The organism is Moraxella lacunata (assembly GCF_002027545.1).
GTDB lineage: Bacteria > Pseudomonadota > Gammaproteobacteria > Pseudomonadales > Moraxellaceae > Moraxella > Moraxella lacunata.
Genome location: NZ_MXAN01000019.1, coordinates 1 through 80756, shown reverse-complemented (window position 1 = coordinate 80756; position 80756 = coordinate 1). Strand labels below are relative to the sequence as shown.

87 protein-coding genes, 3 pseudogenes and 1 CRISPR repeat array are annotated in these 80756 nt (G+C 43.4%); of the genes and pseudogenes, 59 read left to right on the top strand and 31 right to left on the bottom strand.

Going from position 1 to position 80756, the window contains the following annotated elements; all coding sequences use genetic code 11:
- The first annotated feature begins 264 nt into the window (after positions 1–264).
- Genes B5J94_RS04065 through B5J94_RS04055 form a run of 3 tightly spaced genes read left to right on the top strand, consistent with a single transcriptional unit; the run spans position 265 to position 2716 of the window.
- Positions 265–870: a YqiA/YcfP family alpha/beta fold hydrolase gene (locus B5J94_RS04065; RefSeq protein ID WP_062499393.1), complete on the top strand. Its 606-nt coding sequence runs from the start codon at positions 265–267 to the stop codon at positions 868–870.
- Positions 867–1712, top strand: coding sequence for an NgoPII family restriction endonuclease (locus B5J94_RS04060; protein ID WP_062499379.1), 846 nt, complete (start codon positions 867–869; stop codon positions 1710–1712). Before B5J94_RS04065 ends, B5J94_RS04060 begins: the two co-directional genes overlap by 4 nt.
- Positions 1713–1726: 14 nt before the next feature.
- Positions 1727–2716, top strand: a complete 990-nt coding sequence (locus B5J94_RS04055; protein ID WP_062499381.1) for a DNA cytosine methyltransferase — start codon at positions 1727–1729, stop codon at positions 2714–2716.
- Here B5J94_RS04055 and B5J94_RS04050 read toward each other — a convergent pair.
- The 3 genes from B5J94_RS04050 to B5J94_RS04040 all read right to left on the bottom strand — a co-directional run bounded on the left by B5J94_RS04050 (position 2709) and on the right by B5J94_RS04040 (position 9800).
- Positions 2709–4580 carry a cation:proton antiporter domain-containing protein gene (locus tag B5J94_RS04050; RefSeq protein ID WP_062499383.1) on the bottom strand — a complete coding sequence of 624 codons (1872 nt, stop codon included), beginning with the start codon at positions 4578–4580 and terminating at the stop codon, positions 2709–2711. The genes B5J94_RS04055 and B5J94_RS04050 overlap by 8 nt on opposite strands.
- Before the next feature lie 67 nt (positions 4581–4647).
- Positions 4648–9429 carry a RecQ family ATP-dependent DNA helicase gene (locus B5J94_RS04045; RefSeq protein ID WP_062499385.1) on the bottom strand — a complete coding sequence of 1594 codons (4782 nt, stop codon included), beginning with the start codon at positions 9427–9429 and terminating at the stop codon, positions 4648–4650.
- A gap of 128 nt (positions 9430–9557) precedes the next feature.
- A complete protein-coding gene (locus tag B5J94_RS04040; protein ID WP_062499387.1) occupies positions 9558–9800 on the bottom strand; it encodes a putative hemolysin in 243 nt (80 codons plus the stop codon).
- A gap of 140 nt (positions 9801–9940) precedes the next feature.
- Between B5J94_RS04040 and B5J94_RS04035 the strand changes: the two genes are divergently transcribed.
- Positions 9941–10381, top strand: coding sequence for a PACE efflux transporter (locus B5J94_RS04035; RefSeq protein WP_211271049.1), 441 nt, complete (start codon positions 9941–9943; stop codon positions 10379–10381).
- Positions 10378–10803 carry a MarR family winged helix-turn-helix transcriptional regulator gene (locus B5J94_RS04030; RefSeq protein WP_062499389.1) on the top strand — a complete coding sequence of 142 codons (426 nt, stop codon included), beginning with the start codon at positions 10378–10380 and terminating at the stop codon, positions 10801–10803. Before B5J94_RS04035 ends, B5J94_RS04030 begins: the two co-directional genes overlap by 4 nt.
- Here B5J94_RS04030 and B5J94_RS04025 read toward each other — a convergent pair.
- On the bottom strand, positions 10800–11333 hold the full coding sequence (locus B5J94_RS04025) for a TetR/AcrR family transcriptional regulator (protein ID WP_062499391.1): 534 nt from the start codon (positions 11331–11333) through the stop codon (positions 10800–10802). The genes B5J94_RS04030 and B5J94_RS04025 overlap by 4 nt on opposite strands.
- A gap of 290 nt (positions 11334–11623) precedes the next feature.
- Between B5J94_RS04025 and B5J94_RS04020 the strand changes: the two genes are divergently transcribed.
- Positions 11624–12547 carry a poly(ethylene terephthalate) hydrolase family protein gene (locus B5J94_RS04020; RefSeq protein ID WP_062501648.1) on the top strand — a complete coding sequence of 308 codons (924 nt, stop codon included), beginning with the start codon at positions 11624–11626 and terminating at the stop codon, positions 12545–12547.
- Between the two features lie 67 nt (positions 12548–12614).
- Here the strand turns inward: B5J94_RS04020 and B5J94_RS04015 are convergent, their stop codons facing one another.
- Positions 12615–13058, bottom strand: coding sequence for a MarR family winged helix-turn-helix transcriptional regulator (locus B5J94_RS04015; RefSeq protein WP_211271048.1), 444 nt, complete (start codon positions 13056–13058; stop codon positions 12615–12617).
- Between the two features lie 335 nt (positions 13059–13393).
- On the opposite strand from B5J94_RS04015, the gene B5J94_RS04010 reads away from it, so the two are divergent.
- Together B5J94_RS04010 and B5J94_RS04005 are read left to right on the top strand one after the other, a co-directional pair.
- Positions 13394–13837 carry a hypothetical protein gene (locus B5J94_RS04010; RefSeq protein ID WP_062501773.1) on the top strand — a complete coding sequence of 148 codons (444 nt, stop codon included), beginning with the start codon at positions 13394–13396 and terminating at the stop codon, positions 13835–13837.
- 260 nt (positions 13838–14097) lie between these two features.
- On the top strand, positions 14098–14529 hold the full coding sequence (locus B5J94_RS04005; RefSeq protein ID WP_174519816.1) for an antibiotic biosynthesis monooxygenase family protein: 432 nt from the start codon (positions 14098–14100) through the stop codon (positions 14527–14529).
- Between the two features lie 183 nt (positions 14530–14712).
- Here B5J94_RS04005 and B5J94_RS04000 read toward each other — a convergent pair whose 3' ends face one another.
- On the bottom strand, positions 14713–15633 hold the full coding sequence (locus B5J94_RS04000) for a LysR family transcriptional regulator (RefSeq protein WP_062501492.1): 921 nt from the start codon (positions 15631–15633) through the stop codon (positions 14713–14715).
- Positions 15634–15765: 132 nt separating this feature from the next.
- Between B5J94_RS04000 and B5J94_RS03995 the strand changes: the two genes are divergently transcribed.
- The 4 genes from B5J94_RS03995 (at position 15766) to B5J94_RS14705 (ending at position 18578) form a co-directional block, all read left to right on the top strand.
- Positions 15766–16788, top strand: coding sequence for an MBL fold metallo-hydrolase (locus tag B5J94_RS03995; protein ID WP_062501494.1), 1023 nt, complete (start codon positions 15766–15768; stop codon positions 16786–16788).
- 324 nt (positions 16789–17112) lie between these two features.
- On the top strand, positions 17113–17781 hold the full coding sequence (locus B5J94_RS03990) for a nitroreductase (RefSeq protein ID WP_065255968.1): 669 nt from the start codon (positions 17113–17115) through the stop codon (positions 17779–17781).
- A gap of 120 nt (positions 17782–17901) precedes the next feature.
- Positions 17902–18129, top strand: a complete 228-nt coding sequence (locus tag B5J94_RS14460) for a hypothetical protein (RefSeq protein WP_079363945.1) — start codon at positions 17902–17904, stop codon at positions 18127–18129.
- Positions 18123–18578: an MDR/zinc-dependent alcohol dehydrogenase-like family protein gene (locus B5J94_RS14705; protein ID WP_228144517.1), complete on the top strand. Its 456-nt coding sequence runs from the start codon at positions 18123–18125 to the stop codon at positions 18576–18578. The genes B5J94_RS14460 and B5J94_RS14705 overlap by 7 nt, the downstream gene beginning before the upstream one ends.
- Positions 18579–18638: 60 nt before the next feature.
- Here the strand turns inward: B5J94_RS14705 and cueR are convergent, their stop codons facing one another.
- Entirely contained in the window at positions 18639–19028 is a 390-nt protein-coding gene (gene cueR / locus B5J94_RS03975; RefSeq protein ID WP_062499830.1) for a Cu(I)-responsive transcriptional regulator, read from the bottom strand.
- Between the two features lie 173 nt (positions 19029–19201).
- Between cueR and B5J94_RS14325 the strand changes: the two genes are divergently transcribed.
- Complete coding sequence (locus B5J94_RS14325; protein ID WP_167346553.1) at positions 19202–19348, top strand: hypothetical protein; 147 nt, start codon at positions 19202–19204, stop codon at positions 19346–19348.
- An 80-nt stretch (positions 19349–19428) separates the two neighbouring features.
- A complete protein-coding gene (gene copM, locus B5J94_RS03970; RefSeq protein WP_062499834.1) occupies positions 19429–20172 on the top strand; it encodes a CopM family metallochaperone in 744 nt (247 codons plus the stop codon).
- A gap of 106 nt (positions 20173–20278) precedes the next feature.
- Here copM and arsB read toward each other — a convergent pair whose 3' ends face one another.
- The 3 genes from arsB to B5J94_RS03955 are packed head-to-tail and all read right to left on the bottom strand — an operon-like array spanning position 20279 to position 22079.
- Positions 20279–21292 (bottom strand): ACR3 family arsenite efflux transporter, encoded by a 1014-nt coding sequence (arsB, locus tag B5J94_RS03965; RefSeq protein WP_062499836.1) that lies wholly within the window; start codon positions 21290–21292, stop codon positions 20279–20281.
- Between the two features lies 1 nt (position 21293).
- On the bottom strand, positions 21294–21704 hold the full coding sequence (arsC, locus tag B5J94_RS03960; RefSeq protein ID WP_062499838.1) for an arsenate reductase (glutaredoxin): 411 nt from the start codon (positions 21702–21704) through the stop codon (positions 21294–21296).
- Positions 21705–21755: 51 nt separating this feature from the next.
- On the bottom strand, positions 21756–22079 hold the full coding sequence (locus B5J94_RS03955; protein ID WP_034293588.1) for an ArsR/SmtB family transcription factor: 324 nt from the start codon (positions 22077–22079) through the stop codon (positions 21756–21758).
- A gap of 191 nt (positions 22080–22270) precedes the next feature.
- Here B5J94_RS03955 and B5J94_RS03950 point away from each other — a divergent pair, with 191 nt between their 5' ends.
- From B5J94_RS03950 to B5J94_RS14685, 8 genes and pseudogenes are all read left to right on the top strand, one after another.
- On the top strand, positions 22271–23626 hold the full coding sequence (locus B5J94_RS03950) for an NtaA/DmoA family FMN-dependent monooxygenase (RefSeq protein ID WP_062499840.1): 1356 nt from the start codon (positions 22271–22273) through the stop codon (positions 23624–23626).
- Positions 23627–23660: 34 nt separating this feature from the next.
- Positions 23661–24430, top strand: a pseudogene (locus tag B5J94_RS15130) (SDR family NAD(P)-dependent oxidoreductase).
- A 134-nt stretch (positions 24431–24564) separates the two neighbouring features.
- Complete coding sequence (locus B5J94_RS03940) at positions 24565–24873, top strand: ArsR/SmtB family transcription factor (RefSeq protein ID WP_062499845.1); 309 nt, start codon at positions 24565–24567, stop codon at positions 24871–24873.
- 12 nt (positions 24874–24885) lie between these two features.
- Complete coding sequence (locus tag B5J94_RS03935) at positions 24886–25458, top strand: rhodanese family protein (RefSeq protein WP_062499847.1); 573 nt, start codon at positions 24886–24888, stop codon at positions 25456–25458.
- A gap of 40 nt (positions 25459–25498) precedes the next feature.
- Positions 25499–25687, top strand: a complete 189-nt coding sequence (locus tag B5J94_RS03930; RefSeq protein WP_062499849.1) for a YgaP family membrane protein — start codon at positions 25499–25501, stop codon at positions 25685–25687.
- A gap of 132 nt (positions 25688–25819) precedes the next feature.
- Positions 25820–26026 carry an EamA family transporter gene (locus B5J94_RS14695; protein ID WP_079363944.1) on the top strand — a complete coding sequence of 69 codons (207 nt, stop codon included), beginning with the start codon at positions 25820–25822 and terminating at the stop codon, positions 26024–26026.
- A gap of 97 nt (positions 26027–26123) precedes the next feature.
- Positions 26124–26540, top strand: a complete 417-nt coding sequence (locus B5J94_RS14690) for an EamA family transporter (protein ID WP_079363943.1) — start codon at positions 26124–26126, stop codon at positions 26538–26540.
- Positions 26541–26549: 9 nt separating this feature from the next.
- Positions 26550–26792 carry an EamA family transporter gene (locus B5J94_RS14685; RefSeq protein ID WP_062501219.1) on the top strand — a complete coding sequence of 81 codons (243 nt, stop codon included), beginning with the start codon at positions 26550–26552 and terminating at the stop codon, positions 26790–26792.
- Positions 26793–26843: 51 nt separating this feature from the next.
- On the opposite strand, the gene B5J94_RS03910 is transcribed toward B5J94_RS14685, so the two are convergent.
- The gene (locus tag B5J94_RS03910; protein ID WP_062501220.1) at positions 26844–27080 is read right to left on the bottom strand and encodes a putative hemolysin; all 237 of its coding nucleotides are present in this window, start codon (positions 27078–27080) and stop codon (positions 26844–26846) included.
- Positions 27081–27376: 296 nt separating this feature from the next.
- Here B5J94_RS03910 and B5J94_RS03905 point away from each other — a divergent pair.
- From B5J94_RS03905 to B5J94_RS03900, 3 genes and pseudogenes are all read left to right on the top strand, one after another.
- Positions 27377–27709 (top strand): annotated as a pseudogene (locus B5J94_RS03905) (PACE efflux transporter); the annotation flags it as partial.
- Positions 27597–27851, top strand: coding sequence for a chlorhexidine efflux transporter (locus B5J94_RS15125; protein WP_407662468.1), 255 nt, complete (start codon positions 27597–27599; stop codon positions 27849–27851). The pseudogene B5J94_RS03905 and the gene B5J94_RS15125, both read left to right, overlap by 113 nt.
- On the top strand, positions 27838–28266 hold the full coding sequence (locus B5J94_RS03900; protein ID WP_062501222.1) for a MarR family winged helix-turn-helix transcriptional regulator: 429 nt from the start codon (positions 27838–27840) through the stop codon (positions 28264–28266). Before B5J94_RS15125 ends, B5J94_RS03900 begins: the two co-directional genes overlap by 14 nt.
- Positions 28267–28323: 57 nt before the next feature.
- Here the strand turns inward: B5J94_RS03900 and B5J94_RS03895 are convergent, their stop codons facing one another.
- Positions 28324–29166 (bottom strand): helix-turn-helix domain-containing protein, encoded by an 843-nt coding sequence (locus B5J94_RS03895; RefSeq protein WP_062501224.1) that lies wholly within the window; start codon positions 29164–29166, stop codon positions 28324–28326.
- 105 nt (positions 29167–29271) lie between these two features.
- Here B5J94_RS03895 and B5J94_RS03890 point away from each other — a divergent pair, with 105 nt between their 5' ends.
- A complete protein-coding gene (locus B5J94_RS03890) occupies positions 29272–30084 on the top strand; it encodes an alpha/beta hydrolase (RefSeq protein ID WP_079363942.1) in 813 nt (270 codons plus the stop codon).
- Positions 30085–30158: 74 nt separating this feature from the next.
- Here the strand turns inward: B5J94_RS03890 and B5J94_RS14935 are convergent, their stop codons facing one another.
- Positions 30159–30281 carry a hypothetical protein gene (locus B5J94_RS14935; RefSeq protein ID WP_265734260.1) on the bottom strand — a complete coding sequence of 41 codons (123 nt, stop codon included), beginning with the start codon at positions 30279–30281 and terminating at the stop codon, positions 30159–30161.
- Positions 30282–30284: 3 nt separating this feature from the next.
- Between B5J94_RS14935 and B5J94_RS03885 the strand changes: the two genes are divergently transcribed.
- The 8 genes from B5J94_RS03885 (at position 30285) to B5J94_RS03850 (ending at position 39690) form a co-directional block, all read left to right on the top strand.
- On the top strand, positions 30285–31031 hold the full coding sequence (locus B5J94_RS03885) for an MBL fold metallo-hydrolase (protein ID WP_211271045.1): 747 nt from the start codon (positions 30285–30287) through the stop codon (positions 31029–31031).
- On the top strand, positions 30997–31233 hold the full coding sequence (locus B5J94_RS14440; protein ID WP_211271044.1) for an MBL fold metallo-hydrolase: 237 nt from the start codon (positions 30997–30999) through the stop codon (positions 31231–31233). The genes B5J94_RS03885 and B5J94_RS14440 overlap by 35 nt, the downstream gene beginning before the upstream one ends.
- A gap of 54 nt (positions 31234–31287) precedes the next feature.
- Positions 31288–31821, top strand: a complete 534-nt coding sequence (locus B5J94_RS03880) for an alpha-ketoglutarate-dependent dioxygenase AlkB (protein ID WP_062501356.1) — start codon at positions 31288–31290, stop codon at positions 31819–31821.
- Positions 31822–32145: 324 nt separating this feature from the next.
- Positions 32146–33159, top strand: coding sequence for an aspartate carbamoyltransferase catalytic subunit (locus tag B5J94_RS03875; RefSeq protein WP_062501358.1), 1014 nt, complete (start codon positions 32146–32148; stop codon positions 33157–33159).
- 312 nt (positions 33160–33471) lie between these two features.
- Complete coding sequence (locus B5J94_RS03865; RefSeq protein WP_143821893.1) at positions 33472–34080, top strand: tetratricopeptide repeat protein; 609 nt, start codon at positions 33472–33474, stop codon at positions 34078–34080.
- A 185-nt stretch (positions 34081–34265) separates the two neighbouring features.
- Positions 34266–35417 carry a dihydroorotase gene (locus B5J94_RS03860; RefSeq protein WP_062498298.1) on the top strand — a complete coding sequence of 384 codons (1152 nt, stop codon included), beginning with the start codon at positions 34266–34268 and terminating at the stop codon, positions 35415–35417.
- 270 nt (positions 35418–35687) lie between these two features.
- A complete protein-coding gene (locus tag B5J94_RS03855) occupies positions 35688–37805 on the top strand; it encodes a TonB-dependent receptor domain-containing protein (protein ID WP_228144516.1) in 2118 nt (705 codons plus the stop codon).
- 349 nt (positions 37806–38154) lie between these two features.
- Positions 38155–39690 (top strand): mechanosensitive ion channel, encoded by a 1536-nt coding sequence (locus tag B5J94_RS03850; protein ID WP_062498297.1) that lies wholly within the window; start codon positions 38155–38157, stop codon positions 39688–39690.
- 128 nt (positions 39691–39818) lie between these two features.
- Here B5J94_RS03850 and efp read toward each other — a convergent pair whose 3' ends face one another.
- Complete coding sequence (gene efp, locus B5J94_RS03845; RefSeq protein ID WP_062498296.1) at positions 39819–40388, bottom strand: elongation factor P; 570 nt, start codon at positions 40386–40388, stop codon at positions 39819–39821.
- A 100-nt stretch (positions 40389–40488) separates the two neighbouring features.
- On the opposite strand from efp, the gene epmB reads away from it, so the two are divergent.
- The gene (gene epmB, locus B5J94_RS03840) at positions 40489–41499 is read left to right on the top strand and encodes an EF-P beta-lysylation protein EpmB (protein WP_062498295.1); all 1011 of its coding nucleotides are present in this window, start codon (positions 40489–40491) and stop codon (positions 41497–41499) included.
- Positions 41500–41549: 50 nt separating this feature from the next.
- On the opposite strand, the gene B5J94_RS03835 is transcribed toward epmB, so the two are convergent.
- From B5J94_RS03835 to B5J94_RS03785, 11 genes are all read right to left on the bottom strand, one after another.
- Positions 41550–42122, bottom strand: a complete 573-nt coding sequence (locus B5J94_RS03835) for an FxsA family protein (protein ID WP_062498294.1) — start codon at positions 42120–42122, stop codon at positions 41550–41552.
- A 139-nt stretch (positions 42123–42261) separates the two neighbouring features.
- Positions 42262–42711, bottom strand: a complete 450-nt coding sequence (locus tag B5J94_RS14930) for a type IV pilin protein (protein WP_062498293.1) — start codon at positions 42709–42711, stop codon at positions 42262–42264.
- 57 nt (positions 42712–42768) lie between these two features.
- On the bottom strand, positions 42769–43278 hold the full coding sequence (locus B5J94_RS15090) for a prepilin-type N-terminal cleavage/methylation domain-containing protein (RefSeq protein WP_062498292.1): 510 nt from the start codon (positions 43276–43278) through the stop codon (positions 42769–42771).
- Positions 43279–43280: 2 nt separating this feature from the next.
- Positions 43281–45941, bottom strand: a complete 2661-nt coding sequence (locus B5J94_RS03820; RefSeq protein ID WP_143821892.1) for a pilus assembly protein — start codon at positions 45939–45941, stop codon at positions 43281–43283.
- Between the two features lie 88 nt (positions 45942–46029).
- A complete protein-coding gene (locus B5J94_RS03815) occupies positions 46030–47118 on the bottom strand; it encodes a hypothetical protein (protein WP_062498290.1) in 1089 nt (362 codons plus the stop codon).
- Positions 47119–47141: 23 nt separating this feature from the next.
- Positions 47142–47876, bottom strand: a complete 735-nt coding sequence (locus B5J94_RS03810; RefSeq protein WP_062498289.1) for a pilus assembly PilX family protein — start codon at positions 47874–47876, stop codon at positions 47142–47144.
- On the bottom strand, positions 47873–48295 hold the full coding sequence (locus tag B5J94_RS03805; protein ID WP_062498288.1) for a PilW family protein: 423 nt from the start codon (positions 48293–48295) through the stop codon (positions 47873–47875). Before B5J94_RS03805 ends, B5J94_RS03810 begins: the two co-directional genes overlap by 4 nt.
- The gene (locus B5J94_RS03800) at positions 48246–48962 is read right to left on the bottom strand and encodes a PilW family protein (protein WP_158081035.1); all 717 of its coding nucleotides are present in this window, start codon (positions 48960–48962) and stop codon (positions 48246–48248) included. Before B5J94_RS03800 ends, B5J94_RS03805 begins: the two co-directional genes overlap by 50 nt.
- 10 nt (positions 48963–48972) lie before the next feature.
- The gene (gene pilV / locus B5J94_RS03795) at positions 48973–49503 is read right to left on the bottom strand and encodes a type IV pilus modification protein PilV (RefSeq protein WP_158081034.1); all 531 of its coding nucleotides are present in this window, start codon (positions 49501–49503) and stop codon (positions 48973–48975) included.
- Between the two features lie 38 nt (positions 49504–49541).
- Positions 49542–50108 (bottom strand): pilus assembly FimT family protein, encoded by a 567-nt coding sequence (locus tag B5J94_RS03790; protein WP_062498285.1) that lies wholly within the window; start codon positions 50106–50108, stop codon positions 49542–49544.
- Between the two features lie 150 nt (positions 50109–50258).
- A complete protein-coding gene (locus B5J94_RS03785; RefSeq protein WP_143821891.1) occupies positions 50259–50555 on the bottom strand; it encodes a zinc ribbon domain-containing protein in 297 nt (98 codons plus the stop codon).
- A gap of 641 nt (positions 50556–51196) precedes the next feature.
- Between B5J94_RS03785 and ruvC the strand changes: the two genes are divergently transcribed.
- Both ruvC and B5J94_RS03775 read left to right on the top strand, forming a co-directional pair.
- Positions 51197–51784, top strand: a complete 588-nt coding sequence (ruvC, locus tag B5J94_RS03780) for a crossover junction endodeoxyribonuclease RuvC (protein ID WP_062498284.1) — start codon at positions 51197–51199, stop codon at positions 51782–51784.
- Between the two features lie 223 nt (positions 51785–52007).
- Positions 52008–53318 carry a solute carrier family 23 protein gene (locus B5J94_RS03775; RefSeq protein WP_062498283.1) on the top strand — a complete coding sequence of 437 codons (1311 nt, stop codon included), beginning with the start codon at positions 52008–52010 and terminating at the stop codon, positions 53316–53318.
- 116 nt (positions 53319–53434) lie between these two features.
- On the opposite strand, the gene B5J94_RS03770 is transcribed toward B5J94_RS03775, so the two are convergent.
- The 6 genes and pseudogenes from B5J94_RS03770 to gdhA form a co-directional block, all read right to left on the bottom strand.
- Positions 53435–53932: a redoxin family protein gene (locus tag B5J94_RS03770; RefSeq protein ID WP_062498282.1), complete on the bottom strand. Its 498-nt coding sequence runs from the start codon at positions 53930–53932 to the stop codon at positions 53435–53437.
- Between the two features lie 59 nt (positions 53933–53991).
- Positions 53992–55380: an FAD-binding oxidoreductase gene (locus tag B5J94_RS03765; protein WP_062498299.1), complete on the bottom strand. Its 1389-nt coding sequence runs from the start codon at positions 55378–55380 to the stop codon at positions 53992–53994.
- A 262-nt stretch (positions 55381–55642) separates the two neighbouring features.
- Positions 55643–55912 carry a TSUP family transporter gene (locus B5J94_RS14435; RefSeq protein WP_211271043.1) on the bottom strand — a complete coding sequence of 90 codons (270 nt, stop codon included), beginning with the start codon at positions 55910–55912 and terminating at the stop codon, positions 55643–55645.
- Positions 55909–56487, bottom strand: coding sequence for a hypothetical protein (locus B5J94_RS03760; RefSeq protein WP_211271042.1), 579 nt, complete (start codon positions 56485–56487; stop codon positions 55909–55911). The genes B5J94_RS14435 and B5J94_RS03760 overlap by 4 nt, the downstream gene beginning before the upstream one ends.
- A gap of 331 nt (positions 56488–56818) precedes the next feature.
- Positions 56819–57757, bottom strand: coding sequence for a bifunctional Delta(1)-pyrroline-2-carboxylate/Delta(1)-piperideine-2-carboxylate reductase (gene lhpI / locus B5J94_RS03755; protein WP_062498281.1), 939 nt, complete (start codon positions 57755–57757; stop codon positions 56819–56821).
- 165 nt (positions 57758–57922) lie between these two features.
- A pseudogene (gene gdhA, locus B5J94_RS03750) lies at positions 57923–59264 on the bottom strand (NADP-specific glutamate dehydrogenase).
- A gap of 361 nt (positions 59265–59625) precedes the next feature.
- Between gdhA and B5J94_RS03745 the strand changes: the two are divergent.
- From B5J94_RS03745 to B5J94_RS03640, 22 genes are all read left to right on the top strand, one after another.
- Entirely contained in the window at positions 59626–60306 is a 681-nt protein-coding gene (locus tag B5J94_RS03745) for a phosphoribosylanthranilate isomerase (protein ID WP_062498280.1), read from the top strand.
- A gap of 536 nt (positions 60307–60842) precedes the next feature.
- Positions 60843–61595 carry an SDR family NAD(P)-dependent oxidoreductase gene (locus B5J94_RS03740; protein ID WP_062498279.1) on the top strand — a complete coding sequence of 251 codons (753 nt, stop codon included), beginning with the start codon at positions 60843–60845 and terminating at the stop codon, positions 61593–61595.
- An 8-nt stretch (positions 61596–61603) separates the two neighbouring features.
- Entirely contained in the window at positions 61604–61834 is a 231-nt protein-coding gene (locus tag B5J94_RS03735; protein WP_062498278.1) for a hypothetical protein, read from the top strand.
- 8 nt (positions 61835–61842) lie between these two features.
- Positions 61843–62220: a type II toxin-antitoxin system VapC family toxin gene (locus B5J94_RS03730; protein WP_197940292.1), complete on the top strand. Its 378-nt coding sequence runs from the start codon at positions 61843–61845 to the stop codon at positions 62218–62220.
- A gap of 27 nt (positions 62221–62247) precedes the next feature.
- Positions 62248–63453 (top strand): tryptophan synthase subunit beta, encoded by a 1206-nt coding sequence (gene trpB / locus B5J94_RS03725; protein ID WP_062498276.1) that lies wholly within the window; start codon positions 62248–62250, stop codon positions 63451–63453.
- Positions 63454–63747, top strand: coding sequence for a hypothetical protein (locus tag B5J94_RS03720; protein ID WP_062498275.1), 294 nt, complete (start codon positions 63454–63456; stop codon positions 63745–63747).
- Positions 63744–64829: a DNA-methyltransferase gene (locus B5J94_RS03715; protein ID WP_062498274.1), complete on the top strand. Its 1086-nt coding sequence runs from the start codon at positions 63744–63746 to the stop codon at positions 64827–64829. Before B5J94_RS03720 ends, B5J94_RS03715 begins: the two co-directional genes overlap by 4 nt.
- Position 64830: 1 nt before the next feature.
- Positions 64831–65619, top strand: a complete 789-nt coding sequence (locus B5J94_RS03710) for a HinfI family type II restriction enzyme (protein ID WP_062498273.1) — start codon at positions 64831–64833, stop codon at positions 65617–65619.
- A gap of 23 nt (positions 65620–65642) precedes the next feature.
- Positions 65643–66473 (top strand): tryptophan synthase subunit alpha, encoded by an 831-nt coding sequence (gene trpA, locus B5J94_RS03705; RefSeq protein ID WP_062498272.1) that lies wholly within the window; start codon positions 65643–65645, stop codon positions 66471–66473.
- 70 nt (positions 66474–66543) lie between these two features.
- Positions 66544–67431, top strand: coding sequence for an acetyl-CoA carboxylase, carboxyltransferase subunit beta (accD, locus tag B5J94_RS03700; RefSeq protein ID WP_062498271.1), 888 nt, complete (start codon positions 66544–66546; stop codon positions 67429–67431).
- Between the two features lie 208 nt (positions 67432–67639).
- A CRISPR array of direct repeats spans positions 67640–68269; the repeat unit is 28 nt; unit sequence GTTCCTTATCGCATAGATAACTTAGAAA.
- A gap of 142 nt (positions 68270–68411) precedes the next feature.
- Entirely contained in the window at positions 68412–69731 is a 1320-nt protein-coding gene (gene folC / locus B5J94_RS03695; protein ID WP_062498270.1) for a bifunctional tetrahydrofolate synthase/dihydrofolate synthase, read from the top strand.
- A gap of 86 nt (positions 69732–69817) precedes the next feature.
- On the top strand, positions 69818–70942 hold the full coding sequence (locus B5J94_RS03690; protein WP_062498269.1) for an SPOR and LysM peptidoglycan-binding domain-containing protein: 1125 nt from the start codon (positions 69818–69820) through the stop codon (positions 70940–70942).
- 342 nt (positions 70943–71284) lie between these two features.
- Positions 71285–73462, top strand: coding sequence for an ATP-binding protein (locus B5J94_RS03685; RefSeq protein WP_062498268.1), 2178 nt, complete (start codon positions 71285–71287; stop codon positions 73460–73462).
- A 72-nt stretch (positions 73463–73534) separates the two neighbouring features.
- Complete coding sequence (locus B5J94_RS03680; protein WP_062498267.1) at positions 73535–73897, top strand: response regulator; 363 nt, start codon at positions 73535–73537, stop codon at positions 73895–73897.
- 231 nt (positions 73898–74128) lie between these two features.
- On the top strand, positions 74129–74584 hold the full coding sequence (locus B5J94_RS03675; RefSeq protein WP_062498266.1) for a chemotaxis protein CheX: 456 nt from the start codon (positions 74129–74131) through the stop codon (positions 74582–74584).
- A 295-nt stretch (positions 74585–74879) separates the two neighbouring features.
- Positions 74880–75689, top strand: a complete 810-nt coding sequence (rpsB, locus tag B5J94_RS03670) for a 30S ribosomal protein S2 (RefSeq protein ID WP_062498265.1) — start codon at positions 74880–74882, stop codon at positions 75687–75689.
- Positions 75690–75838: 149 nt separating this feature from the next.
- A complete protein-coding gene (tsf, locus tag B5J94_RS03665; protein ID WP_062498264.1) occupies positions 75839–76717 on the top strand; it encodes a translation elongation factor Ts in 879 nt (292 codons plus the stop codon).
- A 174-nt stretch (positions 76718–76891) separates the two neighbouring features.
- A complete protein-coding gene (locus B5J94_RS03660) occupies positions 76892–78430 on the top strand; it encodes a TonB-dependent receptor plug domain-containing protein (RefSeq protein ID WP_062498263.1) in 1539 nt (512 codons plus the stop codon).
- 31 nt (positions 78431–78461) lie between these two features.
- Positions 78462–79238 carry a TonB-dependent receptor gene (locus tag B5J94_RS03655; protein WP_062498262.1) on the top strand — a complete coding sequence of 259 codons (777 nt, stop codon included), beginning with the start codon at positions 78462–78464 and terminating at the stop codon, positions 79236–79238.
- Between the two features lie 98 nt (positions 79239–79336).
- The gene (gene pyrE, locus B5J94_RS03650; protein WP_062498261.1) at positions 79337–79975 is read left to right on the top strand and encodes an orotate phosphoribosyltransferase; all 639 of its coding nucleotides are present in this window, start codon (positions 79337–79339) and stop codon (positions 79973–79975) included.
- Positions 79976–79983: 8 nt separating this feature from the next.
- The gene (locus B5J94_RS03645; protein WP_062498260.1) at positions 79984–80223 is read left to right on the top strand and encodes a hypothetical protein; all 240 of its coding nucleotides are present in this window, start codon (positions 79984–79986) and stop codon (positions 80221–80223) included.
- Positions 80220–80684, top strand: coding sequence for a type II toxin-antitoxin system VapC family toxin (locus tag B5J94_RS03640; protein WP_062498259.1), 465 nt, complete (start codon positions 80220–80222; stop codon positions 80682–80684). Before B5J94_RS03645 ends, B5J94_RS03640 begins: the two co-directional genes overlap by 4 nt.
- Positions 80685–80756: the final 72 nt, after the last annotated feature.

Sequence of the window (80756 nt, the reverse complement as noted above, 5' to 3'; positions counted from 1 at the left end):
CTTTTGGGGTGCGGTTCACAGTAGCCCTTTTTATTCATGGCACACACGCCAATGCAGGGGTTGTCTATCATAAAAAGTTCGTTTTGCATGGCAGGCGAGTGTGGCTAATAAAAAAGGGCAAATGTCAGGCGTAAAAGGCGTTAATTATAGCGAAAATTGATAAAAATTGATACAATGGCGTTTGATTTATTTATCATATATTCGCCTGTCGTACCATTTTGCGATACTCATTATAACCCCCATTTGACAATCCATAAAACGACCATGACCATCATTTACCTGCACGGACTCGACTCCGACCCCAACGCCAATAAAGCCGTCATTACTGCCGACCACGCCAAAAAGTTTGGCATAGATACGCTACGCCCTGATTTGAACTGTCCGCCTGATGAGGTGGTTACCAAAATTTTGGCATTGATACAAGACAATCCCGATGCCGTGCTTGTTGGCTCATCGTTGGGTGGATATTTTGCCACACTCTTGTCCGACATGACAGGCACGCCTGCGGTGCTGTTAAATCCAAGCATACGCCCTGATTTGAGTTTTACCCGATTTTTAACAGATAATTTTGACGGGCAAACGCTCACGGACGATACTGTCATCTACACCACGACAGGGGGCTGGCAGATTTGCTATGGCGATTTGGCGTGGTTTGAAAAGCACCGTTTGACCGCCAAAAATCCCCACAAAATCAAAGTGTTATTAAAAATGGGCGATGAGCTATTAGACGCTCACGCCACCAAAGCATTTTTTGAAAGTTGTGAGGTGGACGTTGTCGCCCAAGACGGGGGCGACCATAGAATGAGTGATTATGATGAGCAGGTGGAGCGTGTTGTGGGGTGGGTACAAGCATTAGGGGAGAGCCTGTGAATATCATTAACGCCATTTATCGCATTGTTACGTCATTTGGGGGTGAGTTACACCGCCAAAGCCACGGACTAAATCGTGCCAACCAAATGGGCGGGGCGTTAGAAGAGTGGATAAAAGACGTTTTTGCCGATACGCTAGACAGTACCGATGAAAACGACCGCTTAATCAAACTTAGCCAAACATTTAGCTATCTTGGTAATCAAAATAATCCGCCCGACATGATTTTAAAGCACGGCGATGCCATAGAAGTCAAGAAAGTCATCGGCAAAAACGCTACGTTGGCACTAAACAGTTCATACCCCAAAAATAAACTGCACGCCAGCTCTCCCCTAATCACCCAAGCGTGCAAAACGTGCGAGCCAGATTGGCAGGAAAAGGACATTATTTATGTGATTGGTGTTGCCCCAAACAACCGCTTGCAAAGTCTGTGTATGGTCTATGGCGATGATTATTGTGCTGACCAATCCGTTTATGAACGGGTGCGAGATGCCATATCGCTTGGCGTTAAGAGTATTCCTAATATAGAATTTACACCCACAAATGAGCTTGCCAAAGTCAAAAGGATAGACCCGCTTGGCATTACTGATTTGCGAGTGCGTGGCATGTGGTCTATCGCCAGCCCCTTTAAAGTGTTTGACTATGTCTATCAAAGGGACGATAATAGCGAGTTTAATTTTATGTGTCTCATCAACCAACAAAAATATCAAAGTTTTGACAATGTGGCGTTAATTGAGTCGCTTATCGGCCAGATTGACGGATTTGAGATTGTGGATGTGCTTATCAAAAATCCCAATAATCCCGCTCAGTTAAGACAAGCAAAACTCATCCGTTTTAAAAAATAATTTATCTATATCTTATGAAAATCATCAGTTTATTTAGTGGCTGTGGCGGGCTTGATTTGGGCTTTAAAAAAGCAGGGTTTAAGATACCTGTTGCCAATGAGTATGATAAAGCCATTTGGGCGACTTTTAAGACCAACCACCCTGACACACACCTAATAGAGGGCGATATTAGAAACATTAAAGAGAGCGATTTTCCCGATGATATTGACGGTATCATCGGCGGACCACCCTGCCAATCATGGTCAGAAGCGGGCAGTTTGCGGGGAATTGATGATGCTCGTGGGCAGTTGTTTTTTGATTATATTCGCATTTTAAAAGATAAAAAGCCTAAGTTTTTTTTGGCGGAAAATGTGAGTGGTATGCTTGCCAATCGCCATAATGAAGCGGTGCAAAACATTCTAAAACTCTTTGATGAATGTGGCTATGACGTGGATTTGACCATGGTCAATGCCAAGGATTATGGTGTTGCCCAAGAGCGAAAGCGGATTTTTTATATCGGGTTTCGTAAGGATTTGGCGATAGATTTTAAATTTCCGATAGGTTCAACGGTAGATGATGATAAAAAACTTACCCTAAAAGACGTGATTTTTGATTTACAAGACACCGCCGTACCTGCACTGGATAAAAACCAAACCAATCCCAAGGCTGTTAATAATAACGAGTATTTTGTGGGCAGTTTTTCCCCCATTTTTATGAGCCGAAACCGTGTCAAGGCATGGAATGAGCAGGGATTTACCGTCCAAGCATCTGGGCGACAATGCCAGCTACACCCCCAAGCCCCAAAAATGGTCAAAGTGGCAAGCGATGAATTTCGTTTTGTGGGCGGTCAAGAGTATTTGTACAGACGCATGAGTGTGCGAGAAGTGGCACGAGTACAAGGGTTTGGCGATGATTTTAAATTTATTTATCAAAATGTCAATGACGGCTACAAAATGATAGGTAATGCCGTGCCTGTCAATTTGGCTTATGAGATTGCAAGGGCGATAAAATCCGCCCTTAACTAATCCCCTTCTTCGTCCTTGTCCAACATTCAGGGTCTTCTTGCCAGTCCACGCTCTCGCCACGGCGTATCGCACTCATCATCTCGTGCGTTTCTTCTCGTAAGTCCTTGATAAGATTCATCATTTCATCATTATCATAGACCGACACGGCAGGGTCATACAGATAGGACGCACGCCCCAGATGATGACGTTCACGGGCTTCATAAAACTTAGATAGCTCACGGGCTTTATCACGGGGCAGACCAAGCTGTTCTAGCACAATGCGACCGCTACGAATGGCAGAATCGGCTGTCTCTCTGATGATATAATTCGCCCCAGCGTGGTGCAAATCAAAGGTATGGCGAGCGTCATACGCCCGGGCCAAAATCGTCAAATGCGGATAATGACGGCGGACAAAATGAATAATATCAGTAGACGCTTGTTCATTGGCAAGGCAGATAACAAGCATTTTGGCGTTTTTTAGTCCGATACTTTTTAGCATCTCAGGGCGTGTGGCATCGCCATAATAGGTCTGTATGCCAAACTTGGCAAGCCCTTCAATCATCTCCACATGATTGTCAATCACCGTGGTATTAAACCCACACGCCATAAGCAGGCTATTGACCTGTTGCCCAAAGCGACCATGCCCCAAAATCACCACTTCCCCCGTGTGGGCGATGTCGTCATTGGCTCGGACGGGCTTCTCGTCTTTTAGGGCTTTTTTGGCAAAGATTTTTTCATAAATGACAAAGCAAAGTGGCGTTAAAATCATGGATAAGGCGACCACCAGTAGGATTTTATCGCTTAATTCTTTTGGCAAAACTCGGCTATGATTGGCAATGGAGATGAGTACAAAGCCAAATTCCCCTGCCCCTGCCAATGACAGGGCAAAAAGTTTGTTGGATAAGGGGTTTAATTTAAACAGTCGCCCAAGCCCGTACAGCACCGCCCCTTTTAGAGCCATGACCCCAAGCGTTATGGCGATAATCTCGCCAAGATTGGACTTTAATAGGGCAAAATTCATACTCGCCCCCACTGTGATAAAAAACAGTCCCAAAAACAGGCTTTTAAAGGGGTCAAGCTGGCTTTCCATTTCATGACGATAAGGACTATTGGCAAGGGCGACCCCTGCAATAAACGCCCCCAACGCAGGCGACAAGCCCACAAGCGACATCAGCGTGGCAATGCCCACCACCACCGTGAGTGTAAATACCAAAAACATCTCATGAATGCGATAACGGCTAATCATCTGCAAAGAAAACGGCACGGCATACCGCATGAGCATGACGATAAGAGCCACCGCCCCCACACCCACAAGGGCAATCACCCAGCCGTCCATGCCAGACAGCAGGTCGGTCTGCTCACTTTGCACGCTCGCCACGCCAAGCAGGGGCAACAGGGTAAGCATGGGAATGGCGGCGACATCTTGAAACAGTAGCACAGCAAAGCCTGATTGACCACCTTGGGTGTTCATGAGCTTTTTTTCGGCAAAGGTTTGCAGGACAATGGCGGTGGATGATAAGGACAAGATACAGCCTAACGCCACGCCAATTTGCCACGGCAAACCAAAGAGCATGGCAACGACCGTAATCCCAAACAGACTAAGAGATACTTGCAATCCGCCAAGCCCGATGAGCTTATGACGCATCTGCCACAGCATTTTTGGGGCAAGCTCTAAGCCGACAATGAACAACATCATCACCACGCCAAATTCGGCAACGTGCTGAATACTCTCGGTCTCTTTGCCGACAAAGCCAAGCACAGGCCCTATGGCAATCCCCGCCAAAAGATAGCCCAAAACCGACCCCAAGCCTGCTCTTTGGCTTATCATAACGGCAAGCACGGCAAAGGAGAGATAAATAAAGGTGTATAAAAGTAGGTCGGTCATGGGCGTAGGCGTTGTTGATTTGATGATAAAATTGTAAAGCAAATTTGGGGGATTGTATAGGATTATTTTAGCGTCTTAGATGCACAATCGGCAACACAATCCTAGTCTCATTATCGCTATCTGCCTTTTGCCAAACCACCACAAAATTTACGCTCGCCCCAGTCATCTGATAACCTTTTCGCAGATACCCTTGCAATCGCTCTTTAAATAATCTAGAAAAAACCAGTACGGCATTACCATACTCATCACGACAGCCCCACTCAAACACTCGTAACGCCATTCCTGCTCGCAAAGGGCGAATATGCGTTGCGTATTCATAAAACTTATCCAAATACACATCTTTATGATTAAGATATAAGGCAAGCTCTCGCTTATTGGAACTATTGCCTTGATAGCTTTGCCAATGGACATTGTGCTTGGGCAGTAGTTCAAGCAGTTTTTGTTGATTGGAGAGTACCACAAGATCGGACTTGGCACGAGAAAACGCCACATAGAATTCTCGTTTTTTGGTGTCATCCAGCTCATTATTTCTGGCATTTTTATCAATCAATACAAACACATGGTCAAATTCACGCCCTTTGGCTTTATGAATGGTTGAAAGCATCACCACGCCATTTTCAGTACGATAAAAATCTTCCAAATGCGACTCATGGATAAACATACGCCAGTCAGAGACGTATTTGCGTTCGGGTTGGGCGGTCTCAAACGAACGGATAATGTTGTGCAGTAATGGCAAATGGCGACTGGTTGCAAGGTATTCGTCCGCTTGCTGTTTGGCGGTTTGCCACACGTCATCATCTATCAAAACCTGCTCAGGCGTGAGTGCCAAATAATGCTCAAACACACGCACTTCTAACAAATCACGCACCGCAAAACCTTGGTTGCTTTGTATAAGTTTGTTGGGAATGTCCGCCTGCCCAAGCTGTCCTGCCAGCCAAATCGCTTCTTCGTTGGTTTGGGTAAGTACCGCCACCGACCGCTTGCTGCCATAGGCTTCACGCACTTGTGCGATTAGGTATGCTGACACATCGCCTGTAAAATCCACCACCGACACACGCCCCACATCGGTGCTGACTGCTTTGACTTCTTGGGTTTTTAGGCGTTCTGTGATGTGCTTGGCAAAACCATTACAAAACTCCACAACACGAACCGCACTGCGATAATTATCCACCAAATCATACGATGTCGCCCCAAAATCACGCAAAAAGCGGTGCATGTATTTAGGGCTTGCCCCCGAAAACTCATAAATCGTTTGGTCGTCATCGCCCACCGCAATCACTCTCATGTCTTCGTTTTGGGTCATGAGCGTCCGCACCAGTTCAAATTGCTCTTCATTCATGTCCTGAGCTTCGTCAATGACCAGTACCGTTTTGGCAATGCGATTGGGTTCAACTTCGCCATTTTTAATCTTAACGGTCGCATCACGCACGACATTTTGAGCGTTTTGTAAGTCGCCCACACGCCCAAGCAAGTCAAAACAGTACGCATGAAAGGTTTTGATTTCTATATAACTTGCCGAATTGCCCATGATTTCAAACAGCCGTGCTTTAAACTCATGCACCGCCGAACGAGAAAAAGTCAGCATTAGAAGTCCTTCATGCTTGACATCTTCTAGTTGATACAAAGATGCAAGTTTATGCACCAGCACCCGTGTTTTACCACTACCAGGGGAGGCGAACACCACAATGGCACGGCTTTTGTCATCTTGGATAATTTGCAACTGCTGTGGCGACAGATTGCCAAACCATTTCTCAAAACGACTGGCGGTGATGTTGCGTTTTAGGGCAGACCTTTCATCTTTATCAAAATATTTTTGTAAAAATTCTTGATAATCCAGTCCAAAATAATCATTCACAAAGCCCATTGCCCCCTTTTCATCGGCAAGCATGAGATTGGCGTATTTGCCCACGATGTGAATCTGCTCTTTGCGAGTGTCATAATAATTGGCAAGTTTTTTATAATCGTCCAGCGTGTACTGTTTACGTCCGTCTTTTTCTAGGCGAGAGATGAAAAGGCGTTGATGTAACACCAAAAACCCGCCTTCAATTTTTAACACGTCCATTTTTACCAAATAAAACAGCACGTCTTCGATGTCATCAAGACTGACCGAGCCGAACAATCCACCATCAAAGGCGTTTTTTAATTCGCCCACCGAAAAATGCACTTCTAGCCAGTCGCCATGAGATGCTTTGCCTGAATTTTTTGCCAAATCCGATACATACCGCACCACAAAATCCGCCAATTCTGCCTTGCGTGTCAGTAGCTCTTTGAGCGTGTCTATGTCGTGCTTTAATGCAAGCCCCATGTCGCCATGACTGTCATCATCACGCCCAAGCCAGTTTTTGATTTTCCAAAAATTGATGAGCGTTTTGATGTTTTTGGGCGTGGCATCCGTCAGATGTTGCTGAACGTTTTGGGTAAATTCTTTAAACGACCAGTTCGGCTCATGCTCGCCAAATGCGTCAAGCATGGCTTTTTCAGTATTGATAAAGCGGTTTAGTTTGGCGATGTTGTCGCCTGTACGGGTATTTTTGCCAATAAAGGCTTGCAAATCCTGCTGGTCGGCTAGGATACCCTCTTGCCTTAGCCATGTGATAATCCGCACCACTCTCTCTGTTTCTAATCCCAATACATCCGCCAAATAATCCACCCGAGATTCGCCGTCTTCATCGGTCATTTGTTGGCGTTTGTGCGAAAACAGCTTTTTGACAATCCGCACGGCGTGCATTTTTTCATCAGGGTGAATGAGCGTGGACGCATTGATTTTGTCTATCGCTTCCATGGCGTTTTTGCTAAGAATGCTCGTGGCAAACACACGGGGCATATTTTGCCCACGTTTGATGTAACCTGCATCTTCTAATGCCGAAATGGCGGTTTTGACACGGGTTTCTATGTCGTCAGGGTGCAAATCATTCCAACCTGCTTGTCTGGCAATTTGTAAGGCAGATTCACAAATTTGTGGGCGTGTACCGCACATATCTTTTATTGCACGCCAAATTTGCTTGATTTCATTGACCGAGATTTTGGTTTGGTTTAGTAAGGTAAAGTGCTTATCCAAATCGTCCGATGCGTTAAACAATACATAACAATCCGCCAAAATCTTCTCATCACGCCCCGCCCGTCCTGCTTCTTGAACATAATTTTCCAAAGAATCCGAGATGTCATAATGCACCACAAGCCCCACATTGGGCTTATCCACGCCCATGCCAAAGGCGGACGTGGCGACCATGATTTGAGCTTTGTCCGCTTTAAAGGCGTTTTGATTGTGGATTTTGTCATCGGCATTCATTTTGCCATGATAAGCCAAAGCAGAAAAACCGTCTTTTTGCAGATGTTCGCTCAAAGAAACGGTGCGTTTGGTGCGAGAGACATAGACAATCGTGGGGCAGTTGTGCGTTTCAATCAAACTGCGTAAGGCTTGGTATTTTTCATCTTCGTTTGGTTTGGCGATGACTTGATAATGCAGATTTTTGCGAGCGACGGGGGCGATAAAGCGTGTGAGTGTGAGCCCGAGCTCTTTTTTAAAATAAGCACAAATATCTTCGATGACTTGGATTTTGGCGGTGGCGGTAAAGCATGAGACAGGGATTGGTGTATCTAGCTGTTTTTTGTGCCACAGCGTTCGGATAAATTCGCCAATATACAAATAATCCACCCGAAAATCCTGCCCCCATGCCGAAAAACAGTGGGCTTCATCAATGACAAACCGGGCGATGTTTCTGCCGAGCAACAACTTTTCTATGGTACGTGAACGCAAGCTCTCAGGCGAGATGTAGAGCAGGTTTGCCGAGCCGTCTTGGACACGTTCCACCGCTTTTTGGCGTTCAATGGGATTTAGCAAGCCGTTAATCGTTACCGCTTCGCTAATGCCTTTTTGTTCCAAATTATCCACTTGGTCTTTCATAAGCGATTGCAAGGGCGAGATGACCACCGTCAGGGCTTTGGCTCGTTCGCCTGCGATGAGTGCAGGCACTTGAAACGTTACCGACTTGCCACCGCCTGTGGGGAATACCGCCAACAGCGACCCGCCTGCAATGGCACATTCAGCAGTCTGTTGCTGTAAGGGCTTGCCGTCATAACTGCGAAAGGTTGGATAATCAAAGTAGCGATTTAAGCCCTTGACTGCGTCCAGCTCATGTTGGCAATAGGCACAGCCTTGGCAAGGCGTGGCACACAACTCAATCAAAATCATCTCAATCTTGGGGTATTGGTGTTGTAGCCACACAGGTGTGATAGAGTAGCGACTTTGGGCATAAATGAGTGATAGAGCATATGCCAGCTCCACAGGGTGCTGACTGATGAGCGTGTCTAGTGGGGTATTTTGACAAATTTTTGCCCCAAAAGTCGTGCTGATAAGCGTGGATAACTCTTCGTGAATGTCTTCAAATTTCATCCATTCAAAAAACGCCCCAAACCCTGCTTGTCGGTGTAAAAGCCGATAAAAAATACGCCCCACGTCAATGGGCAATTTACCAAAAGCATGGGCTAACTCATCCAAAAGCTCTTGGGTGATTTTGCAGTCATTTAGGGGATTGTTGGAGTCTTCAAACTGGGCTTTGTAGTCTTTATCCAATGCGTGATAAGGGCGAGCAGGGAACAACAGGGGTGATAATAACAACGTATCAATGATGTGTTTGTCCGTTTTGCCAATGGCGGTCAAATCGCTTTTTAGATACTCAAAATCATGTGCCAAAAAGTTGTGTCCGCACAAGTATTTGGCAGGCTTGATAAGCTGTATCAGCTCACTTGGGCGGTTTTGATGAAAATCATCCTTATCATAAATCGCCCCAATATCCACAATGCGATTTTTGCCATCAATTTCCAAATCAATAAAAGCAACGTCTGTCATGGTCTATTCCCGTTTTTTGGGGTATGATAGCAGGTTTATGACCATTAAAAAAGTGGCAGGTAATGATTGTTGGGTAATTTATTTCATAAAAAACACCGCCCAGTTGGACGGCATTTTTATCACAAAAATCACTCTTGATGTTGACGGAAAAATTCCCACTCTTCTACCACTTGACCATTTGGCAAATGGCACACGCCATATTCTGAGCCGTCTGCACTTTTGCGAATCTCAGATTTTCCACCTTGTTTGACACAAAATTCGGATGCAGGATTTGCCACGCCAACTTTGTGGCTCGGAGCAGGGTTGGTTGTGGTGCAAGCGGTTAGAGTTAGGGCGGTTATGGTGATACCTAATAGGGCGACTGTTTCCATAAAAAGCCTTTTTAAAAAAAATAAAACGCCATTATACCATTTTTACCCAAAATAAATAGTCATTTTTCCCCTTGCAAATAGTCCATAATAAGACTATAATAGTCCCAATTTAGACTATTTATTCATTGACAGGGTAAGCCATGAGCCAAACCAACCCCACCGCCATGACCCTAAAAGAACGCTTTATCCATGCCATTTTGTTTGAGATTGGGGCGATTGTGCTGGGTATGTCGCTCATTTTGCTGTTTTCGGACACCGAAGTGGGGCTCGCTTTTGGCGTGGGATTTGCCATTTCGTTTTTGGCGACGGTGTGGAATTTTGTGTTTAATTATGGTTTTGACAAGGTCTTTACCGCACCCCGTGAGACTCGGGGCGTGCGTGTGCGTGTGTTTCATACCGTTGCCTTTGAGACGGGTTTGCTTATTTTTACCATTCCTGTCATGGCGTATTTGTTAAAGCTGACCCTGTGGCAGGCATTTTTGGCGGATTTGGGCATTACGCTGTCGGTCATGGTGTATGCCTTGATTTTTAATTGGATTTATGACAATATCCGCCTAAAATTTGTCGGGAAAATCGCATGAATTCATTTGACCATTTTGGGCAAACCGCCAGTCATCTGTATGGGTTGTACGAGACGTGGGCGAAGAGCAAGGGGATAAATTATGCCACGCTCGCCGTGCTACATACCCTTGTCAAACAAGGCGTTTGCACGCAAAAAGAGATTTGGCAAACGTGGACACTGCCCAAACAAACTGTCTCTGCCACCTGCCAAAAGCTCCATAAGGACGGACTGTTGGCGTTTGATAGCACCGCAGACGGACGAGAAAAGCTCATGGAGCTGACCGAGCATGGGTGTGCGTTTGCCATGCCAATCATCAATGAACTTGACGACATGGAAAGCCGTGCGGTTATGGCGTTTGGGGCGAGACGAGCGGACAAGCTGGCAGGCAAGATGCAAGCCTTTGTGGGGGAGTTGGAGCGGGTGATGAGTGGGCAAATCTAGCTTTCATCGGGCAATGCGTCCCAATTTTCTCCAATCCTTGCCAAATGTTTGCCGATTTTATCTGCCATATCATCAGGCGTTTGCACACGCCCACGCCGTATCCATTCATCAAGCGAGCCAAATACCAGTCCCATAATCAGACTGGTGCGATAGGCTTCATCGTCATCAAAAACAGGTTTTGCCCCGCAACAATCTTTAATGTATTTCAAAAAAATATGCGATAAATCATTGACATACAACAAATCCACGACATCGCCCATATCATTGACGCTGTGAAATATCGCCACAAAAATATCTTTTGTACGAGTAAAAGGCTGACGAGCCAAAAACGCAGGCAACATATTAAGCTGTAAATAAAACACAATCGCCTGTTCTTTATTGGCAAAGTTGCGGTAAAAAGACGAGCGGTTTACCCCTGCTTTTTGGCAAATTTCATTGATTTTAATTTCATCAAATGGTTTTTGTTTGAGCAATAAAATCAGGGCTTGGGCGATATAGTGTTTGATATGGGTATTTAAGGTATGTTTCATTATTAACTCTTAAATTTTTGGGCTCTGGTTCAAAAAGTATGCTACAAGGAAAACCGTTCGTGGTGAGCTTGGGCAACCTAACGGTTTTCCTACCCGCAGGCAGGCTCAGGGCGAACGGAAAACCTAGTTTGGCATACTTTTTAGACTACTACCAATTTTTGATTATTTTAACAAAATTAAAATCATTTTAAAAACTGCAACAAATTCGCTTTTTTGTCGCAGTTTTGGATTTGGGTTGGATTTTATAAAAAGGTTTTTATAAAATAAGGTTTTATTTAAGAGATAATTTTATGAAAATCAATGTATTATTAACCAGTGTTTTATTGGGTACGTTGGCTATAAGTGCCTGCTATACTCTGGATAAATTAGACCAAAAACCTGCCGTCCCTGCCAATTACACCGAGCAAATTCAAGGCTTAATGCCGATTGAAGCCCAGTACACAAAAATGGGACAATTTGCCGTGTCATCGCAAATTGTGCCGAGTGGTCAAAATCGCTATCAAGAATACAAAATTTGGTATCCTGCCAACATCGCCAGCATGAGCAAATTGCCTGTGGTGGTGTTTGCCAATGGCACAGGCACTGCGTATTACAAATACGAACTCGTGTTTGAACATTTGGCAAGTTGGGGTTTTGTCGTGATTGGCAATGACGATAAAGAAAGCTTTCGTGGCGATTCGTCATCACAGTCTCTGGCTTTGCTTGACAAACTTAATTCGGATAAAAATTCCATATTTTACAACAAATTAAATACCCGCAATGCAGGCATTAGCGGACATTCGCAAGGCGGTGTGGGGGCAATCAATGGGGCAACCCGTTTTGCCAATTCGCACCAGTTTAAAGCGGTTTATACTGCCAGTACCCCAAAATTGGCATTGGCAAATGGCTTGAAATGGGATTATGACATTCGCCAAATTCGCACGCCGTATTTTGCCGTATCGGGTACGGGCAAGATTGACGGTGGCAATGGCAAACCTGATAGCGGTATTGCCCCTTTGTCGTCGCTACAAGAAAATCACCACAAAATCCAAAATGGTCAATGGGCGGTTTTCGCTCGCAGAAAAAACACCGACCACGGCGATATGCTGTTTCGTGCAGACGGCTATATGACCGCTTGGTTTATGTATCATTTAAAGCGTGATGAACAGGCGGGCAAAATACTCGCTGAATTAGAACGCAATCCAAATTGGCAAGACGTGATGATAAAGCGTTGATGATGAAAACACCGTGAAAGCGGTGTTTTTTGTTTTCAGGCTGCCTGAAATTAAGTTCAAAATATTTTCAACCCACCTTATTCTCTATCATCATTTTCTGCTGTGCCACAACTTTATTCATCATTTGGATAAACGCCACTTGCTCATCGTCCGTCAGCACCGACAGGGCGGTTTGGTTGATTTTTTGGGCAATGGCGGTCGCTTGCTCTTGCAGGGCTTTGGCGTGGTCGGTCAGCATAATCAGGCGAATGCGTGCGTCTGTTGGGTGCGGTTCTCGCACAATCAAGCCGTCTCTTTCCATGCGGGCAAGCGTGTTGGCAATGGTCGCTTGCTTTAAATCGGCAATTTCTACCAGCTCGTTTTGGCTCAATCCGTCTTTTTCCCACAGGGTCAGCAAAATGGGGAATTGGGCGGGCGACACCCCCAAGGGACTTAACCCTTCGTTTAACAAAATGGCGAATTGGCGGGCAATGTGGTTCATCAGGTAGCCTGCGGATGCGGTTCTTTGCATAAAAATTTCCTTTAAAAACAATTAGGGCGTGCCTGCCCTTTATAACACTATTTGTGATTTAAAGATTTTTATAAGTAAATCAACCGTTTTTGCATGAAAAATGGCTAAATCTTGTTTTTCATCGTCAAAATCCTTGTTGATATTTCAATATCAACTGCGGACTTTTCCTTGAAAAACGGGCGATTTTTCTCATTTTTCATTGCAAATACAAAAGGCAGGCACGCCCTAGTCATAAATTTTTTGTCATTATAGCATAAAAATAGCTTGCTATATAAATACATAGCGTGCTATACTATTTTTAATTTGATAGCTTGCTATATTTTTTGGAGACCAAGATGACACGAGACACCCTTCGCACCCTACACAAATTCACGGCGATAATCGCCACGTTATTGATTGGCACTTTTTGGACAAGCACTTTAATCAGCGAGATTTTTTTGTCAGAAGAAGCGGTGATTTGGGTCAAAAATGCGATTGCTTATGGCGTGTTTTTACTGATGTTGGCAATGGCAATGACTGGGGTGAGCGGTATGAAAATGGGGGCAAAGTCCAAACACCCCAAAATCCTTGCCAAGAAAAAACGCATGCCGATGATTGCCGTCAATGGGCTGTTGATTTTGTTGCCCTGTGCGTTTTATCTGTGCCACAAGGCGAGCGCTGGCGAATTTGACACCGTTTTTTATGCGGTGCAAGGCGTGGAATTGTTGGCAGGGACGGTTAATTTACGGCTGATGTTTTTGTCAATGAAAGACGGCTTTGGCATCAGAAAAAGCAAATGATTTTAGATGAGAAATACCATAAATTAACCAATCCTTAAATTTGGTAATAGACTTCCTGCAAAACTCCAATTGAAGAAAACCGTTCGTGGCGAGCCATGCCTGCCCATAACGGTTTTCCGCTACCCTTCGACAAGCTCAGGGCGAACGGAAAACCTAGTTTTGCAGGAAGTTTAATGTTTGGTGGTAATACCTAGTATGGTAGCGGTTTGCCGTGCTAAGGGTAAAAAATTGAAACCGCATAAGTTAATAGGAGTATATCCATGAAATCAATCAAATTATTGGCAACCGCCTTGGTGATGACAAGCGTTTTGAGTGCTTGCGGTATGGCAAATAAAGCGGAGCATTGGCAAGGCAAACGAGCCGAATGGCAAAACAGCGTGGTGCTGATTAACGCCTTTGAAGTGCCAAAAGGCAAAGAAGCCGAAGCCTTGCAATCGTGGCAAAAAGCCCGTGATTTCTTGCAAACCCAAGACGGCTACATCAGCACGCAGTTGCACCAAAACCTTGACCCCAATGGCAAATTTCATCTGGTAAATGTCGCTCGCTGGCGTAGTGCCGATGATTTTAAAAACGCCACCGCCAAAATGCGTGAAGCCCTGCCTGACAACCAAGTGGAAGGCGTGGTGTTTTATCCGAGTTTATTTAAAGTGATTGAATCGGATATGCCTTTTGGGCGAAAAATGGGGAAATAAATGATAAACACCGTCCAAATGGGTGGTGTTTTTTCTTTTTTAATTTCCTAAAATTATCCTTCCAAATCCAAAAACCACTTTCCCAAAAATAAATTGCATGATATTGACAATGTCAGATTTTGAAAGTTTAGTTTAAAAAAACACCGTTTATCGTGGGATAGGCGGTGTTTTTTGCTATAAAAATTAAACCCGCCAATCTTCCCCCTGATTCCATTTTTCTACTAAAAAATCCATAACTGCCTGTACATTGTGTGGGCGGTAGGTACTTTGTGGCGTGAGTAGGGCGATGTAGATGTCTTGCAAATCGCTGGAAATGGGTGTATCCGCCAAAATGGGAATAAGTTTGCCCGAGCGGATTTCGTCCGCCACTGCCCAATCGGGCATCATCACAATCCCCAAGCCATTGACCGCCATTTCTATCAAACTCGTGGCGTTGTTGCTAACAAAATAAGGCTGTCCATCAATGATTTGCCCTGCCTTGCCAAACCGCCAATGCAAAACCCCAAGCTGTCCACGATAAAACAAGCCTTGATAATGGGGCAAATCGTCCGTGCTTTTAGGTGTGCCAAATTTATCCAAAAAGTTGGGCGATGCCAAAAGAAAATGTCGCTGGCGAGCGATGATTTTCATCTTTAAATTGCTGTCGGCAAGGCTTGCCACACGCACAATCAAATCCGCCGTTTGGCTGTATGGGTCAATAAAATCATCGGTTTGGGTTAGATGAATATTGAGTTTGGGGTAGCGAGTTTGTAGCTCTGGCAAATGGAGCGTTAGGTGTTTTTGCCCAAAAAACACAGGGGCGTTAATGCGGACAATGCCTGTTGGCTCACTGTCGGTTTGGTACATATCATGGTGCAGACGGTCAAATTGGTGCAGTATGGTTTGGGCGTAGCCACAAAACCGCTCGCCAGCTTGGGTAAGCGTCATGGAGCGGGTATTGCGATAAAACAGCGTTTGCCCAAAATCGTTTTCTAACTGTTTGATTTGCCGAGAGATGACTGAGCTTGCCACATCATAACGGCGAGCAACTTCGGAAAAGTTTTTTTCTTTGGCAACGGCTAAAAAAATTTCTAGGGCGTAAAAGGTGGTGTTTTTGGGGTTCATTTATGCTTATTTTGCAAAAGTGTTTTTTGATTGGTGCTATTTTAACAAATTTAAAAAGCCATTACAATATGCTCACTTCACAGGATAGAGCATTTTGCTTTATCTATTATTCATTATTTTATAAGGTTTTTTATGAAAACATTATCCAAAATCAGCACGGCGTTATTGCTTGCAGGCTCGCTTTTTAGCTCGGTGGCAATGGCTCACGGTACGCATTCGCATTCACACGCAGTTTATCAACCCACAGAAAATGCCGTAGCACAAAAACGCACCCAAGTGGACGGCTACTATCGTATGATGCTTGGCGATTATGAAGTTACCGCTTTGTATGACGGTTATTTGTCCATTGGTACACCTGTTTATCAACAGTTTACCAAATTAACCAAAAAACAATTAGATGAGTTGATTTCAGGGCAATTTCGTCCAATGCTTCCAGATGGTGGCGCACAAACGGCTGTTACGGGGTATTTGATTAACACAGGCAAAAATTTGGTGCTACTTGACGCAGGTTCTGGTGATGTGTTTGATGATAAAGTGGGTAAATTAGCCGAAAGTTTGATTAAATCAGGCTATCGCCCTGAACAGGTGGATACCATTATTCCAATGCATTTGCATTTTGACCATTTTAGTGGCGTAACTCGCAATGGCAAAATGGAATTTCCAAATGCAACCGTTTATATTGCCAATCAAGAAAAAGCCTTTTGGTTAGACACGCCTATCAGCCAAATGCCAGAGCATACCCAAAAATATGCCCAATGGACACGAGATGCGGTTGCTCCTTATGTGGCGGCAGGGCGTGTGAAATATTATAATTTGGGCGATGAAATTATCCCAAATTTCAAATCCGTGCCAACCACAGGGCATACCCCAGGTCATAGCAGTGTGGAAGTCTCATCAAAAGGCGAAAAATTGTTTGTGTGGGGCGATTTGTTGCACAACCACGCCTTGCAACTGCCTGAACCAAGTGTGGCAGCCGAGTTTGATGTGAATGCAAAATCAGCTCGTGCCAGCCGATTGGCGATGTTTCCAAAACTTGCCAAAAACAAAACTTGGATTGCAGGGGCTCACTTGCCATTCCCAGGACTTGGGCATATTCGCCAAGAGAAAAAGGGCTATTCTTGGGTACCTGTTGAATACACACCACTTGAATACTAATTTTACATAATAGACTTCTTTCCAAACCCTGATTTTTGTAGATTTTTAAAAACTTCAACCCCAATACTTACAAGGGTTTATTTTTAGTTTGGAAAGAGATTTAATAAAAAACACCGTTTTTTAAATAAAAGCGGTGTTTTTTGTCTTATCAAAACTATTTATGCTAATTTAGCAAAAGAGTTTTGTTGTTTATGTTATTTTAACAAATTTAATATTGTTTTAAAATAGGCATTATCTTTGGACGTATTGAACATTGATAACATTTTATAAAATAAGATGTAAATTTAACACGTCCTAAACAAAATCATTTATTTGGAGTAATTTATGCTTGATTTTTCAACCGCCGTTCAAACTCGCCAATCCATTCGTGAGTTTTTGCCCGAAACTTTATCCAAAGCCGACATTGGTGCGGTACTTGATGATACCTTGCGTTCCCCGTCTGCGGTCAATGCCCAGCCTTGGCAAATTCATATTGTGTCGGGTGATGCATTGGCTCGTTTGTCCGATAAATTGGTTGAGCGGTTTAGAAATGGCACGCCAAACCCTGATTTTGGTTATGACCAAGCCAATTTTGTCGGCGTGTATGAAGAGCGTATGCGTGATGCCTACAAACGCCTGTACGATGCTTTTAATATCTCTCGTGCCGATAAAGAAGGTCGTAAAAATTTTGCCGAAGAGAATGTGCGTTTTTATGGTGCACCGCATTGTGCTTTTTTCTTTATGCCCAAAATTGGCGACAATGTGTTTTCGGCAATGGATGTGGGTATGATTGTACAAACCTTTATGTTGTCTTTGACTGCTCGTGGTTTTGGTAGCGTGCCACAGCTATTGTTGGCGATGTATCCTGATGTGGTACGAGAAGAGTTTGGCGTATCTGATGATTATCAGTTGATGGTGGGCGTGTCTTTTGGTAAACCTGATAGCCAATCGCCAGCCAATGACATTCGTCAGCCCAGAGCCCCACAAGGCGAAACCGTGTTTTTCCACGATTAAATCAATAGACTTCTTTCCAAACCCTGATTTTTATGGATTTTTAAAAACTTCAACCCCAATACTTATAAGGGTTTATTTTTAGTTTGGAAAGAGATTTAATATTTACTTAAAGAGAAAAAAATGAGCAAACAAATTCAATTTACCAAAACAGGTTCGCCTGATGTCCTGCAAATCGTTGACGTACAAATCCCCGCCCCCAAAGCCGATGAAGTACAAATCCAAATCCACGCCATTGGTTTAAACCGTGCCGAGATGATGTACCGTGCCGAGATGATGTACCGTGAAGGGGCGTATGTGATTGACCCTGTGTTCCCTGCGATTTGGGCTACGAAGGGGCAGGCGTGGTAACAGCGATTGGCAATGGCGTGAGCGAATTTGCCATTGGCGATAAGGTCAGCGTCATTCCGTCCTTTATGTTTACCGAATACGGCACTTATGGCGAGCTGGTCAATATGCCCAAACACGCCGTGGTCAAGCACCCCGACACGCTGACAATGGAGCAAGCGTCCGCCAGTTGGATGGCGTTTGTTACCGCTTATGGCGGACTGTTGGAATTTGGCAAACTGCAAAAAGGCGATGTCGTGGTGCTGGGCGGTGCAACCAGTTCGGTCGGCTTGGCGGCAATCCAAATCGCCAAAATGCAAGGGGCAACCGTCATCGCCCTGACACGCACCCACGCCAAAGGCGATGTGCTGTTGGATAAAGGGGCTGGGCATATGGATTTATACGACCAAGATAATTGTGTCAGCCAAGTGGTTGATAAATTAACCGAGTTTTATCAGGCGAATTTGAAATAAGTTTTTTATGGTTATGCACGGCTGTTATCAAGCTATGGCATTCATCTGCTTTGATAGTGGTTAAAAATCGCTCAAGCCTTTTAAGATGGGGCAGTCGGGATTGTCATCGCCCCCGCAGGCATCGCTCCACGCTTGCAGGGTGTGTTGCATTGATTTTAATTCTTTGATTTTATTGGATAAAAAATCAATATGACTGGCGGTGAGCGTTTTGACCTGAGCACTTGTGCGGTGTGGATTGTCTTGCAGTGCCAAAAGCTCGCCAATCTGTGCAAGCGAAAAACCGACGCTGCGGGCTTTGGCGATGAATTTTAGCCGAGCGATGTCATTGGAGTTATAAATCCGATAACCTGCTTCACTGCGTGATGGGTTAATTAATAAGTCTGCTTTTTCATAATCACGGATTTGTTTGACGGAAAGTTGGGTAGATTTAGACGCTTGTCCGATGTTCATTGTTGCTCCTTATTGAGTGGTGTGTAAAAAAAATGTTATCAAGTAAAAATAACCCTTGACCCTAACATAAGGTTAGACTTTATAATACGCTCATTAAAACAAAAAAGCAATGTTTTTAGTGGTTTAAAAACGGTTTTTGTTTTGATAATCAACCTTTAATTTGGAGAATTGTTATGAACGACATCATCAAAAACCCAAACGCCCACTGCGGTTGCCAATCTTGCACAGGGCAAAATTGCAATCCAAAATGCAACTGCCAAAATGGCGAGCCCTGCATTTGTGATGACTGCACTTGCAACGGCTGTGCGTGTGAATCGTAAAACCAAATAGTGAAATGGACATTGGGCGAATCTGTCATTTGCCCAATGTTATCAATGCCCATTTTGACAAGGAGAATCCAATGACATTCATCAAAAACCGTGCCGTACATCTTGTCGCTGCCACTGTTGTTTTGGCGACTTTAACCGCTTGTACCGACGGCAAAAACGAAGTGCCGACGCACTCGATGGTAGGTGACAATAACCACACCCAAACCACCCACGACAGCCCAAATAACCAAAACGGGCACGCAGAGATGAACCACGCCAATATGAACCACTCTGCTATGGCGATGGACACTCAAAATGCTCCGCCCCATACCCAAGCCTATCTTGCAATGATGAACAAGATGGGCGATGAGATGAGCAAAGCGGGCAATCTTGCCGATGCTGATACCGCTTTTGCCAAAGGTATGATTCCGCACCATATCGGAGCAGTTGAGATGGCAAAAGTACAGCTTGAATTTGGCAAAGACGAAACAATGCGAAAGCTTGCCCAAGCGATTATTGATGGACAACAAGCCGAAATTGACTTGATGAATGGCTGGCTGAATGGCAAAGACACGACCACCCAAAACGCCAACGCCCCACACGCCAAAGCCTATGCCTTGGACAATTCACACGGCGAAATGATGACGGCAATTTATGAGACCGACCCTGATGTCGCCTTTGCCAAAGCGATGATTCCCCACCACAAGGGAGCGGTCAATATGGCAAAAGTGCAATTAGAATACGGCAAAGATAAAGCAATGCAAGATTTGGCAAAGCAAATCATCAATGCCCAAGAGCCTGAAATTAAGCTGATGGAAGATTGGCTAAAACAGTAGGGGCAATAAGGCAAAAGCACCGCTTTTGATAAAGCGGTGTTTTTTATGCCGTCTTAAAGGTTTGTGATTTTAAGACGGCATTGGATTTTTCAGGCAACCTGAAACCCTACACCCCTTTATTTTCCAGCGATTTTCGGTTTATCCACCACACCAGCGACAACATCACAGGCACTTCAACCAACACGCCCACCACCGTTGCCAATGCCGCCCCTGAATTTAAACCAAATAAAGCAATCGCCACCGCCACCGCCAATTCAAAAAAATTGCTTGTGCCGATTAAGCAAGCAGGGGCGGAAATGGCGTGGGGTAATTTAAGCCATTTTGCCCAAATCGCACTCAAGGCAAAAATGCCGTAAGTCTGCACCAATAAAGGAATGGCAATCAGCAGGATAATCATCGGCTTATCCACAATGGTTTGTGCCTGAAACGCAAACAACAGCACCACCGTCAATAACAATCCCAAGATAGACAAAGGCTTAAAACGCTGGCTGAATTGGCGAATTTTGTGTTCATCTTGCAAAGATTTGCGAGTGGCAAGCCCAACCAGCAAAGGCAACACCAAATACAGCAACACGCTAAAAAACAGCGTGTCCCACGGGATTGTGATGTCGTTCATACCCAAAAGTAGCCCTGCAATCGGGGCAAAGGCAAAAATCATAATCACATCATTTAAAGACACTTGCACCAGCGTGTAATTGGGGTCGCCTTTGACCAGTTGAGACCAAACAAAAACCATTGCCGTACAAGGTGCAACCCCAAGCAAAATCATACCTGCAATGTACTCGCTTGCCGATTGTTCATCTACCCAGCCAGCAAAAAACACCTTAAAAAACAACCAGCCCACAAGTGCCATCGTAAAAGGCTTAATCAACCAATTCACCGTTAAAGTCAGCCACAGCCCTTTGGGATTGTGGCGGATATTTTTAATGGCAAGCCAGTCAATTTGTATCATCATCGGATAAATCATCAGCCAAATCAGCACCGCAATCGGCAAATTGATTTGAGCCACCTGCATTGTGGCAATCCATTGAAAATAAGGCGTAAACCAAATACCCAGCCCCACGCCAAGCAAAATCGCCAAACCCACCCACACACTCAAAAACCGTTCAAAAATGCCCATTTTATGCCCCTTGTACGCGGATGATTTCGCCATCTTCTTTGACAAAATCACTGTGCAATGCCACAGGTGAAATGCTCAAAAACACTTCGCTTGGACGGCACAAACGCACGCCTTTTTCGGTGATGACAATCGGGCGGTTGATTAAAATGGGGGCGGTCAGCATTGCCTTAATGATGTCGTTATCGCTCACCTCGTTGTCCAAATGAAATTGTTGATATTCAGGCACATTGCTTCGTAAAAGCTCTCTGGGCGTGATGTTCATTTGTTCAATCAGTTGGCGTAATGTGCGTTCATCGGGCGGGGTGTCCAGATAATGAATAATGGTCGGCTCAATGCCCAAATGGCGAATCAAAGCCAGCGTGTTGCGAGAAGTACCGCATTTGGGATTGTGATAAATGCTGATTGGATGCATAGTATGTTCCTTATTTCAAGAGTTATTGAAATGAATGGGCAAAAAAATTTGCTAACACGATTGGCAAAATTTTTCGCAATCGCCACCGCTTGCGTTTTCACAACAGCGATGCAATAAAAATTCAATCAAGCCGTTCATCATCGCTAAATTGGCGAAATAACGGACAAATTTTCCCTGCTGTTCACTGTAAACAAGGTTGGCGTTTGCCAAAGTTTTTAAGTGAAACGACAGATTATTGGGGGCAAGATTGAGCTGTTTTGCCAAATCGCCCGCCACCATACCACGCCCCCCTTCGGCGGTCAGGGCTTGGAAAATGGCAAGGCGTGTGGGCGAAGCAAGACTTTCAAACAGTTTGCTGGCGTGTTCGGTGTTCATATTCATAGGCGGTTAGTATAGCAGGGCGTGCTTTTCATTTCAATATGTATTGAAATGATGTTTGTGTGTTCAGGCAGCCTGAAAAATTTATCTTTCCAAAAACGAAAACCAACTTCCCATTTTTCGCCATTCAAATTTTAAAAATAAAAACCTATAATATCCCCATACCCTAACCATAAGAGAGAAATAACATGGCTGATTATCTTGACAATGCCAATAAACAAATGAAACTTGCCCTACAACTGGTTTCAGGTTATGGCGGTGAGTTCCAGTCGTGGCGACTTGCCGACAGCAACGAGCGTGCCTATACCGACATTGATTTTTATGCCCAAATGGCAAAAACGGCCGAAAAAGGCAAAATCCACACGCTCTTTATCGCTGATACCCCGTCTTTTGGTGGGGGGGGCGGTGGCACGGACATTTCCACCCGTTCGCCTGCCTTTCCGCTTGAACCCATGGTTATGCTCTCTGCCGTTGCCTACGCCACACAAAAAATCGGCATGGTGGCGACTTTTTCCACCACTTACAACCTGCCCTACAATTTGGCTCGTCAATTAAAAACGCTGGACACATTAAGCCAAGGGCGTGTCGGCTGGAATGCGGTTACCACAGGCACACGAGAGACCGCCTACAATTTTGGCGACAAGCCCCTGCCTGATACGACCACACGCTACGAAATGGCACACGAAATGGTGGAAGCGGTGCAAACCTTGTGGGGCGGGTTTGGCGAAAATGCCTACATCACTGACAAAGCCACAGGCGTGTTTGCCGACATGAGCCAAATCAAGCCTGCCCATTACCAAGGCAAGCATTACCAAGTCAAAGGGGCATTGCCCATTCCTGCCACACCACAGGGGCAACCGCCGATTTTTCAGGCAGGCCCAAGTCCAGAGGGGGTGGAGCTGGCTGGGCGTTTTGCCAGTGGCGTGTATGCCAATCCGTTTACGATTGACGAAGCACGAGCCTACCGCAATGTACTCAAACAAAGTGCCATACAGCACGGCAGAAACGCTGACGACATCAATATGTTTAGCGGATTTATGTTCACGATTGGCGACACGTATGAAGAAGCGTTGGCTCGCAGAATGAAGCTCATTGATTTTATGAGTGATGAGGAATTTTATGGGCAAATTCGCTATTTGTCGGCGATGATTGGCGTGAATTTGCATGGGCTTAATTTGAATGAGCCTTTGCCAAAACATTTGCAAAATCAGGCGACACCGCACCCACACGACCCACGCTCGCCACGAGCGGTAGAACTCATCAAACAAGGTATGTCGCCCAAAGAAGCCCTTGCCAATGGCGTGATTAACTACCACCCTGTGGTGGTCGGCACGGCAACCGATGTGGCGGACTTTATGGAAAACTGGTTCAAAGCAGGGGCAACAGACGGCTTTTCGCTCGCCCCCGACAGCCAAAAAGGCGTGCAAGATTTTGTGGAAAAAGTCGTACCGATTTTGCAGGAGCGTGGGATTTATCATGCTGATTATGAAGGTTCAACTTTGCGTGAGTTGGGCGTGCCGTATCAGTATGGGTTAAGAAAATAATTTATAAATAATCAATTAGTTAAGGAGATTGAATATGAAACGATTAACCAATAAAGTCGCCATTATCACAGGTGCCGCCAGTGGCATGGGCGAGACGACCGCTCGGGTGTTTGCCCGTGAAGGTGCGACCGTGATTATTACCGATGTGCAAGAGCAGGCGATTAAAGATTTGGTTGCCGACATTCAAGGCGAGTATGGCGATGTGGCGTTGGGCATTGTCCACGACATCGCAGACGAGCAGTCTTGGACAAAAGTTACCCAAGAAGTTGTGGCGAAATTCGGCAAAATTGATATTTTGGTCAATAACGCTGCCATTGGCGGTAAAGACTGGAAATACGAAGATGCGTCTTTGGAAGAATGGCAAAAAGTGATGAAAGTCAATGCCGAAGGGGCATTTTGGGGATTTGTGCCGTTGTGCCTTATATGAAGAAAAACGACATCAGCTCGATTGTCAATATCAATACCCTAGGCGTACACGTGGCAGGCGAAGGCATTGCGGGCATTTCGTATTCGGCGTCCAAAGGGGCGGTCGACGCCTTAACCCGTGCCATGGCTTCACGTCTTGGCAAATACAATATCCGTGTCAATTCCGTATCGCCCGGTCCGATTTTGACCCCTATGGCAAAGCAGTATTCCAGCGATGAAAAATTGGCAGAAATCGCCAGCTTTAATCAGCTTGGACGCATGGGCAACCCGCTTGATGTGGCACATACCACGCTGTTTTTGGCAAGCGATGAAGTCAAATTCATCACAGGGGCTGAGATTTTGGTGGACGGTGGCTTTAAGATTCATAAGCCTTTGTAAAAATTAGCGTAAAGAAAACATCGCTCAAATGGGCGGTGTTTTTTATTGGCAAAAATAACGGCTTATTTTAAAATACACGCTTGACCTTGGCAAAATTTTATATTAGAATTAACTAAATTAGAGAAATCTAAACTATGAATGATACTGTATCCAATGCAACATTCCCCGAGCAAGCCAAACAAGCGAGCGACTTTTTACGCATTTTGGCAAACGAAAACCGCCTGCAAATCCTGTGCCTGCTGATAGAGCATGGCGAGATGAGTGTCGGACAAATCAATGCGATGACCACGCTTAGTCAGTCGGCACTCTCCCAGCATTTGGCAAAAATGCGAGATGAAGGACTGGTAAGTTATCGCAGGCAGTCTCAGACCTTGTATTATCGGATTTGTGATGACAGGGTTGCTCGTATCATCATGGTTTTAAAGGAAATTTTTTGTCCCTAAGGAGCAAAAACCATGCCCAAACCCCAAACAATCAGCCCAAACGAAGTCGCCCAAAAACTCGCCAAGGGGGCGACACTCATTGACATTCGCTCGCCTGATGAATTTGCCCGAATGCACATTGGTGGGGCGGTGTGCGTGCCGATTGACAGCCTTGATAAAGACAGTATCGCCAACCAAGTCGCCAACAATGCCAATCCACAAGGCGGTCAAAATGGCGAAAATGGCGAAAATATCGTGATTTTTCACTGTCTATCAGGCATGAGAACCGCCCAAAATGCCGACAAAATCACCGCTTATACGTCAAATTGCACCGCTTATATCATGGACGGCGGTTTGCAGGCGTGGCAAAAGGCAGGGCTACCAACTGTCATTGACCGCACACAGCCCATTAGTCTTATAAGGCAAGTGCAAATCGTGGCAGGGGTGCTGATACTGTTTGGTGTGGTGCTAGGCTCGCTTGTGTCGCCTGTGTTTTATGGCGTGAGTGGATTTGTCGGGGCAGGGCTACTATTTGCAGGGGTTACGGGCTTTTGTGGTATGGCAAGAGTGCTTGCCTTGTTGCCTTATAATCGTGTGTCGTCTTAATTTATCAATTGTTTTGTCCAAAATCATTTAGGAGAAAATCATGAAAAGTAATCTACACAGCATTGACCGTATCTTACGCTTGGTGGTTGGGGCGTTGCTTGTGGCTTTGGCGGTCATGGGCGTGATTGGGGTGTGGGGCTATATTGGGGCGGTGTTTGTCTTGACGGCATTTATCAACTTTTGCCCCATTTATCGGATATTTAATTTTTCTACCAAAAAGAAAGATTAAACGAGAAAACACCGTCCAAATGGGCGGTGTTTTTGGTTTTGAATATTACCTTTTTTGGTAAATGAAAATCTAGTTCATAACCATTAAAACTGCTAAAATACCAACTTTTAATCAATGCGTCAAGGCATAACAATGAATGAAATGAACAAAAAAGACACGCTTTTGGCAGGTGCGGTCATTTTTTTATGGGGGATTAATTTTTATTTTATCAAACTTGTCTTAAATGAAGTCTCCCCAATGGTTTTGGGCTTTTTGCGTTTTGTCTTTTTGTTATTGCCTGCGATTTTTATTAAATCTCTTTCCAAACTAAAAATAAACCCTTATAAGTATTGGGGTTGAAGTTTTTAAAAATCCATAAAAATCAGGGTTTGGAAAGAAGTCTATTATCAAAAAACCTGCCGTCAAATGGCATTGGCTGGCTTTATATGGTCTAACGATGAGCTTTGGGCAGTTTGCCTTATTGTTTTCGGCAATTTCTGTGGGAATGCCAACAGGGCTTGCTGCTCTCATTCATCAGGCACAGGTATTTTTTACGGTCATCATTGCTTGTGTGTTTTGGCGTGAACCCCTAAAAGCCAATCATCTTATAGCAATGAGCTTGGCAGGTTTGGGCTTGGGCTTGGTGGGTGTGGGGCAGTATCAGGGGCAACTGCCGATGCTTGGCGCTGCCTTGATGCTTGCTGCCGCTTTGGTATGGGCGATTGGCAATACATTGGTCAAAAAAATCGGTTCGGTGAACGCCTTATCGCTTGTGGTATGGGGCAATGTGGTTACGGTTTTGTTGTTTGGTTTGACCGCTTGGGGGCTTTATGGCATAAATGGCGTGGCAGAACAAATCATCGGCATGACTTAGCGTGGTTGGGTGGACGTGCTGTTTTTGGCGTATATGGCAGGATTGGCAGGGTATGCAGGTTGGGGCAGTCTGCTGTCTCGTTACCCTGCTGGTAAAATCACACCGCTTGCCCTGTTTGTGCCTGTGATTGCCTTAATGGTGGCGTATTTGGTGTTAAATGAGCCTTTAAATGCTTGGCATTGGACAGGGTCTTTGGTGGTCATGGTGGCACTTGTGGTGCAGGTATTTGGGGTAAAATGGTTGAAAAAATAAGCGATGAAAAACACCGCCCATTTGGACGGTGTTTTTTTTAAAATCAAAAAATCACTTTTGATGTTGGCGGAAAAATTCCCACTCTTCTACCACTTGACCATTTGGCAAATGGCATACGCCATATTCTGAACCGTCTGCATTTTTGCGGATTTCGGTTTTTCCACCTTGTTTGGCACAAAATTCGGACGCAGGATTTGCCATGCCGACAGCAGGGCTTTGGGTGGTTGTGGTGCAAGCGGTTAAGGTTAGGGCGGTCATGGCGATACCTAGTAGGGTGATTGTTTTCATAAAAAAACCTGATGATAAAAAAGAATGAAAAGGGATTGTAAATGTTGAGATATTATTATTCTTTTATTACTCCAAAAATATAAATTAAAAATGGTAAATTTTTGTATAAGAAAACTTGCTAAAAGGTCTATGTATGGACTATATTTTTATAATTTTTAATAAAATAATGTTAAATATCAATATATTGAATGAAGTTGTCAAGTTTTATAAATGGTTTTTGAAAATTTAAAAAGATTTGCAAATAGTCCATATATAGACTATAATTAGTCCTGTTATAGACTAATTATAGGTAAATTATGAGCCAAATTCAATCTACTCCAATGACCCTAAAAGAGCGTGTTTTGCATTCTATCTTATTTGAACTGGGGGCAATCACGTTGGCAACGGTGTTGGTGCTTGCCTTTTCGGACGTGCAGGCAGGTTCGGCGATTGGCGTGAGTGTGGTCATGGCGGTTATGGCGACTGTGTGGAATTTTGTGTTTAATTATGGTTTTGACAAGGTGTTTACCGCACCCCGTGAGACTCGGGGTTTTGGACTGCGTGTGTTTCATACGGTTGCCTTTGAGACGGGTTTGCTCGCTTTTACCATTCCTGTTATTGCTTATCTTTTGGGCTTGTATTGCTTATCTTTTGGGCTTGACGCTGTGGCAGGCGTTTTTGGCGGACGTGGGATTGACTGTTGCCATTACGGTTTATGCCTTGATTTTTAACTGGATTTATGACAATATCCGCCTAAAATTTATCGGAAAAAAGCACCATGAATTCATTTGATTATTTTGGACAAACCGCAAGCCACGTCTTTGGGCTGTATGGGGCGTGGGCAAAGAGCAGGGGGCTAAATTATGCCACGCTTGCCGTGCTACACGCCTTGACCAAAAACACCGCCCACACCCAAAAAGATATTTGCACCGAATGGGCTCTGCCTAAGCAGACCATATCCGCCACTTGCCAAAAGCTCCATAAGGACGGGCTTTTGGCGTTTGATAGTGCCACAGACGGGCGAGAAAAGGTGCTGTATTTGACTGAACATGGGCGTGCCTATGCCTTGTCAATCATTGGCGAGCTTGATGAGATAGAAAACCGTGCCGTTGCCAAGTTTGGGGCAAAACGGGGGGATAAATTTGTGAGTGAAATGCGTGCTTTTGTGGGGGAGTTGGAGCGGGTGATGAGTGAAGCTGGCAGTTAAGTGTCGCTAAGTTTTAAAACATCGCTTTTGGGCGGTGTTTTTTATGCCAAAGTCATTTTACGCTTTTTGTGTGCTTGGGCTTACCCCAAAGGCTCGCTTATACTCACGGCTAAACTGACTGATACTTTCATAGCCAACTTGATAACCTGCTTCGGATATGGATAAATTTTCTTTTAAAATGAGTGATTTGGCGTGATTTAGGCGGATTGCTTTTTGATAGCCAATGGGCGTTAGACCTGTGATGTGCCTAAAATGGCGATAAAACTGCGTTTCGCCCCAATGCACTTGTTTTGCCAAATCTGCCACTTTAAAGGGTTGGTCAAAATGCAACTGTATCCATTGGCAAGCCTGTTTGATTTTGACAAGGGGGCTGTTGGGATTGGCAAGCTGTTTGATGTTGCTACCCAGTGCAGAATTAAGCAAAAGATATAACAACTCATCACGATAGATGTTTGCTAAAAACTGTGCGTTGTCTTGGGAGAGTAGGTGGATAATACGGTACAAGCAATCGGCAATGTTATCATCAATCAAAGCAATGTATTCATCGGATTTTGAGGTAGGACTGGTGTGGGCTGACACACGGGCGATGTCTGTCTCATCAAGTGCTAACATTAACGCCAAAACTTCATCGTTATGCTTGTTTTGTGGGACGTTGGCAACAACGGGTAAGTTGATTGGTGTAAAAATCATATCGCCAGCACTTATCAGGTGTGATGTATTGTTGGTGCTAAGTTTGACTTGACCACTCAAACAAAAACCGACATTACTAAACAAAATTTTGCCGTCATAAGATTGGTTTTGGACGGCATGATTTAGCCAAAATCCCTGCAAATGACTGGGGCTTGCTATGGTGGGTGTGCTAAATTTTTTGACAATGCCAAGTGTATTTTGACAAAACATAAAACATAAAAAACGGACAATTAGGCAAGTATTATACAGAATTGAGCAAGCAAAGCATGGCGGTATTTTTTATAATGGCTTATTCATTTTTAAGAGTATTTAACCATGTTAAAACAAGTATTTTTAGCAGTTAGCCTAACATTAGCTCTCACCGCTTGCCAAAGCACACCAAATGACAAAACGCCAAACGCAAGTCTTTCACCACAAGTCATCAAACACATGGCAAACCAAATGAGCCAAAACTTGCGTGCTTTGCCACGCACACAAACCGCCCAATTTGCCAATATCGCCTATGATACGGTGGACGAACGCCAAAAAATGGACATTTATTTGCCTAACAATCAGACAATCCATGCCCCAACGGTCGTTTATATTCACGGTGGCGGTTGGATTGGGGGTGATAAAATTGAAGTGGCAAGCTCAAAAATGGGTGTGGATAAAATGATTGCCCGTCTTTTGGATAATGGCTATGCGGTGGTGTCGGTGGATTATCGTTTTGCCCCTGATTATCCAATGCCTGCCCAAACCGATGATGTAACAAAAGCCTTTGAATTTATTTTAAAAAATGGTCAAAAATACGGCATAGACACGAGTCGCCTTGCAGTAATGGGCGAGAGTGCTGGTGGGCATTTAGCACAGTGGCTGTCGGTAACGCAAGGCAAGCATTTAAAGGCGAGTGTGCCGTTTTATGCCGTCTCTGATGTGGCAAACTTAAGCCAAATGGTCAAAGCAGACCCTGTGTGTCAAAATTTTAGTTTGGGCAAGCTGCTTGGCGGTATGGGTATGAATGTGCCTGATGATTTTTCTATTAGACTTCTTTCCAAACCCCGATTTTTGTGGATTTTTAAAAACCTCAANNTTGGAAAGAGGTCTAATATCCGTTTTCAAACCAAACCATTAGGACAGTCCATTCCCTAATGGTTTATTTTATTTGCCAAACCGATGAAACCGACTGTTAAACACCCCATTTTAAACGCCTGCTTAAATTCACCCTAATCACTTTGGGTGTACTCACGCTTATCATCGCCATTTTGGGCGTGATGCTCTATCGCAATTTGGGCGGATTGCCCGATGAGAGCCGTTTTGCTCATTTGCCCTATTACAAAAACGGGCAATTTGTGAACCTTTATACCACCGATTTGCCCTATTATCCCGACAAAGCCACAGGGCAAGGCGGTTTTGTGCGGTTTGACGGTTACACGCCAAAGGCTCGTTTGCCTATGGTGGATTTAAATCAGGCGACTTTTGGCCAGCCTGAAAACTTCACCTATTATTGGCTCGGTCATGCGTCCGCCATTTTGGAGCTGGACGGCGTACGCTTTTTGACCGACCCTGTGTTTGACAACGCCAACCCCTTAAATCTACCGCTCATCGCCCCACGCTTTCAAGAAGCCCCAATCACACGCCAAAACCTGCCTGCCATTGACGTTGTGCTGATTACCCACGACCATTATGACCATTTGGAAGCCACAACCATTCGCCATTTGGCGGATAAGGCAGAGCGGTTTGTCGTACCGCTTGGCGTGGGGGCAAGGCTAGAATCTTGGGGAGTGCCGTCTGAAAAAATCACCGAACTGGGTTGGGGCGACAGCACGCAAATTGGCAAAATCAAACTCACCGCCGAGCCGACTCAGCACTACTCATCACGCTGGACGAATGACCACAACAAAACATTGTGGGCGTCTTTTGTCTTTGAAGGGAGCAAACGGCTGTATTGGAGTGGCGACACGGGTTATGCCGAGCATTTTTCCGACATTGGCAAAAAATATGGCGAATTTGACATCGCCTTTATGGAGATTGACCGCCAACGCAGGCTGGCCAAAAACGCATATGTTTGCTCATCAATCGGTGCGGGCAAGCCTTGATTTAAATGCCAAAAAAATGGTGCCAATGCACTGGGGCGTGTTCAGTTTGGGGCGAAATCCGTGGTATGAATCCATTGATAATGCGGTCAAAAGTGCCAAAGAACATAACCTTGCCATTGACGTGCCAAAAATGGGCGAGAAATATACGGACGGTTTTGTGAATGATAATTGGTGGGAAAATAAGGCATTAAGAAGAGAGTGATTTTTTTGGGGTGTGGTATAATAAATTTATTTATAAATTATTTTAGGTGTTAATATGAATGCCCTTAATGAACCCAATATTACATTTATGCCAAATTTTATTGCCAATCCCCAAGATTTATTTGAATTGATTGAAAATACAACCAATTGGGATAATCGTCTGTCGGTGCGAAAAACGGCAAGTTTTGGCGTGGCTTATGAATATTCCAATTTATCCTATCCAAAAACAACCATGCCTGATTGGTCATTACCCATTATTGAACAAATAGCGGATAAATTTGGCTTTTTACCCAATAATTGTTTAATCAATTATTATAAAAATGGGCAGAATAAAATGGGGTTTCATTCTGATGATATAAGCCAAATGTATGAAAATACAGGCGTGGTTATCATCAGTCTTGGGGCGGAACGAGAAATTGTTTATCGTCAAAAAACAAATAAAAACAATGAATACCGTTATTTATTAACAAAAGGCAGTTTGCTGTATATGGACGATAAAGTGCAAGAAGATTGGTTGCACGCCATTCCTATGGATAATACCACAACACCCAGAATGAGTTTGACATTTAGAAAATTATTAAGTAGTTGATTAAATATAAGTAATTAAATGGTTAATTTGGAAAAACCCCATGCAACACCTAGAAACCTTTCGTATTTTTAATGACGAACAACAAATTTGGCAACATTCATCGGCAACGTTAAATTGTGAAATGAAGTTTGCCATTTAAATGACTAAAAAACCATCCAAACCAACACCCCATCTCTGTGTGTTTAGCCGCTCCCGCCTTTTTGTTGCTTGATTTGCACCCAAAAATATCATCAAGAACCATTCCCAAATCCGCCAAAGTTTGCTAAAATGGCTTAATTTGTTTTTAATTTGCCACAGTACAACCGCACACCGAAGGAAAAACCCATGACTGACATTACCGCCCGCCTAAACCAAACCCTTGCCCGCCCACAGCTTACCCCCAATGATGACACCAATATTCGCCATTTTATCGGCGTGGAGGGGCTGACACGCCCACAGCTTGAAGGGATTATTGATAAAGCGATGAGCTATTTTGATGATAATGGACGGCTCATTAACACCGATGAGCTGTCGGGCAAGACGGTGATGAATCTGTTTTTTGAAAACTCCACCCGCACCCGCACGACCTTTGAGGCAGCTCAAAAACGCCTTGGGGCGAACGTGCTAAACCTTGATATTGCAAGGTCAAGCACTAACAAGGGCGAGACGTTGCGTGATACGCTTTGGAACTTGGAGGCGATGAGTGCCGATATGTTTGTGGTGCGTCATTCATCCAGTGGGGCAGCTCATTTTATGGCGACCGAAGTTACCCCAAATGTGGCAATCATCAATGCAGGGGACGGCTGGCACGCCCATCCCACCCAAGCCATGCTGGATATGCTCACGATTTACCGTGAGGCGGACAAGCCTTTTGATGAGCTATCTGTGGCGATTGTTGGCGACATTAAGCACAGTCGTGTGGCTCGCTCGGACATCTCGGCATTGACGACTTTGGGGGTGTGTGATATTCGTGTGATTGCCCCTAAGACCTTGTTGCCAAAAGGCATTGAGCGGTATAACGTCTCGGTATTTGACAACATTGATAAGGGCGTGGCGGACGCTGATGTGATTATCGGTTTGCGTATCCAAAATGAGCGTATCGGCTCGCCCCTGTTGCCGTCCACGTCTGAATATTTTAAGATGTATGGCATTACCGAGGCTCGTGTAAAACTTGCCAAACCAAATGCGTTAGTCATGCACCCAGGCCCCATGAATCGTGGCGTGGAGATAGCGTCTGGCGTGGCGGACGGCAGTCAATCGGTGATTTTAAAGCAGGTCAATAACGGCATTGCGGTGCGTATGGCGGTCATGGCAATGGCAATGCGTGGGCAGGAATTGGTTCGGGGGCTTGTGGCGTGAAAAAAATCTTAGCCTTGATGCTGATAATTCTGCGGTATTTGAAATTACGGCATTCAATGGTCATCAGCTATTAACAGATGAACAGCAAGAAGTTCAGAAAGAATTAAATGCCTTAAAAATCAAGGCAGAAAAAGGCGATATTGAAGCCATGGGCGAATTAGCAGAATTTTATTTATATGGAGCTAATAGACTTCTTTCCAAACCCCGATTTTTGTGGATTTTTAAAAACCTCAANNTTTTTAGTTTGGAAAGAGATTTAATGAAGAAAAGGCAGTTTATTGGACAGACCAACTTGCCAAAAAAGCAGGTTCTGTGGTGTTTTATCGATTGGCAAGTGCTTATGAGACAGGTTGGATTGATGGCTTTAAAAGAGATGAAAAAAAGGCTTATGACTATTATTTAAAAATGGCGAATGATAACGAGACATTTGCCCAATTGTGGCTTGCTAATTATTATCATGGGCGAAGACAATTAGATGATGGCGTATGTTATTGCGGTAAAAGAGACTTTCAAAAAGCCTTAGATTGGACAACCAAAGCCTATAAACAGGGAGATAATAAGGCAAGTGGTTTGATTGCTGATTTGTATCGTAAAGACCCAGATGGTAATCGTGATTTACAAAAAGCCATTGAATGGTATCAGATTTCCATTAAACAAAATCAAAAAATCATAGTTAAGAAGGACGAGAGTGATACAAGTGCTGAGGTTCAAGAGGCAAGATTTGCGTTAAGTGGTGATTATTTGTGGCTTGGCGATATCTATAATGAATTAGAAGATTATGATAAAGCGATGTATTATTACCAACTAGATATCAATATGCCAGTTATGAGCCATGCCAGTCGTTCTTATTATCAGGTGGGGGCGATGTACGAATACGGTTTGGGCGTTAAAAAAGACATCAATCAAGCCAAAATGTGTTAAATCTCTTTCCAAACTAAAAATAAACCCTTATAAGTATTGGGGTTGAAGTTTTTAAAAATCCATAAAAATCAGGGTTTGGAAAGAAGTCTATTATAAAAAGGCTTGCACAAAAGGCATTAGTAAAGCGTGTGAGTTAAAGTAAGTCTAATTAAAGAAAATGACAGTGAATTAAAATAGGAAAACCCATGAAAAACCTACTTCCCCCCACTTGGCAAATGCCAAACTTAGATGATGTTAAGACGGACGGCAAATGGCTGATACCGCCTATCGTGGATTTGTGCGGACGTTTGCGTGAACCAGGGCATCAGTCGCATGGCACGCTAGCAAGCGAGGGTAAGACCGCTCGCATGAATGGCATTTTGCACGTTGTCTTACCACCCGACACTAGCCCTGTGCTAGAAAACGGCTCACTGTTAAAGGGCTTAAAGCAAAAAGCATGGGCGGACGGGGGCATTCATCTGCACATTTTGGGGGCATTGACCGCAGGGCTTGACGGCAAGCAACCTGCCAACCTTGCAGGGCTAAAACAAGGCGGAGCGATTGGCGTAACCAATTGTGCCAAAGGCTTTGAAAATGACCTAGTCATGCTCCGCACGCTAGAATATGCGTCCACCTTTGATTTAAAAGTGTTTTTTTATCCTGACGAGCCAAGCCTGTCGGCAGGGGGCGTGGCTCATGACGGCTACATTGCGTCTTTTCATGGCTTGCAGGGCATTCCGTGGCTTGCCGAGACCATTGCCTTATCCAAGCAAATCCTTATGGTAGAAGAGACGGGGCTGTCTGCTCATTTTAGCCAAATCACCTGTCGTACGTCTGTGGAGCTCATTCGCTGGGCAAAACAAAAGGGCTTGCCGATTACCTGCGATGTCGCCATGCACCAGTTGCACTTGACCGATGATGACATTGAAGGCTATAACGCCCACGCCTTTGTATTACCGCCACTTCGCTCCAACACTGACCAACAAGCCCTGATCAAGGGACTACAAGACGGCACGATTGACGCCATTTGCTCGCACCATGAGCCACTTTCAAGCAGTAGCAAACAAGCCCCCTTTGCTGAGAGTACGGCAGGGATTAGCAACTTTGATACCTTTGTGTCATTGGGTTGTAAACTTGTGGCGGACGGTATTTTGACCGCCGAACAGCTTGTGGAGAAAATCTGCACCAACCCTGCCAAAATCGCAGGGATTACAGATTATGAAACCATTGGCGGGGCGGTGCTGATTGACCCCAATCAGTCTTGGATGGTGAGCAAAGACACCATGCTATCAGCAGGCAAAAACACACCATTTTTGGGGCGTGAGCTGGTAGGACGGACTGTCCAAACATTTTTTTAAAATGAATTGATTATTTTAATTAAAAATTGATTTATCATTAAAATAATTAATCAAATAATAAGGCTTGCTATATGTAAGCCTTTTTTATTTATCATCTTATCCTAAAAAGGTATTTTTCCCAAAAGATATTAATTTTACAAATAATAAGAAATATTATTTACTTTTTAAAATAATCGTGTTAATATTATTACCAGTCTCTTACCAACGCTGATGCTCACACACTGATGTACGATGTGAGTCTCACTCCTTTTTGATACTTATGGTGATTTTATGACACAAAAGACCTTTGCACTACGCCATTTGACCTTTGCCGTCATTGGCACGATGACAGCGACCGTTGCCATGGCAGATACCACGAACGTGGAGCCGACGGTTCGCCTAGAACACGAGGTGATTAGCACTGACCGCCAAGGTGCGAAAATTAAAACCAATGTTGTTACCTTACGAGAAAAAGACGAAAGCACTGCCACAGATTTGCGTGGTCTGTTGCAAGATGAACCTGCCATCGGTTTTGGCGGTGGTAATGGTACTTCTCAATTTGTCAGCATTCGTGGCATGGGTCATAATGCCATCGACCTAAAAATTGACAACGCTTATCAAGATGGTCAATTACACTATCACCAAGGTCGCTTTATGCTAGACCCCCAGATGGTCAAAGTCGTTTCGGTACAAAAAGGGGCAGGCTTTGCCAGTGCAGGCATTGGGGCAACTAACGGTGCGATTGTTACCAAAACCTTAGACGCCAATGATTTGTTAGCCAATAGCAGTAACCCAAATTTTGGGGCAAAAGTTAAGGCAGATTACAGCAGCAATAAAGGTCATGGCTATGGTGCCAGTGCCTTTGGTAAAACAGATAACTTTGATTTTGTTGTCTCTGCCAATGTTGTCAATGACAGCAACTATAAAGATGGCTCAGGCAGAGAGATTCAATACAGTGCTTTGGATAAAAAAAGCTACTTAGCCAAAGCAGGTGTTAACTTAGGTGATCACAGATTATCTTTAAGCCACTTACAAGAAAGCCATAAAGGTGTACGCCCAGTGCGTGAAGAGTTTGTTAACTTTGATCCTAAAATCCAAGCGCCACATCAGCGTGATACTTATCAAAAATTAACCAACCTTGAATGGACAGGTAAAAACCTTGGCTTTGCAAGTGAAGTTACTGCCAATGTCTATCGCTTAGAGCATGGTCGTGATTCCCAAAGTGATTTGGGCAATACTTATGTCACGAACGATTCTCCTGAAAAGAATGATAAAAAATTAGCTGATACACCATCAAACATGCATGTGGTAGCCACAGGGGCAAATCTAAACTTTGACACCGAGTTCAACCACAGTCCATTAAAAGGCTTTGGTGTTGACCATACTTTATTAAAATACGGTATCAACTATCGCCATCAAGAAGCCGTACCGCCCAGAAGTTTAAACACTGGTGTGGTGCATCAAGAAAAAACCGATGCTGGCATTTATCTAGAAGCGGTTAACCATATCAATGACTTTACCATCAATACAGGCGTGCGTGTTGACCGTTTTAACTTTAAAGCCATGGACGGTAAAAAGGTTGAACAAACCGACATCAACCCAAGCTTTGGGGTGATTTATGATGTCAATCCTAACCTAAGCGTCAGCGGTAACCTAATCTATGCCACTCGTAGCCCACGCTTTGCTGATGCCATTTTAAGTCGTGGTTATCGTGGTGGTGTGATCAGTATTGATGACAATGCAAAAGCAGAAAAGGCACGCAATACTGAGATTGGTTTTAACTATAATAATGGACCATATACCGCCTTTGGTAGCTATTTTTGGCAGCGTGTGGATAATGCCAGAGCTACCGCTGATATAGTTCGTCATGGCACAACAGATGCTAAGGGTAAGCCTATTAAAGTACCGACACTTGGCAACCAAGGTCATCAGACCAACCACGGCTATGAGCTGGGCGTAGGCTATGCTGATGGGGCGTGGCGTGCGCGTGCTGGCGTTGCTCACAGCAAACCAACCATGCACAATGTCAAATTTAAAGGCAATCCTGAATATGCCGTGCGTACAGGTCGTACTTGGACAGCAGATGTCGCCTATCGCCTGCCAAACCCCAGCGTAGAGCTTGGTGTGAGACACACATTGGTTGAAGATGTAAGTGCCGAAGACACTTCAATCAAGAGCGGTGAATTTAGCAAATCAAGAGATGGTAAGACCATTTATAACCGTGAAGGCTATAATGTCAGCGACATCTATGCCAACTGGAAGCCTTATGGCAATGATAAGGTGAATGTGAATTTCTCAGTGAACAACGTCTTTAATAAAAACTATCGTCCGCACACTCAGAATGCTTCTGAAAACGCTTTACCTGGGGCAGGTCGTGATTTCCGTGTTGGCGTGAACTTCACTTACTGATTTGGCTGATGACCTAACCGATCTTTAAAATATTGTGTTTTCTCCACCCCCAACTTTCACGCTTGAAGGTTGGGTTTTTTAATCATCAAAATAAAGGATGAATAAAAAGTTTTGCTAACTATTGGTTATATCACCAACATTGTAGCGGACGTTTGCGATAAACTGATGGTGTTTGTGTGTTGTTTTGTTACTTTGTCTTGGCTTTTGTAAAGTTTGTGTCATCAAAAGCGATTATGATGTTATTGTATGACAGTTGGGGTATATTTTTTGCAACAATTGTTTGTCAGATTTGATTTGTAAGAATTTATCTGTATTTATTTGTCTTATGTTTTAATGTCAAGGAGCGTATATGCATCCAAATTCTTTTATGGTATTTAACCATTACATGACCAGTCCGATAGGCTCGGTCATTGGGGCGATTTTGATTTTCTTGGTGGGCTATTTTGCCGCCTTAATTTTTGGCTCTTTGACCAAAAAAGCCTTAACCAAAATCAACCTAAACCAAAAAATGAACGCCCAAACAGGCAAAAACTACGACTTACATAGTCTGCTTGGCAAAATCGTCTTTTGGTTCGTGTTTGTGATTGCCATCTCGGCAGCTCTCAATCAGCTTAATCTTGCCACCATCTCAGCACCGTTTGCCAATATGGTCAATCAAGTATTACTGTTCGTGCCAAATCTACTGGCAGCCGCTGCCGTGGGTGTGATTGGTTGGGTGATTGCCATTGTTGCCAAAAACGCCACATTGGTAGGTCTGTCCAAAACCACACTGGATGAGAAATTAGCCCAAGAAGCATCGGTCAAACCCATGAGTAGCACCATCGCTGACATGGTTTACTGGCTGATTTTGCTGGTGGTGCTAACCATGGTGCTGGGTCGTTTGGAGCTAAACGGACTGTTTACGCCACTGACCAACATGATTGATAAGATGTTCGCCTTTGTGCCAAACATCTTTACCGCAGGCGTGATTTTCTTTATTGGTTTTGTGGTTGCCAAGATTGTCAAAGGCATTGTAACCAATTTGGTCAGCTCGCTAAACATTCAAGCCCTAGCCACTCGTGCGGGTATCAGCGAGAAAAACAGCTTGCCAAACATCGCGGGTTCGCTGGTGTTCTTATTTATCATTGTGCCGTTTACCATCGCTGCCCTTGACGCTCTAAAAGTAGAAGCCATCAGTCGTCCTGCCACCAACATGCTTAACAAAATCATGTCTGCCTTGCCAAATGTCTTTACGGCAGTGGCGATTTTGGTGGTTACCTATTTTGTGGTGCGTATGGTTGCCGACATCATCAAGGGACTACTACAAAACACCCAAGTGGACGCATTACCTGCCAAACTGGGCGTGCAAGAAGCCCTAGGTGAGCAAAAAGTATCGGGCTTGGTGCGTGGTGGTATCATCTTCTTTGCCATGTTGTTTGCCACAGTGGCAGCGGCTGATGTACTAGGTTTTGTACAGATTGGCGATATCGTAACGAGCTTTATCCACTTTGGCGGTCAGATTATCCTAGGTGCGGTTATCTTGGTTATCGGTTTTTGGCTCTCTGGCGTGGTGGCAGGTGTGGTTGAGCGTTCACAGCAAGGCTCAAAATGCCTAGCCAACATCGTGCGTACCCTTATCATCGGTCTTGTGCTGGCGATGGGTCTAAAAGCGATGGGTATTGCTGATAGTATTGTAAACCTTGCCTTCGGTCTAACGCTCGGCTCTGTGGCGGTGGCGTTTGCCCTTGCCTTTGGTCTTGGTGGTCGTGAAGCAGCAGCTCGCTATCTGGCTCGCATGCAAGACAAGCTAGAAGCCGAAAGCGACAACAAAATCATCTTACCAACCGATGAGATGACCAAAACAGAAGTGTCATCAACGTTTGATAGCGATGATTTGAAAAAATAATCAGTTCATCACAAAAACCCAAAAGCGTCCTGCTTTTGGGTTTTTATTATCATAAAAAGCTCATCACGAAAATCCAAAAACAAAAAAAACAGCCCATTTGGACTGTTTTTTGTGTCAAATATCACACATTACACACGAGACAGATATTCACCCGTGCGAGTATCAACTTTGACCACTTCATTTTGTTGGACAAATAGCGGTACACGTACCACTGCCCCTGTTTCTAACTTGGCAGGTTTGCCGCCGCCGCCTGACGTATCGCCACGCACGCCAGGGTCGGTCTCAATGATTTCAAGCTCTACAAAGTTCGGCGGAGTAACCGACAGCGGTGAGCCGTTAAACAAGGTGATGGTGCAACGAGCATTTGAGTTCTCTTTTAGCCATTGCACTGTATCGCCCATCGCCGTTTTGTCAGCTTGCATTTGCTCAAAGGTTTCAGGGTGCATAAAATGCCAAAACTCACCGTCATTGTACAGATACTCCATCTCAGTATCCACCACGTCCGCCCCTTCTAGGCTGTCGCCTGATTTGAAGGTTTGTTCTAGGACTTTACCAGTTTTTAGATTGCGAAGTTTGACACGGTTAAAGGCTTGACCTTTGCCCGGTTTGACGTATTCGTTTTCTAGGATGGAACAGGGATTGCCATCTAGCATGACCTTTAAGCCTGCTTTAAAATCATTGGTAGAAAAACTTGCCATGAAAATTACCTTAAAATTACCTTAAAAATAAAAACCAAAATGCGTTATAATGACACACCTAACCGACTATTATACCCAATATTACTAAGTTTTGTCAAAAATGAACGACATTTTTTTTAATGAGCCAAATTGGCAAAAAGAGCTGTCAGATGCCGTAAGCGACGTGGCAAGCCTTTATCAGCTGTTAGAGTTGCCCCTGCCAGAGCAGGTACACACCCCAAATAAATTCCCCCTAAGAGTGCCACACGCCTTTATCAATAAGATGAAAAAGGGCGACCCAAACGACCCATTATTACGCCAAATCCTGCCTGACATTGCCGAGAGTCTGCCTGTGGCAGGCTATACCGCTGACCCACTTGGTGAGAATTCCCACAACCCAATGAAGGGCTTATTACACAAATACCAAAGCCGTGCCTTAATCACGGTAACAGGGGCGTGTGCGGTGCATTGTCGTTATTGTTTTCGTCAGCATTTTGATTATGGGGCGAACTTGCCAAACAGCCAAGACATTCGCCAAATCTGCCAATACATCGCCAATGACAAAAACATCAATGAAGTGCTATTAAGTGGGGGCGACCCATTGAACATCAATAACCGTCGTTTTAATGAATGGATTGGGGCATTGTCTAATATTGATAATATTAAGACCATTCGCATTCACACCCGACTGCCTGCGATATTGCCAAATCGTGTTGATGATGAGCTGATTGAGATATTGGCAAACTGCCCAAAAAACATCATCATGGTGCTACACATCAATCATCCCAATGAGATAGACGATGCCCTTGCCCAAAAATGCCAACGCCTAAACAATCATGGTGTGGTACTGCTCAATCAAAGCGTATTATTAAAAGGGGTCAATGATGATGTAGAGACATTGTGCCAATTAAGTCATGCTTTATTTGGTATTGGTGTGATGCCGTATTATTTGCATGTTTTGGACAAAGTGGCAGGGTCGGCTCATTTTGATTTGCCGATAGACAGAGCGATACAGATTTATTGGCAACTTTTGGAAAAATTATCGGGCTATCTTGTGCCGAAACTGGTGCAAGAGATGGCAGGCAAGCCCTATAAAGTACCGATTGATATTTATAAGCGACCCCCAACTTAAAATCACAAACAATCGCCCAATGTTATTGAGCGATTGTTTGTGATTTTAGCTTAGTCATCATTGGCTGATTTTTTAACTGTTTTGGCTTGTCCGTCAATGGTAGTGCCAGAGTTGCCATAATTGCCCCCAAAACCGCCAGTACCAAAGGGGTTTTTCTGCCCAAATGGGTTATTGGGGTTCATGCCCCCCATGCCACCAAAGGGATTTTGACCCCCCATCTGTTTTGCCATCATTGCCATCATTTTGTCTTGGTTGTTCATGGCGTAGTTTTTGGCTTTGGTTGTCAGCACTTTTTGAATGGCGGGTAACAAGAGCAAAAACGCCCCAATGTCAGTTAAGATGCCCGGCAGAACAAATAAAATCCCTGCAATGCCCATCGCAAGCGATTTGGTGATGGCAGACTCTGGCGGTTGATTGGCAGGGTTGGGGATAACGCCACTTTTCATCTGCTTGGCCATGGGATTTAGGGTACTGGCGGCTTTTTTGATGAGTGTCAGACCGATAAAAAACGCCACGACAAACCACAAAAAAACAAGCCAACCACTCATAAACTGAGCCAGCAGATACCAAATCAACATCTCAATGATGAACCACACCAAAGCAATGCCCACAATAACGCCCATATATTTTCCTTATCAGTTCATAAATTTAGAAATTTGGCAAAAAACGGCTCATGAAAATGGTTGATGGGTGTTGTTGCTAAGTCATCAATCCCTTTGAGCCAAAATAATAAAGCGACAGAATGCCCCATTTGTTAATTATTTAGTTAGTACAATCACTATTATGGCACATTTTACCATTGGCAGTTAAGGTTAATGCCCCATCTTTGGCTTTTTCCATCATACCTTTTGGCGTGGCGGTTAATTGCCAATTACTGGTTAATGGGTCTGGGGTTAAAGTTACGGCATACGTTGGATTGTTGCTGTCAGGATATAGTAGCATATTATTTTTAGCAAAGCCCAAAGTTTGGCGATTTATCTTTCTATAACTGCCATTTTTTAGTTTTTCAGATTCTATTTGTTGCCCCAATTCTTGTAGTTTGCTCATCATCTCAGTACGCTTGGTTTTAATCACGTATTTTTGATAAGAAGGATAGGCAATCGCCGCCAAAATACCGATGATTGCCACAACGGTCATCAGTTCAATCAACGAAAAGCCTGTTTGTGTTTTTGGTTTTTTTGTGGGGCGATTGTTTGACAATTGTTTTGGCATTTTTTACCTTTATGTGATGTATTAGCGTGATGTCCAATTTAAGCAATCTGTGTTAAATTACCAACTTGATGAATCGGTGCCACAGTTTTTATCACTTAGCAAAGCAGCAGGCGATTGTACCGCAACAGCAACGTTAGCGGTACAACGGAGTCCGTAACTGGTGATGCCAATAACTGGTAAGCCTGCTTTGACATCAATCGGTTTTGCCAACACCGCCCATTCATGACCATTATTTTGTAGATGGTATTGATAATATTGATCTGCTGTAAAATCTAAGCCAAACCCTGTGAATGTTAAACGACTGGCACGCCATTTGTCAGCCGTCAAAGCGATGTTTAGCAGCTGACTTTGGGTGCGTTCTATTTTATTTTTACGAATTTGTGCTTGATAGCTTGGCAGGGCAATGCTTGCAATGATTGCAATGATTATTAAGATAATCATAAGTTCAATCAATGTAAAGCCTTGCTCTGCCATCCCAATATTGGTATGGCTGACAATAACATTATTATCAACATCTCTTGACATCTTGGAGGTGATAAAATCACTGGCATGCGTCATTTTATTCATGGTTATTTTTCCCACCAATTTCTTGGGCCAAAGTCTTTTCTTAGGTCAAAACCAATTCTTCTGACATCTGGTGAGTTATTACCTTTATCCTCAAAGACTTCTTTGGGGCAATCTGCACCTGTGCATAGCAGACCAAATAGATGTCCATCTGTTTTAGATTTGGACTGGGTTACGATATTATCCACAATTCCCGCCCCTGCTATGGTGGTAGATCTTCCCCACATGGTGTCATTTGGATTTTTTAGGTTGGCAGCACAGTTACCAAAAGGCAAGCACATCAGTGTCTGCTTGGTTGTACCAATAACAGATGCAGCACAAGCATTCTTTGGTGTTTGGTTTTGACTGGGGTCATAGGTACTAACAAATAAGTAGCCAGCTTGTGCATCAGGTTCGTTAAACATTTTGACGCCTTTATCAAAGTTTAGGAACCAGCCTTGTTTGGCTTTTGCTTTCATTTGTGTTTTGATTTGGCGATCATTGGCGTTAAATTGCATCTGTACCAAATCTCTATCATCTAAATCGGTGGTCATGAGCTTTATGTCATCATCAGACACCTTGGTATCTTTGCTATAATCAAATAAATCTGAGCGTGTTACATCTCTGTCAATAAAGGTATAAATGCCATCTGGATTGCTGCGTTTATTGCTCACAGGGTGGCTTCTGTCCCCTGTACCAACAGTTACCAAGGCATTAATACTACCATCAATCTCACGAGTGAAAGTTATCACCGGGCGCTCATAAATTCTTGGTGCTTTATCATCGCCGCCTCTTTTTAATCCTAGATTGAACACTCTGACAACACGGTCAACCTTAAAGTTGTCATTGTTTAGGCTGTTGTTGATGTCGGCGCGCCAAACACTGCCTCCTAAGTCTGCAAAATAAATGTGGTCAGTGAGTCCATCAAGGTTGCGATCAAGGACACGCACCTGTGTTACCACGCTGTGATGTAGACCATCGACATGGCTTTCTTGAAGATGTGGGCTACGGGCAGTGCGTGAGTCTGTTGCATTCATGCCTGTGTTTGTTGTAGTTTGGCTTGCCCACCACAGTAGTTTGCCTCTATTATTGGTATTGACATTCTTGGTGTCTTTGTCTTTTTCGCCAAGCTGTACCATATAGACGGCATTACCTTGGGCACCTTCTGTTGGAAGGTGATATTGATTTTCATAACGCATGTCATAACCACCAGGCAAAAAGTCCACCGCAACGGTTTTGCCACCAGAGCGTACAAAGCCCACGCTTGGCTTGCCCCAGCTCATGCCCATACGGCTAAATGCCCGGTTACCATTGAGACTGGTTGCTCCATAATTTGTGAATCTACCCTCTGCGTTTAGATTGGCATAGTCAGAGCCAACGGTATATAACAGCTTTGGATTTTCTTTATTGGTAATGTTAAGACCATAGTAGCTTGAACCACCCAAACGCAGACCACCACTGGCGATGACAGTTTGTGCTGTTACTTTATTATTACTGTCTGTACCATAGGAGGCGTATACATTCCATGGGGCGTCCACACCATGGGGCAGTTTGGCTTTGTCTGAATCTAGATGAGTAGTACCACCAGAGAGTGCTGGGGCTTGTAAGTCTAGTATCTCTTTGGGGATAAAGGTCATCACCTCAGCACCTGTTTTATCATCTACCATGTGCAATGCCCCATCCATAGAGCCATAGAGTACATAATTTTGGTCCTGAGAATAAGTAATCAGCTGTGGTGTTGAGTGTAGTACACCGCCCAGTGTTTTTAAGTCTTTGTTGTAGCGGCCAGGCAGAGACATGCCATCTGTGATGGGATTGACCACATTGCCATCATAGCCCAAAAACTTCACCAAACCTTTTGATGCTTCTGTTTTATCGGTGCCTCTGTTAAGCTGATTCATCACTTTGGTAAAGCCTACCGCTATGTTTTGGTTGGCACTCACTTTGGTCAGTGAGTCTCCTGTATTGACGTATAGGTTACGATTAGGACTGTTACGTAAATTGTCATAAGCACCGCCTACTTGTGGTTTGGCTTTGTCAGCTCGCTTTGCTTTGTTCCAAAAATCATAAGTATCTTCATTAAAAAATCCTGCTCTGTCCACCACCAGCTTGTCATTGGCACTGTATACGGTAGTGTCTTTGATGTTGTATTTTTTTAGGTTACCATTCCAAAGGGTTTTTTGGTTGGGGATGGGGTCCAAAACAGGCAGATAAGCAGAGCCGTGGGTGTTACCCACAGACAGCACATTCAAAGATATTGCCATGGTGCCTGTGGATACTGGCTTGACCTCAGCGGATGATAAGCTTTTGGCAAATTCAGAGAAGCTTGCGGCAATTTGCTCATTAGGGTCGCCCGGCTCGATATAATAAAAGCCGCCCTCGCCATAGCCATAGCCTTTTTCACCAAGACGGCATGCATCTCTGGCAACACCGCTGACACTATTGCAGTCGTAGCGAAGACCACGCGTACGTTCACCAGTGATTACGTTGGTGTATTCGCTCTCACGTTTTTGCATTGTGGCAAAAGGTGCAAAGACGGTATTGCCATAACCGACCATGGCGACGATCAGCTTAGGATCGACTTGTCTGCCATCTTGGATGACGCGTACATTGCGCAGCTCTTTGGAAAAGCCACCCACCACGTTATAAATCAGCGTGCCCTTATTTTTGATTAAGCGTTGCTTCATGCTGTTGTCAGGATTAAAATGGGTAACACGGCGCATTTGATTTATTAGGTTCTTTGAGCTGAGATTTTTCCCTGTGTCAGTGGTTGTGTTACCCCCCCAAAGCAGGGTAACCTGCCCCATCGGTCAAAAAATACACCCCATTGGCACCGCATTGGTTAGCACCGGTGAGCGGTGAGATATAGCCTACTTTCCCTTTCGCTGGATCTTTATTTATCGCTAATGGGTGCATCATGTCATACACAACAGAGTAGGGGTTGCTTGTGGTTTCTACCACGGCATAATAATAAATATTTGGACCACGGCCTGGTAGCGTGCTACTTTGGGTTTTCTTTTCTTTTTTAAGTTCTGCTTGTAGATCGGCATTATTTGATCTTTCAGGTTTGCAGCTGAAATTTTTTAAAGCATTGACCAATCTGTCGCGTTCATGGCACAAATTAATAGTACCACTTTTCGTACTAAAGCCAATGATGCGGTAGCTTTCTTCGGTTTTGGCATGGGGGTCTCTTGTGTCTTTACCAAGCAAATAGCCGATGGTTTCTGAATATAACAGACTAAGTGGTGCAGATTCTTGGGAAGCACTAAGCTTGTCTAGTTCAGCGATAAGCTTCTTGCGGTTGTCTGGGGTCATATACACCGCTGGCATATTAATGGCAACACCATTGGGCACACCACCTGTACCACCATAAGTGCTAGATAGTCCAATTTTAAACTCAGTAATATCTACGCCGCCCATATGTTTATAAGGGTTTGCCATAAAATTAATAAAAGCCGCTTTGAGTACCGATTCACGTTCTAGTTTGCCATTACAAGAACGTTCTGTGTAACTTACTTTACCATTTTTTTGGCCAGGGGCACTATAAAAGTCTACGCTCTTAGTGGTGATGCTGGTTTTGCTGCCACCGTACTGACTGTTTATACAAGCTTTGCTTTTATAGCCTAACCTAAAAGACCCATCATCATTGCCCATTGCCGCAGACAAGGTGATGGCGATCATCATTGTAGGTCCCCCTGAGCCATCTCCTCCACCACCTCTTTGATAAATCTCAAGGTCATCAGCATGCACCACCCCATAGATGCTTGCACCGAGTGTCCCCATCAGTGCCAGTAGCAGGGCTTTTGGTAGCCATTTTTTGGATGACTGGGCTTTTGATGTTGGGGATTTGGTTGTTAATTTCATGGTTGTTCTCCTTATGGAGTGTGTTATAGACATTTGATTGATTTTGGTTCGATGCGATAGGTCTGTACTTGTACGTTGTTTGGTACGCCAAGCTCATTTAAGCAGGTGGCGATGTCATCGGCTTTTTTGAGCAAACATGCATTGATGTCGCCTGCACTGACGTTACCATAACTTGGCAGTAGTGAGATGGCATAGCCTTTAAATGGCTTACAACTGGCTGGGTTATGACCTGTGGGTGTCTCTAAGTCATTGCTTGATGTGCCTGCCACCTCACCACCAAACGCTTCAAGAGCGTCTTGTTTGGACTGAATATAAACCATCTGAGTAACGATACGTCCACCGCTTATTTTGGGGTCGTTGGCATCACAGTGTCCAGTTGTTCTGATGCGGTCATCTGATGGCTTACGGATGCCGATTGTGCCTTTGTCAAAGATTTTTGTGTCATCTTCTCCAACACAAAAGATGATTTCAGTATCTACCCACTCATCGCCTGGGTGTGTCATGTAGTATTCCAAAGAACCGCCAGGATTTTGGTGATTTTCTTTTTCTACTTTGGCAAAGGCGTTACTGTTCGCCTGAAAAAGCAAGGTAGATATCTGAGATGCAGTGGCTATTCTAAGATCGCTGGTGCTGTTTTTAAAAACCATCACCCCTATCAATGCAATCAAAATAAGCATGAACATCACAATGATGAGTGTCGCCCCACGTTCATGGCTCATGGGTTTGTAGGTTATGGACTGCTTGTGGATAGGATTCATCGGACATTACCCCGTGCATTTCTTAATAAGATGGTAGTGATATAGGTATCACGGATTTTGCCATCACCTTTTTTATTGGTTGCGGTATTTGCAATGACCGAACTGGGAATGGTTTTGTCTAGGATTTGGTAGTCTTTTGGCTCAGTTCTGGCACTTTTGGTGCCTGCCACTAACATACCCAGTTGTAGGCTGATGATGCGTCTTTTGGGTATTTCAGGGCTTTGTATCTGACCTGCTGCATTGATAATGGCATCTCTACCAAAGATGGTATCAAGCTCGGTACTTTTAGGAATGGCGGTAAATGCCATATTAATATCGGTATTTGTGATGGTTTTTTGGTCGGTGATGCCAAGCAATACACGAAAATACTCAACCCCCGGTACATAAATGATGCCATCGCCAGGTAACTTTGGTGCCATCTGTTGCGGTATAACTGTTTAGGTCGATGCTGTTACTGGATGCCAAAGCGGGGTTGTATTGATAGATGATAGAATTACAATGCAAGTTACTTCTATCAGCTGTTTTGGCGACAAAGTATTTTTCTATGACATAATAATCTTTGGGGATGGCTCTGCCTTGACAGTCAAACCAATTTGTCTCTTTTGCTTGATAGTGAATGGTGAGCTGGTCGCTTTTGTCGGTGGTAATACTGTCGCCTTTGGCAGCAGCAGAATACCAAGATGTAGGTAGGCTGGCACCATGGACATTATCAGCAGAGAGTACGATGCCCCCTTGATGTGTTTTGTGGTTTAAAAAGTGTGAACTGGTATCGCCACTTATTGCCCCAGAATTCGCTTTTTGTACTTGTCTGACAAGGTTGTTTGCACCAAATGCCATATTTGCGATGATGTCGCCTGTGGCCTCTTGGGTATTTTTGGATACCACGTTGGTATAATAAATATTCAAGGCGACAGCTGATATTAGCAGTCCTAATATCATGGCTATCATAAGCTCAACCAAGGTAAATCCAGCATTGGCATTCTTATAGGTAATGGCATGCAATCTACACGTGGTAGATAAATGATTGGTGGGCAGATGTGGCTGCATGGCAATGTTCCTTAGGGGCTTTATGGTTGATGGTCTCATGGCTGATGGCTTAATTGATTTCCATAAACATACAAGAGGCATGCTTGTTATAGGCACCATTGGTATTTAAACAGGCATTATTGTCATCTGTACCAACAGTGGGTTCGGTATCCGCCCAAGAGGCGATGATACACTGTGAATTCATGATGGAATTTGAACTTTTATTGCTCGGACACTCAACAATACGCATGACAAATCCAAGTGAGCTAAGTTGCTGTGTTAACAGATAACTCTCAGCAGCTACCAACTCTGTTGATGTGCATAAACTGTTTACCTGTTTGCCATCTAGACCACACATTTTGGTTGGTTTGCCCCGTGGGTTGTTAAAATGTTCTTTGTATTTACTTGCCATGTTCTCGTTAATACGCAATTTCTCGCCGACCGCTTGCATGATGGAGAGTGCCTGAGTGCGGTCAATGGATTCACCTGTTGTCTGTACGGCACGAAGTTGCATGGCAGCATACCCAAGTATTGCCAAAGCTAAGATAATCAAAGCCACCAACACTTCAAGCAATCCAATGCCCCTTTGAGCTTTTGGCATGCAAGAGATTGATGCTCTATAAATGGGTGATTTGGACATTATGCACAGCCCCCTTGTTTTGTGGTAACATGAATATTGCCATTGGCATACAAATTGATGACAGGTTGGTTGCTTTTTTGACCTTTATGGCACAGTGTTATGCTAATGGGTGTGGTTGTGGCAGTGTCTGAGAGTTCTTTGATGTCTTTTTTTGGGGTGAAAGTGATGGTTTGTTTTGTGTTATTTGTCATTTTGATGACAATTTTGTCATTTAATTGGGTGCTGATGGTATTGCCTGCATTGGCATTACCCAACTCAGGTTTGTCGTGAGTGATGCTGCCATTATTCACATCCAATGTTACCGTCACGTTTTTTCTAAATATGAAGCTGTCTGCTTTTGCTTGTTTTAGGGTGGTGATTATGGTGTTGGCAGCATCATTGAGACGCATGTTGGCAATTTGTGATGAAAACGCAGGCACAGCGATGCTCGCCAATATTACGATAATGCCAAGAGTAACCATCAGCTCTACCAATGTAAAACCTGCCTCACGCATCAAGTTTGTATGACTTGTTGTGTTTGTGACATGCGTTTTTTTGTTTTTTTTATCAAAAAAAGACAAGTTCATATCCTTACCGTTCCTTAAAACCTACCTAAATCTACCCAAAGGCAAATTTAGCGTTTAATTCCTACTTCAACGCTCGTTGCCCTTGTCGTTTGACTTGGGTCTTACATAAGCTCCATAGACTGACACGGTGAAACTCACCGCCAACTATTTTTAAGATAAAGTTAAAACCTTATCTGCCTGATTTAAAATATTGATACTTGCATTAATATCACGGTCATGATTGGCATGGCAACTAGGACAAATCCAATGTCTAACCGCAAATATCAAGTTTTCTTTTGCCATAATAAAACCGCAATTTGAACAAGTTTTAGAGTTTGGATAAAACCTGTCCAATTCTTTGATGCTCTTGCCCCATTGGTTGGCTTTATCCTCCGTTGCCGTAAACCTGCGACTTTGGGCGGTGGATATAAGACAATTGTTAAATGCGATAAGTTTTGCTATACTCATCTCACTATATTCAATGTCTTACATTCCACAGTTAAGTTAAGACTAAATTGCGAGTACGCAGTAACTTAACTGGTAAGACGTTTTTAAACACACACTTAAGCTAATTTGTGTCTATGACAATCCTAACAGTAGGATTAGCTTAAAATAAGAACCTAAGATGTACGGTGTGTCGTACGGGCGGTTGCCACTATCTTAGGCTTGCGGTGGGGCTTCACCGTCTTGTAGAAGAAATCCCCAAACGATAGGGCGGGGAGGAAGTCAAACGAAGCGACCACGCCGTCCAATCCATATCACCAAATCAAATCATGGTGATAGGGTAGAGCATGCTTGCCCTTTGTAACGTCTATGGCATTGTAGACATAAAAGGCAGATACGTTTTAGATATCTGTTATTGGTTTAAAATTATGAACTAAATAGACATAATGCCATATTTGTTTTGTGCTCTTGCTATGTTGCTGATTTGGTTGTATTATATCAAGTTGGCTGTATTATATCAAGTCAATAGACTTTTTGTGTTTTTGTAACTGTTTGCACAAAGGTCTCTCATTAATATCAAATAATACCAAATATTTACACCAACGCCAACTTTTTGATGGCAAAGGTAACAATTTTTAACATTTATCTGGGCAAACCACATTAATATGACACTCATCATTGGCATAGACCCCGGCTCTCGCATGACAGGTTACGGCATCGTGCGTTCAGTGGGTGATGGCTTGACATTCATGGATGCAGGAACAATACGTACTGACAGTATGGACATGCCTGTGCGTATTGGTCAGATTTTTGATGGCATCACAAGGATTGTCCAGCATTATCAAAAATATTACGATGAACCGATACATTCCGCCATTGAACAGGTGTTTATGGCGACAAATCCTGACAGTGCTTTAAAGCTTGGGCAGGCTCGTGGGGCGGCGATTGCCTCTTTGAGTGCACAGGGTTTGACCGTCTCAGAATATACCGCGCGCCAAATCAAACAGGCGGTCTGTGGCTATGGGGCGGCGGACAAAGAACAAGTAACGGCCATGGTGTGCCGTCTGCTTGCCCTTGATGTTGTACCGCAGGCAGATGCAGCCGATGGGTTGGCGTGTGCTATTTGTCATGCCCATTCTAGTCATTCTATGCACAAACTTTTGGGGAATGCTGCTCTAAAAGGTCGTTCGGTGAGCAAAAAAAAGGGACGATGGCGTCTGTCTGAGACGGATTTACTCATCCAAAAAAAATAACAAAATCATGATAACACCAAAACGTAACTGCCTGTTATGACGCAATTTACATGTTAAATATTTTAAAAAAACACGTGTTTTTGCATGAATAGAGTGTACCTGCTCTTGGCTGGTTGCGTCTCATAAAACCCAAACCCCATCTTCAATCGTCATATTGAAAGGGGTTATTTAAATTAAGACAATTTAAAACAATTTAAAATGATTTAAAACAATAAGGTCAGCCATGTCATTATTTCCCAAATTTACCCCCTACAAAGGCGACATCGCCACAAGTGCTGTTGCAACAAATGAATACCTACCCCCTGTTCAGACCGCCATGCTTGGCATTCAGCATGTCCTTGCCATGTTTGGGGCGACGGTGCTTGCCCCTATTTTAATGGGCTTTGATGCCAATCTTGCCATTATGATGAGCGGGATTTGTACCATTTTATTTTTTATCATGACAGGTGGGCGAGTGCCAAGCTATCTGGGCTCGTCCTTTGCTTTTATTGGGGTTGTGGCAGCAGCAACTGCCCACGCCACAGGCAGTGGAACAAACCCTAATTTGGGCGTGGCATTAGGTGGCATCATCGCTTGCGGTGTGGTTTATGCCTTGATTGGTTTTATCGTCATGGCAACAGGGACACGCTGGATTGAAAAACTCATGCCCCCTGTGGTTACAGGAGCGGTGGTTATGATTATTGGATTAAACCTTGCCCCTGTTACGGTGTCATCTGTGGCAGGCAAACCTTTTGAACTTGCCATGACGCTTATCACTGTGCTTTGTATGAGTGGGATTGCGGTCTTTGCTAGGGGGTTTGTCAAACGTTTATTGCTTCTTTTGGGGTTGATGTTGGCTTATGTTATTTATGCCATTATCGCCAATGGTATGGGATTTGGTAAGCCGATTGACTTTGGGGTGATTGGGCAGGCAAACTGGTTTGGTGTGCCAAATTTTTATGCCCCCATCTTTGAGATGAATGCCATGCTCATCATCGCGCCTGTGGCGTTTATCCTTGTGGCAGAAAATCTGGGACATATCAAGGCGGTGGGGGCGATGACAGGCGAGAATTTGACCCCCGAGCTTGGCAGGGCATTCGTCGCCGATGGCGTGGCAACAGCACTCTCGGCAGGCGTGGGCGGTACAGGCATGACAACTTATGGTGAAAACATTGGGGTTATGGCGATTACTCGGGTATACTCTACGCTCGTGTTTGTGGTAGCAGGGGTATTTGCCATTTGTTTGGGACTGTCACCAAAATTTGGAGCATTAATCCAGACCATTCCCACGCCTGTGCTGACAGGTGCGTCCATTGTTGTATTTGGTTTGATTACCATTGCAGGGGCAAAGATTTGGATTGATAATAAAGTGGATTTTAGCGATAACAAAAACCTGATGGTGGGTGCGGTCAGTGTGATTTTGGGAACGGGTAATTTTGGTTTGGTGATTGGCTCATTTGATTTGGGGGGTATCGGTACGGCGACTTTTATGGCAATGCTACTAAATTGGGTGCTTGGGGCAGGCAAGAACAAAGGCAACACCATGCAGAGTTAATCAATATGGACGGGGCGTAATGGCGAGTTTTTGGGATTTGCCATGAAAATGGCTAAATCCTCAATTTTTTATCAAGATTTATAAAATGTCATCAAAGCTAAGAAAGCTAATACACCTTATAATCCTGCCCACCACAGCCGCAATCTTAACAACCAAAGCGGTGCGATGCCTGTAAAACTTTGGGCAACTTTACCATCATCTAATATCACAAAAGATGGCGTTACTTGTCCGCCCCATTCATGAAATATCACTCCTTGTTGGTCATTTAGGGTATAAAAATCATAGCCATGTTTGTTCATATACGCAAGCAGTTCATCATCATTACCTGATGATACCGCCACACTTAGCACGTCATGACCATTGGCGTGCAGGGTTTGGACGTTGGGGCCGGTTGTGCGACACACCCCACACCATGACCCCCAAAAGTAGATGAGTACAGGGGTATCATGGCTTTGTGCCACGACATCCACCACTTGTTTTGAGCTGTTTTGATAGATAAGTTTGGGGCCGTCTGGCATGACAGGCGACCGCCACAGATTGACCGCCGTGTAGATGATGATAAACATCACAACATAAGTCAAGGCGGAAAATAAAGTTTTGCGAAGTTTTTTCATAATTTATAAATAAAACTTATCTTGATAATTCTAAAATAGGTTTTTAAATTTAAAAAGTTCTAAATATCAAATACCTTACCACGGTTCATAATCCCATTGGGGTCAAATACCGCTTTTACCGCTTTCATGTATTCAATCTCAATGGGCGAGCGGGTGTAATCTAAATAGGGTTTTTTGGTCATGCCTACGCCATGTTCGGCAGATATTGAGCCTTTGTATTTTTTGACCGTATCAAAAACGTATTTATTTACCATTTGGCATTTGGCAAAAAAGTCGTCTTTGCTAAGCGTATCAGGTTTTAGGATATTTAGGTGTAAATTACCATCGCCAATATGTCCAAACCAACAAATCTCAAAATCAGGGTAATTGTCTTTGACAATTTGTTCAATGTCATCAATGAAATCACCCAAATGCACAATCAGTACCGACACGTCATTTTTGTAAGGCGTAAATACCGAAATCGTCTCAGAAATGCTCTCACGCAACTTCCAAAGCTCGTGCAGTTGCCCCACACTTTGACTCATCACACCATCTTCTATCAAGCCATCTTCGGCACAACTTTCAAACACATTCATGGCGGTGTCTAGCACGTCATCAGATACCGCTTCAAATTCCAGCAAAACATAAAAAGGCGTACAGGTGTCAAAAGGTTCTTTGGCGTGTCCTGCGGTCAATACCTTATCGAGTGCTACGCTGTCAAAAAATTCAAAAGCAGTTAAGTTTAATGCTTTACCAAACTTATCAAGCAGTTTGACTACCGAGCCAAAATCAGGCACACCCAAAACCATGGCGGTCAAGTTTACAGGCTGTTTTTCAAGTTTGATGAGTGCCTTAGTGATGAACCCAAGCGTGCCCTCCGCTCCGATGAACAAATGACGAAAATCATAGCCTGTGGCATTTTTTAGCATACCGCCATTGAGCTCCAAAATGTCGCCCTTGCCCGTTACCACTGTCAAGCCTAGGATTTGGTTACGAGTCATGCCATAGCGGATTACCTTAATGCCACCTGCATTGGTGCTAATATTCCCACCGATTTGGCTTGACCCAGATGAGGCAAAGTCCACGGCATAGTATAGGTTTTTGGCGTTGGCAAATTCTTGTAAGGCTTTGGTAATAACACCAACCTCCACCTCCACCATTTGGTCAGCTTCATAAAACGTGCCAATGGCATTCATTTTGTCAAAACTTACCACCACCTCGCCTGCACTTGCCACCGCCCCTGCTGATAAACCTGTGCGTCCACCACTAGGCACAAGGCAGATGCTATGGGTGTTGGCAAGGCGGACGATGTGGGCAACCTGTTCGGTCGTCTTGGGAAAAATGATGGCAGATGGGGCAGGAGCAAAATGCTTTGTCCAGTCCTTGCCCCAGTTGTCTAGGCTATCGGGGTCGGTTTTGATTTGGCTGTCGTCAAAGTGTAAATCGGCTAAAAATTGCGAAAGGCTCATGGCATATCTCTTGTCAAAATTCATATCATATCAAAAACAACTGGTATTTACCAAACATTTATGCCACGAAAATTCACGCTTTGTATTTAAAAAACCCTTTATAAAACCCCATTCGCAACTTTGCACAAGTGATTGATTTATCAAAGGCGAATTGCAATTCGCCCTTACAATCTTAAAAAATAATTTACTAAAAATCAATAAGTTACAATTTTAAGTTGAGAGTGAAGTTTTATAAATATAAAGGGTTTTTGATATTTGGCAATCAATTCTTCTTTAACATGCCATAAGCACTATAAAGCAGGATAAATGCCACAAACCATTGTAGCAATGCCGTATTAAGACTTGTGATGACAAACACCGCACACAACACGCCAATCACGCCAAAGGTTGATGTAAATAGCGTGATTTTGCGACTGTATTCGCCTGATTTGACAAATTGAGCACTGCCAATCGGCACCGAAAAAGTCGCCGCCCCCATCATGATGGGAAAGGCAACCGCAGGATTTAGCCCAAGCAGATACACCGTAATCATGGTGAGTGCGTACGAGCCTTTAATGCCCCAAAAATAAACAACGTCACAGATGCAATGACAAGCTTGATGCCCGTCAGTTCGGTTGCTGTACCGCCACTTGGCAGAAGTCCAAATTTACCGCCTAGGATAATAAAGAACGCCACCAACATACCAATGCCAATAGACAGTCTTAGTTTCTCAGCAGGCAAGCCAATGGCAAACTTCGCCCCAAAATAAGAGCCAATTATCTGACTGACAATACAGACAACCAAGGTCATAACACCCACTTCAATGCTGGTAATGTACGCCAGTGCCATGACCGCCACAGGAATGGTGCATTGGGTGTTTAGCGTGCCAGGGAGCTTTTTGACGCTGACCCAGTTGAGCTTGGGATATAGGCTACTACTGATGGCAAAATCAGAGATGCCCATGGTGGATAAGAAAAAGATGATGGGGCTACTAAACGGCAAAGCCTTGGTACTGGCAGGCTCGGACATGACTTGGCTTTTGTACTTCATTAAATCCTTGATGAGCAAAAAGGCAAAATACAAATTAACCGCCACCACCAAGATGAGCAAAATGGTCTTAACTGGCATAATACAACTCCATAAAATAAAGCTGTTACATTATAACCCCAAAACAAAAAAATCAAAATTATAAATTAACGAAACATTTATTAACTAAAATATAACAAATTAGTATAATTTTACAGTTAGTCTCCCACACGCCCAAAGAAAAAGCCTTGCTTATGCAAGGCTTAATTTCAATCCGCCACTTGGCAATACTGCGGTTGCACCGCTCATTAAGACGGGGATTAAGACAAGGTTTGGCGACCAATTTGTCGCCAATAGAATTGGGGTAAGCATACCCAAAACGCCAGTCTTAAATCATATCAATCACTTCAAAATCAACGACTTCAACTGACAATCAATTCAAACTGTCGTACGCCAAATTTGCCGCCGCCAAATCTTCAAGCCCTGTGCCAACCGATTTAAAGACGGTAATCTCGTCATCACAAGCCCGCCCTTGGTGCTTGCCTTGACATAGGTCGTACAAGGTTGCCAAGACTTTGTCTTTATCAAAACACCCTTCATCAATGGCAGACAGCATATCGCCTGCTTTCATGAGTGCTTCTTCGGCGTCCATAAAGACGCTGGTATCGCCAAAACACGCCCCGTCCGTTTCACGCATTTGTGGGGTAAAGCTACCAATCAAATCCAAGTGCTGACCTTGTTTTAGCCATTCACGCAAAATAAGTGGCTCAGTCGATAAAGTAGCACAGCTGATGATGTCCGCCTGCCCCACTGCACTTTTTAGGTCGGTTACGACTTTGGCATCAAAGCCATCTTGGGTAAGTTTATCCACCAATTTTTGGGCGTTGGCAGGACTTGGATTATAGACACTGACCGTCTCGATAGGTCTGACCGCCCGATACATCTCAGGCACCAGACTGCCCACTTGACCTGCCCCCACCACAAGCAAATGACGGCTATCGGCACGGCTAAGATACCGCCCTGCTAGGGCAGATGCCGCCGCCGTGCGTCTTGATGTGATGACATTGCCATCAAAAATTGCAATCGGCACACCTGTATTGGCATCATACAAGGTATAGACCGAATGCAGTCCTGCCAGACCTTGCTTGTTGTTATTTGGAAAAATAGAGACAGTTTTTAGCCCCAGTCGCTTGCCCGCTTGCCATGCTGGCATAATCAAAAACCGCCCAAGCTCATCGCCAGCGGTGTCCTGTATGGCGTGATTGTGGCGTAGTGGCACATCGCACCCTTCCACAAAAAATTCTTGAATGGTGTCAATGAGCTTGTCGGCTGGCAGAGCATCTATCGTCTCTTGGGTAGAATAATGTTTCATGGCTACTCCTACTAAAAAATCTAAGTTATATGCCAAAATCAAACAAAAGTCAAGCACACCCAAGGCAAGTCAGGCTTGGGTGTGCTTTTGTTTACTCCGTTCCTTACACTGATAAAAAGACAATGAAAATCCGCCCATTTGGACGGATTTTTTATAAATCAACAATTACAGATAACCATACGCCACAAGAGCATTGGCAACCTGCATGAATCCTGCTACATTTGCTCCTGTCATATAGTCAATAGCACCTTCGGTTGTGCCGTATTTTTCGCCAGCGGTTTTGGCATTTTCATGAATGTTTTTCATGATTTTTTGTAATTCTAAGTCCAAATCCTCAAAAGATTTGTATTTACGCACCGAGTTTTGGCTCATCTCAAGACCTGATACCGCAACCCCACCAGCATTGGCAGCTTTACCAGGGGCGTAGGCAATGCCATGTTCACGCACCACGTCAATGGCTTCGGCAGTCAGTGGCATGTTCGCTCCTTCGGCAACATATTTTACACCATGTTCAACCAAAGCTTTTGCATCATCTTCACTGACCTCGTTTTGAGTGGCACATGGTAGGGCAATGTCTGCATCAAACTGCCAAGGACGCTGTTCTGACAGCCATTGACCACCAAACTCATCAACATAATCTTCTAACGCTTTGCCATCGGCTTTGTGTTTTTTTGATCCAGTCAATTTTTTCTGCCGTGAAGCCGTCTTTGTCCACAAGTGTGCCTTTTGAATCAGACAAAGTGATGACCTTAGCACCCAAATGTAAGCACTTTTCAGCAGCGTGTTGTGCCACGTTACCTGCACCTGATACCAGCACGGTTTTGCCTTCTAGGCTGTCGTTATTGGCTTTTAGCATGTTATCAAGAAAATACACCAAACCGTAGCCTGTCGCCTCGGTGCGAATGAGTGAACCGCCATGTCCTACACCTTTGCCAGTTAGCACGCCCTCAAATTTGCGAGTTAAGTTTTTATACATGGCGAACATGTAATTCACCTCACGACCGCCCACGCCAATGTCGCCAGCAGGTACGTCCATGTCTTTACCGATATTTTTGTAAAGTTCACGCATAAAAGCATAGCAAAAACGGCGGATCTCAGCCTCGCTTTTGCCCTTAGGGTTAAAATCTGAACCGCCCTTAGCACCGCCCATCGGCAGACCTGTTAAGGCATTTTTAAAAATCTGTTCAAATCCTAAAAATTTTAGCGTGCCCTCGGTAACGGTTGGGTGAAAGCGGATGCCACCTTTGTATGGACCAATGGCATTGCTAAACTGGACACGCCAGCCACGATTCACCTGAATCTCGCCCTTGTCATTTTCCCAGTTCACACGAAAGCTGATGATGCGGTCAGGCTCGCACAGACGTTCAAATACTTTGTATTCTTCAAATTTAGGATGGTCAGCATAGGCCTGTTCAATGGTCATGGCAACTTCTTTGACAGCTTGGATAAATTCTGGCTGATGGGCATAGTTTTGCTCAACTTTGGTAATGGCGGATTTGATGGTCATGGCATGCTCCTATGGTAAAACTGATGAAACGAAAGGAATGAAAGGGTTGGCACTTATCAGTTTTTATCAAAAAAAATAATTAACTCATAAGTGATAACAATAATAACAGATTTCATGAAAAATTCAAGGCATTTTATCCCTGCATTTATGGGTAATTATCATTTAAAGTTAATATTTTATCAATATTTTTAATAAATAAAAATAACTCAATGATATCATTCGTGATTTTTAATATTTTTTATGAAAATAACAAATTTTTTTTGGTAAGATATGGACATGTCTGCCGATTAATGATACCTTAAAATGCGACAATAAATGCGACAATGCCACCTACTCAATAATCCTTGTAATCCTTGATAACATGACCCAAAAATCTTTTAACCAATTAGCCGTCAAGTTCTGCGGATTTACTTGTGCAGATGATTTGCACACTGCCACCGCTCTTGGTGTGGATGCTGTGGGACTGGTATTTTATCCGCCAAGCCCAAGGTTTGTGGATGTTGACACTGCTAAGATGCTGAGCCTAACCGTGCCAGCCTTTACCACGATTGTAGCTTTGGTGGTAAATATGGAGCAAGATGAACTTACCAACCTAACAAAACAAGTTTCTTTGGACATCATTCAATTTCATGGCGACGAAACACCTGCCAGATGCCAAAAACTTGCCAGTGCGGTAAATAAACGTTGGATAAAAGCCATTCGGGTGAAACATAATGATACCGCTGCCAGCATCTTAAATCAAATCAATGAATTTAAATCATGGGGGGCAAGTGGGGTGATTTTGGATACTTTTTCTGATAGTACTTATGGCGGAACAGGGCATTTATTTGATTGGAATAAAATCCCCAATCATTCACCTTTGCCGATTTATTTGGCAGGGGGATTAACTCCTGATAATGTCGGAGATATTTTGAGCAATCAGTCGCTTATGGCAAAAATAAAAGGCGTTGATGTCAGTGGGGGGATTGAAAAAGAAAAGGGGGTGAAGTGTGGGCGAAGAATGTGGGCTTTTATGAATAATATTAATAACGTTCATAGATAATAAAAATATCATGCCATCCATCTTGACACAAAAATTTAAATCATGTAACATCCAAACCATCATTTTTAATAGGGAGTTTTAAAATGACAAACAATGAGATTGTTGCACGGTTCTATCATCGGTTCTATCATTATGATGATAAATAAAATGAAGAGTTTGAAAAAAATACATACTCTTCGAGATGTTGGCTATATCTTAGATGACCTAAAAATAGATAACGCCATTATTTGGATTTGATTATCATAATATCCATTCTAAAAACATCCATTCTAAAAGTCTAACACACCAATCTGAACCAGAAAAATTCAAACAAGCCAAATCTATTATTTGGAAAATTGTGCCCATAGGTATTATTTCTGCACTAATAGGTGCTTGTATCGGTGTAAAAGCCATATTATTGAATATATTATTTTTGCATTTTTACCTATTGGATTGTTGGCTACTTTATTTAAAAGGAGAATTGTAAAAAATAATCAAGGAGAAATTAAAAACTCCGTTTTGGCGGTTTTTATAAATTTATTTCTTAGGAGAACATCATGAACATTTTAATCACAGGTGTAACATCAGGTTTTGGCAGGCAAATTGCCATTGATTGTATCAAAAATGGCTTTACCGTCATTGGCACAGGTCGCCGTAAAAATAAACTTGATGACTTAAAAAGCGAGCTTGGCGATAATTTTATGCCACTGTGCTTTGATATTGGTGATATGTCTGCCACAAAGACAGCACTACAAACACTGCCTAATGACATTTTGGCAAATATTGACGTGCTTATCAATAATGCAGGATTGGCATTGGGTTTAGAATCTGCGGATAAAGCAAATATGAATGATTGGCAGGCGATGATAAATACCAACACGCTTGGGCTTGTCAATATCACACGTGAGATTTTACCTTTTATGGTTGCCAAAAATGACGGTTATGTCATCAATATTTCATCAACGGCAGGCAATTATCCGTATTTTGGGGCGAATGTCTATGGGGCGAGCAAGGCATTTGTTACGCAGTTTAGTCTAAATTTGCGAGCCGATTTGATTGGCAAAAAAGTGCGAGTTACCAACATAGAGCCGGGTCTGTGCGGTGGTACGGAGTTTAGTAACGTGCGTTTTTATGGTGATGATGAAAGGGCGGGCAAGGTGTATGAAAATGTAGAATTTATCCGCCCCGAAGACATTAGTAATATGGTATTATGGCTCATCAATCAGCCCAAACATATTAACATCAACCGCTTGGAAGTCATGCCAACCGCCCAAACTTTTGCAGGATTGACGGTTGTTAAAGATTTATAGGAAAAATTATGCATTATACAATTAGTGGCACTTATCAAGGCGGTAAAATTTCATTAAACGAATTACCGCCATTTGACAAACCCAGTCAAGTCATGGTGGTATTTTTGGACGAAACAATTAACAATGAACCCACAGCAAAAATGAGCAAACGCCAACAACAATTAGGCAGATTATCTGGTTATAAAGCTGACCCTGCTTTTTATGAGCCTTTGGATAAGGACGAATTGGAAAAATGGTAAAGCGATATTTGTTAGATACCCATATTTTGCTGTGGTACTATACCGAACCTGAAAAATTATCCAAAACAGCCATTGATATTTTAACCAATGATGATAATCAAATTTATGTCAGCTCGGCAAGTGTTTGGGAAATGGCAACCAAACACCGAAAAGGCAAATTAGGCAAAGCTCAAAAAATATTAGAAAATTTTGAAACTTTAATGATTGACGCTGATTTTAAACCTTTATCGGTGAATTGGCGACACGCCAAATTATCAGGCGAATACGCATTAAATCACGCAGACCCATTTGATAGAATGTTGGTTGCCCAAACTCAAATTGAACAGTTGATTTTAATTAGCTGTGATGATGAAATAAACGCATTTCCCATTGATGTGATTTGGTAAAAAATTTAATTTAAAAGGCAAAAACTTATGACAGACTTTACCCAATACCCCAACGCCACAGGTCATTTTGGCATTCATGGTGGACGCTTTGTGTCTGAAACGTTGATGGGTGCGTTAGAAGAGTTAGAACGCATTTATTTGTCGGTAAAAAATAACCCTGATTTTTGGTTAAAGTTTCATGACGATTTGGTTAATTATGTTGGTCGCCCCACGCCTTTATATTTTGCCAAACGCTTGACGGATGAGACAGGTGGTGCCAAAATCTACCTAAAACGAGAAGACCTAAACCACACAGGAGCCCATAAGGTCAATAATACCATCGGTCAAGCTCTGCTTGCCAAAATGGTTGGTAAAAAACGTATCATCGCTGAGACGGGTGCAGGTCAGCACGGTGTGGCAACGGCAACCATCGCCGCACGTTTGGGATTGGAATGCGTGGTCTATATGGGGGCGGACGATGTGGAACGCCAAAAAATGAACGTGTATAGAATGCGACTTTTGGGGGCAAAAGTCGTGCCAGTAACATCAGGTTCACGTACCCTAAAAGATGCGATGAACGAGGCCATGCGAGACTGGGTAACGAACGTGGATGATACCTATTATGTCATCGGTACGGTGGCAGGCCCGCACCCTTATCCTGTGCTGGTGCGTGATTTTCAGGCAATTATTGGGCGTGAGGCCAAAATGCAACACCTTGAAAAAGAAGGCAAAAATCCTGATGCATTGGTCGCTTGCGTGGGAGGTGGCTCTAATGCCATGGGGCTGTTTTATGAGTTTTTAAATGATGATGATGTGGCAATTTATGGCGTGGAAGCAGGCGGACACGGCATAGACACAGGCGAGCATTCTGCCCCATTAAACGCAGGGCGTGTGGGTGTATTGCACGGCAATCGCACTTATCTTATGGCGGATGATGATGGTCAGATTTTGCATACGCACAGCATATCGGCAGGGCTTGACTACCCCGGTGTGGGGCCCGAGCATAGCTTTTTAAAGGACGCTGGGCGTGTGAACTACCCTGTCATCAATGACGATGAAGCCTTAGAAGCTTTTCGTATTTTGACCAAAACCTGTGGCATCATCCCCGCCCTAGAAAGTTCACACGCTGTCGCCTATGGGCTAAAACTTGCCAAAACGCTTGATAAAGACAAATCCATCATCATCAATCTATCAGGGCGTGGTGATAAGGATTTGCATACGGTGATGAGCGTGGATGGGATTGAGATGGATTGAATGAAAATAATCAATTACATTGAGGATTTGTATGGTATTGTAAATAATAATGACACCATTCAAAAAGTGGTAGAAAATGATACTTTATTTGGGTGGTTTTCTCATTATGCCAAAGAGCCATTAACGCAAGAGGATATTGATGATTGTCTTACGGAGGTGGCTTATTTGCAAGATTTAAGAACCAAACCCGAACATCAATATATTGATTGGGAAAAATACGATATTTTTGATGAGCGGATTTATTTTGACGAAACTTTGAAAAAGTTTATCATTAAAGATGAGCAAGAATTATGAAAGACAATATAAATCAATTTCTTAATACAATCCTAAAAGGGGATTGTATAGAAAATTTAAAAAAAATACCCAGTAATAGCATTGATTTAATCTTTGCTGACCCACCGTATTTTATGCAAACGGAGGGGGAATTACTACGCACTAATGGCGAAAAATTTTCAGGCGTAGAAGATGAATGGGACAAGTTTAATGATTTTAAACAGTATGACTCTTTTTGTGAAGAATGGCTAACAGAATGCAAAAGAGTTTTAAAGCCAACAGGTTCAATTTGGGTGATTGGTTCTTTTCAAAATATATACCGAATCGGCTACATTATGCAAAATTTAGGTTTTTGGATTTTAAACGATGTTATTTGGAATAAGACAAACCCAGTACCAAATTTTGGCGGTACGAGATTTTGCAACGCTCACGAAACAATGCTTTGGTGTTCAAAAAGTAAAAATAGTAAATTTACTTTCAATTACAAAACAATGAAACACTTAAATGATGATAAGCAAGAACGCAGTATTTGGCAAATATCACTATGTACAGGAAGCGAAAGAATTAAAGGGGAAGACGGTAAAAAAGCCCATTCCACACAGAAGCCCGAAGCCCTACTTTACAAGGTAATTTTATCATCATCAAAGCCAAATGATGTGGTTCTTGACCCATTTTTTGGGACTGGTACAACTGGGGCGGTTGCAAAGGCTTTGGGGCGTAATTATATAGGGTTAGAGCGTGAACCAAAATATATTGAAGTAGCAGAAAATAGGCTTGCAAAAATTACCCCAAACCCTAATGATATTGAGTTACTTTCTTTGGAAACTAAGCCCCCAAAAGTACCAATGAAAACCTTAATTCAGTACGATTACTTAACAGTAGGACAAACATTATTTGATAAAAATCAGAAACCTATTTGTACTGTTATGCAAAACGGTAGTGTAACAGACAATCAAGAAGAATTATCTATACATAAAATGAGTGCCAAATATTTGAATAAAACCAATAACAATGGTTGGGATTATTTCTATATTTTTAGCAATAATAATTTTGTAACCCTTGATAGTTTGCGATATGAATACACCACAGCACAAGGCAAATAATATGAATAACAATATTCAAACACTAATCAACGAAGCCGTTTCAAACATTTTGAAGAACAGCAGTAGCGAAAAGAAACTTAGAAAGTTGATTGATACACACGATGTAAAAGTTCATTTTGTACCTAGAAACTACCGTATTTTTGGCGGTATTTTGCAAAGTATGAACATTCAATTTGGCAACTTTTTGGAAGAGTTTATGGCTCTTTTAATTAAATCAGACGGAAGATATAATATTTTGGAAGATTATAGCGGTAAGAAAAGCAATAGTTTTCAGTTATCTACCCAAAATGACACAAGAATCGACAATTTCATAAGTTCTTGCCAGTACAACACCATAAATCTTGATGAGGAATTTCCCAAATTGTTACACGCCATTGCAAACGATAATGATACCAATCTTTCAACAATCAAGCATGATATTGATATTCTTTTTCAAAACAAACAAACAGGCGTTATTTACTACCTTGAAGTAAAGTACAATGACGACCACGACACGGGAAAATTTGTTGATATTAACCGTAAATTCATCAAAACTTACGCCTATTTGGTGCGTGAGTTCCCAAACGCTAAAATTGAACCGATTTTATTTTTCTTCAACAATAAGAAGATGAAAGGCAATATTTATGTACCTGAAAACACAAATATAAGGCGTGGTAAGGCATTTTTTGATGAGTTTTTGAGTATCAAGTATGAAGATGTAGACTCGTATATGCGAAACCTTTCAGAAAGCCCAGAAAATATCAAAGCTTTTGATGATTTATACAAAAAAATTATGTCAATAAAAATATGATTAAATGATAAAGAGAGCTTAAAATGACCCGAATCTCCCAAACCTTTGCTGCCCTAAAACAGCAAAATAAAAAAGCCCTAATCCCCTATATTATGGCAGGCGACCCAACCCCAAGCGTTACGGTAGATTTGATGCACCGCCTTGTGGCACATGGGGCGGATGTGATTGAGATTGGCTTACCATTTTCTGACCCTATGGCAGACGGTCAAACCATTGCCAAAGCTGGCGAGCGAGCATTGGCGGGCGGTACAAGTACACGCGGGGCGATTGAAATGGTGGGACAGTTTCGTAAAACCAACACCACAACGCCTGTGCTACTTATGGGCTACTTAAATCCCATTGAAATTATCGGCTATGGCGAATTTTTAAAACTGTGCCAAAACAATGGCGTGGATGGTCTACTGATGGTGGATTTACCGCCCAATGAAGTGGTAAATAATGAAACAGGTGATTTTACCAAAGCTCTAACCGAGCATGGCATGAACCAAATCTTTTTGCTGGCTCCGACCACCGAGCCGACACGCCGAAAAGCGGTGCTAGAACATGGTTCAGGATTTATCTATTATGTGTCAGTCAAAGGCGTAACAGGCTCAAACGCACCAGATATTGACGATGTGGGCAAGCAAGTCGGAGCGATTAAGGCGGATACCGACTTGCCTATTTGTGTGGGTTTTGGTATCCGTGATGGCGAGAGTGCAAAGGCAGTGGCACAGTTTGCCGATGGGGTGATTGTGGGGAGTGAATTGGTGCGTCATTTTGCCGATGTGGGCGATGATAGGGATAAGCTAGAGCTTGCCATTGATAAGGTGCTGGCAAAAATGGACGAGTTACGCCAAGCCATTGATAGCCTTTAACAAAAACCATTTGCCAAATCATCAAAACAACTGTAAACTATGCCTATTTAAATATCAAATTAGGAATACCATGACTGACACCCAAGCCCAAACGCCAACCACATGGCTAAACCGCCCCGTACCGTCCATCAAGCAAGACCGTATCGTTCAGCCGTCTGCGGTGGAGACCGAGCCGTCCACCGAATGCCCAAATTGCCATACGCTGACGACCAACACCAGTTTGATTTTTAATCAATACGTCTGCCCTGATTGCGACCACCATTTGACGATGTCGGCTCGCAAGCGGTTGGAGTGGTTTTTTGACAGCATCACAGGTGAGCTTGGGCAGAATTACCAAGCAGGCGACCCGTTAAAATTTACAGACTCCAAGCCTTACCCTTTGCGTATGAGCGAAGCCCAAAAGACCACAGGCGAGAGCGAGGCCTTGATTGTCATGAATGGCAAAATCAAGAACTTGGAGCTGATTGCTTGTGCGTTTGATTTTAAATTCATGGGCGGTTCTATGGGTTCGGTGGTGGGCGATAGGTTTGTCATGGCGGGCGAAAAAGCCCTTGCCGAGCGTAAACCCTTGGTCTGTTTTGCGTCTAGTGGCGGGGCAAGAATGCAAGAAGGCTTGTTATCACTCATGCAAATGGCTCGCACGTCTGCGGTCATCGAACGTTTGCGTTTGGCAGGTGTGCCGTATATCGTGGTGCTAACCAATCCTGTCTATGGTGGGGTAACCGCAAGCCTTGCCATGCTGGGCGATGTGCATATCAGTGAGCCAAAGGCAATGATTGGCTTTGCAGGTAAGCGTGTGATTGAGCAGACCGTGCGTGAAGTGCTTGATGAGCCGTTCCAACGTGCCGAATTTTTGCTAGACAAAGGTGCAGTGGATATGGTGGTACACCGCCATGAGCTTGTGGATACGGTGTATCGACTGCTTACCAAGATGATGAAATTGCCGAATGTGGGTTGATTTTATAAACCGTCCTTTGGGGCGGTTTTTTGTCGCCAAAATTTATGCTAAAATGCGAATGTGGTAAAGGTTTATACCCTTTATTTTTTGATTATTTAAAAACTTAATAAAAATCAAACATTTATAAAAAGGCGAAAAACCATTGGGTAAATGCCTAAAAATTGGTTCTACGCCTTGATATAAATGGGTTTTATGTTGTATAATTCTAGTTCCTTATCGCATAGATAACTTAGAAAAGTATTTTGATGCCTTTATGAAAGAGAACCGCGTTCCTTATCGCATAGATAACTTAGAAAACGCCTATGCCGACCAAATAGGGGCAACAGCAGTTCCTTATCGCATAGATAACTTAGAAAATAATCTGACAATTATAATTAGCGGCAGATTCTGTTCCTTATCGCATAGATAACTTAGAAATGATTACGACATCAGACGCACTGACCCAATGCGTTCCTTATCGCATAGATAACTTAGAAAAAAACATATGTTTGCGTTGAACCGAAAGGCAAGTTCCTTATCGCATAGATAACTTAGAAACACAACCACAGCCAAGCCCACAGCCAAGCCCAAGTTCCTTATCGCATAGATAACTTAGAAATCAGACGTCAAGACCCCATGTTACAAGTAAGGGTTCCTTATCGCATAGATAACTTAGAAAATTTTTATCGCCTTATATTTTGGCTATTCTTAGTTCCTTATCGCATAGATAACTTAGAAATGCTAGGGCAATGGCATCATCGCCTGTTAATGGTTCCTTATCGCATAGATAACTTAGAAAAAATCAAAAATTTTGAAAAAAGGTATTGGCAAGTTCCTTATCGTATAGATAACTTAGAAAACTCTCGGCATTGGCGACCCACTTGGTATTTTGCTCCTTATCACACAGATAATTTAAAACCACAAAACCACCCCAAAATTCCATTTGAAAAAATCCCCAAAATCATGCACAATACCTCAAATTTTTAACACCAAAAACACCCATGAACACCCCCCAAACCATCTCCGAATGGCTCAATTATATGGGCAATATTCACGTCTCCGCCATTGATATGGGGCTTGACCGTGTGCTACCTGTCGCCCAAGCGTTGGGCGTATTAAAAGACGACTTGCCACACCGCCCTTATGTGTTCACAGTCGCAGGCACCAATGGCAAAGGGTCGACTACCGCTCTCATCAGCGAGATTTGCACCCAAGCTGGCTACAAAACCGCCCTGTATCAATCGCCCCATTTAGTTAGTTTTAACGAACGCATTAAAATCAATGGGACAGATATTAATGATGAATTATTGATAAAAGCCTTTAACGCCTGTGAAAAAGCACGCACGGACTGCCATGTTTCTTTATCATTTTTTGAAATGACGACATTATCGGCATTTTGGATTTTTAAAGAATTAAAGTGCGATGTTTGGGTATTGGAGATTGGCTTGGGTGGACGACTTGATGTGGTTAATATCATTAACCCTGATATTGGCGTGATTACTAATATCGGCATTGACCATATTGAGTGGCTGGGCGATGATAGAGAAAAAATCGGTTTTGAAAAAGCAGGGATTATCCGTGATGATATGCCCGTCATCTATGGCGAGCATGATATGCCAAATAGTGTATCTCAAATTATCCATGACAAAAACGCCAAATGCTACCATTATGGCAGGGACTTTATTTATCAAGCACATGATAAATATTGGATATATGCCAATGGGGCGATGACATTAGATTTGCCAAAGCCAAATATCGCTCTGATAAATGCCAGTAATGCCATCAGTGCGATATTGGCAAGCAAATTAACTATTGGGATAAATGATATTGAAAACGGCTTAAAAAATGTCAAATTATCAGGGCGATTTGACAAAAGAATGATAAATAACAAACAATGGATTTTTGATGTTGGGCATAATACGCATGGCATACAGTTTTTAATGGATTTATTTATCCCATTTTGGCAAACTGTTAAAGATAATCGCCCTACTGCCAAATTGCATTTTGTCTTTTCTATGCTTGCCGATAAAGACATTGATGACGTGTTAGCATTTATTGGTGCGTTTGATTTGCCGATTTGTGCATGGCACATTGGCAAGATTGATAATGTGCGAGCCGTGACAGTGGACGAACTGCACACCAAAATCGCCACGCATTTACCAAACAGCACCGTTTATGCTCATGACAGCATTGCCCAAGCGGTGGCAAGTGTAGAGACACAGGCAGGTCATGATGATGTGATTTTGTGCTTTGGCTCGTTTCATACGATAGGCGAGAGCCTCATTGCACTAGGGCTAGCGAACGACCCACGCACTTTATAAGAAAATTGTAAAATCAGGATAAATCCGATTGGCTTTATTGTCTTTTATGGTAAAATAAAAACATTGCTAACAGACGTGATAAGACGATGATTTCAAAACAGTTATTATTAGGATTAAGTTTGGTTTTGGGCGGTGGTGTGATTTTATATGCCGTCAATCAAGGGCAAAGCGACACCGCCCAAAACGTACAAACTGCCGAGACCACCCCCCAAACAGACAACGTGGCGACCATTGCCGATGACGGCGTAGCTCGTCCGACCGTTGAGCCTTTGACCGTGGACATGGCGACCGAGGATAAGCTTTTGACCGCCAAACAACAAGCCCGAGAAGCTCGCACGCTTGCCCAAGAAAAAGAAGCTATGGCACTCATCGAAGCCCAAGAAAAGGCCCAGCAACTGGCTCTTGACAAAGCGACCGCTGAACAAAAAGCCTTAGCCACAGCCACGCCTGCCGATACTTTGACGGTGGAGACACGCCCCGAAGCCATTGCCGCTGCCAAGGCACAGGCGGAGCGTGAACGTTTGGAAAAACTTGCCAAAGAAAAAGAGCTAAAAGCCAAAAAAGAGCAAGAACAGCGTGAAAAAAACGACAAAGAAAAAGTCAAGGCTGATAAGCTAAAAGCCCAAAAAGAACAAGCTGAGAAAGATAAAGCCGAAACAGAGAAAAAAGAACAAGCCAAAAAAGCCCGTGATGAAGCCCCACAAAATGCCAATAATGGTCAGCACAAAGTGGTGCGTGGCGATGGTTTAATTAAGCTGTCTCGTCAGTATGGCGTGCCTGTCTCTGCCCTTGCCGAAGCCAACAACATGGGGCGACACGACCCCTTACCGCTTGGCAAAACCATCAAAATCCCATCAAAAGCACAAGTGGCACGCTTAGAGCGAGAAGCCAAGGAGCGAGAAGCCAAAGAGCGGGCTGCCGCCAGTGCCGATAAACGCCTAAAAGAAGCCCGCCAAAGAGGCAGTGATGGCGACAGCAATGCCCGTTACGGCGTGCAAGTGTCGCTTGCCAATAACCAAACCAAAGCCGATGAGCTTGCCAAAAAATACCGAGATGCTGGCTATACGGTCAGTACCAGTCAGACCAGTCGTGGCGTGCGAGTGTTGGTTGGATCAGAAAAAAATCAAGATGCCGCCGCCGCCTTGCGTGATAAAATCAAAAATGACAGTCGTGTGGATGGCAGTGGTGCATGGGTGAAGCGTGTTCAGTGATGTTTGTGTACCTTACAAAGTAATTGTTGGCAAATTTGCTAAGCTTAATTGATATTCTTGATGATAATTTTATGCAAACTAACGATTTTTTGATGATAATTGTGTTATAATGTTGGATATTATTCCAAATTTTGTAGTAAATACGTAACACTTGTAACCAATCATCATGGCTAATGGGGGTCATTCGGCGGTGAATGAGATGGTTTTTGTGTGATGATGAAACTTGGGCAAACTTTATAGATGCTTTTATGTTTTGGTGTTTTATCTCATACTAAAAATATCCAAAATAAATACAGTTAGAATTGTAATAAAAGCGTCAGTCACTTCTAGTTGGGAGTATTCATGTCTCAAAATACCACGCCAGCCACAGGGCGTTATCGGGGTCTGATCATCTCGATGTCGCTTTTTATGGCATTGATTTTTATTCTGCTTGCGTTTACATTTTATGCCTCAAACGTACTAGAACGTAACGCTACCTTGGCGGATGCCACACACTGGGTTGCCAACGACACCCAGTCACTCATTAAAGATATTTTTGACATGCAGTTAAGTTATGGCGAGGACATCACATCTCCTCACATGAAAACGGTATTGTCTCGTCTGGATGAAACGTCAAAATCCATTGAATCAACCCTAAGTGCCATTGAGCATGCTGGCATCTATCATGACTCTCATGGTGAAACTCACCAATTGCCAAAGCTAACGGATTCAGAGGCCGTCGCTCATTTGGAGATAGCACGTGAACAGTGGAACGCTCTAAAACCTAGGGTAGAGGCATATTTGGCGGTGGCAGGCGACATCACCGCAGATTCTAGTACGCCATTGCGTTTGGCAGGTGAGCAAGCCAAAATCTCATCTTTGGCGATGAATGATGCTTTGCATGAATTAACTTTTAGTGTAACACGTGCTGCTGAGACCCAAGCTGGTAATATTCGTATCATTCAGATCATTGGGGTGGGTGCGATTTTGGTGTATTTTGCTGTGTTTATTCTGATTGTATTAAGACGTCTGCGTCAATCGGATGCCGAAACCGAAGCGGCACGTCAAGAGACCACAGAGATTATGCAGACGGTAAACACAGGTCTGTTCCTGCTTGACAGAGACCTAAACATCGGTCAGCAGCACTCAAAAGCTCTGACCGACATTATCGGTACTAAACGCTTAGGCGGTGAGAACTTAACCACCGTTCTTCGCAATCGCATCTCTGATAAAGACCTTGATACCACACAAAAATTCATTGACCAGCTATATAACCCACGTGTTAAAGAGAAACTTGTGGACAGCTTGAACCCTTTGAATAAGGTCATGATTCAGCGCGAGGGTGGAAATGGCACGAGTGAGAACCGCTATCTTGATTTTAAATTCTCTCGGGTGTATGAAGGCAAAGACATTGCCCGTATTTTGGTGAACGTCAATGACATCTCTGATGCGGTGCGTCTGGAACAACGTCTAGAACAAGAACGTGCCCAAAATGACATGCAGATTGAGATGCTGACCACCATTTTGAACGTAAATCCTACGGTTATTGGCGAATTCATTGACAATACGCACAAGCATATTGAAAAGATGAATAACACGCTAAAAAACCCAGGCAGCTCGCAATTTGAACTACAAAATAAAACCAAATCGCTATATCGTGAAATGCACAGCTTAAAAGGTGAGGCATCAGCATTAAAGTTGCACAGTTTTACTAAGATTGCATCAGAGGCAGAAAATAAACTGCACGCATTGCAAAACCAAGCAACACTCTCAGGTAATGACTTCTTGCCATTGACCGTACATTTGGATGAGTTGTTGAGCTTATCTAATACCATTACTGGTCTAGGTGAGCGTATTAACACAGCAGCACGTAATATGATGAATCACGGACATCAAGAGGTTGGTGCTAAGACCCAAGAGGATTATCTAAGAAGTGAGACAACTCAGACAACAGAACAGCAAGAAACTGTGAATGCCAAAGAAGAGTTGGGTGCGTATTTAGAGCAGTTTGCCCAAGACATCGCTGAGCGTCAGGGTAAACTTGTACAGCTAGATACCCAAGGACTGGAAGGTCAAAATATTCCTGCACGCCTAAAAACCGTAACCAAAGAATTGTCTGTTCAACTACTTCGTAACGCCATCGTGCATGGTATTGACTCGCCCGCTGCTCGTGTTCAAAATGGAAAAGATGAGATGGGCACTGTCAAAGTGATGATAAAAACTCATGCAGGTGATGACAATAGCGACTTTATTTTTAGCATAGAGGATGATGGCAAAGGCATTGATTATGAGGCCATTCGTCAGCGTATCATAGCCAAAGGTACTTATACCGAAGATGAAGTGCACGCCTTTGAGAAGAGTCGCTTGTTAAACATACTGTTTTCCTCAGGGTTTAGCACCAAAGACCAAGCTGATGAAGATGCAGGGCGAGATGTGGGGTTAGACATTGTCAAAGACCGTGTCAAAGAGTTTGGTGGTAAGATTAATGTTCAAAGTGAAGAAGGTCAATTCTGTCGCTTTGTGATTAAACTGCCCATGTAATTAATTTTAGTAGTCGAAAACCCATAAGTGCTGTATCATGAGCAGGCTTATGGGCATTCTAATGGAGTTTATATGTATAAATTAATGGTTGTTGATGATTCAAATATCATCAGAAATCGTATTCAGCGTGCTTACAATAACGAAACATTCATGTTGGTTGCCACAGCATCTAATGGTGCAGATGCCGTTGAAAAATTTCAACTACATAAACCCGATGTGGTGACCATGGACTTGACCATGCCACAAATGGACGGTTTGGAATGTATTGAGAAGTTGGTTGCTTTGGATGATGGGGTGCGTATTTTGGTGGTTTCAGCACTCTCTGATAAAGCCACAGGCATTCAAGCATTATCACTGGGTGCCAGTGGTTTTTTGTGTAAGCCATTTTCTGATGAAGAACTGGTTGCAGCACTTGATGAGCTCATGCACGATTGATTGGTATTCGGCGGATAATATCCGTCGGTGATTTATAATTTTAAAAAGTTGATAAGACTTTTTGTTTGCTTTACTTAAATGTTTAAGCGTTTTTCTATTATTTTGATATAAATAAAATATTTTATTTGTATTAGTGCCATTAAAATCAAACAGATTTTAAGCATCATTTCATTGATGAGTTGATAGATATAACCTTAAACAAGGTATGGCATGACACTTTGAGAAGTATTTATGAAAGCAGAAAAATTAAATATTTTTATCAGCTCGGTTATGGCATTTTTTGACCAAGTTGGTGAAAAACTAACCGATGTAGACACTCCATATCTAAACAGCAACGCCACACCGCTTGCCTATGATTACAGTGGTATTATCACCATCACAGGCCCTTTAACTGGCTGTGTGTACGTGAGTGCAGAGACGCCATTGCTTCGTGATTTGCTTATCACGTTGGGTGAACCTGAGAACTCATTGGCACTATTAAAAGACCTTATCGGTGAGGTGGCAAATACCGTATCAGGTAATGCACGTACAGAATTTGGCTCTGATTTTATCATCTCGCCACCTAAGATTGTTGATGGGGCGCCAAGTGCAAACTTTTTGCCCAAAGATAAGCGTACTTATGTCATTCCTTTTCATTGGCACGAGCATGATGGCGTGATTGGCATCTGTGTTGGTTATAGCAACTAATTCATTGTCTTTATCATGAATCCGCCCATCAAGCAAATAACTTTTTAAAAAGTGTGTTGCAGGTGGGCGGATTTTATTGTCAGGGATACCAATCTATGCTATAATGAGTGGCTTTTTTAAGCATTTTACTTTAACTTTAATGACACACACGAATTAAAGTCCTAAATATACTTTTTGCAGGACTTGCTTTTGGCTTGTCGGGGTGTTTGTTTTATTCAAAATCTTTATAGGCTTTATAAGACAAATTCGGCAAGGCTCATTCGTGGAGGCATAACCCAAACTTTAAGGACACATCATGTCAAATCCTACTCAAATCGCCATGCGTGACTTGTTAGAAGCTGGTGCTCACTTCGGTCATCAAACCCGCTACTGGAACCCTAAGATGAACCAATACATCTTTGGTGCACGTAACGGCATTCATATCATCAATCTTGAACACACTGTTAAGCAATTCAACGAAGCCCTAACTTTTGCTAACCAACAAGCTGCTAACCGTAACAAAATTCTATTTGTTGGCACCAAGCGTGCCGCAGGTCAAGCCATCCGTGAGCAAGCACAACGTGCGGGCATGCCATATATCGACCATCGCTGGTTGGGTGGTACATTGACCAACTGGAAAACCATTCGCCAATCCATCACTCGTCTAAAAGAGTTAGAAAAGCAAGCCGAAGATGGCACCTTTGCCAAGCTAACCAAGCGTGAAGCCCTAGAGCGTACTCGTGACATGGAAAAATTAGAGCGTGCTTTGGGTGGTATCAAAGACATGAATGGTCTGCCTGATGCGATTTTTGTGATTGACGTTGATCATGAAGCCATTGCCATCAAAGAAGCCAAAAACCTAGGCATTCCTGTGATTGGCGTGGTTGATACCAACTCAAACCCTGATAACGTAGATTATGTCATCGCAGCCAATGACGATGCCATTCGTGCCGTTACTCTATATGCCACTGCCATGGCTGATGCCATCATCGCTGGTAAAGAATATGCCAAAACCCAAGGTAAGGGCGATGAGTTAGATCCTGAAAAACAAGCCAGTCGCAATAACGCTACTGCCGATGTTGAAGATAAAGTTGACCAAGCAGGTCAAGTGGTAAATAACTACTGATTTGACATTGGGGCGTGTTGTGTTATTTGCACATGTCAATAATAAAGCGACATGGGTCATCAAATTCGATACGCTCCAATTAATGACTTATTGTATGTATGAGTCATTGCATTTTAAATTCAATCATCAGCAAATAAAAGGTAAAAACCATGTCTCAAGTATCTGCAAAAACCGTAAAAGAACTCCGTGACCGTACTGGTCTTGGCATGATGGAATGTAAAAAAGCCCTAGAAGAAGCAAATGGCGACATTGAGCTTGCCATTGATAACCTACGTAAGTCAGGTCAAGCCAAAGCCGCTAAAAAAGCAGGTAACATCGCCGCTGATGGTGCCATCATCATAGCTCAAACTGCTGGTAAGGCACTACTACTAGAAGTAAACTGCCAAACCGACTTCGTTGCCAAAGACGAAAACTTTACCGCATTTGCCAACAAAGTCGCTGAGCTTGCCCTAGCAAACAACACCACGGATGTAGCAACCATCTCTGCACTATCTTATGAAGATGGCGTGAGCGTAGAAGAAGCTCGTGTTGCCTTAGTACAAAAAATCGGTGAGAACGTACAAGTTCGCCGTGCCGAAGTCATCGAAGGTGCCAACCTAGCCGCTTACCGTCATGGTCTGCGTATCGGTGTGGTTGTGTCTATGGATGGTGGTTCGTCAGAACTTGGTAAGTCTGTTGCCATGCAAGTGGCTGCCTTTAATCCATTGGCGGTCAATGAAGAAAATGTACCTGCCGATATCCTAGCTCGTGAAAAGGACATTATTGAAGCCAAGGCCAAAGAATCTGGTAAGCCTGAGACGGTCATTGAGAAGATGATCACTGGCGGTATCCAAAAGTACCTAAACGAAGTTACTTTGGTCAACCAGCCTTATGTCATTGACAACGATAAAAAAGTTGGCGATGTGTTAAAAGCTGAAAATGCCACTGTCATCAGCTTTAAACGCCTAGAAGTTGGCGAAGGCATTGAGAAAAAGCAAGAAGACTTTGCCGCTGAGGTTGCTGCCGCCCAAGCTGCCGCTCAAGGTTAATATATCACTACCTAAAAACCCAATCTGATGATTGGGTTTTTTATTGTCTGTACTAACGGGTTGATATGTTGTGATGTAAGATTGGGATTTGGACTGTTGTTTAGAATTCATGCAAAGATATTTGTTGTTTTTATGTAATTGTTATGTAATAATATATCTTTTTTTGAGGTAATTATGCATTTACGTACATTAAATTTGATGATGTTGGCGGCATTGGCTCAGACGGCAATGGCAGAAGAGTTGCCCAATGTTCAATTGCCTGCAATGACCATCTATCTTGATGATAAAGCACCGAATACCACTTATGTTTATAACAAATCATCAGACAATAAAACGCTTGGTGATGCGGTTAAGGGCATCTCAGGCGTGCAGAGTAGTAGTTTTGGTCCGCATGCAGGCTCGCCCGTTGTACGTAGCTTATCTGGCAATCGAGTTAATATTACAGAAAACGGTATGGCGGTCAATGGGCTAAATGCCATGAGTGCAGGGACAAATGTCGCTTTTGACCCAGTATTTCATCGCTTGGTCGGTGTGCAAAAGTTTAATAATGTCGTAAAAGAAGGTGGTCATGCCATCGGTGGTAGCGTAGAGATTGATGGTGGTCTTGTACCAAAGCATCTTGATGATGAGCCTGTGGGGCTTGAAGTGCATTTGCAAAAAGGTTTTAATGACATTGATTCGCATGGCATTAAGGCGAATTTTAACAACCAAAAAAACATCAGTGTCAATGTCTTGTATTCCACTCAGCAGTTAGATGGCTATGACATTGTGGGGGCGAGCAAGGCGGGGGTGTGTGACAGTCAATTAATTTCACGCAACCAATACGGGCTTGGTTATAACATGAATTTGGTTAATTCATGCCAACGCCAGCCTGTCATCAAAAGCGAATTTAACATCGCGTCCAAAAAATACTATATGCCTGATTATTATGACATAGCAACAGGCAAGATTCGTGATAGATACAGTGATTGGGGACTTGGATTGGCAGATGTGTTTACCAATACGCCAAACCCCAGATATAAAGACAATCCCCACTATGTTGCAGGCACCCCTGACAAGATAGAGAAAGTGGACAAAATTTTGGACATTGCTGAAAATTATCATAAAAAACTAGGTAATAGCGACCTTGAAAATCATCGTTTGGGCGTGGCAGGCAGTTATTTTTGGCAAGGGCATGGCAAAAGCAATTATGTCGCTTTATCTGCCGATACAAAGCACAGCCGTTATGGACTGCCTGGTTTTTCTATGTCCAATTTAGGGGCAGGGCTTGATTATAAAAGCGGTCAGCCCGTGCGTATTGATGGTACGCAAAATAAACTGGCCGTTGAAGCACAGACGCACCACGCCTTACCTTGGCTAAATCGCATGACACTTCACGCAGGCTGGGTTCATGAACAAAGCAAAGAGAGTGTGGGAGAGCAGTTGGCTAATGACTACCGTTTTCGTACCAGTCAATTTGCCACATCGGCTTATCATCAGCCTGGGCCATTCATGTCGGGTGTGATAGGGGTAAATGGCTCTAAAAGACAGGTTCAAGGAGCAGGTGAATCGGTGTATCTGCCTAATGTAGATACAACAACTTATGGGGTGTTTTTACAAGAAACGCTATCATTGAAGCCTGTGGATTTAACATTGGGCTACCGTCATGAACGTGTTGAACACGATATTGTGGGCGACTTTACCACGCATCGTAATGCAAGAATGCAGAGCTAGAAGGTAAAAATATGGGCTAGACAGCTATGATTTGCAGGCATCGTTTCGTCCGTTTGACCGAGTGGGCATTAAGGCTCGCTATGCCGATAGTCAAAGAGCACCCGATATTAATGAGCTGTACGCATCCAATTTGCATTATAGCATCATGGCACACGAAGAAGGTAATCAGAATCTAAAACCAGAGCGGGTAAAAAGCAAAGAGTTATCTGTGTCATTTGATGGTTCGGATTTTGATGTAAATGCATCGGTGTATGAAAACAAGTTCACCGATTACATTCATATGGCATCAAGCGGGGCGATTACAGGTGGGGCGAGAATGCCATTAAAATACTGGCAACAAAATGACGTTCAGGTAACGGGTTTTGAGATAGATGTGAGTCGGGATTTTGATTTGGGTCGTTATGGCAGTATGACGATATCGTCGTTTGCTGATTTGGTCAAAAACAAACATCTAAATGCCAGCGAAGTGGCTTTACATAATGACGGTATCTATATGCCAAACATGCCAACCAATCGCTACGGACTTGGGATTAAGTGGGAGTATCAGGATTGGCAAGTGGGTATTGATGGCGTGCATTATGATGAGCCACGTTATCAAAATGCCAAGAGTGAGACAGCATTGCCTGCCTACACACTTGTCAGTGCAGATGTGAAAAAGGACGTGTATTGGTTGGGCAGTCCGATGACGTTGCGTTTTGGCGGTACGAATCTGCTTAATGAAGACGCCCGCCCACATAACTCACCCTTGCGTTATATCGCTCCGTTGCCCGCCAGAGCTTTTACTGTTGGTGTTACAGCACGATTTTAATGAAAAAACGCACTATTTCGGTGCGTTTTTTATTGTAAAAAATTTGGGAAATTTGTCAAAAACAGAGTACAATAGCATTTATTTCATCGGAGATTTTTATGTTTAACAAAAACGAATTTATTCAACTGCTGCTTGATTATGGCGTTTTAAAATTTGGCGAATTTACCCTAAAATCAGGGCGTGTCAGTCCCTATTTTTTTAATGCAGGGCTTTTGTCTAGCGGTAAGGCGTTGGATATGCTCTCAAACGGCTATGCTGATATTTTGGCAAATGAGTTAGGCGATAATCCCACGATTTTTGGGGCGGCATATAAGGGCATTCCGTTTGTGGCGACTACCGCCCAGACGTTGTGGCGTTCGCACGGCATTGATACTGCTTGGGGCTACAACCGTAAAGAAGCCAAAACGCATGGCGAAGGGGGTAACCTTGTCGGAGCGGACTTGTCGGGCAAATCGGTGTGGGTGATTGACGATGTCATGACCGCAGGGACGGCTGTGCGTGAAGTGGTTGAGATTTTAAAGGGTGCAGGGGCGAGCCTTGCTGGGATTGTCATCGCCCTTGATCGCAAAGAGCGTGGGCAGGACGAGCGTTCGGCAGTTCAGCAAATCAAAGATGATTTTGGCGTGCCTGTGTTTGCCTTGGTGGATATTGATGATATTATTGGCTTTTTGCAAGCCAAAGGCGAGACCGAGTATTTGGCAAAAATGCAAGCCTACCGCGAGCAGTATGGCGTATAGGGGGTGTTATGGCAGTGGTTGAAAGAACGTTTGTAATTGATGAAAGCATTGCCAAGCAGTTGGACGAACTTGTGCTTTTTGATGAGCAATCAGAGTTTGTCAGCGAAGTGCTTGCCAAGCAAATTTATCAAATCAACAAGGAAAAACTGCTTAAAAAAATGCAAACGCTACGCCAATCCACCAAAGCACCTGACGGCATTTCTACCACAGATATGATTTATCAGTTGCGACAAGGCGGACAGGTGTGAAATCTCATTTTGCTGATAGTGTGGTAATTGATGCCAACGTTTTTGTCAAACTGCTACACGCCGAACATGACAGCCCGCTAGCTTTTGACTTTTTGGATTATTGCATTGCTCACGATATTTTAATCGTTGCTCCGACACTTTTTGATTATGAAGTTATCTCGGTTTGTGTGCGATTGCACATTGAGTTAAATGAGATATTGGCGTTACTCGCGGATTATCGGGCGACCAATTTGGTGTTGCAAGTGCCTGACTTTGACGACTGGCAATTGGCGAGTAAAATCTGTCAAGACGGCAATGCCAAAAGTGGCTATCCGTCCATGTATGACAGCATTTATCAGGCAATGGCAATCAATCGCAACATCACGTTTGTGAGTGCCGACACTCGCCACATTGCCAAAGCCAACAAGCATGGCAACGTCTGTGCGTTGGCGGAGTGGCGTGATATTTTTAACCATTTTTAATATTTTGCTAGTAATCTAAAAAGTATGCCAAACTAGGTTTTCCGTTCGCCCTTGTATCAACCCAACACCAAA

Excerpts from the sequence above, each read along its gene's own strand:
- B5J94_RS03935 (WP_062499847.1), top strand. The coding sequence starts at position 24,886 with ATGCCCAAACCCCAAACAATCAGCCCAAACGAAGTCGCCCAAAAACTC.
- B5J94_RS04025 (WP_062499391.1), bottom strand. The coding sequence starts at position 11,333 with ATGAAACATACCTTAAATACCCATATCAAACACTATATCGCCCAAGCC.
- B5J94_RS14695 (WP_079363944.1), top strand. The coding sequence starts at position 25,820 with ATGAATGAAATGAACAAAAAAGACACGCTTTTGGCAGGTGCGGTCATT.
- lhpI (WP_062498281.1), bottom strand. The coding sequence starts at position 57,757 with ATGAAACATTATTCTACCCAAGAGACGATAGATGCTCTGCCAGCCGAC.
- B5J94_RS04000 (WP_062501492.1), bottom strand. The coding sequence starts at position 15,633 with ATGAACCCCAAAAACACCACCTTTTACGCCCTAGAAATTTTTTTAGCC.
- B5J94_RS03910 (WP_062501220.1), bottom strand. The coding sequence starts at position 27,080 with ATGAAAACAATCACCCTACTAGGTATCGCCATGACCGCCCTAACCTTA.
- B5J94_RS03990 (WP_065255968.1), top strand. The coding sequence starts at position 17,113 with ATGCTTGATTTTTCAACCGCCGTTCAAACTCGCCAATCCATTCGTGAG.
- efp (WP_062498296.1), bottom strand. The coding sequence starts at position 40,388 with ATGGCAAGTTTTTCTACCAATGATTTTAAAGCAGGCTTAAAGGTCATG.
- B5J94_RS03745 (WP_062498280.1), top strand. The coding sequence starts at position 59,626 with ATGACCCAAAAATCTTTTAACCAATTAGCCGTCAAGTTCTGCGGATTT.
- B5J94_RS03785 (WP_143821891.1), bottom strand. The coding sequence starts at position 50,555 with ATGAGTATAGCAAAACTTATCGCATTTAACAATTGTCTTATATCCACC.
- B5J94_RS03895 (WP_062501224.1), bottom strand. The coding sequence starts at position 29,166 with ATGTTTTGTCAAAATACACTTGGCATTGTCAAAAAATTTAGCACACCC.
- B5J94_RS04065 (WP_062499393.1), top strand. The coding sequence starts at position 265 with ATGACCATCATTTACCTGCACGGACTCGACTCCGACCCCAACGCCAAT.
- folC (WP_062498270.1), top strand. The coding sequence starts at position 68,412 with ATGAACACCCCCCAAACCATCTCCGAATGGCTCAATTATATGGGCAAT.
- B5J94_RS14440 (WP_211271044.1), top strand. The coding sequence starts at position 30,997 with ATGTTTGCTCATCAATCGGTGCGGGCAAGCCTTGATTTAAATGCCAAA.
- B5J94_RS03675 (WP_062498266.1), top strand. The coding sequence starts at position 74,129 with ATGAAAGCAGAAAAATTAAATATTTTTATCAGCTCGGTTATGGCATTT.
- B5J94_RS03860 (WP_062498298.1), top strand. The coding sequence starts at position 34,266 with ATGAAAAACCTACTTCCCCCCACTTGGCAAATGCCAAACTTAGATGAT.
- accD (WP_062498271.1), top strand. The coding sequence starts at position 66,544 with ATGACTGACACCCAAGCCCAAACGCCAACCACATGGCTAAACCGCCCC.
- B5J94_RS03775 (WP_062498283.1), top strand. The coding sequence starts at position 52,008 with ATGTCATTATTTCCCAAATTTACCCCCTACAAAGGCGACATCGCCACA.
- B5J94_RS03875 (WP_062501358.1), top strand. The coding sequence starts at position 32,146 with ATGACTGACATTACCGCCCGCCTAAACCAAACCCTTGCCCGCCCACAG.
- B5J94_RS04020 (WP_062501648.1), top strand. The coding sequence starts at position 11,624 with ATGAAAATCAATGTATTATTAACCAGTGTTTTATTGGGTACGTTGGCT.
- trpB (WP_062498276.1), top strand. The coding sequence starts at position 62,248 with ATGACAGACTTTACCCAATACCCCAACGCCACAGGTCATTTTGGCATT.
- B5J94_RS04055 (WP_062499381.1), top strand. The coding sequence starts at position 1,727 with ATGAAAATCATCAGTTTATTTAGTGGCTGTGGCGGGCTTGATTTGGGC.
- B5J94_RS03900 (WP_062501222.1), top strand. The coding sequence starts at position 27,838 with ATGAATTCATTTGATTATTTTGGACAAACCGCAAGCCACGTCTTTGGG.
- B5J94_RS03680 (WP_062498267.1), top strand. The coding sequence starts at position 73,535 with ATGTATAAATTAATGGTTGTTGATGATTCAAATATCATCAGAAATCGT.
- epmB (WP_062498295.1), top strand. The coding sequence starts at position 40,489 with ATGAACGACATTTTTTTTAATGAGCCAAATTGGCAAAAAGAGCTGTCA.
- B5J94_RS03770 (WP_062498282.1), bottom strand. The coding sequence starts at position 53,932 with ATGAAAAAACTTCGCAAAACTTTATTTTCCGCCTTGACTTATGTTGTG.
- B5J94_RS03790 (WP_062498285.1), bottom strand. The coding sequence starts at position 50,108 with ATGAACTTGTCTTTTTTTGATAAAAAAAACAAAAAAACGCATGTCACA.
- B5J94_RS03740 (WP_062498279.1), top strand. The coding sequence starts at position 60,843 with ATGAACATTTTAATCACAGGTGTAACATCAGGTTTTGGCAGGCAAATT.
- B5J94_RS04045 (WP_062499385.1), bottom strand. The coding sequence starts at position 9,429 with ATGACAGACGTTGCTTTTATTGATTTGGAAATTGATGGCAAAAATCGC.
- B5J94_RS03690 (WP_062498269.1), top strand. The coding sequence starts at position 69,818 with ATGATTTCAAAACAGTTATTATTAGGATTAAGTTTGGTTTTGGGCGGT.
- B5J94_RS04050 (WP_062499383.1), bottom strand. The coding sequence starts at position 4,580 with ATGACCGACCTACTTTTATACACCTTTATTTATCTCTCCTTTGCCGTG.
- B5J94_RS03660 (WP_062498263.1), top strand. The coding sequence starts at position 76,892 with ATGCATTTACGTACATTAAATTTGATGATGTTGGCGGCATTGGCTCAG.
- B5J94_RS14460 (WP_079363945.1), top strand. The coding sequence starts at position 17,902 with ATGAGCAAACAAATTCAATTTACCAAAACAGGTTCGCCTGATGTCCTG.
- B5J94_RS04005 (WP_174519816.1), top strand. The coding sequence starts at position 14,098 with ATGAAATCAATCAAATTATTGGCAACCGCCTTGGTGATGACAAGCGTT.
- tsf (WP_062498264.1), top strand. The coding sequence starts at position 75,839 with ATGTCTCAAGTATCTGCAAAAACCGTAAAAGAACTCCGTGACCGTACT.
- B5J94_RS04035 (WP_211271049.1), top strand. The coding sequence starts at position 9,941 with ATGAGCCAAACCAACCCCACCGCCATGACCCTAAAAGAACGCTTTATC.
- B5J94_RS03685 (WP_062498268.1), top strand. The coding sequence starts at position 71,285 with ATGTCTCAAAATACCACGCCAGCCACAGGGCGTTATCGGGGTCTGATC.
- copM (WP_062499834.1), top strand. The coding sequence starts at position 19,429 with ATGACATTCATCAAAAACCGTGCCGTACATCTTGTCGCTGCCACTGTT.
- B5J94_RS03930 (WP_062499849.1), top strand. The coding sequence starts at position 25,499 with ATGAAAAGTAATCTACACAGCATTGACCGTATCTTACGCTTGGTGGTT.
- B5J94_RS14435 (WP_211271043.1), bottom strand. The coding sequence starts at position 55,912 with ATGATTACGGTGTATCTGCTTGGGCTAAATCCTGCGGTTGCCTTTCCC.
- B5J94_RS03810 (WP_062498289.1), bottom strand. The coding sequence starts at position 47,876 with ATGAATCCTATCCACAAGCAGTCCATAACCTACAAACCCATGAGCCAT.
- B5J94_RS03940 (WP_062499845.1), top strand. The coding sequence starts at position 24,565 with ATGAATGATACTGTATCCAATGCAACATTCCCCGAGCAAGCCAAACAA.
- ruvC (WP_062498284.1), top strand. The coding sequence starts at position 51,197 with ATGACACTCATCATTGGCATAGACCCCGGCTCTCGCATGACAGGTTAC.
- B5J94_RS03820 (WP_143821892.1), bottom strand. The coding sequence starts at position 45,941 with ATGAAGCAACGCTTAATCAAAAATAAGGGCACGCTGATTTATAACGTG.
- B5J94_RS03880 (WP_062501356.1), top strand. The coding sequence starts at position 31,288 with ATGAATGCCCTTAATGAACCCAATATTACATTTATGCCAAATTTTATT.
- B5J94_RS03855 (WP_228144516.1), top strand. The coding sequence starts at position 35,688 with ATGACACAAAAGACCTTTGCACTACGCCATTTGACCTTTGCCGTCATT.
- B5J94_RS04030 (WP_062499389.1), top strand. The coding sequence starts at position 10,378 with ATGAATTCATTTGACCATTTTGGGCAAACCGCCAGTCATCTGTATGGG.
- B5J94_RS03995 (WP_062501494.1), top strand. The coding sequence starts at position 15,766 with ATGAAAACATTATCCAAAATCAGCACGGCGTTATTGCTTGCAGGCTCG.
- rpsB (WP_062498265.1), top strand. The coding sequence starts at position 74,880 with ATGTCAAATCCTACTCAAATCGCCATGCGTGACTTGTTAGAAGCTGGT.
- B5J94_RS04040 (WP_062499387.1), bottom strand. The coding sequence starts at position 9,800 with ATGGAAACAGTCGCCCTATTAGGTATCACCATAACCGCCCTAACTCTA.
- B5J94_RS03645 (WP_062498260.1), top strand. The coding sequence starts at position 79,984 with ATGGCAGTGGTTGAAAGAACGTTTGTAATTGATGAAAGCATTGCCAAG.
- B5J94_RS14930 (WP_062498293.1), bottom strand. The coding sequence starts at position 42,711 with ATGCCAAAACAATTGTCAAACAATCGCCCCACAAAAAAACCAAAAACA.
- B5J94_RS03715 (WP_062498274.1), top strand. The coding sequence starts at position 63,744 with ATGAAAGACAATATAAATCAATTTCTTAATACAATCCTAAAAGGGGAT.
- cueR (WP_062499830.1), bottom strand. The coding sequence starts at position 19,028 with ATGAACATCGGACAAGCGTCTAAATCTACCCAACTTTCCGTCAAACAA.
- B5J94_RS03765 (WP_062498299.1), bottom strand. The coding sequence starts at position 55,380 with ATGAGCCTTTCGCAATTTTTAGCCGATTTACACTTTGACGACAGCCAA.
- B5J94_RS03760 (WP_211271042.1), bottom strand. The coding sequence starts at position 56,487 with ATGCCAGTTAAGACCATTTTGCTCATCTTGGTGGTGGCGGTTAATTTG.
- pyrE (WP_062498261.1), top strand. The coding sequence starts at position 79,337 with ATGTTTAACAAAAACGAATTTATTCAACTGCTGCTTGATTATGGCGTT.
- B5J94_RS03950 (WP_062499840.1), top strand. The coding sequence starts at position 22,271 with ATGGCTGATTATCTTGACAATGCCAATAAACAAATGAAACTTGCCCTA.
- B5J94_RS04010 (WP_062501773.1), top strand. The coding sequence starts at position 13,394 with ATGACACGAGACACCCTTCGCACCCTACACAAATTCACGGCGATAATC.
- B5J94_RS03800 (WP_158081035.1), bottom strand. The coding sequence starts at position 48,962 with ATGAGACCATCAACCATAAAGCCCCTAAGGAACATTGCCATGCAGCCA.
- pilV (WP_158081034.1), bottom strand. The coding sequence starts at position 49,503 with ATGCCAAAAGCTCAAAGGGGCATTGGATTGCTTGAAGTGTTGGTGGCT.
- B5J94_RS15090 (WP_062498292.1), bottom strand. The coding sequence starts at position 43,278 with ATGAATAAAATGACGCATGCCAGTGATTTTATCACCTCCAAGATGTCA.
- B5J94_RS03955 (WP_034293588.1), bottom strand. The coding sequence starts at position 22,079 with ATGAACACCGAACACGCCAGCAAACTGTTTGAAAGTCTTGCTTCGCCC.
- arsB (WP_062499836.1), bottom strand. The coding sequence starts at position 21,292 with ATGGGCATTTTTGAACGGTTTTTGAGTGTGTGGGTGGGTTTGGCGATT.
- trpA (WP_062498272.1), top strand. The coding sequence starts at position 65,643 with ATGACCCGAATCTCCCAAACCTTTGCTGCCCTAAAACAGCAAAATAAA.
- B5J94_RS03710 (WP_062498273.1), top strand. The coding sequence starts at position 64,831 with ATGAATAACAATATTCAAACACTAATCAACGAAGCCGTTTCAAACATT.
- B5J94_RS14325 (WP_167346553.1), top strand. The coding sequence starts at position 19,202 with ATGAACGACATCATCAAAAACCCAAACGCCCACTGCGGTTGCCAATCT.
- B5J94_RS14690 (WP_079363943.1), top strand. The coding sequence starts at position 26,124 with ATGAGCTTTGGGCAGTTTGCCTTATTGTTTTCGGCAATTTCTGTGGGA.
- arsC (WP_062499838.1), bottom strand. The coding sequence starts at position 21,704 with ATGCATCCAATCAGCATTTATCACAATCCCAAATGCGGTACTTCTCGC.
- B5J94_RS03835 (WP_062498294.1), bottom strand. The coding sequence starts at position 42,122 with ATGGGCGTTATTGTGGGCATTGCTTTGGTGTGGTTCATCATTGAGATG.
- B5J94_RS04015 (WP_211271048.1), bottom strand. The coding sequence starts at position 13,058 with ATGCAAAGAACCGCATCCGCAGGCTACCTGATGAACCACATTGCCCGC.
- B5J94_RS03805 (WP_062498288.1), bottom strand. The coding sequence starts at position 48,295 with ATGGCACCAAAGTTACCTGGCGATGGCATCATTTATGTACCGGGGGTT.
- B5J94_RS03815 (WP_062498290.1), bottom strand. The coding sequence starts at position 47,118 with ATGAAATTAACAACCAAATCCCCAACATCAAAAGCCCAGTCATCCAAA.
- B5J94_RS03850 (WP_062498297.1), top strand. The coding sequence starts at position 38,155 with ATGCATCCAAATTCTTTTATGGTATTTAACCATTACATGACCAGTCCG.
- B5J94_RS03720 (WP_062498275.1), top strand. The coding sequence starts at position 63,454 with ATGAAAATAATCAATTACATTGAGGATTTGTATGGTATTGTAAATAAT.
- B5J94_RS03735 (WP_062498278.1), top strand. The coding sequence starts at position 61,604 with ATGCATTATACAATTAGTGGCACTTATCAAGGCGGTAAAATTTCATTA.